Raw genomic sequence first — 113,205 nt, 5'->3', positions numbered from 1 at the left:
GAGGTACTTGTCGATGAAGCGCTTGATCGGCGCCCCGAACAGGCGGAACAGCACGCCCACGATCATGAAGCTGATCGAGCGCGACACCACGCTGGCCAGGAAGAAGGGCAGCAGCGGCATGCCGATGAAGCCAGCAGTGATGGTGAGCAGCTTGAACGGGATCGGCGTCGCGCCCTTGAGCACGATGATCTCCACGCCGTACTCGCGCAGATAACAGGCCGCCTTGGGGAAGCTTTGCGTCAGGTGAAGCAGCGCAAGCAGTTGCGTGCCCACGCTATCGTAGAGGAAATGCCCGATGGCATAGCCAAGCAACCCGCCAATGACAGAGCCTGCCGTGGCAAACGCGGCATAGCGCACGGCCTTGCGCGGCTGCGCCAGGCACATCAGGCCCAGCAGCGGATGCGGCGGGATCGGGAAGAAGCTGGCTTCCATGAACGCGAACAGGAACAGCCACCATGCCGCATGGCGATGGGCGGCCTTGGCCATGGTCCATTCGTAAAGGCGGCGCAGCATGGTCTTGTCGATTCCCCGGTCCACGGCGCCACCGCGCCCTATGAGCCACACCTCCCTAGTGCAGTGCACAAGATTGCGCCAGCCATGTCAGCGGGCCGCTGAAAGGCCGGCTACAAGCCTGGGCAAGCCAGATTGGCACCCGGTTCACCGGCTTGGTTGCATCGATTTGCACCGGTCATCGCAATGAAAATTCGCCTCATCTTAAATTTTTTTGATGGTCAATCGGGAACCTGCTTCCGCCTTCCGCATTGGAGGGGGCACATGAGGGTGGTTTCAACCGGGAAATTGCTGCGAGGGCAACTGTTACAGTGGCTTTTAGGCAACAGTTCACGCGTGTGTCCGCTTGCATGAACATAACAGAACCGGTAGACAACCGCCACGACGTGGCATGATCTCGCAAAAAAGGGGAAACGTAATGCGGAAACTGATCCTGGGCCTGGCCTTGGCATCAAGCGCAATGGCGACGCCCGCGCTTGCCAAGAGCAAGAGCTGGTATGTGGAAGGTGATGGCGGCGCGATGCTGCTCGAAGACGCCGACCACAATGTGAACGGTACGGCCAATGCCGCCACCGTGAGCTCCAAGACCGGCTACGACTTTGGCGCCGTGGTGGGTTACGATTTCGGTGGCTTCCGCCTCGAAACCGAAGCCAGCTATCGTCGTGCTCGTAACAGCAACGTGCGTAACAACGTCACCGGCGCTGAATACTCGCGTGACAATGGCCAGATCGGCGGCAGCACCAGCGCGCTGAGCTTCATGGTCAACGGCCTGCTCGACTTCGGTCCCGACGATGGCCTGCAGGGCTTCATCGGCGGTGGTGCCGGTGTCGCCAAGGCGAAGTACTATGTCGCCACGCCCGAAGGTCTGCTCGACGACTCGAAGACCAAGTTCGCTTGGCAGGTTCTGGCCGGCGTTCGCGCGCCGCTCAGCAAGCACGTCGACGTGGGTCTGAAGTACCGCTTCTTCAACGTTCAGGACGTGAACCTGGTTGGCACCTCGGGTGCTTATGCCGGCGCCAACTTCTCGACGCGTCTACGCTCGCACTCGATCCTGGGCACGCTGACCTACAACTTCGGTGGCGAAGAGCAGGCTCCCCCGCCGCCCCCGCCGCCCCCGCCGCCGCCCCCGCCGCCTCCGCCCCCTCCGCCTCCGCCGCCGCCTCCTCCGCCGCCGGTGTGCAACAAGGGCCCGTACATCGTGTTCTTCGACTGGAACAAGTCGGACATCACGCCTGAAGCGGCGACCATTCTCGACAACGCGATCACCCAGTATGGCAACTGCCAGACTGTTCCGATCATGCTGGCCGGCTACACCGACCGTTCGGGCTCGCCCAAGTACAACCTTGGCCTGTCCGCACGTCGTAACTCCTCGGTCCAGGCTTACCTGACGTCGCACGGCATCCCGGCCTCGACGATCACCAGCCAGGCCTTTGGTGAAGCCAACCCGCGCGTTCCGACCGCCGACGGCGTGCGTGAACTGCAGAACCGTCGCGTGGAAATCACGTACGGTCCGGGTTCGGGCAACTAAGTGGCACGGCCCCGGTCAAACGGGGCCGGTCATGAAGACCCAAAACGAACGAGGGGCCGGAGCAATCCGGCCCCTTTTTCGTTGTTGCGACATACGATACGCCGCGTATCGGCCCCAGCCTTGATGGCGGCATAAGCCACGGAGATCCCACCATGCCTTCCCCGCTTCTGTCCTCTCGCCTGCGCCGTACCGTAACCACCTTCGCGCCGCGCGCGATCGTCGCGCTTGCCCTGCCGATTGCGCTGTCTGCCTGTGGCGATGGCAGCATGGCGGGCATGCACAGCGCCCCGATGCCCAAGGCACAAGTCGTGGCCAATGCCACGCTGATGCTGGCCAGCGGCGCCAGCGCGGGCACCGCCGAACTGCTCCAGGGTCCTGACGGGTTCCGTGTCCACGTCGATGCCAAGGGCCTGCCGCCCGGCGTCCACGGCATTCACCTGCACACCGTTGGCAAGTGTGATGCCCCCGGCTTCACCACTGCGGGTGGGCATCTCAATCCCGATGGCCACCAGCATGGCGCGGAAAACCCCGCCGGGGCGCACCTGGGTGACCTTACCAACCTGACCGTGGGAGCCGACGGCACCGGGGCACTGGACTTTGCCCTGCGTGGCGGCGCCGACATGACCGGCCCGGCGCTGTTCGATGCCGATGGCACGGCGCTGGTCATCCATGCCGCGCCCGACGATTACAAGACCGATCCCAGCGGCAACAGCGGCGCGCGCCTCGCCTGCGGCGTGTTCGTTCGCCAGTAATACAGCACCTGAATGAACGAAGGGGACGAGCAGGGCCTGCCTGCTCGTCCCCTTGTCGTGTCGGTCCAACTAGGCCGGGCGCTCAGGCGCCGTAGCGCGTTCCATCGGTCAGGCCTGCTTCGGCGAAGCCCGCCTTGCGCAAACGGCAACTGTCGCATTCCCCACAAGCCCGGCCATCGGGCAGCGGATCATAGCACGACCAGCTTTCCCCGGCATCGAGGCCCAGCCGGGCCGCTTCCTGGGCGATCTCTGACTTCTTGAGGTGTTGCAGCGGCGCGTGCACGGTTACCGTGCCACCCTGGCTGCCGACTTTGGTGGCAACGCGGGCGAGCCCTTCGAACCCGTGGATGAATTCCGGGCGGCAGTCGGGGTAGCCGGAATAATCCAGCGCGTTGACGCCGATAAACAGCGCGTTCGCCCCCGCCGCCTCTGCCCAGGCAAGTGCGAGGGAGAGGAACACCAGGTTGCGCGCTGGCACATAGGTGATTGGGATATCGTCGGTCAGCCCATCCTTGGGCACGTCGATCGCGTCGGTCAGCGCCGATCCACCGAACTGGCGCAGATCGAGCGGCAGGATGACATGACGCTCAACCTGCAGGCGCGCCGCGATCACCCGCGCGGCATCCAGTTCCACGCGATGGCGCTGGTTGTAATCGATGGTGAGGGCCAGGACACGGAAACCCTGCTCTTGCGCAAGCGCAGCGCAGACCATTGAATCGAGCCCGCCGGAAAGCAGGACAACCGCCAGCGGCACCGATTCTGCGCCGGACGAAGAAGACAATTGGGTATCAGTCATGCTACGGGGCTAGCCCCCTCGCCCGGCACAGGCAACCCCCAGCCAGGCGTTCGCAGCGTGATCAGCGCGCGGTGCAGTTGCCCAGGCGCCGCGCTTCGGCGTTGAAGGAAAAAGGCAGTCCCTTGGCGATGCCCTGCGCCTCGATCTGCAGCAGTTGATCGTTTTCATAGCGGATGCGTGTCAAGCCCGAGCCGGCCTGCCCGCAGACATAGCTGACGGAAATGGCGTTGGCTTCGTCCTGCACCACGAACTGGCGGCAAGCCTGCCCCGGATGGCGTAGCTGGATCAGCGGGCGCCCTTCAGCGAGGCACAGCCGGCCCTCAAATCCGCCAGCCTCGCGCGCGTGGACCTGCCATTGGCCCGGCGCGATGCGATCGAGCATCGCGAGAGTGGCCGGCGCCCTTTCGGCATCGGCGGGGGCGACCCAAGCCAATGCCGGCAGGACGATCACCGCAGCGAGGGCGCGGCGCAGCGCGTTACGATACGTCATCAACCACCCTCCAACCCTGCCGCCCAGGCTGCGGCAGCCCTTGGCAATATAGCTGCGATGCTGGTGCGATTGAAGACCTCCGCTCGGCAACGGCCGTCAATCGAAACGAAGCGGAAACTCTTTCGAGCAGAACGCGCAGTCGACGACGATAAGACCATCGTCGTTGGCCATTTCCGCGCGCTGTTCCGCACCAAAGCGGGCCAGCAGATCGCGATAATGCTCGGCCGTGCAGCGGCACCCCCGCGTGAGCGGATGGCCCTGGGCAACACGTACTTCGCTTTCCTCGTGAAACAGGCGCCACACCAGGCTTTCCAGCCCGAGCTGCGGATCGGTGAGCTCTTCATCGGTAAGGGAACCGGCCAGCGCGGCGACATGTTCCCATTCCGGGTGATCGAGCCGCGCGTGCAGGCGCTCGCGCCCCTCCTCGCCATCGGGCAAGTGCTGCACCAGCAAGGCGCCCGCCACGGTGCGGCCGTTTTCCGCATGCACCCCCACCCGGATCAGCGTAGGCACCTGTTCCGACTGGAAGAAATAGCTTTCGCAGGCGCGCGCCAGGCAATCCCCTTCGAGCGGGACAATGCCCTGATAGCGCTGATCACTGCTGGCCAGATCAAACGTGATCGCCAGGTAACCATCGCCGAACAGCGCATGCAGCGAGGGATGCGGACCCAGCTCGTCCAGCCGCGCACGATCGTGGCGGACATAGCCGCGCAATTCGCCGCCGCGATAATCGCATACCAGCAGATCGACCACGCCATCCTGGGTCTGCGCCTGCATGGTCAGCTGGCCGTCGTCGTCCTTGAGCAGCGCGCCGAGCAGCGCGGTCAGAGTCAGCGCTTCGGCCAGCAGGTTGCGGATCGGCGCCGGATAGGCATGGGCGGAAAGCACGGTATCGAGCACCGGCCCCAGGCGCACTACCCGCCCCCGCGCGTCGCGTCCGGGGACGGTGAACTGCAATACCTGGTCAAATCCGGTTTCGGCTTGGTCGGTCATGGAAGCTTTCGTTTGTACAAGACGCGCTGGTCAGACTTGGCCAAAGGCCCAGCGCAGAACGGATTTCTGGGCGTGAATGCGGTTTTCCGCCTCGTCCCACACCACCGAACGCGGCCCGTCGATCACGGCGTCGGTCACCTCTTCGTTGCGGTGCGCCGGCAGGCAGTGCAGGAACAGCGCATCGCGCTTGGCGCGGGCCATCAGCGCTTCGTCAACCTGGAACGGCGCCATGGCCGCCAGCTTGGCTTCGGCGTGGGCCTGGCCCATCGAAATCCACGTATCGGTGACCACCACATCGGCCCCGGCCACGGCCTCTGCCGCGTCGCGATGCACGGTGATGGCTGCGCCTTGTGCCTGGGCGCGGGTGATGAAGCCGGCGTCGCAATCATAGCCCTCGGGCACGCCGATGCGTACATTGAACTTCATCAGCCCGGCCGCCTCGACGATCGAGTTGAGCACGTTGTTGCCGTCGCCCAGCCAGGCAACGGTCAGGCCGGGCAGCGCCTTGCCATGTTCGATCACGGTCAACAGATCGGCCATGATCTGGCAGGGGTGGGAAAGATCGGTGAGCCCATTGATCACCGGAACGCTGGCATAGTGGGCCAGTTCCTCGACCTTGGCGTGATCGTCGGTGCGCAGCATGATGGCATCGGCCATGCGGCTGAGCACGCGCGCGGTATCGGCGATGGTTTCGCCCCGGCCCAGCTGGGTATTGCCGGCATCGAGAATCAGCGCCGAGCCGCCGAGTTGGCGCATCGCCACGTCGAACGACACGCGCGTGCGGGTGGAATTCTTTTCGAACACCATCGCCAGGATATGGCCAGCCAGCGGCGCATCTGCATCGACCCGGCCCTTGGGCCAGGCCGCGCGGGCAGCCTTGCGATCAAGCGCGTCGGCCAGCATCGCGGCGACCGCATCACCGCCGGCATCGGAAAGATTGAGGAAATGCCTGATCATTACCGCTGTCTCACGCCGCAGGAGCCGGAGGAACATAGCTGGCCGCGGCGGCCGAAAGCTTGTCCATGAATTCATCGATGTGGCTGTCGTCGATCACCAGCGGCGGCAGGACGCGGAACGCCATGTCGCCAGCGGCCACGGCCAGAAGCTGGTGATTGTCGCGCATGTGGGCCACGAACGGGCGCGGCTCGACCTTGCACTTCACCCCCAGCATCAGCCCCTTGCCGCGGACCAGTTCGAACAGGTCGGGATAGTTGCCGATGAACTGTTCGAGCCGCGCCTTGAGGCGATCGCCGGTGGCGCGCACCTGGGCAAGAAATTCGGGAGTGGCGACGACATCGAGCACGGCATTGCCGGCCGCCATGGCCAGCGGATTGCCGCCATAGGTGCTGCCGTGGGTGCCAAACACCATGCCGCGTGCCGCCGTTTCGGTAGCGAGGCACGCGCCAAGCGGGAAGCCGCCGCCAATGCCCTTGGCGATCGCCATGATATCGGGCGCCACGCCATACTGTTCATAGGCGAACATCGTGCCGCTGCGCGCCACGCCGCACTGCACCTCGTCAAAGATCAGCATCAGGCCGTGCTCGTCACACAGCGCGCGTAGGCCCTTGATGAACTCTTCGCTGCCTTCCCGAATCCCGCCTTCGCCCTGGATCGGCTCGACCAGGATGCCGGCGGTATGCGGGCCGATCAGCGCCTTGGTCGCTTCCAGATCGTTGAAATCGACATAATGGAAACCGGGCAGGATGGGCAGGAAGCCCTTGTGCATCTTTTCCTGATCGGACGCGCTGATCGTGCCCATCGTGCGGCCGTGAAAGGCATTGCGATAGGTGATGATCTCGAACCGTTCCGGGGCCTGGCCGTGATACTGGTGATAGGCGCGCGCGGTCTTGATCGCGCATTCCACCGCCTCGGCCCCGGAATTGGTGAAGAACACCGTATCGGCAAAGGTCATGTCGACCAGGCGCTGCGCCAGCGCCTCGCCCTGGGGGCTGCCATAGAGATTGGACACGTGCATCAGCGTTTCGGCCTGGCGCTGGATCGCGCCGATCAGGTGCGGGTGCGAATGGCCCAGCAGATTGACCGCGATGCCGCTGGCGAAATCGAGATAGCGCGTGCCGTCCTCGGAAATCAGGTGGCAGTGTTCCCCGCGCACCGGACGCACGCCACACCGGGGATAGACGGGCATGAGCGGGGTGATGGACATGGGCAATGCTCCTGTAGTTTCCAAGGATAAAGGTGTTTGGAACGGGGATGGCTGCAAAACGACAAATGGCGGCCCAGCGGACCGCCATTTGCACGCGTATGTGGTGATGCAAGGCCCCTGGGTCTCACAGACCCGAGGGGCAATGCGGCCGGGATCAATCCTGGCGCGGCACCAGGTTGACCGCCGAGTACTTGCCTCGTCGATCAACTTCGAGGTCGAACTCCAGCTTGTCGCCTTCGTTGAGCTCGCGCATGCCGGAACGTTCAACGGCACTGATGTGCACGAACGCGTCGGGCTGGCCGTCATCACGGGTGATGAAGCCGAAGCCCTTCATGCCGTTGAAGAACTTGACCGTGCCAGTGGCCTTTTCACCGGTCAGCTGGCGCTGCGGGGCTGCGGGCTTGGCCGCCACGGGGATGACATCGCCAACAACCTGAAGGTCAGCGGCAGAAACCTTGCCACCACGATCAACCAGGTTGAATTCCAGCGTCTGGCCTTCGGCCAGGCCTTCGAGGCCGGCACGTTCCACGGCGCTGATGTGGACGAACACGTCTTCACCGCCGTCTTCGCGCTGAATGAAGCCGAAGCCCTTCTGGCCGTTGAAGAACTTGACGACGCCCTTGCCGGTGCCGACAACCTGTGCAGGCATGCCGCCGCCGCGCGGGCCGCCGAAGCCGCCACCACCGCCGCCGCGATTGCCGCCGCCGAAGCCGCCGCGATCACCGCCGCCGAAGCCACCACGGTCGCCGCCGCCGAAGCCGCCGCCGCGATTGCCGCCGCCAAAGCCACCACGGTCACCGCCGCCGAAGCCGCCGCGATCGTAGCCACCGCCAAAACCGCCACCGCCGCCGTAGGGATCGAAACCGTCGTCGCCGAAACCGTCGCGCTTGTCGCGTCCGCGACCACGCCGCCCTCTGTCAAAACCCATAAAACCCAATAAACCTTACAATCCGCCCCAAATTTCCTGGCGCCACTGGCCGGACGCGGAGACCAGGGGCGCGACAAGGACAACGTGCCGGGCTTTAGGGCCGGCCCTCTCCATTGCGCCAAGGACTATAACGAAGAAAAAGCCGATGCGCGAACGGAATCGACGGGCGCAGGTGATTCCACCGCAAAATATCGTTCGCAGCCACAATTCGTGACAAAAGTGCCGCGCTTTGCTGCCCCCTGACGCCTTGCCGGGGGCTGAACGATACGGCACAAGCGCGCCATGGACCTTGTCGCTCTTCTTTCCGACCCGCAAGCCTGGGTTGCGTTTCTCACCCTGGTGCTGCTCGAAATCGTCTTGGGCATCGACAACCTGGTGTTCATCGCGATTCTCTCGAACAAGTTGCCCGCCCACCAGCAGGCGCGGGCGCGGCGCATCGGCCTGGCGCTGGCGCTGGTTCTTCGGCTGGCGCTGCTGTCGCTGATCGGCTGGATCGTGACCTTGCAGACCCCGCTGTTCGACCTGGGCCTGCGCGGCGCACCCGGCGCCCATGGCGAACCCACGTTCGAAACGGCATTTTCGGGCCGCGACCTGATTCTGGTGGCGGGCGGGCTGTTCCTGCTGTGGAAGGCGACCAAGGAAATCCACCACACGCTCGATCCCGAACCAAGCGGCGAAATGCTCGACCACAAGGGCCATGACGGCAAGAGCACCGGACAAGCCGTGGTTGCCAATTTCGGCGCGACGATCGCGCAGATCATCGCGCTCGACCTGGTATTTTCGATCGATTCGATCCTCACCGCCGTGGGCATGACCGACCAGGTTGCGATCATGATCGCCGCCGTGGTCACCACCGTATCGCTGATGATGCTGGCCGCCGATCCGTTGGCCCGCTTCATCGAGCGCAATCCCTCGCTCGTCATGCTGGCCCTGGCGTTCCTGGTGATGATCGGGCTCGTGCTGTTGGCCGATGGCTTTGGCGTGCACATTCCCAAGGGCTATATCTATGCCGCGATGGGCTTTTCGGTCTTTGTAGAACTGCTCAACATTGCCGGCCGGCGCAAGCGCAGCGTAGCGCGCGCCAAGGCCTGATCCGCCACATCTGCTCCTTCACTTTCGCCAATTCACTCCCGTCAACAAGGGTTTGCCATGTCCCAGTTTCGCCAGATCGACAGCCAGTTCCTGGCCAGCCCGCAGATTACCGTGGAAGACGTGGCCCTGGCCAAAGAACTGGGCGTGACGCTGATCATCAACAACCGGCCCGAGGGCGAATCCGACGACCAGACGCCGGGCGCGGAAATCGCCGCCGCGGCGCAGGATGCCGGCATTGCCTATGTCGCCATTCCGGTAACCCATGCCGGCTTTTCGATGCCCCAGGTAGACGCCTTTCAGCAGGCCCTGCGCCAGGCGGGCGATGCGCCGGTGCTGGCCTATTGCCGGTCGGGCACGCGATCGACGCTGCTGTGGGCGCTGGCCCAGGCCGCCAATGGCGCCAACCCGTTCGAGATCGCTGCCAAGGCAGCAGCGGGCGGGTATGACATCGGCCCGATCCGCGCCCAGGTCGATATCCTGAGCGCACGCGCTTCGGGTTAACCTTGGACCCGCGCTGAGGGCGGGCGATCGCTCCCCCCGGCGCCTTCAAGCTCGTTCGATCGTTAACGATTGTCAAATCATTGTGCCACAAGGGCACGATGGGCAAATCGCGGTTGCGTTACGGCGCAAAGCGGGCAGGAGGATCGCGCGCGTCCTATTCCGGTGCGCATGCCTCAGGAAATCGATTCGTCATGCCTGTCCGCCCTCGGATGACCGCTGCCCTTGCCACTCTGGCTGCGCTGGCCCTTCCTTGCAACGCCGTGGCCGCGTCCACCCCGGTGGGGATCGATGCGCTCAAGGTCTACAACCTGATCGTGCTGGGCAACCTGACGTCCTCATCCGAAGTGGAAGGGCGCACGTTCGTTGGTGGCAACCTCACCGGCAATTCATCGAACTACCTGATCTCCACGCTGCCGGCATCGAGCTATACCGGGCCGGGCCTGGTCGTGGTAGGTGACGTGAACGGCGGGATCAAGAACCTCAACAACGGTTCGGGCGCAATCGTGGGCGGCAGCGTATCGAGCGGGTTCAACCTCAACGGCGCGACGCAGACCGTGCAGGTGGGCGGATCGATCGCCAACACCAACGTCAATTCCAACATCGTGCAGTCGAACCTGGGCACGACCAATCCGGCATTTGTCAGCAATCTGCAGCAGGACGGCAGCCTGATGTCGACCAGCATGACCGGGCTGTCCTATCAGCTGTCGCAGCAGACCGCGAACAGCACCCTGGCGATCAGCGGCAACCGTGGCACTTTCAATGCCCAGCCCAATGCCAGCGGCGTGGCGGTGTTCTCGATCACCGCGGCCGATCTCAATTCCATCGGCGAAATCCAGTTCAACACCAATGGCGCCGATACGGTGATCGTCAACGTTTCGGGCAGCACGATCAACCTGAACGACAACTTCCTGGGCGGCACGGCGAACCTGGGCCAGCACGTGATCTGGAACTTTGCCGATGCCACCGACCTGACGCTGACCACCGCCTGGGGCGGATCGGTGCTGGCGCCCAAGGCCGCCGCGCACACCTACAATTATATCCAGGGTTCGGCGGTGTTCGGCAGCCTGACCCAGGACGGGGAAATGCACATCGGCACCTATAGCGGTGGCTATGTCGTGCCAAGCGATCCGCAGGTCCCCTCGTCATCCACGTCGAGCAGCAGCACGGGTGGCACCGATGTGCCCGAACCGGGCATGCTGGCGCTGCTCGCCCTGGGCCTGGGCGGCCTGATCCTGGGCCGCAAGCGCCGCGAGCCGGGCGAGCGCCCAGCCAAGGGCGAGTCCGCCGAAGCCGCCTGAACCCCGGCATAGTCGCACAAAAAAGGGGCCGCGCGGCAGATACGCGCGGCCCCTTTTTTACTGGGCTGGATCAGGTGCGCGCTCAGTCGCTGCCAACGCGCTCCACATCGGCGCCGAGCAGGGCGAGCTTTTCCTCAAGCCGCTCGTACCCGCGATCAAGGTGGTAGAGGCGGTGCACCTGGGTTTCGCCCTCGGCGGCGAGCCCGGCGATCACCAGGCTCATCGAGGCGCGCAGGTCGGTGGCCATGACTTCGGCACCCGACAGCTTGTCCACGCCATGGACCACGGCCGTGCGGCCCGAGGTTTCGATGCGCGCGCCCATGCGGTTCAACTCAGGCACGTGCATGTAGCGGTTTTCGAAAATGGTCTCGGTCAGCATGCTGGAGCCCTTGGCAAGGCAGAGCATGGCCATCAACTGGGCCTGCATGTCGGTGGCAAAGCCGGGATAGGGCGCGGTGGAAATAGTCACGGGGCGCAGATCACCATCGGCGGCGATGTGCAGGCCGCCGCGCACCGGCTCTACCGATACACCAGCATCGCGCAGCGCCTGGACCGTGGTTTCCATATCCTCGATCCGCGCGCCCTGCAGCGTCACTTCGCCGCCGGTGATCGCTGCTGCGCAGGCATAGGAGCCGGCCTCGATACGATCGGGCATGACCATGTAGGTAGCGCCGTGCAGGCGCGCGACGCCGTGGATCGTCAGGTCTGACGTGCCGATGCCCTCGATCTCGGCGCCCATGGCAACGAGCAGGTTGCACAGGTCAACGATTTCGGGTTCGCGCGCAGCATTGTGCAGCGTCGATTTACCCTTGGCCAGAACCGCCGCCATCAGTGCGTTTTCCGTGGCCCCAACGGACACCACCGGGAAGCTGTAGCGCCCGCCGGGCAGCCCGCCATCGGGCGCGATCGCCCGGACATAGCCCGCGGCCAGTTCGATATGGGCACCAAACGCCTCGAGCGCCTTGAGATGCAGATCGATCGGCCGGTTGCCGATGGCGCAACCACCAGGCAGCGACACGGTGGCTTCGCCAGCGCGGGCCAGCAGCGGCCCCAGCACCAGGATCGAGGCGCGCATCTTGCGCACCAGGTCATAAGGCGCAACGGTCGACGTGAGGCGGGTGGCCTGCAGCGTCATCACGCGGCCGAAATCCTCGGGCCGGCCGCCGGCAATGGCGGTAGACGCGCCGAACTGGTTCATCAGGTGCTGGAAGCCGTCGATATCCGCCAGGCGCGGCAGGTTGCGCAGCGTTACCGCTTCATCGGTGAGCAGCGCGCAGGGCAGCAGCGTGAGCGCCGCATTCTTTGCCCCGGAAACAGGAACCGTGCCGGAAAGACGCTTGCCGCCGCGAATAATGATCTTGTCCATCGCGGCGGTTTAGCCGGTTTGCCGGACAGGGCAAGGGGCAAGGTTGCGGGCTAGCTGGAGGGCAGCAAAGCGACGGCACGGCGTCAATATTGCATTGCAGCATTTTTTGCACGTTCCGGCCTGCGGAGAACTTGTCATCACAAAAGGAGGCTGCTTAACTATCGTGTAACCGGACAATGGGACAAACACCGACATGAGCGAAACCACCGCAAGCCGCCACAAGCCGATCCGCAAGGCCGTCTTTCCCGTTGCCGGTCTCGGCACCCGCTTCCTGCCCGCCACCAAGGCTATTCCCAAGGAGATGCTGCCGATCGTCGATCGCCCGCTGATCCAGTATGCCGTGGACGAAGCGCGCGAAGCGGGCATCGAAGAGCTGATCTTCGTGACCGGGCGCGGCAAGACCGCGATCGTCGAGCATTTCGACACCGCGTTCGAGCTGGAAACCACCATGACCAGCCGGGGCAAGGACCTGTCGGTGCTGGACGATACCCGCATCAAGCCGGGCAACCTGGTCACCGTGCGACAGCAAGTGGCGATGGGCCTGGGCCACGCCGTGTGGTGCGCCCGCGAAGTGGTGGGCGATGAACCCTTTGCCATCTTCCTGCCCGACGAACTGATGGTGGGTGCGCCCGGCTGCATGAAGCAGATGGTCGAAGCCTACAACGAAGTGGGCGGCAACCTGATCTCGGTGCTGGAAGTGCCGGAAGAAGAAGTATCGAGCTATGGCGTGATCGCGCCGGGCGCGCGCAAGTCTGACACGCTGACCGAAGTGACCGGCTTGGTTGAAAAGCCCAAGCGTGAAGAAGCCCCGTCAAACCTGATCATCTCGGGCCGCTATATCCTGCAGCCCGAAGTGATGCGCACCCTGGAAAACCAGGAAAAGGGCGCTGGCGGCGAAATCCAGCTGACCGATGCGATGGCCCGCATGATCGGCACGCAGCCGTTCCACGCGGTGACCTTTGCCGGCCGCCGCTTCGACTGCGGCAGCAAGGCCGGCTTTGTCGAGGCGACGATCGCCCTGGCCCTGGAACGCCCCGACCTGGCCGACGATGTGCGCGCCGTGATCAAGAAGCTGATGGGCTGACCGCCACACGACAGGCTTAAGCAATAAGGGCCGCGCAGCATCGCCATGCTGCGCGGCCCTTATTGCGTGCGCCAGCCGCGATCTGCGCGCCGGCGCCCATAGAAAAAGGCGGCCGTTGCGGGCCGCCTTTTTCCGCATCCTCTCCGATGCGTTATTCCAGAAAATGGCGCCTTATTCGTCGCCTTCGCCCTCGGCGTCGGTGGCGTTGAAAGCGCGGATCTGCGAGTAATCAGCGGCGCTGGCCAGCTGGGCCAGGTTGGCATCGCGCTGCATGTAGGGCAGCGGATTGACCGCGTTGCCAGCCACACGCACTTCATAGTGCAGGTGCGGGCCGGTCGAATGGCCGGTGGAACCGACATAGCCGATCACGTCACCCTTGTGCACATGCTGCCCTTCGGCAACGGCGATGCGCGACATGTGGCCATAGCGGGTTTCGAGATTGCCGCCGTGCTCAAGCTGAACATAGAGGCCGTAGCCGCCGAAGCGTTCGGCCTTGCCCACCACGCCATCGGCGCTGGCGCGGATCGGCGTGCCGGTCGGCGCGGGCAGATCGACGCCCTTGTGCGCACGCAGGCCGCCATAGATGGGGTGATTGCGCAGACCAAAGCCGCTGCTCATCGGGCGGCTGCTGGTGATCGGCATCAGCGTGGGGATGGAAACCGAAGCGGTGCGGACCAGCGGCGCCTGGGCCGAGCTACCCTTGCCGCCATCGAGTGCTTCCCAGCTGGCGAAAAGCTTGGAGAATTCTTCATCGCCGGCCGGCGCGGTCATCCCGGCCTTGGCGGCTTCGGCATTACGCAGCGGGGCGGTGATATCGGCAGAAGCGGCGCTGTTGGCGAGAACCGGTGTGGCGAGGCCCAAGGCGAGCATGGTGCCAATGGCAGCCAGACCGGTAGAAAAAGCTTTTTTCATTGCGACCCGTACAACCTCTTTTCGGCAGACACACACCGACGTTGGGCCAATCGGGCCCTGCGCCAGCGGCATCCGTTCCGTGCTGACCCCCAGCGAACGCCACTTTGCCAGACTGCGGCAGGAACCACATCGCTGGCCAAGCTTTGTTCAGAGATTGGTGGATACCCCCCGCCGATCTCGTGCCGGAGGGGTAGCGGCGGCTGCCCCCATCACGCAAGAGCCGCCATCATTTCGCACGACAGACCGGCTGAACGACGCGCCGAGTCGTTGAACGGTGGCTTAACGGTGCCACGGAAGTGCTGCGCGACCAGGGTTTTCCAAAGTTGCGGTGCCGGTTTACCACGCTCTTCGCACAGTTTGGCGAAATGGCTTGTGCCGAAGCGAACGTGGCGCACTTCGTCGTCAACGATTCGCTGCAGGATGCGCGCGGTCGTGTGATCATCTGCCGCCACGAACCGCGCAATGGTTTGCGGCGTGACATCGAGACCGCGCGCCTCCAGCACCATGGGTACCACGGCGAGGCGGGCGGCAACATCGTGCGCGGTTTCGCGCGCGGCATCCCACAGCCCGTCGTGCGCCGGCATCGCGCCGTAATGGCTGCCCAGGGCGCGCAGGCGGCGGGCCAGCAGGCTGAAATGCATCGCCTCGTCCGCCGCCACGCCCAGCCAGTCACTGACGAAATCCGGCCCGCGCTCGGCACCGAACCGCCCCGCAGCGTCGAGCGCCAGGTCGATCGCGACGAATTCGATGTGGCACAACGCATGGATCAGCGCGAGGCGCCCGCGCTCGGAACCGCCGCGCCCGCGCTTGGGCATGCGGTTGGGCGGCAGCAGTTCCGGCTCGGCCGGGCGCGCCGGGCTATCGGGCATGGCCACGTCGAAGGCGAAAGCCAGGCGGCCGGCCGCCCAATCGCGCGCCACGGCGCGGGTGGCCATGGCTTTATCACGCGGATCGGCCGTCAACATGGCGGCGCGAATCGCCGCCGCCACAGTGGGAAGCGATGCAGTCATGCCGCGCGCGTTACAGCGCCTGGGCCGCGGCGAGAACCTGTGCTGCGTGATCCTTGACCTTTACCTTGTTCCACACCTGGGCGATGCAGCCATCGGCACCGACCAGATAGGTCGTGCGCTCCATGCCCATGTAGGTGCGGCCATACATCGACTTTTCCGTCCAGATGCCGAGCGCATCGGACAGGCCACCTTCTTCGGCATCGCTGGCGAGCGGGGCTGTCAGGCCATGCTTGGCAATGAATTTCTCGTGCTTCTTGGGCGGGTCTTTGCTCACGCCGAGCAGCGCGGTGCCGGCGGTGGCAAATTCATCGGCCAGCGCGGAAAAGTCCTTGTTCTCGGTGGTGCAGCCGGGCGTATCATCCTTGGGATAGAAGAATACGACCAGCTTGCGACCGGCAAAATCGGACGGCTTTACCACGCTGCCATCAGGCGCAGTCAGCGGCAGATCGGGCAGCGGATCGCCCACGCCGGGTAAAGTGCTCATAGGTCAAATCTCCAATGGTTGCCCGAAGACCTGGCCCCAGGCATCGGCAATGCGGTGTCTTGCCCCGGCCACCGCGTCAAGCAGGGCGTCCCAGCTTTCCTGGCCACAGGCAGCGGCCACGATGGCACGGCTGGCCGGTGGCGGGAACATGCCATCAGGGGCAACCAGGCGCACCACCACCAGCAGGCCGGCAAGAAGATCGTGCGCCGCGTGCAGGCCGGCAGGCAGGAGGCCGGCCTCCTCCAGCGCCAAGACCGCCGCGCCCAGATCGGGTTCGAGCGCAACGTGATCGCGCAGTTGCAGGTAGTGCGCGAGGAATTCGAGATCGACCAGGCCACCACGCGCCAGTTTCACATCAAGCGGGCCCTTGGCCGGCTTGTGCCGCGCCATTTCGGCGCGCATCGCCAGAACGTCTTCGCGCAGGGCGCCGGGATCACGCGCATGACGCAGCACACGCCCCACGATATCGGCCAGCGCGGCGCGATCGGCAGCCTGCCCGAACAGGGGCCGGGCCCGACACAGCGCCATGTGTTCCCAGGTCCAGGCGTCTTCGCGTTGATAGCGTTCGAAACTGTCGAGGCTGACCGCGATCGGCCCTTGCGCGCCAGACGGGCGCAGCCGGGTATCCACCTCATAGAGCGCGCCGGCCGCCGTAGGCACCGATAGCGCCGCGATCATGCGCTGGGCCAGGCGGTTGAAATAGAGCGTGCCGCCGATCGGCCGGCCGCCGTCGGATTCGCGGGCATAGGCATCGCCTGGCCCGCCAAACAGGAACACCAGATCGAGATCGGAGGCATGGGTGAGCGCGCCGCCGCCCAGCCGCCCCAGGCCGAGCACGACCATCCGCGCATAGGGCACCTGGCCGTGCACGCGGATGAACTCGGCCTCGGCTGCCGTGCCGAGCACGCTGATGGCGGCTTCGGCAACACGGCTGAGCGCAGCGGCCACGGCCAGCGGCGGATGAAGCCCTTCCACCAGTTGCACGCCCAAGGCAAAGCGCAGTTCGCCCACCTTGCGGCGCACGGCATCGAGCAGGCGCTGGTAATCATCCCCCACCTCGCCCCGCGCCAGAGTGGTGACGATCTCATCGACGCTGCCCGGCAGGGCGAAGGCGGAATGATCGATCAGCGTATCGAGCAGGTCTGCCCGCCGCGCCAGGTCTTCGGCCAGCGTCGGGGCATGGGCGAGTACGCGCATGACCACCGCCATCAGGCCAGGGCGCGCCTCAAGCAGGCGGAACACGTTGATCGCCGATGGCAGCGCCGCCAGCAGCCGTTCCCACCGCGCCAGCGCATGATCGGGATCGGGCGCCTCGGCCAAGGCCTGCAGCAATTGCGGCCGCACGCGGGCAAAGGCGGCGCGCGCCTCGTCGCTGCGCAGCGCGCGGAATGCGCCGCTGTCCCAGGCTTCCACCCGCCGGGCCAGCCCTTCGGCATCGGCAAAACCCATCTCCGCCAGGTCTTGCGCCAGGCTGCGGTTGTCCACCGCCACCGCGCCGCTGGGCGAAATGATCGCCAGCAGGGCATCGAACCGCTGCGCCACTGCCTGGGAGATATTCTGCACCTCGGCAATCAGCGCGGCGCCATCGTCGTGGCCGGCCAGCTGGGCCACGCTGTCGAGCGCGGCCTGCTGCGGCGGCAGGGCATGGGTCTGCTGATCGGCGACCATCTGCAAGCGATGTTCGAGCACGCGCAAGCGGTCATAGCTTTCGCCCATGACCATCGCGTCATCCGCAGAGATGATCCCCGCCTGCGCCAGGGCATCAAGGGCCGGGCGCGTGCCGCGCAGGCGCAGGGCGGGATTGCGCCCGCCGTGGATCAGCTGGTGGGTCTGAGCGAAGAATTCCACTTCGCGGATGCCCCCGCGCCCGCGCTTGAGGTCATAGCCCGGCCCCACCACCTGCCCGGCAGCATAGTGATCGCGGATACGCGCGGTGAGCCGGCCGATTTCGGCGATCGCACCGAAATCGAGGCTGCGCCGCCACACGAACGGCCGGATCGTATCAAGGAAAGCCTGGCCGCGCGCGACATCGCCGGCGGCGGCACGGGCGCGGATATAGGCGGCGCGTTCCCAGGCAAGCGCGCTCGATTCATAATGGGTGATCGCCCCTTCGAACGGGATCGCCAGCGGGCTGACTTCCGAGGCCGGGCGCAGCCGCAGATCGATGCGGAAGACATAGCCTTCCTCGGTAATCGTGGAGAGCAGTTCGACCACCCCACGCGCCACGCGCTGCGCCGCCTCGCCCGGTTCGTCGCGCGGGCGGCGCGGCAGCACGTCGGGATCGTAGAGCAGGATGGGATCGATATCCGACGAGTAGTTCAGCTCTTGCGCGCCGTGCTTGCCCAGGCCGATGGCGGAAAAGCCCACTGGCGCAGCATCGGGCGCGCGCCGGGCAATGGCGGCGGCGATGGCCGCATCGAGCGCGCGATCGGCAAAGTCTGACAGCGCCTGGACCACGCGCATGAGCGGCAGCGCGCCGGCGATATCGCCCACCGCCAGGGCCAGCGCCAGGGCCAGGCGTTCGCGCCGCAAGGCAATCCCGACATCGTCCACGCCCTGCCCGGCCAAGCGCGCATGCGCCAGTGCCGCTTCGATCTCACCCTGCGCGAGCAAAGCAGCCACCTCGGGCTGGCGGTCGATCGCGCGGGCCAGGAACGTGGTGTGCCGGCGGGCAAGGACAAGCGCATGGTCCCAATCAATTCCTTGCCGCACGCAGGCTCCCTCTCTCGTTGCCGCACCGTGGGTCGTCTTGCCCCAGCCGGCCGGCTCTGCCAAGTAGCCGGCATGAGCTGCGCCTTCCCCCTTGGCGCGGCGTTATCCCATAGCAAGGATCTGACCATGCATGTTTCCCTCGGCCGCCGCATGGCCACCGCGTTGCTGGCCTCTGCCCTGGCTGTTCCCGCCTTTGCCGCCCCGGCGCCCCGCGTGCCGGCCGTGCCGGTGCCGATGATGCGCGAAGCGATCAAGACGCTGGCGTCAGACGAACTGGAAGGCCGCGCGCCCAGCGGGCCCAAGGAACAGGCCGTGCTCGATGCGATCATCACCCGCTTCAAGGCCGTCGGCCTCAAACCTGGCAACAAGGGTGAATGGTTGCAGCCCGTGCCGATGGTGACGATCGCGGCCAAGAACATCAGCCCGCTGACGGTGGGCAGCCTGTCGTTCAAGCCGGGCGCCGATTTCGTGGTGGGTTCCTATCGCGAGGCAGACCACACTGCGATCGATGCCAGCGAGCTGGTCTTCGTCGGCTATGGCATCACCGCGCCCGAACTGGGCTGGGACGATTATGCCGGCGTCGACATGAAGGGCAAGGTCGCCGTCATCCTGGTCAACGACCCGGATTATGAAAACGCCGACGAACAGGGCCTGTTCAAGGGCCGCCGCATGACCTGGTATGGCCGCTGGCCCTACAAGTATGCCGAGGCCGCGCGCCATGGCGCCAAGGCCGCGCTGATCGTGCACGATACCTTCCCCGCCGCCTATGGCTGGAACGTGCTGGAATCGAGCGGCGGCACCGGCAATTTCGTGGCCAGCGCCAACAAGGGCATGGACCAGACCGAGGCCAACGGCTGGATTCGCCGCCCGGTGGCCGGGGCGATCTTCCAGGCGGCCGGCAAGGACTTTGCCGCGCTTTCGGCCGCAGCCAAGCAGAAGGGCTTTCACGCGGTGCCGCTGGGTGCCAAGGCCAGCCTGTCGTTCGACAACACCGTCACGCACAGCACTTCGCACAACGTGATCGGCGTGATCCCCGGCACGACGCGCGCCAACGAATACGTGCTTTATTCCGGCCACTGGGATCATCTGGGCCACTGCAAACCCGACGCCAAGGGCGATGACATCTGCAACGGCGCGATCGACAATGCCAGTGGCGTGGGCGCGCTGGTGGCATTGGCCGACATGAACCGCCGCGCCGGCCCCACCCCGCGCACCCAGGTCTTTGCCGCCTGGACGCTGGAGGAATCCGGCCTGCTCGGTTCGGAATACTATGCCCAGCATCCGGTCTATCCGCTGGCCCGCACCGTGGGCGGCGTGAACATGGACGCACTGTCGCTGATCGGCCCGACGCGCGACGTGCAGGTGACCGGGGGCGACAAGTCTGACCTCACCGCGATCCTGCGCCAGGTGGAAGCGCAGATGCACCTGACCGAAACGCCCGAGGATCATCCCGAGCGTGGCCACTATTACCGGTCGGATCACTTCAGCCTGGCCAAGCGCGGCGTGCCGATGTTTGCCGTCGGCCGGGGCACCGACCTGATCAACGGCGGCAAAAAGGCCGGTGAGGCTGCCACCGAAGACTATGTCGAGCATCGCTATCACCAGCCGTCGGACGAATATTCCGACAGCTGGGACATGACCGGCATGGCGCAGGAGGTGGAGCTCTATTACCGCCTCGGCCGTGCGCTGGCCACTGGCACGACCTGGCCCAACTGGCACCAGGGCGACGAATTCCGCGCTATCCGCGATGCCAGCCGCGCAACCGTAACCGGCGCCAAGTAAGCCGTGGCCATGAACGACGAGAACCCGACGGGCGGCATGATGCCCCCCGAATTCGCCCCGCAGGACTGGCTCTGGGTGGGTTTCCCCCACCTGGCCGAAGAATGGTCGGGCGTAATCGACCGCGCGCAGGAGCAGATCGCCGCGTTTGCCAGCGCCGTGGCCGAAAGCGGCCAGGAAGTGCGCCTGGTAGTGCGCGATGCAGCCAACCGCATGCGCGCCGAGCGGCTGGCCAGCGCCTCCGTCAAGATCGAACAGCGCGTCTATGGCGACGTATGGCTGCGCGATACCGGGCCGCTGGTGGTGGCCGATGGTGCCGGTGGGCGCCGCGCGCAGCTATTTGGCTTCAACGGCTGGGGCGGCAAGTACCTGATGCCTGGAGACCAGGAGATCGGTGCCACCCTGGCCGCCGATGCCGGGCTGCCGGCCAGCAAGGCCGACTGGGTGCTCGAAGGCGGCGCGCTCGATGGCGATGGCACTGGCCTTGTTGCCACCACCGAGCAGTGCCTGCTCAACCCCAATCGCAACCCGCACCTGTCACGCGCCGACCTGGAAATGCGCCTCAAGCGTGACCTGGGCTATACCCGCGTGCTGTGGCTGGGCGACGGGCTGATCAACGACCACACCGATGGACACGTGGACAACCTGGCCCGCTTTGTCGGCGCCAATCGCCTGGCCCTGCCCCGTGCCACCGGCCCGGACGATCCCAATGCCGCGATCTATGCCGATGCCGCCGCGCGTGCCCGCGATGCCGGGGTAGAGGTGATCGAGGTGCCTTCACCGGGCCGCATCGAATGGGGCGGCATGATCCAGCCGGCCAGCTACATGAACTTCGTGATTACCAGCCATGCGGTGATCGTGCCGATCTTCGGCTCGGTCCACGACGAAGCTGGCGTGGAGGCCATCGGCGCGCTGTTCCCCGGCCGCGCCACGATCGGTGTGATGGGCGATGCGGTGCTGGTGGGTGGTGGTGGTTTCCACTGCGCCAGCCAGCAGATGCCCTCGGCCTGACGAAGCATCGCCCTGTCCCGCCCGTGAAATGATCGGGCGGGACAGGGCCTTGCTAAGCTTACTGGGTTTCGCGTGCCAGGCGTTCGGCCAGCTCGGCGATTTCCGGCGGATCGAGTAGCCAGGTGCGGGTCTTGCGGCCTTCGCGGTGGATCGGCACGGTCAGCAGCACGCGGGCGTTTTCCCGCGCGTGCGGCTTGTAGAGCGAGAAGTGCAGCGCACATTCGCGGATCGTGCCGATGATCGGCGTGCGGCCTTCCAGATCGATCATCGTGGCGGCCTGGTCCCAGGGAATGGTGGCGGTGCTCATGGCGATCAGACGTCCAGATTGGCTACGTTGAGGGCGTTTTCCTGAATGAAATCGCGGCGCGGCTCGACCACGTCGCCCATCAGGCGGGTAAAGATCTCGTCGGTCACGTCGGCGTCTTCCACCTTGACCTGGAGCAGCGAACGGACTTCTGGATCGAGCGTGGTTTCCCACAGCTGTTCGGCGTTCATTTCACCCAGGCCCTTGTAGCGCTGGATCGACAGGCCCTTGCGGCCATTGGCCATGACCGCTTCGAGCAGTTGCGAAGGCCGGGTAATGCCGGCGTCCTTGCTGTCGGCCCGGGCCGCGGCGGCGGGGGCTTCCTCGCCATCGGTGGCGCCCGTGCTTTCCGGCTCCGCAGCGGCAGCACCGGCGCGCACCAGGCGGGCAACACCGGCATAGACATCGGCGTGTTCGGCCGCGAGGCGGGCCAGCTTGCGCGCTTCGGCGCTGGTCAGGAAGCCGGCCTCGATCATGTGATGGTCGGTCACCCCGCGCCAGGCGCGCTGGATGTGATAGCCGCCGTCTTCGCTCATCTGCGCCGCCCACTGCGCCTCGGGATCGCCACGATCCAGCCAGCTTGCGGCATTGGCAAGCGCGGCGATGCGGGCATCGGCCGAGAGATCGGGATCGAGCGCACCGGCCAGCGCCAGCGCTTCCACGATATCCGGGTTGTAGCGGCGCGGCACGAAGGCCATCAGGTTGCGCAGGCGCAGCGCGTGATCGACCAGCTCGGCCAGTTCCTGGCTGCCGCGGGCGCCGCCCGGGGTTTCCAGGATGCGGCCCGTGGTGCCGGCTTCCACCAGGTAGCGATCGAGCGCGGCGTTGTCCTTGAGATAGACTTCGCTGCGGCCCTTGGCGACCTTGTAGAGCGGCGGCTGGGCGATGAAGAGGTGCCCGGCGCGGATGATGTCGGGCATCTGGCGGTGGAAGAAGGTGAGCAGCAAGGTGCGGATATGCGCGCCGTCGACGTCGGCGTCGGTCATGATCACGATCTTGTGATACCGCAGCTTTTCCAGGTTGAATTCATCGCGGATGCCGGTGCCCATCGCCTGGATCAGCGTGCCCACTTCGCGCGAGGAAATGATGCGATCGAACCGCGCGCGCTCCACGTTGAGGATCTTGCCGCGCAAGGGCAGGATCGCCTGGGTCTTGCGATCGCGGCCCTGCTTGGCGCTGCCACCGGCCGAGTCCCCTTCGACCAGGAACAGTTCGCACTTGCTGGCGTCGCGCTCCTGGCAATCGGCCAGCTTGCCGGGCAGGCTGGCAATGTCCATCGCGCCCTTGCGGCGGGTCAGTTCACGGGCGCGACGCGCAGCCTCGCGCGCGGCGGCGGCGTCGATCACCTTGAGGATCACCGACTTGGCATGGGCCGGGTTTTCCTCGAGCCATTCGCTCATCTTGTCGGCCATCAGGCTTTCAAGCGGCTGGCGCACTTCGGAGGAAACCAGCTTGTCCTTGGTCTGGCTGGAAAACTTCGGATCAGGCAGCTTGACCGAGACGATCGCGGTGAGCCCTTCGCGCATGTCATCGCCCGAGAGCGAGACCTTTTCCTTCTTGAGCAGGCCCGAGCGATCGGCATAGCCGTTGAGCGTGCGGGTCAGCGCGGCGCGGAATGCGGCCAGATGGGTACCGCCATCGCGCTGCGGGATGTTGTTGGTGAAACACAGCACGTTTTCGTAATAGCTGTCGTTCCATTCCAGCGACACGTCGATGCCGATGCCGTCGCGCATCGCCGAAATGGCGATCGGTTCGGGGATCAGCGCCTGCTTGTTGCGATCGAGGTATTTCACGAAGGCCGCAATGCCGCCTTCGTAATAGAGATCGTGTTCCTTGACCTCTTCATGGCGCTTGTCGCGCAGCAGGATGCGCACGCCAGAATTGAGGAAGGCGAGTTCGCGATAGCGGTGTTCGAGCTTGTCGAAATCGAACTCGGTCACGTTCTTGAACGTGTCGTGGCTGGCAAAGAAGGTGACGCGGGTGCCCTTCTTGGGCTTGCCGTTGTCCGCCGTCGGTGCCGGGCCGGTCACCTTGAGCGGCGCCACGGCATCGCCATGGGCAAACTTCATCCAGTGTTCCTGGCCTTCGCGCCAGATCGTCAGCTCCAGCCATTCCGACAGGGCATTGACCACCGAGACGCCCACGCCGTGCAGGCCGCCCGACACCTTGTAGGCGTTGTCGTCAGACGTGTTCTCGAACTTCCCGCCGGCGTGGAGCTGGGTCATGATCACTTCGGCGGCCGAAACGCCTTCTTCGGCATGGATGCCGGTGGGAATACCGCGCCCGTTGTCTTCCACCGAGACCGAACCATCGGGGTTCAGCTCGATCAGCACCAGGTCGCAATGCCCGGCCAATGCCTCGTCGATGGCGTTGTCCGACACTTCGAAGACCATGTGATGCAGGCCCGAGCCATCGTCGGTATCGCCGATGTACATGCCGGGACGCTTGCGCACCGCATCCAGGCCCTTGAGGACCTTGATCGAGTCGGCGCCGTAGGAGTTGGTGTTCGGGGTATTTTCGTTGGTGCTGGCCATAGTTTTGCACATAGGCACTTTACCCGCAAAACCCAAGCGAATTGGCCCTGTTTTACACAGGCCCAAGGCGGGCTGCGCCAAGTCTCTTGCATGCGCGGCGCCATGCGGCATGGTGCGCGCAACGAACAGGAAAAGGGGGCAATCCTTTGATCACGCGCAGCGCCATCTCGACCATCGCCCTGGCGGCGATGGCCACCGCCACTGCGGCCCAGGCCGCGCCCACCGCGCCAGACGCCGGGGAGGCGCAGTTCCGCAGCATTTACAAGGAACTGGTCGAAACCAATACCACGGTCAGCAGCGGATCATGCACGCTGGCGGCCGAGCGGATGGCGGCGCATCTCAAGGCAGCTGGCTATGCCGACAGCCAGCTCACGCTGTTTTCCACGCCCGAACACCCCAAGGATGGCGGGCTGGTTGCCGTGCTGCCCGGCACCTCGAAGACCGCCAAGCCGATCCTGCTGCTCGCCCATCTCGACGTGGTGGAGGCCAAGCGCGCCGATTGGGAGCGCGATCCTTTCACCCTGATCGAGGAAGGTGGCTATTTCTATGGCCGCGGCACGGCCGACGACAAATCGATGGCGGCGATCTGGGTGGACACCATGGCGCGCCTCAAGGCGGGCAAGCCACTCAAGCGCACGGTGAAGATGGCGCTGACCTGCGGCGAGGAAACCACGTGGGCGTTCAACGGCGCGCAGTGGCTGGCCCAGAACAAGCGCGACCTGATCGATGCCGAGTTTGCCCTTAACGAGGGCGGCGGCGGCGATACCGATGGCAAGGGCCTGTCGGAAGGCGGCAAGCTGGTCAACCAATCGATCCAGGTGGGCGAAAAGGCGGTGCAGAACTATCGCCTGGAAACCCGCAATCCTGGCGGCCATAGCTCTATCCCTGTGCGCGAGAACGCCATTTACGAGTTGGCCGATGCGCTCGCCCGGCTGCGCGACCATGAATTCCCCACCGAGATGAGCGACACCACCCGAGCCTTCTTTGCCAAGGCCGGGGCGGCGCGCGGCGATGCCATGGGCAAGGCGATGCAGGCCTTGGCCAGCAACCCGATCGGCAGCCCCGCCTTTGCCGAGGCGGAAAAGCTGGTGAACACCGACCGCACCTATCATTCCAAGCTGCGCACCACCTGTGTGGCCACGCTGCTCGATGGCGGCCACGCCAACAATGCCCTGCCCCAGCGCGCCGGGGCCAACGTGAACTGCCGCATCTTCCCCGGCCATTCGGTAGAAGAAATCCAGACCGCGCTGCAAAAGGTCGTGGCCGATCCTGGCGTGACGGTGAGCTTGGTGCCGCCCCAGCGTCCGCTGGCCAAGGCGCCCGCGCTCGATCCCAAGATCATCGGCCCTATGGAAAAGCTTTCCGCGCAGTATTTCCCCGCCGTGCCGGTGGTACCCGACATGTCCACCGGAGCCACCGACGGCATCTTCCTGGAGGCCGTGGGCATCCCGACCTATGGCGTTCCCGGCCCCTGGGGCAACCCTGATGGCAATGGCGTGCATGGCCTGAACGAGCGGATCGAGGTCAAGTCGCTGCTGACCGGGCGCGCCTATCTCTATGACTTGGTGAACGCCTACGCACGGTGATCGGCGGGGTGTTGACAAGCTGTGGATAAAGTCCGGCTGCCCTTTTGGTGCGGCAGCCGGGCCTTGACCGGAACAGCACAAAGGTGTTCGTTATGCCCATGCGTCATGAAGCGGTCATGCCTGTCCTTCATGCCTCGCCCCGAGCGAGGCGGAAGCCGATTTGGCACAGGAGCGCGAGCGGAGCATGCTTCACCAGGCGCTGATCGAGCGGGCGGCTGCGGCCAGGCCCCATAGCGGCGATAGCGCCGCGACGCCGCGTTTGCTGGCATCCAACCGTCATCTCGACAATTGCCCGGCGCTGGTGCTCAACGCCGATTACACGCCGCTCAGCTATTACCCGCTCAGCCTGTGGCCGTGGCAAACCGCGATCAAGGCGGTGTTCCTGGAACGGGTGGATATCATCGCCACCTATGACCGCGCGGTGCACAGCCCGTCGCTGGACATGAAGATTCCCTCGGTGATCGCGCTGCGGCAATATGTGAAGCCCAGCGAGTTTCCCGCCTTCACCCGCTTCAACCTGTTCCTGCGCGATCGCTTCGTGTGCCAGTATTGCGGCAGCGGGGAAAACCTCACGTTCGACCACGTGATCCCGCGCCGGCTGGGCGGGCGCACCACCTGGGAAAACGTGACGACCGCCTGCGCACCCTGCAACATGACCAAGGGCGGCCGCACCCCGGCCCAGGCGCACATGCGCCTGATGGAAGAACCGATCCGGCCCACGACCTGGCAATTGCAGGAAAAGGGCCGCGCCTTTCCGCCTGGGCACCTGCACGAAAGCTGGCGCGACTGGCTGTATTGGGACGTCGAGCTGGAAAGCTAGGCGGCCAGATCAGGCGGTCTGACGCGCCCCTTTCAGGAACAGCACCAGCGCTGCCAGCGCGATGACCGCGGCCACCAGCATCGGCATGGTGGGCAAGTCGATCAAAGCGCCCGGGCCACTGAACCGGGCCAGGGTCTGGGCATAGAGCGGCGGGCCGATGATCTGCGCGATCGAGCCGATCGATTGCACCGCGCCTTGCAATTCGCCCTGGCTGCGCGCATCGACCGCGCGGCTGTTCATCGCCGAGATCGAGGGCTGCACTGCGCCCTGGAACGCGCCGACCGCAATGGCGAGATAAACCTGCCAGACCTGGTGCGCGAGGCAATAGAGCACCGCAGAAGTGGCGAGCGAGGCCACGCCCATGATCACCGCGCGCCGCTCCCCCAGCCGGGGCAAGAGATAGCGCATGCCCAGCCCTTGGAACAACGCGGCGCTCAATCCCACGACAGCGAGAGCGAGGCCCACCGCCTTGGTCGAAAACCCGTAGGCAGCAATCGCCATGTAGGTCCAGATCGCGGGATAGACCACGTTCGCCAGCTGCCACGCGCCCAGCGCCGCCACGAACCACAACACGCGGGCGCTTTGCCCTTTCAGCGCGCGCAGGCTGGAAAGGGCATTGGCACGGCGCCAGTCGAATGGCCGGCGATGATCGGCGTCGAGCGATTCCCGCAAGGTGAACAGCCCGAACAGGAAATTGGCAAAGCTGAGCCCGGCCGCCGCCATGAACGGCACGCGCGGGCCCAGGGTGCCGAGCAACCCGCCCAGCGCCGGGCCGGCGACGAAGCCGATGCCAAAAGCCATGCCCATCAGGCCAAAGCTGGCCGCGCGCTTTTCCGGCGGGGTGACATCGGCGATATAGGCATAGGCAGCCGAGAAGCTGGCACCGGTAATGCCGGCGATGATCCGCCCGGCCACCAACCAGCTCATCGCCGGAGCAAAGGCCTGGAGCAGATAATCAAGGCCCAGGGCAAAGACCGCCGCCAGCAGCACCGGCCGCCGGCCGAAGCGATCGGACAGGTTGCCGATCACCGGGGCGAACACGAACTGCATCACCGCATAGCCCGCGCCCAGCCAGCCGGCATATTCGGCCGCCTGGGTGATCGACACGCGGGCGAGGTGCATGATCAGCCCGGGAAACACCGGAATGACGATGCCAAAGCCAAGCATGTCGATCAGCACGATGGCAAAGACAAAGCTCAGCGAAGCGCGATGCGTCATGAAATCCCCCCGGGCTAAGCTATCTGGCCCCTGCCCTCTGCCCTCAGCTGCGACGGGTCAGCGCGGCTTCGCTTTCTTCCAGCAGCTGGGCCATGATCGTGGCGACCGGCTCTTCCTTGGTGACCATGCCCACCGACTGGCCAGCCATGACCGAGCCGCGTTCCACATCGCCATCGATCACCGCGCGGCGCAGCGCGCCGGCCCAGAAATGTTCGATTTCAAGCTGCGCGGCGGCCATGTCGAGTTCGCCGGCGTCCAGCTTGTGCGCCACTTCGATCTGCTTGGCGGTGAATTCCTCGGTGCCCTTGTTCTTGAGCGCGCGCACCGGAATGACCGGCAGGCGCGGATCGACCTGGACCGAGGCCACGGCATCACGCGCGTTACCGCGGAAGAACGCCGCCTTGAACGCGGGATGAGCGATCGATTCGCTGGCGCAGGCAAAGCGGGTGCCGAGTTGCACGCCGGCTGCACCCATTTCGAGGTAGGAGGCAATCGCCTCGCCCCGGCCGATGCCGCCTGCCACGAAGACGAGGTGATCGGCAGCCAGGGCGGGCAGGAATTCCTGCGCCAGCACCGAGGTGGACACCGGGCCGATGTGGCCGCCTGCTTCGCTGCCCTCGATCACCAGCGCATCGGCGCCCGAACGGAACAGCTTCTTGGCGAGCGCGATCGTGGGGGCAAAGACGATGACCTTGGCGCCGAACGCCTTGATCGCCTCGACACTGCCCTTGGGCGGAATGCCGCCAGCCAGCACGACATGGCCCACGCCGTGCTTTGCACACACCGCGATCAGATCGAACAGCAGGGGGTGCATGGTGATCAGGTTCACGCCGAACGGCTTGGTCGTAAGCGCCTTGGTACCGGTGATTTCGGCATCGAGCAGATCGGGCGTCATCGCGCCGCAGGCAATGACGCCAAAGCCGCCGGCGTTGCTGATCGCGGCCACCAGGTTCCGTTCCGAAACCCAGCTCATCGCACCGCACAGGATCGCGTGCTCGGTGCCCAGGAAGGCAGCGCCGCGCGCCATCAGCGCGGAAGTCTTGGGAGTGGCCGTCATGTGTGAAAAATCGCCCTGTCTGCGATGGAGAAAGTGCCCGCGCTTTACGGTGCCGGAACCGGCCGGGCAAGGGGGAAGCGGCAACATAAATCGGCATTTCAACTAACTCTGGCCGCTTTAATCCATTTAGGCGATCAAACCAGGCTGGTTATAGCCGCGGACAACGAATTTCCGCCAAGGAGAGCCAAGCCATGTCCGCCCCCTCGAAGTGCCCGTTCCATGAAGGCGCCAGTGCCGCAGCGATCGTGCAGAGCCAGACCAACCAGACCTGGTGGCCCAACCGGCTCGACCTGGGCATCCTGCGCCAGCACTCGCGTCTGAGCGATCCGATGCCCCATGGGCATGACTATCGCGCAGCGTTTGGCCGGCTCGATCTCGATGCGGTAAAGGCCGATATCAATGCGCTGATGACCACGTCGCAGGATTGGTGGCCGGCCGATTATGGCCACTATGGCCCGCTGTTCATCCGCATGGCCTGGCACAGCGCAGGCACCTATCGCACGTTCGACGGCCGTGGCGGCGCCTCGTCCGGCACGCAGCGCTTTGCCCCGCTCAATTCCTGGCCCGACAACGTCAACCTCGACAAGGCGCGCCTGCTGCTGTGGCCGGTGAAGCAGAAGTATGGCGCCAGCCTGAGCTGGGCCGACCTGATGGTGCTGGCCGGCAATTGCGCGCTCGAAGCGATGGGCCTGCCCACCGTGGGCTTTGGCGGTGGCCGTGAAGACGTGTGGGAGAGCGAGGCCGATATCTATTGGGGTTCGGAAAGCCAGTGGCTGGCCGATGCGCGCTATAGCGGCGATCGCGACCTGGAAGAGCCGCTGGCCGCCGTCCAGATGGGCCTCATCTATGTGAACCCGGAAGGGCCCAATGGCGAACCCGATCCGCTGGGATCGGCGCGCGACATTCGCGAAACCTTTGCCCGCATGGCGATGAACGACGAGGAAACCGTGGCGCTGATCGCCGGTGGCCACACCTTTGGCAAGGCGCACGGCGCGGGTGACGCGGCCGCGATCGGCGCTGCCCCGGAAGGCGCGGATATCCTGGCGCAGGGGCTGGGCTGGATCAGCACGCACGGCAGCGGCATGGGTGTGGACGCCATCACCAGCGGCCTGGAAGGTGCGTGGACGACCAATCCGATCGCCTGGGACAATGGCTATTTCGATGCGCTGTTCGGCTATGACTGGGAATTGACGGTGAGCCCGGCAGGCGCGCACCAGTGGAAGCCCAAGGGCGATGCTGGCGCGGGCACGGTGCCCGATGCGCATGATGCCACGCGCCGGCACCAGCCGATGATGTTCACCAGCGATATCGCGTTGATCACCGATTCGGCTTACCTCGCCATTTCCAAGGACTTCCACGCCAACCCGGACAAGTTTGCCCGCGTTTTTGCCGAGGCGTGGTTCAAGCTGACCCATCGCGACATGGGCCCCCAGGCACGCTATCTGGGCAAGGACGTGCCGGACGCGCCGCGCATCTGGATGGACCCGGTGCCGGCAGTGGATCATCCCCTGGTAACGCCAGCCGATATCGACACGCTCAAGGCGCGGGTGCTCAACAGTGGGCTGTCGGTGGCGGACCTCGTCAAGACGGCGTGGGCCAGCGCCTCCACCTTCCGCCAGTCAGACAAGCGCGGCGGTGCCAATGGCGCGCGCATCGCCTTGGCGCCGCAAAAGGATTGGGCGGTGAACGAGCCGGCGAGCCTTGCCCGCGTGCTCGACGTGCTGCGCACCATCAAGGCATCGTTCGATGGCGAAGCCCCCGATGGCCGCAAAGTGAGCCTGGCGGATCTGATCGTGCTGGCGGGCAACGCCGGGGTGGAAGCGGCAGCGCGGGCGGCGGGGCACTATGTCGTGGTGCCGTTCACGCCCGGCCGCACCGATGCCAGCGATGCCCAGACCGATGCGGCCAGCTTTGCCGTGCTGGAACCCCGGCATGACGGCTTTCGCAACTATGCCGCAGGCAAGCATCGCCGCAGCCAGGAAGAACTGCTGGTCGACCGCGCGCAACTGCTGGGCCTGACCGCACCCGAGATGACCGTGCTGGTCGGCGGGCTGCGCGTGCTGGGCGCCAACCATGGCGGCAGCAAGCTGGGCCAGTTCACCGATCGCGTGGGGCTGCTGACCAATGACTTCTTCCGCAACCTGCTGACGGCCACCACGGCCATGCGCTGGCAGGAAACCGGGGATGGCGTGTTCACCGCGTTCGACCGCAAGACCGGCGAACCTCGGCATGGCGCCACGCGGGTTGACCTGATCTTTGGCGCCAATTCCGAACTGCGCGCCCTGGCTGAAGCCTATGCCACCGATGACGCGGAAAAGCCGTTCGTTGACGCGTTTGTGGCGGCCTGGGCCAAGGTGATGGACGCCGATCGCTTCGACCTGACAGCCTGACAAGGTTGGCAAGAAAGCGGCACCATCCCCTTTACCTGCCGCTTTCAAGCTTACCTCCCCGCCTTTATCCGGTATCCCCAGCCGGAAGGAGGCGGGGTTTTTCATGTTCGCGTGGCAGTTTCAGGGTTGGCGTTTTCAGGCTTGCGGGGCACTAGCGGCACCCTTCCCCCGTTGCCACGGGATGCAGCGCTTGCCTCGCCCATGCTGAAAGCCACGCTGGAAATCGTGCTGTTCCTGCTTTCCGGCATAGCCATGGCCGCCGCGAAAGTGGCGGCGCTGGCCGCGGCTGCCCTCGCCGTGCCGGTGGCGGGCGTGCTGCTGTGGCGCAAGCGGCGGAAATAGTAGCAGATATTAAACATCACAGACAGCGAGCGTTGCGAACAACACTGTATCTTTGACGGCCCTACCCCGCCAGCAACGCCGTGATGCGCGCGGCGGCGTGGCCGTCGCCGAAAGGGTTGTGGGCGCGGGCCATCGCCGCGTAGGCGCTGGGGTCATCGAGCAGGGTGCTGGCCTCGGCCACGATGCGTACGGCCTTGGTGCCCACAAGGCGGGCCGTGCCGGCAGCGACGCCTTCGGGCCGCTCGGTGGTTTCGCGCATCACCAGCACGGGCTTGCCCAGTGCCGGGGCTTCTTCCTGCACGCCGCCGCTGTCGGTCAGCATGATCTCGCTGATTGCCAGGAGGCGGGCGAAATGGGGATAGTCCAAGGGCTCGATCAAGGCGACGTTGGGCAGGCCGGCGAGCGCTGCATCCATCACCGCGCGCACGTTGGGATTGGGGTGCACGGGAAAGATCAAGGCAATGTCGGGCCGGGCCGCCAGGGTGCGGATCGCCTGGGCAATCGCCTCAAGCCCGCCGCCGAAGTTTTCGCGGCGGTGGCTGGTCACGCCGATCAGGCGCTTGCCGGCAAAGCGGCTTTCGAGGGCAGCGAGGCCACTCGCCAAGTCCGGCTCTGCCGCGATCCGGGCGGTGACCCAGTGCAGCGCATCGATCACGGTATTGCCGGTGACATGGATCGTGGCGGGATCGACATTTTCGGCGCGCAGCGCGTCGGCCGCCGTCTCTGTAGGGGCGAAATGCAGCGCGGCGATGGTGCCGATGATCTTGCGGTTCACCTCTTCGGGCCAGGGGTGATAGATATTGTGGCTGCGCAGCCCAGCCTCGACATGGGCCACCGCGATCTTGCGATAATAGGCCGCCAGGGCCCCTGCCATGGCCGTCGCGGTATCGCCCTGAACCACCACCCAATCGGGCTTTTCCGCGTCCATCACCTTGCCGATTTCGGTCAATAGCGCGGCGGTGAGCCCGTCGAGCGTCTGGTTGGGACGCATCAGATCGAGATCGTGATCGGGGGTGATGCCGGCAATTGCCAGCACCTGGTCCAGCATGCCGCGATGCTGCGCGGTGACGCAGGTAACCACGCGAAAGCGCGGATCGGCGCGCAGGGCGTGCACCACGGGAAACATCTTGATGGCCTCGGGCCGGGTGCCGAAGACGAGGAGGATGGTTTTGGGCGCAGGCTGGGTCATGATGGAGCGCTTTATAGGCCGAATCTTAAGCGCCGGATAAGGGGCCGCACGTAAGGACTATATCGAATCTGGAGCCGCTTGGGCCAGACCGGGCGCCGGTGGCAGGGCGTGCCTGCCCCGGCGCGCAGCCAGGGCAGGCAGAGATCACCCCATATGGTTCAGGCCTTGAGCAGGTCTGGCAGCTTGCCACTCATGCCGCGCGCTTCGTCCATGAACCAGCGCTTGAGCGTGGGCAGGCGCTGCACGCCGGCCATACCAAAGCGGCGCACCATGCTGGGCAGGCGCCCGCGCAGGCCGAACAGGCGGGTAAGCACGTCCGTGGCAGCGGCGACCATGAAGGTATCGGCGGCGCGCCAGCGTTCATAGCGTGCGAGCAACTGCGCGTCGCCCGGCTCCAGACCGAGCCGCGCACCTTCGGCCAAGACCTCTACCAGCGCGGCGACATCGCGCAGCCCCACATTGAGGCCCTGCCCCGCGATCGGATGCATGCCGTGTGCAGCATCGCCCACCAGCGCCAGGCGATGATCGACGACCTTGGCGGTGTGGTGAAAATTGAGCGGATAGGACGAGCGCGGGCCGTTGAGCGCGATCTTGCCGAACACGCCGCCCATGCGCTTGTCCACCTCGGCGAGGAAAGCAGCTTCACCCAGAGCAAGAACGCCGGCCGCGTCCTTTTCCGCCACGGTCCAGACCAGCGCGCTGCGGTGCGTGCCGTCGGCTTCGTCCAGCAAGGGGAGCAGGGCAAAGGGACCGGCGGGATAGAAGATTTCCCAGGCGGTGTTCTCGTGGCTGCGTTCATGGGTCAGCCCGGCGATGATAGCGCGATGGCCATAGTCCCAGCGTGCCGGGGTAAAGCCTGCTTCATCGCGGGTGGGGCTGCGGCGCCCTTCGGCGGCGACCAGCAGGCTGCCCTTGAGCAGGCGGCCATCAGCGAGGGTCACGGCCACACCGTGATCGCCGCGTTCGCGCGTGGCAACCTGGGCATTGGGCAGGAACGTGATCAGGCTTTCGCGCGCGGCGGCATCGTACATCGCCACGCGCAGATCGCGGTTGGCATACATGCGGCCCAGCGAGCCGTCTTCCGCGCCAGGGCGGAAATCGATGCGGCCGGGCTTCATGCTGTCAGTCACGGCGATGGCATCGATCGGGCAGCCCTTGGGGGCCAGCGCCTCTGCCATGCCGAGGTTGGTATAGAGGTTCCAGCTGGCGGTAGAGATGGCCGAGGCACGCCCGTCGAACCCGGCGGCGGTTTGCGCCGCCGGGTCGGAGGAATCGACCACCAGGCTGGACAGGCCCTGCTTGGCGAGGCCGATCGCCAGCGTCATGCCGACAAGGCCGCCGCCCAGGATCACCACGTCGCACGAAAGGGCCTGCTCTGCCGCCACGTCGTTCATCACTTCACTCCACAGGTACTGCCCGGCCCCGGATCGAGATCAAGGCAGCGACCGTCATAGGCGCCTTGCGGCGCCGGCAAATTGATCCATGCCGAAAGGGTGGGGGCAATGTCCACTGTTTCAACGGGCGAAGGCTGTTCAATGCCGGTCATGCCCTTGCGCCAGAACAGGATCGGCACGCGGCGGTCATAGTCCCACGGCGAACCATGGGTGGCGACATAGCCAGGCCCCGGTTGCGGCAGGGCCATGACGCCGCGCTTGAGCATCACCACGAAATCGCCCGAGCGCGGACCATAGAACGAAGCGCGGGCGCGCTGGATCAGGCTCCAGGTTTCGGGCGAACCCGATGGCATCGGCGTCGCGGCGATTTCGGGAGCGGTGAACACGGCGGCAACCTGCGGGTGAGCCAGCAGAATGGCGCGGGCGGTTTCTACCACGGTGGTCTTTTCGGCATCGGGCAGCGCGGCATCGACCCAGAAATCGCCGGCGGTGCCATCGCCCAGGATCAGGCCCTTGGCGGGCAGGCCCAGCTTGGCCGCGACCTGTTCGCTCAAGGCCTTGGGCGACAGCGCCAGCTCGGCGCGGGCCACCTGCGGCATCGCCTCGCGCTTCTGCCGCTCGGGCAGGTCAAAGCCGCCGTGATCAGCCGAAAGCACCACGCCATAATCGATACCGCGCGCATCCAGCGCGGCAAAGAATGCGCCCAGTGCCTGGTCAACCGTGGCCAGCTGGATGCACATTTCCGGCCCTTGCGTGCCGGTACTGTGGCCCACGTAATCGGTGGCCGAGAGGCTGACGGCGAGCATGTCGGGCGCCGGGCCCTTGCCCAGCTTCATCGCGTCCACCAGCTTGAGCGCGAGATCGAGCGTCGCCTGATCAAGGCGGGGCGAGGCGCGGAACGCCGTGGTATCACCCGCCGCCAGGGCGAAATGCCCGGTGCCGACCGTGGCACTGCCCGCCTGCACCGCGCCTTCGCGCGCCGCGCAGAACGCCGGCAGGGGCAGCGCCGGGGCGCCCTTGGCGAGGAGCTTGGCCACGGTGGCATTTTCCTGCGCGGCGGCGGGAATACCGGCCCGGCCGTCGAGCGTGACGAAGCCGTTGTTCTTCCACCACCACACCTGGTCGATCACATGGCCGCCCATCATCAGGGCGGCGCGGTCCTTGCCCGAAACCGCCACGTTGCGCGCGGCCGGCCACTGCTGCTTCATCCGCTCGCCCAGGGTTGGCACCAGAAGGTGGCCGACACTGGCAACATAATCCTTGGGATCGGCGGCAGCGCGGGTTTCATCCTCGGCGCAATAGACCTCTTTCTTGGCCCGCGCGGCGGATTGATCGATCCAGGTGTTGGCGATGATGCCGGTGTGGGCCGGGCGATTGCCGGTGAGCAGCGTGGAATGGCCGGGGCAGGTTTCGGTGGCGGCATGGCTTTGATAGCCGGCCGGGAACACCGCGCCGCTGGCCAGCCGCGCCAGGCCGCCGGTGAAATGGCTGCGATATTCGGCAAAGAGATCGGCCGAGAACTGGTCCATCGCCAGCGCGATCACCAGGCGCGGCGGCGTGGTGACGGCGGCGCTGGGTGTCGGCGCAGCGGCAACAGGCTGCGGCGCGGCGGCTGGCGCGGCGATGGACGTGGCGGGCGCCATCGCCAAGGTTGCCGCAAGGGTGATCAGGGCGGATGTCAGGACCGGTTTGTTACGCATGAAGTTACCTCAACGGAATGCCGCCTGCCTTGTCCATCCCGCCCTTGGGGTATTCACCAAGAGGCGTTCTGGACGGCGCCGGCCATGTGCCTTACATCGCGCGGGCGTTAGACTGATCTTTCGCGCCGGAAACGGAGAGCGTGTGCCCCTGTTGCAGCGATTCTGGAAGAGCATGACGGGCGCCCTGGCGCAATGGGCCTCGCCATTGCGCGCAATTGTTGCAGTCTTGTGGCTCTTGCCGATGGCCCTGCTCGGCGCCCAGCCGCTCCAGGCCCAGAACGAAAGCGGCAGCGCCCCGCATATCCGCGCCACGCTGCTGGCGGAGGGGCCCGCCCAACCGGGCCAGACTGTGACCATGGCCGTGCTGATGCAGCCAGAGGCGGGCTGGCATGGCTATTGGACCAATCCCGGCGACGCTGGCCTGCCGCTGTCGCTCGACTGGACCTTGCCAGCCGGGGCCAAGGCCGGCGACCTGCAGTTTCCCGTGCCGCAGACCCTGGTGCTGCAGGGCCTGATGAACCACGTCTATGAACAGGCCTATGCCGTGCTGGTGCCGGTGACGGTGCCGGCCGATGCGCGGCCCGGCAGCACCCTGCCGATCAGCGCCAAGGCGCAATGGCTGGCTTGCACCAACCAGATCTGCGTGCCTGAACGCGCCAGCCTGATGGGCACGATCGCCGTGGGCGATGGTCCCAAGGACGCCCGCTTTGCCGCGTGGCGCGCGGCGCTGCCGGCGCGGCTCGACCAGCAGGGCAAGTTCGAGGCAACGGCTACCGGCCTCGCGCTCGCCATCCCCTTCCCCGCCACCGCGCGCATTGCCGATCCGCACTTCTTCATCGCTGGCCAGGGCGTGATCGATTATGCCGCGCCCCAGGCCTTTGCCCGGCAGGGCGATTGGCTGATCGTCACCCTGGCGCGGGCCAAGGGCGCCATGGCCGAGCATCCGCAAAGCATTTCTGGCGTGCTGGCGCTGGGCCCCGGCGCTGGCGGGCTGGCGATCACGGCCTTGCCCGGCGCGGTGCCCAAGGGCGGCACGCCGATCGGTGGCAGCGCGCAGACCGCGTTTTCGTGGCGCACGCTGGTGCTGGCCATGCTGGGCGCGCTGGCTGGCGGCCTGATCCTCAACATCATGCCCTGCGTATTCCCGATCCTCAGCCTCAAGGCCATGGCGCTGGCCCGTGGCAACAGCCGGCATGCCCAGACCGAAGGGCTGGCCTATAGCGCCGGGGTGATCCTGGCATGCCTCGCGCTGGGCGCCGCACTGCTGGCCTTGCGCGCCGGCGGGGCGCAGGTAGGCTGGGCATTCCAGTTGCAAAACCCGGGCGTGGTGGCCCTGCTGGTCTTGCTGGCGACGGCGATCACGGCAAACTTTGCCGGGCTCTATGAACTGCCGGGTCTGTCCGTTTCGCGCAGCGGCGCCAGTGCCGGCACGGTGGGCGGCGCTTTTGGCACCGGGCTGCTGGCGGCCTTCGTGGCGACGCCATGCACCGGGCCGTTCATGGCCGCCGCCATGGGCGTGGCGCTGGTCCTGCCGCCATTGGCGGGGCTGGCCGTGTTTGCCGCGCTGGGCCTGGGCCTGGCGCTGCCGTTCCTGCTGATCGGTTTCGTGCCGCCGCTGCGCCGCATCCTGCCGCGTCCAGGCCCGTGGATGGACCGTTTCCGCCGCGCCATGGCCGTGCCCGTGGGGCTGACCGTGGCGGCGCTGCTGTGGCTGGCCTGGCGCCAGGGTGGCCTTGGCCTGATGGGCGCAGCGCTGGCGCTGGCCGTGGCACTGCTGATCGTGCTGGCCATGGCCGAACGGCAGCGGCGCCAGGGCCGCGCCGTGCTGGCGTGGCTGGCGCCGCTCGCGATCGTGCTGATTGCAGCCGCCCTGCTCGGCGCCCCGCGCCTTGCCGCAAAGCCCGCGACGCAAGGTGAAGGCCTGCCCGGCACGCAGCCGTTCAGCCAGGCCGCGCTCGACCGCGCGCGCGCCAGCGGCAAGCCGGTGTTCCTCTATTTCACCGCAGACTGGTGCCTGTCGTGCAAGGTCAACGAAAGCGTCGCGATCGATCGCGACACCACCGCCAAGGCCTTTGCCAAGGCCGGCGTGCAAGTGATCGTGGGCGATTGGACGCGGGCCGACCCGGCGATCACCACGTTCCTGACAGCCCAGGGCGCGGCTGGCGTACCACTCTATCTGTGGTACGCGCCAGGCGCCGCAACCCCCACCAAGCTGCCCCAGGTGCTCACCCCGCAGACCCTGCCCGACCTTGCCGCAGGCGCCAAACAAGACGGTTGACCGCCCCGCCCCCCTGTGGCAATCGCGCCGCACCCGAGCGGGTGTAGCTCAATGGTAGAGCAGCAGCTTCCCAAGCTGAATACGAGGGTTCGATTCCCTTCACCCGCTCCATTTATCTCATGGCTTCGGGCGGCCTTCCGCCAAGTCTTTTCCGCTCCCATTCCTTCTTCATACCCGCAAATCCGGTGGGCGCGCGCAGTGCCCCACGCCGGATTATTGCGGGTCGTCCAGGCTGAACTGGTCGTCATCCTCGTGGTAGGTGAAGACTTCAGCGTAGCGGCCCCAGTTGGTCACGGTCTTGAGGGTCTCGCTGGCGAAATCGGGGCTCATGTGGTCTTCCAGCTCGTCACGGAAGCGGCGCGCGGGGGCTTTGTGGCTGGCGCGTTCATCCAGAATGCGGCGGATGTGACCCGCCAGGGGAACGTGGGCGAGCAGCGCCTCTCCGAACATGGCCTTGCGGTGATCGACATCGGCCTGGGCATAGCGGCGCGCGGCGGGTGTGAGCAGCAGTTCGGCCCCGCGCAGTTCGGCAAAGCGCAGCAGTTGCAGGGTTTCGGCCATGGGAAAGAGATCGTCGATCTCGAAATTGAGGGAATCGGCCAGTTCGGCCATGCTGGCGCGGCCGTTGAACGGGGTGCCGTCGACCTCTTCGATCAGGCCCGCCAGCGTGTTGGTGGACACATGCGGCAGGACCATGGCGATGCCGGTGCCGGGGAACACCCCTTCGCGCGGGCGGGCGGCATCGGCCGGGCGGGCGGTCATCCGCGCATAGATGTCATCGACGAGCGCGCGGAACGGCGGATCGAGGCGATCGCGCGGGCGGGGAATATCCACCTTGATCTCGGCCACGACCCGGCCGGGATTGGACGAGAAGACCAGGATGCGGTCGCACATCTGCACCGCTTCCTCGATATTGTGCGTGACGATCAGGATCGACTTGATCGGCATGCGCCCTTCCGACCAGAGATCGAGCAGATCGGTGCGCAGCGTTTCGGCGGTGAGCACGTCGAGCGCGGAAAAGGGTTCGTCCATCAGCAGGAGCGAAGGATTGACGACCAGCGCGCGGGCCAGGCCGACGCGCTGGCGCATGCCGCCCGACAGTTCCTTGGGATAGGCGTTTTCAAAGCCATCGAGGCCGATCAGGTCGATCGCGGCCAGCGCGCGGCTGCGGCGTTCGGCGGCTGGCACTTTCTGCGCCTCGAGCCCCAGTTCGACGTTTTGCAGCACGGTGAGCCAGGGAAACAGGGCAAAGGTCTGGAACACCATGGCCACGCTGGGATCTGGGCAATCCTCGCTCGCGATGCGCGCGACAGTGCCCTGGCGCGGATGGATCAGGCCGGCGATCGAGCGCAGCAGCGTGGACTTGCCCGAGCCGGAGCGACCGAGCAGCCCGACGACCTCGTTCTGGTAGAGCGTGAGATCGACGTTTTCGAGCACGAGATGGCCACCGGGCGGCGGACCATAGAAATGGTTCAGGCCCTTGACCTCGATCAGCGGCTGGGGCGGCAGGAGAGTTGCCATGGGGATACTCCGAAAACGATAAGCCAGGGATGGGGAAAAGGCAGGGCAGTCAGAGGCGCAGGCGGCGTTCGCCAAAGGCATAGAGCGGGCGCCACACCAGGCGGTTGAAGCCGAGCACGAACAGGCTCATCACCGCGATGCCCAATGCCACCTGCGGATAGTTTCCGGCGGTGGTGGCATCGGCGATATAGGCGCCAAGGCCATGGGCGCGCAGGTGATGATCACCCCAGGTGACCACTTCGGCGACGATCGAGGCATTCCACGAGCCGCCCGACGCGGTCAATGCACCGGTGATATAGTACGGGAAAATGCCGGGCAGCGCGACCTGGCGCCACCACTGCCACCCCCGCACGCCAAACATGCCAGCCGCCTCGCGCAGGTCATTGGGAATGGCACTGGCCCCGGCGATCACGTTGAACAGGATATACCACTGCGTGCCCAGGATCATCAGCGGCGACAGCCACACATCGGGCGCCAGGCCGAACCGCACGATCGCGATCACCGCAAAGGGAAACAGTACGTTGGCGGGAAAGGCCGCGAGGAACTGGGCGATCGGCTGAACCCGCTCCGCCAGGCGCGGACGCAGGCCGATCATCACGCCCAGCGGCACCCAGATCACGCTGGCCAGCACGATCAGCACGATCACGCGCACCATGGTGATCATGGCGTCGCCCAGGGCCTGGGCCATGTCTTGCAAGGTTAGCGAGGTGAGCACGTAATGCCCCGTCCAGCCGAGCGCCACGATCACGCCGAGCCACACCCCTGCCTGCCACAGCCGTTCCAGCCAGGGGTTGGATGCACCATCGACCACGACACGCTGGCGCCGCGCCCGCGGTTCGAGCGCAAGGAGCAGTTGGCCGAGCGTGGCCAGCGGCGCCAGCACGACCGGGAGCAGGCGGGTGCGGCGCAGGAGATCGTGAAACCAGCTTCGCGGGGCATCGGTGCTGGCGGTCTGTTCAAAGCGGAAGCGATCGGCCCAAGCCACGATCGGGCGGAAAAACAGCTGGTCATAGGCCAGGATGACCAGCGCCATCGTGCCCACCGCCCAGCCCACCGCGTGGAAATTCTGTTGCTGGATTGCCATGGCGAGATAGGAGCCGATACCCGGCAGCGTGGCGGTGGTGTTGCCCACGGTGATCGCTTCGGATGCCACCACGAAGAACCAGCCGCCCGACATCGACATCATTGCGTTCCACACCAGCGCCGGCGTGGCAAACGGCAGATCGAGCCGGAGGAAACGGCGCACCGGCGAGAGGGCAAAGCCCTGGCACACTTCCTCGAGATCGCCCGGCACGCTGCGCAGCGACTGGTAGAAGCTGAACGCCATGTTCCACGCCTGCGAGGTGAAGATGGCAAAGACGCTGGCCAGTTCCACTCCCAGCACGTTGCCGGGAAAGAGGTTCATGAAGAACGTGACGGTGAACGTGAGGAAGCCCAGGATCGGCACCGATTGCAGGATATCGAGCGCGGGCACGATCAGCCGCCCGGCATGGCGGCTGCGCGCCGCCAGCGTGGCCACCACCAGCGTGAACACGGTGGAGGCCAGCAAGGCGGCGAACATTCGCAGCACGGTGCGCAGCGCATAATAGGGCAGATGCGCAGGCGCGAGCGTGACCGGTTCGAGATTGAGGCTGCTGAGCGGGGCCACGGCACCCTCGGCCGCCCGGAACACCAGCACGGCCAGGCCCGAGAGGATGGCGAAGGCAATCGCATCCTCGCGGTTCGGGCGGGTAAGCCGCAGCATGCGCGAAAAGCTGGGCAGGCGGGTGGTGGTCATGATCCAGGCTCTTTCAGAAGCCGGCGTGGACACGCAAGGCAAAGATATTGGCCGGTCCGCGATCGCGGTTGTAGCCGGGATTGGCGATATGCTGATAATCGAACGTCAGTGAACCCCAGCCGACCGGACGGAAGGCATAATAGGCTTCCACAATCTGCTCCGTCCCAGGATGGGGCAGCGCGCCATCGCCCACCAGCACACCCAGACCACCGGCCGCGAGCCAGCGCTGGTGCGCCGCCGAAATGCCGTTGACCACGCCGGCAAGGCCCAGGGTATCCTGCGGGCGCCCCCAGCCCTTGCCGGCCAGCGAGCCACCGAATGCCAGGGTGCGGTCGATATCGGTGAAATCATAGGTTTCGATCCGCCCATCGCTCCACCCGCCGCGCATGAACAGGCCAAGGCTGCCGGTCACTTCCTGTTCGGCATTGAACGCCACGCCAAGGCGATCCTGCACACGGCGCGCCGGGGCCATGTCTGGCACGGTCTGCCCGCCAGCGGCAGCGAGCGCCAAGGCATCATCGAACCGGGCAAAGCGGCCACGGTTGCGGAAGCCGGTAACGCGCACGGCGCCGGGATGGCCAGCAAGGGTGAAGCGGCGCTCAACCTCGGCAATCAGCGCGTTCTGCGAGAAATTGCTTTCCAGCGCGATGCCGTTGGGCACCTGGGACAGGTTGTAGAGCCCGGCACGCAAGGTCCACGGACCCTGGTACCATTCGGCCGCGACGCCGTAGGTATAGCCCCAGGCGTTGGCGGCGTAATCAAAGCTGCCGGTATCGACGAGCGACCAGTTGAGGAAATCGCCGCGCGGATCGTGGGCATAGCGGTTGGTGTCGAAGACATCGCCCACGCCCATCTTGCCCGCAGTGATCACCAGGCGATTGACGGTGGTGGCAAGGCGCAGCTGGTTCTGTGCCGCGGCCACGGCCAGGGGATCACCGCCCAGGGCAATGGTCTGCCGCAGGAACGCGCGCTGCAGCTTGAAATAGGGGCTGAACTGGCCAACCTTGTAGGCCTCTGCGCTGGGAAATCCGCCTGCGCCCAGCGTGTTAGACAGGCCAAACCCCTGGTCGATTTCGGGATTCACCCAGACTTCCGCCCCGCGCCAGGGCCGTACCCCGAGATAGAGCGTGGCATCGTTGGTGGCTTTGACCTGGCGGGGTGCCAGACTGTTGTCAGCCGAATAGGGAGACGCGAACCCACCCACGCCCTGCGCCACCAGTGTATATTGGCCATGGATGGCGAAGATTTGATCCGGGGTTTGATCCGCGGTTTGATCCGGCGCCTGGGCCGCGGGCGGAGCGTCGGCCCGAACCGGCGCCTGGGCTAGCAATGCGCCGAGCGCAACAGCCATGGCCAGCCGGCCGGCCATGCGCCATTCGATCGATGCAGCCGTCAACCCGTTCACCGCAGCAGCGCTAGCGGTGGAATATGACAGGCGCGTGTTGCCGATGGCGGCGGGGCGGCGGTTGGCGGCAGTTGCGCACAATGCGCGCCGCACCAGCGGGAAAGCAATCTTGATCATCAATTCGGTCCTTGGTCAGGCGACAACCGCCCGGCCGGACCGAAGACACATCAGCGGATGTGCCGCACCGATCCCGCGGGCGAGCGGCCGGCCGCAACGCAAGCGCCAGTCAGGCTTGAGCGCCTACTGTCGCCCTCGTCGGCGGTATGGTTGCAACTTCGCGGCATCGGTTGGATTCCTTGGAATATCATCGCGTCTTGAGACCGCGCGGGAGCGGCCCGGGAACGACTCGACTTGCCCGCCCCTATACCCTAGGGGAGTATGGTATCAAGTGAAAAAGGGACCAGGATCATGAGCCATGTGGCAGCCGAAAAGCAGAAACTGCTCAACCGGCTGAAACGCATCAGGGGACAGATCGACGCGCTGGAACGGGCAGTGGACGCCGAAGTGGAATGCGCGCGCGTGCTGCAACAGGCAACGGCCTGCCGCGGCGCCCTGGAAGGCTTCATCGCCGAAGTGATTGAAGACCATATCCGCGAGCACATGATCGACCCCGGCCAGCCGGGCAGCGACCCCAAGACCCAGGCGGCCGAGGAACTGGTGGCGATCATCAAGGCCTATATCCGCTGACGCCCACCGCGGCGCCACGGGCACGGACATGGTTTGCAATTGGCGAGACCGATGACGCGGTATAGGGTGCGGGCGATGAACCCGTCACGTCCCGTCGCCAACACCACCGCAACCTCTGGTCCTGCCGAAACCCAACAGCGGGTGCGCCCGCCGCGGCCGCTGCGCCCAGCAGAATTGCAGGACTGGCTCAACAGCCGGATCTATCACCCCCTGTCGTGGCGCCTCGCCTGGGCACTTGCCCCCACGCCGATCACGCCCAACATGGTTTCCGTGTTCGGGGCAGCCATGGTGGTGGCCGCCGGCGTCGTCTATTGCCAGCCGGGCTGGCCCTGGATGGCCTTGCTGGCGCTGGCCCTGCATCTGAGCTGGCATGTGGTGGATGGCGCCGATGGCGATCTGGCGCGCCTGACCGGGCGCAGCGGGCCGAACGGCGAAATGGTGGACGGGCTGTGCGATTATGGCAGCCACACCGTGGTCTATCTCCTGCTGGGCTGGTGGTTGCAGCAGCATGTCAGCCCATGGTGCTGGATCGCGGTGGTCGGCGCTGGCCTGAGCCGGATCGTCCAGGCCAACCATTATGAAGTGCAGCGGCGGCAATACCAGTGGTGGGCCTATGGCAACCCGTGGCTGCGCCAGGATGACGTGCCGATCACCGGGCCGGGCACGGCGCTGGCCCGGCTCTATCTCTTGCTCGGCCGCGCTCTGGCGCCTGGCGGGGTTGCGGTGGATGCCGCCTATGACCGGCTGGCGACCGATGCGGCCGGCACCGCAAACGCGCGCGCGATCGCCCGGCGCCATGCCCGCGATCTGCTGCCGGCGTGGCGCATCCTGGGCGCCAACAGCCGCACGATCCTGCTGGGAGTGGCCATGCTGGCCGGATCGCCGTTCTATTATTTCCTGTTCGAAGCGGTGGCGCTCAATATCGTGCTGCTGGCATCGATTGCCCATGCCGGCGGCGCCGCGCGGCGGCTGGAGCATGATTTTGCCAGCGCGGCAACCGACAGCGTTGCCGCGCGCTGAACCGTTACGGGCGCGCGCCCAAGCGTTTTCAGTGTGCGACAAGTCGAGCGTAAAGTTGCAATGCAGCTGCAGCATGGCAGTCATAATGTAACAACCACATCGGGCTCCATTGCCATGGCACGAGGATTGCACTATTTTGGCGCCTTCCGGTCCGGACCGTCCGGGTTCCACTCATTCGGCCTTGTATGAGGGCAGGGTGGGCAGCACCGCGAAAAGGCAGTTTCGTTTGAGTGTCAGGCAGGTACCTGGCTGTTATCAGCATGGGCCACCGTCGTGACCGCAGGAGAATTACCTAAAATGCCATCGATCAAAGTCGCGGTTATTGGCGTCGGCAACTGCGCCAGTTCACTGGTTCAGGGTGTTTTCTATTACAAGAACAACAACTCTTCCCAAGGCCTGATCCATGATGTCATCGGCGACTATGTGCCGGGCGACGTGGAATTCGTTCTGGGGATCGATGTGGATGCTCGCAAGGTGGGCAAGGACCTGGGCGAGGCGATCTTCGCTGCCCCGAACAACACCACCGTGTTCTACAAGGACGTGCCGACCACCGGCGCCAAGGTGATGCGCGGCCGCGTGCTGGACGGCGTTGCCGACCACATGACCGTTGCCGGTGAGCGCGGGTTCATCGTGGCCGAAGGCGAAGATCCGAGCCAGGCCGACATCGTCGCCGCGCTCAAGGCTTCGGGTGCCGAAATCCTGCTCAACTTCCTGCCCGTCGGCTCGCAGAAGGCCAGCGAATTCTACATGGAATGCGCGTTGGAAGCGGGCGTTGCCGTGGTGAACTGCATCCCCGTGTTCATCGCCAGCAACCCGGAATGGGAAGCGCGCTTCCGCGCTGCCGGCCTGCCGATCGTGGGCGACGACATCAAGGCCCAGGTTGGCGCCACGATCGTGCACCGCACGCTCTCGACGCTGTTTTCGGCGCGCGGCGTGACCACCGAGCGCACCTATCAGCTCAACACCGGCGGCAACACCGACTTCCTCAACATGCTCGACCGCCATCGCCTGTCGAGCAAGAAGGAATCGAAGACTGAAGCCGTGCAGGCCATGCTGGCCCAGCGCCTGGCCGAAGAAAACATCCTGATCGGCCCGTCGGAATACGTTCCGTGGCAGAAGGACAACAAGATCTGCTTCCTGCGCATGGAAGGCGTGCAGTGGGGCAACGTTCCGGTGAACCTGGAACTGCGCCTGTCGGTGGAAGACAGCCCCAATGCAGCCGCTTGCGTGATGGACGCAATCCGTTGCTGCAAGGTGGCGCTGGAACGCGGTGAAGGCGGCGCGCTGATCGGCCCGTCGGCCTATTTCTGCAAGCACCCGCCCGAACAGTTCATCGACGATGTCGCGCTGCGCATGGTCGATGACTATATCGCTGCCGTGCCGCAGGCAGCCGAATAAGCATGGAAACTGCTGCCGTGTCGCGGCCCGCCCATGGCGCCGCCGTGCCGCGGCATGCGGTTATCCTGGCCGCTGGACTGGGATCGCGCCTGCGCGATCTCAGCCAGTCCAAGCCGCTAACCCCGGTTTGCGGTTTCCCCCTCTTGGAACTGGGCGTGCGCCAGGCTGCTGCAGCCAGCATCAGCCGCATCGTGGTGGTGACCGGGCACGAAGCCGCCCGCGTGGAAGCCGCCCTGCCCGATCTGGCCGCCCGTTGCGGCGTGGCCATCCAGGCGGCCCGCGTGGCAGACTGGACTTTGCCCAATGGGCATTCCGTCATCGCCGGCGCGGCCTTGGTCGATGGGCCATTCCTGCTGATGATGGCCGATCATATCTTTTCCGCCGAGATTCTGCAGCGCCTGACCCATGAAGGCGCGCCGACGCGTGACGTTACGCTGGCGATCGATCGCCGGCTGGACAATCCCCTGGTCGATCCTGACGACGCCACCTGGGTGCGCACCCGGCCCGACGGCACGATCGCGGCGATCGGCAAGACCATCTTTCCATATGATGCGGTGGATTGCGGCGCCTTCCTGGCGACGGCCGCCCTGCCCGCCGCGATCACGCAAGCCGTGGCCATGGGCCGCCCTGGATCGCTTTCCGATGGCATGCAGGTGCTGGCCGATGCTGGCCGCGCCGCCACGATGGAAATCGATGGCGCCTGGTGGATCGACGTGGACGACCCGCGCGCCCATGCCCAGGCCGAGGCCGACCTGCCGCAGGCGATCCCCGCGCTGTTCAGCCCGGCGATCTGAACCCTCTCCCCAGCAATAGACCAAGCGCAGCGGCGGGGGATCACCCCGCCGTGGGCGCGCCGTGGTGCAAGGCGAAGGCGTGCGTGACGGCAATGAGCGCGGCGCAGCCGGCCAGGGCAAGCCAGGGCAGCCAGCCGGCGCGGCGCGTCATCGTGCCATCGCTGTTGCGGGCGTAGTCTTCGACCAAGGCATGGGGAAATTCGCCCTTGTCCTGCCCATAGTGGCGCCAGGCAAAAACCGGCACGATCAGCAGCAGCGCGATCAGGCCGTTGCGCAGCGTGCCCGCGCCCCACACATCGGCGCCCGCGCCCATGAAAGCCATGTTGACGAAACCGAACGTGCAGCCCAGCGCCAGGAGCCAGGTGGGGCAGCGGAACGGGCGTTCCTTGTCACCGCGATCGATGCGATGAATCCAGCCAGCCTGGAGATTGAGGAAATTGAACGCGAGGTAGCAGACGTTGCTGATCATCAGCACGGCGAAATAGTCTGACGCCAGCAGCAGGATCAGGTTGAAGCCCAGGTCCGTCCACATCGCCGCAGTGGGCGCCCCGTGGCTGTTCACGCGCGAGAGATAGCGCGGCAGCCAGCCATCGAGCGAGGCCTGGTAGAGCGTGCGCGACGATCCCATCATAGAGGTCATCACGATCAGCAGCAGCGACAGGATCAGCATGGCGATGAACAAGTTGGCGATCAGAACACCGGCATGGCTGGAGGCGACGAGGCCCAGCCCCTTGACGACGATCGAGGCCAGCGCCTGGGCCACGCCGGAACCATCGTAGATCGACGGCGAAAGCATGGCGTCAAGGCCGAGCGAGGCCTGGAACGCCAGCGGCACCAGCGCGAAGACGAGGATGCACAACACGCCCGAGGCGATGATCGCGCGCGGCGTGTCGCGGGCGGGATCGCGGAATTCGCGGGTGTAGCACACCGCGGTTTCAAAGCCGTAGGTGGACCAGCCGGCACCGAACATCGCGCCCATCAACAGGACCAGGCCATAGCCATTCCAGCTGCCAAAGCCGGCATGACCCGCCGCGTCACGCAGCATGGGCAGCAGCGGGAAGAGATGCTCGCGCGGGAGGTTGCCGGTAAAGACCGGGATCAGGCCGACCAGGATGAGCGGGGCCAGGCACACGAGGCCAAGGATCTTTTGGGCTTGGGCCGCCCGCGCCGCGCCGCCATGCTGCAAGGCGAAGGTGAGCAGCAGGAACGCAGTGGCGATCAGCGAGACCGCATTGATGCGCAACGACAGGCCGGGGCGCACGAAGCCGAGATCGACCAGCTTGATCTGCCAGGCCATGATCGCCGCATCGGGCGCGAACAGGCTGGCCATAATGTAGCCGGCGGCCAGGCTGGTGGCGAGGGTCAGCACTGGCGACCAGGCCAGCCAATTGGCCCAGATGGAGATCGGGGCGACAAAGCGGCTGTAGGGAAGCCACGCCGCCGCGCCATAGACCGAAGCGCCGCCCGACTTGTGCGGATAGAGCCCGGCAATCTCTGCATAGACGAAGCTCTGGATGAACCCCATGAGGATCGAGGCGATCCACACCACCCAGCTGGGCTGGCCGATGGTGGCGGCAATGCCACCCATGGTGAGCAGAACGCCCGCCGGAACACCCGACGACGCCCAGAACGCCCCCTTCCAATCGAGCGAGCGATGCAGTTCCCCGGCAGGGGCGGCCAAGGTCATCGCGGGGGTTATCGCGGGGTCTTCACCGATCATCGCTGCTGCGTTTCCCAGTTGGGGTGGACGTAGTAAGGCTCGTTGGCCGGCGGCAGGAGCGGGTTGCCGAGGATGTGATCGGCGGCCTTTTCCCCGATCATGATCGTGGGCGCGTTGAGATTACCGGTGGTGATCGAGGGCATGACCGAACTGTCGACCACGCGCAGGCCCTGGACGCCAATCACCCGCAGTTCGGGGTCGACCACCGCCAAGGGATCATCGACGCGGCCCATGCGCGCGGTGCACGAGGGATGCAGCGCGCTTTCCACCTTGTCGGCGATGAATGCATCGATCTGCTCATCGCTGACGCAATCGGCGCCGGGCTGGATTTCCCGGCCACGAAACGGCGCAAAGGCGGGCTGCTGGAAGATTTCGCGGGTCAGGCGCACGCAGGCGCGCATTTCCGCCCAATCGTCTGGGTGGCTCATATAGTTGAAGCGGATCACCGGCTTTTCGCGGGGATCGGCGCTGCGCAGCGTGACCGTGCCCCGGCTTTTCGAGCGCATCGGCCCGACATGGGCCTGGAAACCATGCTCCGTGGCGAGCGAGGAGCCATCGTAATTGATGGCCATCGGGAAGAAGTGAAACTGGATATCGGGATAGCGGATGCCGGCGCGGCTGCGGATGAAACCGCAGGATTCAAAGTGGTTGGACGCGCCAAGGCCGGTACGCCGGAGCAGCCATTCCAGGCCCACCTTGGCCTTGCCGACCAGATTCGCGTGGCCGAACAGCGTGATCGGCTGGGTGCAAGCCATCTGGAAATAGAATTCCAGGTGATCCTGCAAGTTGGCGCCGACGCCAGCGCGATCGGCCAGCACCGGGATGCCATGGCTGGCCAGTTCCTGGGCCGGGCCGATGCCCGACAGCTTGAGCAATTGCACCGAATTGATCGGCCCGCCCGAGAGGATTACCTCGCGCCCGGCGCGCGCCGTGTGCAGCGTGCCGCCGCGTTCGTACTCTACGCCCACCGCGCGGGTGCCGTCGAACAGGATGCGGGTGGCCAGCGCATGCTGCACCACCTTGAGATTGGGCCGCTTGACCGCATCATAGAGATGCGCCTTGGCCGAAGAGCAGCGCTCGCCCTTGCGCACGGTCATGTCCATGCGGCCAAAGCCTTCCTGCTGGAAGGCGTTGTAATCCTCGGTCGGCTGGTAACCGGCCTGGCGCGCCGCCTCCATCCAGGCGTGGTGCAGCGGATTGTCGAGCGTGCCATAGGTGGTGGACAGCGGGCCATCGCCGCCGCGATAGGCGTTGCCGCCCTCTGCCCGCGTTTCCGCGCGCTTGAAATAGGGTAGCACCTGGGCATAGCCCCAGCCGCGCGCACCCTGATCTTCCCAGCTTTCGAAATCGAGCGGATTGCCACGCACATAGACGAGGCCGTTGATCGATGATGATCCGCCCAGGCCCTTGCCGCGCGGACAGTGCAGCCGGCGGTTGTTGAGGTGCGGCTCGGGCTCGCTTTCATAGCGCCAGTTCCAGCGCGTGGTGTTCATCGGATAGGCGAGCGCGGCGGGCATCTGGATGAAAATCGAGCGATCCGATCCCCCGAACTCCAGCAGCAGCACGCGATGGCGGCCATCGGCGGTGAGGCGATTGGCCAGCACGCAACCGGCCGATCCGGCGCCGACGATCACATAATCGAACGCCTCGCCCGCATCAGCATCAGTAGGGGGCATCGATCGGCTCCATGGCGACATAGACGCTCTTGAGGCGCGTATAGTGCTCGATGGCGGCCCGGCTGTTTTCGCGGCCCAGGCCCGATTGCTTGACCCCGCCGAACGGCAATTCGATCGGGGTGATGTTATAAGTGTTGATCCAGCAGGTGCCGGCATCGAGCGCGGCAACGACGCGATGGGCGCGGGTCAAATCCTGGGTGAAGACCGCGCCGGCCAGGCCGAATTCGGTGGCATTGGCGCGTTCGATCACCTCGGCCTCGTCGGTGAAAGGCAGGACGGCCATGACCGGGCCGAAGATTTCCTCCTGGACGATCACCATCTCGTCGTTGCAGGCGGCAAATATGGTGGGGGCAACGAACGCCCCCTTGTCGCAGCCGTTGGCGAGCACGCGATGGCCGCCAGTGACTAGGGTGGCCCCTTCGGCCTGGCCCTTGGCAATATAACCGAGCACCTTTTCCATGTGGGCCTGGCTGATCAGCGCGCCGACATGGGTGGCCGGATCGGCGGGATCGCCCACGATCATTGCCTCGGTCCGCGCTTTCAACCGGGCGAGGAAATCATCCATCACGCTGGAGTGGACGAAGACGCGCGTGCCGTTGGAGCACACTTCGCCAGCTGAATAGAAATTGGCCAGGAGCGCGCCCGAGACGGCATTGTCGAGATCGGCATCGGGAAACACGATCAGCGGGCTCTTGCCACCCAGTTCGAGCGTGACCTGCTTGAGCGTGGCGGCAGCGTCGGCCATCACCTTGCGGCCGGTGCCAACTTCTCCGGTGAGAGATATCTTGGCAATGCCGGGGTGGCGCGACAGCAACTGGCCGGTGGCAGCAAAGCCCTGAACGACCTGGAACACGCCTTCGGGCACACCAGCCTCGAGATAGATTTTTTCCAGCTCGATCGCGGTGAGCGGGGTCAGTTCGGCGGGCTTGAAGATCATCGCATTGCCGCAGGCCAGGGCGGGCGCGCTCTTCCAGCAGGCGATCTGCAGCGGATAGTTCCACGCGCCGATCCCGGCGGTGACGCCCAGCGGCTCGCGCCGGGTATAGCCGAACGCGCCGGGGCCGAGATCGACGTGCTCGCCGGCAATCGTGGCTGCCACGTTGGCATAGTATTCGATGCAATCGGCACCCGAAAGCACATCGACCGCGATGGTTTCCTGGATCGGCTTGCCGGTGTCGCGGGTTTCCAAGAGCGCAAGTTCATCGTTGCGGGCGCGCAGGATATCGACCGCCCGGCGCAGCACGCGGCCCCGCTCGGTACCCGTCAGGCGAGCCCACTGCCGCTGCCCAGCGCGGGCGCGGGCCACGGCGGCATCGATTTGGGCGGCGCCGGCGATGGGGATGGTGGCGAGCACCTCACCCGTGGCGGGGTTGATCGTATCGAAAGAAGCCGGTGCCATCGTGCCCTCTGTCTGGCGTTATGTGCCCACAGAATACGGCAAGCCGGCTTGGAATCAATTTTGCCGTGCAAATCGCAATTTTGTAATTCTGAAAAATATGCTTTTAAAACATAATAGTATTTTCGGGCTTTCATCACCGAGACCGATATGGTGCATAAAGTTTGCTTATGCTGGCAGTCATGCTCACAGCTGCGGGGGATCGGCCGCGCCGCGCCACAGCCGGCGCCGCATCCGATTCCAATCGGGCACGCCCCATTCATGACCGCAGGCATGGCCCACAATACTGTCGAGCGGATTGGCATCATCGAGCAGCATGTCCTGCGGCGTAAGCGGTTCGCGTTCGCGCGTGCAGAAGAACGCCGTCACATGGGGCCCCGTGTCCGTGCGGCGCCCAGGCTGGACCAAGGCCAGGCGGTTGCTGCGCAAACGCACCACCATGCCGGGCGGAAACACCCCGATGCTTTGCATGAAGGCAAACAGCAGATCGCGATCGAAATGCCCTTCCCATCCCCACATCGCCGCGAGCGCCTCCACCGGCGTCCACGCCTGCTTGTAGATACGGTCGGACGTGAGCGCGTCGTAGCAATCGCAGATCGCGCCAAGGGCCGCGGCGCGGCTGATCTCGCCCGCATGCAGGCCGGCGGGATAGCCCTTGCCATCCTGCCGTTCGTGGTGGTGCCGGCAGACATCGAGCGCGGTGGGGCAGACATCGCCTGATGCCGCAAGCAGGCGAAAGCCATGTTCGGGATGATCGCGGACGAGGGCGAATTCTTCCTGCGTGAGACTGGCAGGCTTGTTCAGCACGTCTTGCGGGATACCGATCTTGCCCAGATCGTGGAGCAGGCCGGCCTGGCCATAGTCGCGGGTTTCCTCGGCGCTGAGGCCAAGGAACGTGGCGGCGTTGATCATCAGGGTGCACACCGCCACCGAATGGGCGAAGGTGTATTCGTCCTTGCTCTTGAGACGGACGACATCGATCACCGTGCGCGGGCTGCTGGCAACGGCCTCGGCAATATCTTCTACTAGTTGATGGGTATCAGCAACACGCACCGCGCGGCCCATGCGGGCATCGTCGAACAGGCCGCGCATCGTCTGTCGGGCCTGACCCACCATTTTCTGGACCTGGCGGCGGCGCTGGCGCGAGATGCTGTGCATCAGCGCATCGGCGCGATCGGGCGGTGGGGGCGCGGCACGCCGGCAACGGCGGACCGGCCCACGCGGTTCGCCCGGCATTGGACCAGCCGCGCACGCGGGCGGCGCGGCCGCCGCCGGTTCTGCCTCGTATCGGCCGCCGCGCGCCTCGTCGATGATCACGAAGGGGGCGGCACAGCCATGGACCTTGGCAAGGTCGTCAGCAGTCGAGATGACGAAACGCGTGCGCCAGAACGGATGATCGAACCATGATCCGCCGAATCCGCAAATGAACATGCCAAGCTTGACGTGTTCGGGAGGGACATGGCGGATCATGTGCCGCAGATTGCGTGCGCGACCTTCCCCCCGGCCTAAAGTGGCCTTCAGGAAAACCCGCAGAAACATGGTTAAACGCGACGAGTGGTTGCCCCGGCGACGCCGGCGTGGTGATAGCGTGGCATGAGCCACCCTGCCGATCTTGCCATCCGCCTGCGCCGCGCCGCATTCAACCAGGCCCTGGCCGACGCCGACCTGGCCGCGATCGGGCCCTTGCTGGCGCCCGACGTCGTGCTGGTGACGGGCAGCGACAGCGCCGTGCTGACCGGGCGCAAAGCACAACTCCAGGCGTGGAAGCGCGAGTTCGCCGCCAGCCCGCGCAGCATCTATCTGCGCACGCCGGCGACGATCGAGGCATCGGCGGTGGAGCCAATCGCCCTGGAACAGGGAGAGTGGCAGGGCCGCCACGCCGATAGCGGCGCGGTTTACGCCAGCGGACGCTATTGCGCCAAGTGGCGGCAAAGCGATGCAGGCTGGGTCATCTTGGCCGAGATATTCGTGACCATGGCCTGAAGACCGGCGCGGTGAGAGGCGACGGCCAGCCCTGCGGCCAGCAAGCGACCATCCGGGCCGGTGCGGGCCGGCGACCAGATCTCCCATGCCCTTTTTTCATTGATTTACAACGGCACTGGCCATCCACAACCTTGCGGTAGTCGCCGCTGGCGTTCAGCGGGAGCTGGGCAGCTATCGCGCGGCAAAGGCGCACGCCGACTTTGCGCGCGACGCGGAACACTGTCACAAACTCGCCAGTAACCAGGCGGCGCACCATGATCTAGAATTTGAAGCGGCGCACGCTCCCGCTCGATCACCGCGTGGGGCCAGCGCCCCATTAAGGTCCAAGCGGCACCGCAGCCGGCCCTGCCGGCATTCGCCAAAGCCTGGCCGCCGCTGGTGTCGTAGTATCCCCCGACGATGTGCGGGCCTGCACTGAGCTGACATCCTATGCCCTGTCGCTGCCCGACTGATCATAGGATGTCAGCGCGCCCACCGTGGTCATACCTGCGGGCGGGCGGTGACATGTCCTGGATTTACCAGGTGCCGGTATTGGGCATGCTGACCCACGGTTCAGCCGGATCGAGACGGCCGTTCTGGAGCAATTCCACCGAGATGCCATCGGGCGTCTTCACAAAGGCCATGTGCCCATCGCGCGGCGGGCGGTTGATGGTGATCCCGGCATCGGCCAGCGTCTGACACGTGGCGTAGATATCTTCCACCTGAAACGCGAGATGGCCAAAGTTGCGCCCGCCCGCATAGGTTTCGGCGCTGCCATCCTCGGCCGGCCAGTTGTAGGTCAGTTCCACTTCATAATCCTGGCCGGGCGCTGCCAGGTAGATCAGCGTGAAACGGCCCTGCTCACTGGAAAAGCGGCGCGTTTCCTGCACGCCGAGCAGGTTGAAGAACGCAATCGTCGCGTCAGGATCGGTCACCCGGATCATGGTGTGCAAAAACTTGGTCATCGTCTGGTAGCTCCGTTCAAAGCGATGAAATTCGTGCGCGGCGCAAGGCGGCCGCTCAGTGTCCGTTGAGCTGGGCGAACAGCGCGTCGAACCTGCCGTTGCGCTCGGCATGGCGAAACGCCAGCGTGTTGGGCACGCAGATTTCAACCGGCGTGGGCACCTGCGAGAACAGATCCATCACCTGGGCGATATAGGCATTGAGCGGCAGATAGCCTTCGCGGCTTTCCTGGCCTGGCGTCAGTCCGGTCTGCACGGCGGGCGGGGCCAGTTCGATGACGTCCACCCGGCCGGTCAGTTGCGCGCGCAGCGACTGGGTATAGGAATGCATCGCCGCCTTGGTCGCGCTGTAGGTCGGGGCTGCTGCCAGCGGCACGAATGCCAGGCCCGAGGTGACGTTGACGATTACCGCATCGGCCTGCTGCGCCAGGTGGTTGACCAGGGCATCGGTCAGGCGGATCGGGGCAAGCAGATTGGTCACCACCGTGGCCTCGGCATCGGCCAGATCGCGCGTGCCGCGCAGATCCTCGAACCGCATGATCCCGGCATTGTTGACCAGAACATTGAGCGCGGGAAAGCGCGCCGTCACTTCGGCGGCAAAGCTGGCGACCGCGGCGGCGTCGGTCACGTCGAGCGCCATGGCGTGAAGCCCGTCGCGCCCGGCCACGGTTTCTTCCAGGGTGGCCAGCGTGCGGCCGGTGACGATGACAGTGTTGCCCGCCGCATGCCAGGCCTGGGCCAGTGCGCGCCCGATGCCGCTGCCCCCGCCGGTGACGAGGATGGTGTTGCCGCTGGTTTTCATGGAAGCGATCCTTTTTATGTCGCGTGCAAAGTGGGGGCTGGCCCTACTGATAGCAACGCCCTGCCCGAAAGTTTGCGCCGCCATGCGCGCGGTGGAAGCATCCCGTGGCATCGCCGGATTGATTGCCATTCCGCAGCGCGGCATAAGGCGGGCATGTTCAAGCACCTCATGCCTTCCCGCCGATCCCAGGAACGCTCCATGGCCTGGCGGCTCGGCTGGTGGCTGGGCCGCGCCATCGTCGTGTTCCTGGTGGGCAGCGTGCTGTGGGTGCTGATCTACAAGTGGGTGCCGGTGCCGATCACCGCCACGATGCTGATGGACGGCAACAGCATATCCAAGGACTGGACGCCACTGACGCGAATCGACCGCACGATGGTAGACGCAGCGATCGCGGGCGAGGATTCGCGGTTCTGCACTCATCACGGATTCGATCAGGCTGCCATGCTCCAGGCATTCGAACGCAACCAGCAGGGCGGCCGGATTCGCGGCGGCTCCACCATCAGCCAGCAGACCGCCAAGAACGTGTTCCTGTGGCAGGGCGGTGGCTATTTCCGCAAGGGCCTGGAAGCCTGGTTCACCGTGCTGATCGAGCAGATCTGGGGCAAGCGGCGGATCATGGAGGTCTATCTCAACGTCGCGGAAACCGGCATCGGCACCTATGGCGTGGAGGCCGGCGCCCAGCGCTATTACAACAAGAGCGCGCTGCACCTGTCTCGGATCGAGGCCGCGCGAATCGCTGCGGCCTTTCCCCAGCCCAAGGTACGTGAAGTAACCGGCGCGAGTGGCTTTGTGCGCCGCCATGGCAATGCCATTGCCGCGCGGTCTTCGGTGGTGCGCGGCCAGTACGATACCTGCGTCTACCAATAATAGCGGAAAGGCCGCCTCCCGGTGGCGGGAGACGGCCCCTCCAGCGTGTAAGCCGAGCCGCCGGATATCACATCTTTGGCAGGCAGGGCTTGCCCCCTTCTTGCCGCAGGATCACGCATTCAACCGGAACAACAATGCTGCAGAGCACAACGCCGATAGCGGGCATTCGTTCCCGGCCGCATTAGGCCGAGCCTAGAATGCCGCAGTTGGCCCAGTCCTGGATAGTGCAGTGCAGCACGACTGGTCGCATCATGCGCGCATCCCGGCGCAGCGGCGAACCGCAATGAAAAACCCGCCGCCATCCGAAAGGATGACGGCGGGCTTTTTAGCCAGCTCTGTCCGAAAGGATCAGAAGCCGAAGCTGATCGAACCCATGATGGTGCGCGGCGGGCTGATCTGCGCATAGGTGATCGGCGAAAGCGAGGTGGACTGACTGTTCAGCGTACCGCTGAAGCCACCCACGTAGGTTGCGTCGAACACGTTGATCACGTTCAGTTGCAGGAACGTGCGGTTGTTGAAGATCGGGCTAACCTTGTCCAAGCTAAGCTTCGCATCCAGGTCGACCTGGGTGTAGGCCTTGGCCTTGGCCGGGAAGATTTCCTGACGCACGCCCGGGCCGGTTTTGACTGCGTCACCGCCTGTATTCACGTAGAACGGCAGGTTCTGGTCGTTGACATAGCGCGGACCGGTGCGCTTGGCCTGCACGCCCAGCGAGACCGGGCCGATGGTGCCGTCGATGCGGCCACCGAAGGTATAGACAGGAGCGCCAGACTCACGCTTGCCAGCGGTCTGATAATAGGCCGTGCCGGTCGAGGTAGGCTTGCCATTGTCGCCAGTGGTGACGACGCAGCCATACATGCCCAACTGCGCAGTCAGCAGCGAGCAGTCGCCCGCTTCCACGTTGTCGCGGATCTTGGAGTGCAGGTACGAACCGTAGAGGTAGATGGCGAGGTCGCGCACCGGCGAGTACGAGATCGAGCCATCAACGCCATACTTGTCCACGCGGCCCAGGTTACGGTAGATCGTGGTGTTGAGGTCACGATCAAACGTCGAGGCCAGGCGGTTCTGGTAGATCGTGTACCAGGTCGAAACCTGGGCCATGAGCTTGCCCGAACGATAGCGCACGCCCAGGTCGAAGTTGTCGGTCGATTCCGGGTTGGGCTTGGCCGCGCCATTGCCCATCGGGAAATAGAACGAGTTGTAGAGGTTGTCGGTGCCCGGCACTTGGAGGCCCTTCGAATAGTTGGCAAAAATGCCGACGTTCGAATTCACCGCAAAAGTTGCACCCACGCTCGGCAGGGCCTTGCTATAGGTAAAAATGCGCTGCTGCGGCGCAGCCCAGCTAGCGGCCGTGGGCAGGCCAGTTGCCGGCACCGTCACATAGGGATTGGCCGCTGCAAACGCAGCGTTGCCAGCATCGCTACCGAAGCAGGCATAGCCGCCGGTCTTGTTGGTGAAGCAGTATTGGTTGAGGTTGCGCTTGAAGAAGGGCACGCGCACCCCGGCGTTCACTGTCAGCGCACCGAAACGACCGCGATATTCACCCGAAACCTGATGCAGGATTGCATAGGACAGGCGGTTCCGGCGTTCCATCGCCTTGCCGTTCACATCGGTGATCGGATCATTGACCGGGAAATAGGTGCCGGCCGTGCCATTGCCGTTATAGGTGCCGAATTCTGCCGTTTGACGGTGACGGCCGCGGTCATAGGAATATGCCAGACGGATGGTCTGGTCGGGGGTAATGTCATAGCGTAGCGACGCGATCAGGCCGAGGCGAATGGTCTTGGTCTGGCTCGGCGCGATCAGACGCACGCTGTCCAGCTTGTCACCGTCACCGTTGAGGTCTTTGCCGAAATAGTAGCTGGTGCCGTCATAGCCGGTAAGCCCGGTGACGCCGTTGATCGTCGTGGTCTTTTCACTGGCCACGTAACCCAGCGTGCCGCCGTTGGCGCTGGTCCACTGGATCGACGGATCGACCGTCAGCACCAGGCCATCAGCCAGGGTAAAGCGCGAGGAGATGCGGATGTTGGCGGTGTCCGACGGATTGACACGGTAGTCATAATCGGACCCACAGGCACTGGCCGCGTCGGCCGCGCCGGCCACCGGCGCCGCGATCGTGCAGCGGGCAGTCTGGTAGAAGCGATCGTCGCCCGAAACCGGGTAGCGGTTGCCCGCACCCGTGCCGACCACGCGCGTGCCGGTGTTTTCGATCCACATCGGGACCGAGCCGAAGGCATTGTTGCGGTTGCGGTTATAGTGGCCGGCGATCGAGATGAAGTCGCCATTGCTGCCCAGCGGCTGGTACAGCTTGGCGTTGTACTGCTGCTTCTCGATTTTGCCGATGCCGCCGTAGATCGTGTTGTTGCGCGAATTCGATGCTGTCGCGTAGGCGCGCAGGCCGCCCGAAGTGAGGTTGCCGGTATCCACTTCACCAAAGATGCGCATGTAGCCGTACTCCCCGGCCGATCCGATCATGCGGGCGTGGAAATCCTCGGTGGGGTTGCGCGAGCGATAGTTGACCGTCGAACCCGATGCCGCTGCCGTCGGCGAGTCGACGTCGGTAGTCCCCAGGTTCACATTGACCTGATCGATGACTTCGGGATCGAGTTGCTGGTTGGAATAGATCGCGTAGCCGCCAGTATCGTTGAGGGGAATACCATCGAACGTCTGCGAAATGCGGGTGTTGTCAAAGCCACGAATGTACAGAACGCCGCCCGACGAACCGAACGGGTCGTTGTTCTGGAAGCTGACGCCCGGTACCAAGTTGATGATGTCGTTGATCGACTGGCCGGGGGCCTGGTGCGAAATGATCGTCTGGTCGAGAACCTGCTTGGCCTTGGGCGTGTCGGGCAGCTGAACGCCGTTCACCGACTTGGCGGCACGGCCGCTGACCACGATGGCCTGCTGTTCGAAATCGACCGAGCCGGTGGACTGGGCCAAGGCGGGCGTGCTGGCCAGAGCCATGCCCAGCGCCAGCATGGAGCCGGCAGTAAAGTGCGAGCGGTGCATTGGTGTCCCCGTTGCGTGTAATCAGTCGCCGCGATGCAACGACAGAAAGATGATCCGTCCCCGCTGCCATCAGACGACCCGACGCATGGCAGGGCGCCGGCACAAATCTTCCACGCGCCGGCAGGCCTCCCTGACCGGTTTCTTGTGACACGAAAATGACAAAATTTCTGCAATTTTTACTTGATTTTGGCGTTCGCGACAAAATGCTTCAGGATCAAGCACGCAGTCTTGCCAATCATTTCAATTGAAAGCAGTCAGGCGCAATGATGGTGCAGATTGTGGCGGCTTCGCAACAACAGCAAAGAATTTGCGCAAGTGCGAAACATTTGGCACCAAAGCAAACGCTTGTGCCAAGACCAGCCGCGGTTTGCGGTGAAATGCGCCTGGCGTTGCGGTCCGGCGGCCGCGCCCGTCAGGCGGCAGCCTCTGCCGATTCGTCCTGCGCCACCAGCAGCCAGCGCTCCGCACCTTCCAGCCCGACGGCGGTCAACCGACCCGAGGCATAGGCGCCGGTATCAATGCCGACACGCAGCGGCGAAACCTCCGGCTCGTCAACGATGGTATGGCCATGCACCACGGCGAAATCGCGCGGGGTCCTGTCGGCGATGAACTCCCCGCGAATCCAGCGCATGTCGCCCGGCACCTGCTCGTCCAGCGCCACGCCGGGGCGGATCCCGGCATGCACGAAGACATAGTCTCCGATGCGAATCTGGTCTTCCAACCCGCGCAGGAACGCGATGTCGGCCTGCGGCACGAAATCGGGCATCGCGGCACGCAGTTCTTCCAGCGTCATCCGCGCATAGTCTTCGGGATCAATCGGATAGCTCAGCAGCGTTTCCCGGCCACCATGGCGCAGGAAATGGCGCAGGGTTTCATCGCGCTCGAACGCGCCCATGAACATTTCCTCGTGATTGCCGGCCAGGATGCGCACGCGGCGGCGCTGCGCCCAGCTTCTGGCCCGGTCGATCACGCCCGCGCTATCGGGCCCGCGATCGATCAGGTCGCCCAGCAGGATGACAGTGGTTTTCACCACGCCTTGCCCGCTGCGTGCCGCATCGTCGGCTTCAATAAGGCCGATCATCTGCTCGAACAGGTCGAGCCGGCCGTGAATGTCACCCACTGCATAGACGCGTTGGCCCGCAGGAACCAGCGTGGGCGGCGCAGGCGGCTCTGCCCGCGCCCCGGAAACGAGTGACTTTAGCAACTTCAGCATGCACCGGCCGTGACGATCATTCGCCAAACTATATGGGTGCTGCCACGGCCGAGACAAGCGCCAGAAACACTATGATGCACAAAAGACACATTCCAGAACGAGAATGCCACGGTCGGCGGAATGGTCTTGTGCAACGCAGCAGGCGGCGGCATCCAGATAAACGCAAGTCGTCAACCAGCCCGCGCAAGAAAGAGGCCGGGGCGATTTGTGCAGGCGGGGCGACGCGTCAAAGACAAAATTAAAGAGGTATTTCATGCGTACGTCCATCAAGTCGCGCGTGGCCAAGGTCGCCACGGCGTTCAGCCTTGCCGTGCTTGCCGGCTATGCCGTGCCTGCCATGGCCGACGAGACCGCGCCCCCGAGCGATTTCAAGGTGACTGGCGCCGCCGGCGTCATCAGCCAGTACCGGTTCCGCGGCATCTCGCAGTCCAACAACCTGCCGGCCGTCCAGGGCACGCTGACCCTGTCGCACAGCTCGGGCTTCTACGTGTCGACCTGGGGTTCGAGCGCTTCGCCCAGCCCGGCGGTCAACATCGGCGGCACCGAAATCGACGTCTATGGCGGTTTCACCCACGGCCTCAGCAACAGCGGCGTGACCGTCGACGTGGGCCTCTATGGCTACATCTATCCGGGTGCGCCGGGCCTCAACTTCTATGAAGTCTATGGCTCGCTGTCCAAGGCGCTCGGCCCGATCAACGCCAAGGCCGGCATCAACTTCGCCCCGCACCAGAAGAACCTGGATGTCTATGCCACGCGCACCGACACCTACGTCTATGGTGAACTGTCGGGCGCCATTCCGAACACGCCGTTCACGATCCACACCCACCTGGGCCACACCGGCGGTTCGTTCAACTATACCAAGGAATACATCGACTACACCGCCGGTGTCAGCACCGCGTGGAAGAACCTGACGCTCGATTTCTCGGTCGTCGGCACCAACGTCAGCCGCCAGGACGCCGCCAACAATCCCTTCGCCGGGGTTTCGGGCGAGCAGATGTATCGCGCCGGCAAGACGGTTGGCGTGGTCTCGCTGATGGCCTCGTTCTGATCACGTAATCGCGTTCGCCCAAGGGCAACAGGGGAAAGCCCGCGTCGGATCACCGACGCGGGCTTTTACCGTTTCAGTGCCCGGCTGCCGCTGCGCCTTGCGGCGTCTGCAGGCCGCCACCCAGCGCCACGAACAGGCCCACGGTGTCTGACAGGCGCGCCGCCTTGGCCGCGACGTATTGCGCCCGCGCGGTCTGCGCCACGGCGCTGGCGTTGAGCACCTGTAGCGTGCCCACCCCGCCCAGCTGCAACTGCCGCTTGACGAAACCCAGGCTGGCCGAAGCCGCCGAATCGCCACGCTGCGCGATCGACAGCGCGGTGGCATCGGCGGAAAGCGCGGTCAGCGCATTGCTGACATCGGCAAAGGCCTGCAGCGCCGTGCCGCGATAGCCTGCCTTGGCCGCGTCGAGCGCGTGTTCGGCTGCCTGCTGCTGCCGCTTGAGCGAGCCACCATGGAAGATCGGCGCGGCCAGGGCGCCGAGCAACTGCCAGAACGGATTGCCATCGGCAAACATCCGGCCGAAGTCTTCGGCGGTGCCGCCAGCCGTAGCCGACAGCGTGAGCTGCGGCAGGCGCGCAGCCATGGCCACCTTCACGTCGGCCGCCGCGCCTTCCAGCGTGGCCGCTGCCGCCGCCACGTCGGGCCGGGTCTTGAGCAACTCTGCCGGCAAGGCCATCGGCAGGTCTGCCGGCAGAGTCAGGTCTTCCAGCGCCGGCATGGCCGCGCCGTTGTCGAACACCGGCATGCCCGGCGCCTTGCCGATCAGGATCAGCAACGCGGCCTGGTTGGCGGCACTGGCGCGCACCAGCGGCGGCAGCGTGCCTTCCACCGCGGCCAGCGCGGCTTCCTGTGCCGCCACGTCGGCATGGCCCACCGCGCCCAGCTTTTCGCGCTGGCGCAGCAGGTCCAAGACCTGGCGACCGCTGGCGATCGCATCGCTGTTGGCGGCGATCTCGGCATCGAGCGCGGCGTTCTGGATCACTGCCAGCACCACGTTGGCCGCCACCATCGAGCGCATGGCATCGGCCTGGGCCTGGGCCACGGCGGCAGCCGCCTTGGCCGATCGCACCCGCGCCGCGCCGCCGCCGAACAGGTCGGGGGAATAGCTGACGCTGACCTGCGCGGTATGCAGCGAGAAGACCTGCGGATTGGGATCGGCGATCGGGGTGGACAGGCTGCGCGACAGGCGCTGCCGCTCACTGGTCAGTCCGGCATCAAGCTGCGGCAACAGCGCGCCGCGCGCCACGCCGATCAGTGACTGCGCCTGGGCCACGCGGGCCTGGGCAGCGGCCAGATCGGCATTGGCCGTCAGCGCGCGATCCACCAGGGTGTTGACCGCCGGGCTGCGGAACGCCTGCCACCAATCCTTGGCCACTGCCGTGCCGGGGTGAACCACCTGCGATTGCCCATCGCCGGTGATCGGCTGGTTGAGCAGATCGGGCGGCGCGCTGCCCGCCGGGGTGGGCGGCATCGGCACCGCCACGGTATTGACCACCGGCGGCGCCTTGGCCGCACCGGCCGTAGCCAGCATGGTGGAGGCCAGCAGCATGCCACTGGCCAGGGTGCCCAGCGAACGGCGCATCGGGAAACGGATCATGCCGGCTCTCCTTCATGCGGCATTGCGGTATCACCAGCATCGGTATCGGCCCCGGCGCGCTTGCGCGGCCCGGCGACCCGGCTGGAGAAACGGTTGATGAGCAGGGGCAGGATCAGCAGGATCAGCACCGGGGCCAGCGTCATGCCGCCCACGACCACCAGGGCCAGGGGCTTTTGCACCTGGCTGCCGATGCCAGTGGCCACCGCCGCCGGCGCGAGGCCGATCGCCGCCACCAGGCAGGTCATCAGCACGGGCCGCAGCGAATTGGTGGTGGCGTGGCGCAACGCATCAAGCCGTGCCATGCCTTCGTCCATCGCCTGGTTGAAGCTGGTCACCAGCAGGATGCCATCCATCACCGCGATCCCGAACAGCGCCACGAAACCGATCGCTGCCGAGATCGAGAACGCCGTGCCGGTGAGCATCAGCCCCAGCACGCCGCCCACCACGGCCATCGGAATGACCGAGAAGGCCAGCAGCGTATCGCGCAGCGAGCGGAAGTTGGCATAGAGCAGGCCGAGCATGAGCAGCAGGCTCAGCGGCACGACGATTTCCAGACGCGCCACCGCGTTCTTGAGGTTGCTCATCTCGCCCGCCCATTCCAGGCTATAGCCTGCGGGCAGCACCACATTCTTGGCAATGCGGGCCTGCGCTTCCTCCACCGCGCTGCCCAGGTCGCGATCACGCACCGAGAACTTGATCGGGATGTAGCGTTCCTGGTGCTCGCGATAGATGAAGCTGGCGCCGGTGGTCAGGCGGATATCCGCCAGTTCCGACAGCGGCACAGAGATCGCCGTGCCATCGGGCGCGGTGGCCCCCACAGTGATGCGCTTGACCGCTTCCAGGCTGTCGCGCTGGTCGGCTTCCAGGCGCACCATGATCGGGAAGTGGCGATCGGTGTGCGGCTCATAGAGGTCGCCCGGCGAGGTGCCGCCGATGGCGGCCTGCACCGTCTGGTTCACGTCGTCCACACTCAGGCCATAGCGCGCGGCCTTTTCGCGATCCACGTCGATGCGCACGGTCGGCTGGCCCAGCGACTGGAAGATCCCCAGGTCGGTAATGCCGCGCACCTTGGCCATCTGGTCACGCAGCTGGCCGGCAATCTTCTCCAGCGTCACCAGGTCGGGGCCGAACAGCTTGACCGAGTTGGCGCCCTTCACCCCCGATGCGGCCTCTTCCACGTTGTCCTCGATGATCTGCGAGAACGAGAAGTCGACGCCGGGATAGCGCGATTGCAGCTTGGCCGAGAGATCGGCGACCAGCTTTTCCTTGTCCATGCCCTTGGGCCATTCATCGAACGGCTTGAGCGGCACGAAGTATTCCACGTTGAAGAAGCCGGTGGCATCGGTGCCGTCGTCCGGGCGGCCGTGGGCGGAAAGCACCGCGGTCACTTCGGGGTATTGCATGATGTCACGGCGGATCGCGCGGGCCACCGGCTCACCCGCATCGAGCGAGATCGCCGCCGGCAGCGTGGCGCGGATATACATGTTGCCTTCTTCGAGGTGGGGCAGGAACTCCACCCCCAACGAGCGCACGCCGACAAAGGCGCCGATCACCATGATCGCGGCCGCGCCGATCGCAAGCAGCTGGTTGCGGAAGCAGAACGCCGCCGCCGGTTCGTAAACCCGGCGAATGCGCGCCACCAGCCAGGTCTCGGCCTCGTCCAGCTTGTCGGGCAGCATCATCGCCGAAAGCACCGGCGCTACGGTGAACGTGGCGATCAACCCGCCGATGATGGCATAGGCATAGGTCTTGGCCATCGGGCCAAAGATGTGCCCTTCCACGCCGGTCAGCGTGAACAGCGGCAGGAAGCTGGTGATGATGATCGCGGCGGCAAAGAAGATGCCGCGGCTCACTTCGTTGCTCGCCGCCAGGACCGAGCCGATGCGGCTGGCAAAGGTATAGCGCCCGCCTTCATGGGTTTCCACATGGTGCGATCGCTCGGCCATGTGGCGGAATATGTTCTCCACCATGATGACGGTGGCATCCACCACCAGGCCAAAGTCCAGCGCCCCCACCGACAGCAGATTGGCGCTTTCCCCCTGCACCGTCAGGATCAGCACGGCAAAGGCCAGGGCAAAGGGAATCGTGGCCGCCACGATCAGCGCGCTGCGCAGATTGCCGAGGAACGCCCACTGCAGGAAGAAGATCAGCAGGACGCCGGCAACCAGGTTTTCCATCACGGTGCGCGTCGTCACGCCGATCAGTTCAGACCGGTCATAGATGCGTTCGAGATGGACGCCCGGCGGCAGCACGCCGGTGCTGTTGATCTTCTGGACTTCGGCTTCCACCGCCTGGATCGTCGGCATCGACTGCGCACCACGACGCATCAGCACGATGCCCTGGACGATGTCGTCATCGTTGTTGAGGCCGGCGATGCCGTTGCGCGGCATGTTGCCGATCTTCACCGTCGCCACGTCGCGCACCAGCACCGGGGCGGTGCCATCGCGGCCCACTGGGGTGGTTTCCAGCGCATCGACCGACTGGATCAGGCCGATGCCGCGCACGATCGCGCTCTGCGCGCCAAAGTTGATGGTCTGGCCGCCGACGTTGGCATTGGCCTTGCCCAGCGCGGCGATCACCTGCGCCACGGTCAGGTGGTGGGCCTGAAGGCGGTTATTGTCGACCACGACGTCATAGCTGCGCAGCTTGCCGCCCCAGCCGGTCACGTCGACCACGCCGGGAATGGCGCGGAATCGGCGTTGCAGCACCCAGTCCTGCAGCGTCTTCAAGTCTTCAACCGAATAGCCCTTGGGCGCAGCGATGCGATAGCGATAGATTTCGCCCACGGGGCTCGTCGGCGAAATCGTCGGCACCGCGCCGCCCGGCAGCTGGGGCAGCTGCGCCAGCCGGTTGATCACCTGCTGCTGGGCTTGTTCGTAATTGAAATCATAGGTGAACTGGATCTTCACGTCCGACAGGCCGAACAGCGAGATCGCGCGGATCGCCGTCATGTGCGGCAGGCCCGACATCTGCACTTCGATCGGAATCGTGACGTTGCGTTCCATTTCCTCGGCCGAAAGGCCCGAAGACTGGGTCACGATTTCCACCATCGGTGGCACGGGGTCGGGATAGGCTTCGATGTTGAGATTGTAGAACGCGATGCCGCCCGCCACGAGCATCAGCACGAAGAAGGCGACAATCGTCAGGCGCTGGCCCAGCGCATAGCGTACCAGCTTGACCATCAGTCGAGCCCCGCTTCGTTCACGAAGATGGCGCCCTGGGTCACGACCTTTTCACCCGGGTTGAGGCCGGAAATGATCGTCACGCGGCCATCATGGCTTTCGCCGGTCACCACGTCGCGCGCCTTGACGCGGCCGTGGCCCAGCCACACCCACACGCGGGCGCTGTCGCCCTCGTGGATCACCGCCTCGGCCGGCAGGCTGAGCAGGTGCGGGGTCACCGGGGCCGTCGAAACTTCCTTCTCGGGCGTTTCAATGGTGAAGTTGGCAAACATCTGCGGCTTCAACGCGCCATCGGCATTGGGAATCGTGGCGCGCACTTGCAGGCGATGCGACACCGGATCGATCTGTGCACCGACGTTGTCGATCGTCGCGTCAAACGTGCGGCCGGGGAATGCCGTGGCGGTCACCACTACCTTGTCACCCAGGTGCACGCGCGAGGCATCGCTTTCGGCCACTTGCGCCACCAGCCACACGCGCGACAGATCGGCGATCAGGAACGCCGGCTGGCTCCCGGCGGCATTGGCGCCACCGGCCACATACTGCCCCTGCGCGATCGAGCGGGTCACCACCACGCCACCGATCGGCGCGCGCAGCACGGCATTGCTGCCAGCACCCGTGCCGGCGCCGAACACGCCCAGCTTGGCCTGGGCGGCGGTCACGGCGGCATTGGCAATGCCCAGCTGCGATTGCGCGGCCACCAGGTCGCTGCGCGCCTGCTGCAAGTCTTTCAACGCGCCACCGGCGGTGCGATAGATTTCCTCGGCGCGCTGGGCGTTTTCGGTCGCCACGCGCACTTGCGCCGATGCGCTGGTGCGCTGCGCCAGGGCGGCAGCCAGGGCATTGCGCGCATCGGCGATGTCGGTGGTGTGCACCGACAGCAGCGGGCTGCCGGCTTGCACGCGATCGCCGTTCTGCACGAAGACCTGCTGCACCTGGCCCGAATAGGGCAGGAACACCGGGGTCGAGCGCGTTTCGTCCACCGTGATCTGGCCGCTGGCGCCGGTGCGGGCATAGCCATCGTCCGCGCCGGCCGTTTCGATCTTGAGGCTGGCCACCTGGCTGTCGGTCAGTTGCACTTCGCCGGCCGGCAGCGGGGCCGCCACTGGCTCGGGCTGGTGCATCCAGGAACGCAGGGCAGTGGCTCCTGTCGCCACCAGGGCCACGGCGACAACCGACAGGGCCAGAACCCTGATCTGCTTGGCACGGGACATCTGCGGCACGGCGTGTTCGAAATTCATGGCGCGCGGTCTTCTCTTCGGTCCAAAGATGGCAGCTTGTCTATCAACCGTTGCAGGCGAGAGACAGGCCGATGCTGCCCTCTGGCCCACGCCGCCTGTCCGCGCCACTAGCGGTCTCGTTAAATTACCGTAATGCAGGCCATGCGGCGTGCCCGGAGCGCCACTCGCCCGCCCATCCCACCGCGGCGTTGTGCAATTTGTCCACGCCGCCTAGGGTCTGCCACCAGACCGTCACACCTGAAACAATTTGCGGAGCATCCCTTGGCCCGGCGCCTTACGCTTTACATCGTCATCGCCATGATCCTGGGGATCGCCACGGGCTATGCCCTCAACAGCGCGCTGCCGGCCGACAGCCCCACCCTGGCGACGGCCGCCGAAACGCTCAAGCTGCTGCCTGATGTGTTCCTGCGCCTGATCAAGATGATCATTGCGCCGCTGATCCTGGCCACGCTGGTTTCGGGCATCGCCGGCATGGGGGACAGTGCGGCGCTGGGTCGCATCGGCGGGCGGGCGCTGGGCTGGTTCATCACCGCCAGCCTGGTGTCGATCAGCCTGGGCCTCTTGCTGGTCAATCTGTTCCGCCCCGGCCATGGGTTGCAGTTTGCCGCCTCGGCAAAGGTCGGCGATCTCGCCACCGCCGATTTCACCGTGCACCATTTCGTGCTGCAGATCGTGCCGACCAGCCTGCTCGATGCCATGGCGCAGAACAACGTGCTGCAGATCCTGGTGTTCTCGCTGTTTGCTGGCCTGGCGCTGTCTGCCATCGGCGAAAAGGGCGCGCCGTTGCTGCGCGGGGCAGAGGCGCTGGCCAGCCTGATGCTGACCATGACCGACTATGTGATGAAGGCCGCGCCGCTGGCCGTCTTCGGCGCGCTGGCGGCGGTGGTCGCCACCAAGGGCCTGGGGATCATCGTCACCTATGGCGTGTTCGTGTCGGAATTCTATTTCGCGCTGCTGCTGTTGTGGGGCCTGCTGCTGGGCCTGGGCGGCATCTTCCTGGGCAAGCGCGTGCTGCTGCTGGCGCGCTATATTCGCGAGCCGGTACTGCTGGCCTTTTCCACCGCCAGTTCGGAAAGCGCGCTGCCGCGCCTGTTCGAACAGCTCGACCGGTTTGGCGTGCCGCGCCGCATCTCGGGCTTCGTGCTGCCGCTGGGCTATTCGTTCAATCTCGATGGCTCGATGATGTATACCAGCTTTGCCACGATGTTCATCGCGCAGGCCTACAACATCCCGCTATCCTGGCAGCAGCAGATCGCCATGCTGCTCACGCTCATGGTCACGTCCAAGGGCATCGCCGGCGTGCCGCGCGCCAGCCTGGTGGTGATCGCCGCCACGCTCACCCAGTTCGGCCTGCCGGTCGAAGGCATCGCCCTGCTGCTGGGCGTCGATACTTTCCTCGACATGGGCCGCACGGCCACCAACGTGGTGGGCAACGCCGTGGCAACAGCGGTCATCACCCGCTGGGAAGGCATGCTGCAGGTGCCGCTCGATCCCGATGCCCCCGCCCCGGTGCCGCCGCACGATACGCCCGAGCACGGCCGGCGCGGCCTGCATCTCGACCAGGGGCAGTAACGGCGAAACAGGCTATTTCGCCAGCGTCACCGGCTGAAACTGGCCCAGCCCGCACGAACCGCGCGGGCCGCCGCCCGGCCCGGTCTGCAACACGGTGATCACGTCCACGCTGCACAGCTGCGCCTGGCTGGTGGCATAGCCGAAGGTCTGCTGGAACCCCAGGCCATAGCAGCGCTGGGGCAGCGTGTTGCGATACCAGCGGCTGCCGACGCGGAAATCGATCGTCCAGTCATCGCGCACCCGGCTTTCGCTGATTTGGCTGAGCGGAATGCAGCTTTCCGCCCGGCCGATCGGTGTGGCCGCGGGCGTCTTGGGCGAATGGCCATCGGCGCCAGCGCTGCGCGGCCCATCACCGGGGGTGCAGGCCGCCAGCGCGATGAGCAAGGCGGCAACCGGGATCGAACGAACCATGGCACTCTCTCCTTGGCATGGCGCGTTGATCACGCCGGCTTTCTGGCAGTCACCTTTTTGCTGGCAACCTTCTTCTTCGCAACCGGCGGCTTGGCCCCCTGTTCCAGCACCTTGGGCTTGAAGCCGCACAGGTCCACCACCGGGCAGCGCCAGCATTCGGGCGTGCGCGCCTTGCAGATATAGCGCCCATGCAGGATCAGCCAATGGTGCGCGCCCAGTCGAAACGGCCCCGGCACCTTCTTGTCCAACTGGGCTTCCACCGCTTCGGGGGTCTTGCCCTTGGCCAGGCCGGTGCGGTTGCCAACGCGGAAGATGTGCGTGTCCACCGCAAAGGTTTCCATGCCGAACGCGGTATTGAGCACGACATTGGCCGTCTTGCGCCCCACGCCGGGCAGCGCGGTCAAGGCATCGCGGTCTGCCGGCACCTCGCCGCCATGGTCGCGCACCAGGATTTCCGACAGCGCGATGACGTTCTTGGCCTTGGTGTTGAACAGCCCGATCGACTTGATGTGCGCCTTCAATCCCTCTTCACCCAGGGCAACCATCTGCGCCGGCGTCTTCACCTCCTCGAACAGGCGCCGCGTCGCCTTGTTGACGCCCACGTCGGTGGCTTGGGCCGAAATCGTCACGGCCACCAGCAACTGATAGGTGTTGCCATAGGCCAGCTCGGTTTCGGGCGCGGGGTTGGCCTCGGCCAGGCGGCGAAAGAATTCGAAGATCTGTTCCTTCTTCAAGGCGGTCAGTCTCCCAGCCCCAGCACCTGTGGCATAGTATAGCGGCCTGGGCCCTGGGCCAGCAACCATTCGCCGGCACGGATCGCACCCTTGGCAAAGATGCCGCGGTTCTCGGCCAGGTGCGACAGGCTCAAGCGCTCGTTATCGGCCAGGAAATGTACGGTGTGATCGCCTGCCACGCTGCCACCGCGCAGCGCGGCAAAGCCGATCGTGCCGGTCTCGCGCTTGCCGGTCATGCCATCGCGCCCGCGCACGGCCACGTCCTTGAGGCCCACCTGGCGGCCGCGCGCCGCCGCTTCGCCCAGCAGCAGCGCCGTGCCCGATGGCGCATCCACTTTCATGCGGTGGTGCGTCTCAACGATCTCGATGTCCCAATCCGTGCCCAGCCGTGCGGCGGCCTCCTGCACCAGATGCGCGAGCAGCGTAACGCCGAGCGAGGTATTGCCGGTCTGCAGCACGGCAATCGAAACCGCCGCCGCATCGATCAGCCAGTGGTGCCGTTCTTCCAGGCCCGTCGTGCCCACCACGATCGGCGTGCCCGTGGCGATCGCGGCATCGAGGTTGAATTCCAGCGCGGCCGGCGCGGAAAAGTCGACCAGCACGTCGCTCGCCTGGGCCAGCGCCATGACATCGCCATCGCGGTCGATCCCGCCCGCCAGGTCGTGCCCGGCCGCCGTCACGGCGGCTTGCAACGCCTGCCCCATGCGCCCCGCGCTGCCGATGATGCCGATGCGTGCCATGTCCGTTGCGTCCTTCTGCTCTGCCGTGCGCACCCCTTACGGCGTTCGCCCGCCCTCGGTCGAGACAGAATGCGCCGGCCGCCAGCGCAAGCCATCGATCACCACGCGCAGCGCGGGCGAAACATGCGCGCGGCTGGGATAATAGAGGTGATAGCCGGGATAGGGCTCGCACCAATCGTCGAGCACCTGGATCAGCCGTCCGGCGGCAATGTCGGCCGTCACTCCGCTTTCGGGCAGGAAGGCAAAGCCCAGATCATCGCGCATCGCCTGCGCGGCCAGGGCCAGGGTGTTGACCGTCAGCGGCCCTTCCACCCGCATGCGCAGCGCCTCCCGCCCACTCGAAAACTCCCAGGCATAGATGCCGCCGCGCGTGGGCAGGCGAAAATTGATGCACGGATGCGCTGCCAGGTCGCGCGGATGGCGCGGCAGATCGCGCCCGGCGCAGAATGCCGGCGTTGCCACCACCACCATGCGCAGATCCGGCCCGATCGGCACCGCCACCATGTCGCGCGCCAGGATATCGCCCGATCGCACACCGGCATCCAGCCCGGCCGCCACGATATCGACCAGGCCATTGTCGACCAGCACTTCGACCGAAATCTCGGGCCAGGCGCGCAGGATGCGGCGCAGGCCCGGCCATACCACGGTTTCGGCCGATCCCTCGTCCACCGTCAGCCGCACCAGGCCCGATGGCCGCGCCAGGCTTTCGCCCAGAGCATCGACCGCCGCATCGATCGCGGCGAAATGCGGCGCCACGCCTTGGGCCAGCCGCTCGCCCTCGGGGGTGGGCGCCACGGCGCGGGTCGTGCGGTTGAGCAGGCGCACCCCGATCTGCGCCTCCAGCCCGGCGATCGTGCGGCTCAGCGCCGATTGCGAAGTGCCGAGTTGCGCGGCAGCGCGGGTAAAGCTGCGCTCGCGCACCACGGCCAACAGCGCGCGCAGGTCATCATGGTCGGGGCGGATCATTGATGCATTCCTGATATCAGTCCATGCCCTAATTGCCCCATTATCAGCTTAATGGCGATAGCCTAGAGAGGCCGCCATCCCTCTCCCCCCTTCTTGAAAGGACCTGCTGCATGACCGTCATGGCCTATGCCGCGCCCGCGGCCGACCAGCCGCTCGGCCCCCTTGCCATCACCCGCCGTGAACCCGGCCCCAACGATGTCGCCATCGCCATCGCCTGGTGCGGGGTCTGCCACTCTGACCTGCACACCGCGCGCAACGAATGGAACAATGCGGTCTATCCGGTGGTGCCAGGGCACGAGATCGTCGGCCACGTCACGGCCGTTGGTGCCGATGTCACCAAGTTCAAGGTGGGTGACACCGTTGGCGTTGGCTGCATGGTCGATTCGTGCGGCCATTGCGGCGCGTGCCACGATGGGCTGGAACAGTTCTGCGAAGAAGGCATGACGCAGACCTACAACTCGCCCAGCAGCGATGCCCCCGGCCACACGCTGGGTGGCTATAGCCAGGCAATCGTGGTCGATCAGGGCTTTGTCCTGCATGTCCGCCATGCGCCCGAACAACTGGCAGCCGTTGCCCCGCTGCTTTGCGCCGGGATCACCACCTGGTCGCCGCTGCGCCACTGGAATGTCGGACCGGGCAAGAAGGTCGGCATCGTCGGCATTGGTGGCCTGGGCCACATGGGCGTCAAGCTTGCCCGCGCGCTTGGTGCGCACGTCGTGGCTTTCACCACCAGCCCGGCCAAGCGCGAAGAAGCCCTGGCGCTGGGCGCGCACGAGGTCGTCGTCTCGCGCAACGACGATGAAATGGCTGCCCATGCCGGCAGCCTCGATTTCATTCTCGATACCGTGGCGGCCAGCCACAACCTCGATGCCTTGGTCACTCTGCTCAAGCGTGACGGCACGCTGTGCCTGGTCGGTGCGCCCGAACATCCGCATCCCAGCCCGACCGTGTTCAACCTGATCTTCGGCCGCCGCTCGATCGCCGGTTCGCTGATCGGCGGCATCGCCGAAACCCAGGAAATGCTCGATTTCTGCGCCGAGCATGGCATCGTCTCGGACATCGAAACCATTGCCGTGCAGGATATCAACCAGGCCTGGGACCGCATGGAAAAAGGTGACGTGCGCTATCGCTTCGTGATCGATTCGAGCACGTTCGCCTGATCCTTCCGCGCTGGCCATCCCTGGCCTTCATGCCGGATTGGCACACCCGTGCCGATCCGGCATGATCGGGGCATGAGCCTGCCCCAGCATATCGTGATCCTCACCGGCGCCGGCGTTTCGGCCGAAAGCGGAATCGACACCTTCCGCAGCGGCGCCAATGGCGGCCCCAGCCTGTGGGAACAGCACCGCGTGGAAGACGTCGCCACGCCCGAGGCTTTTGCCCGCGATCCCGATCTCGTCCTGCGCTTTTACGACATGCGCCGCGCCGCGATTCAGGAAAAGCTGCCCAACGCCGCCCACCGCGCGCTGGCCCGGCTGGAGCGGGCCTGGCCGGCCAAGGTGCCGGGCGGCAGCGTCACCCTCATAACCCAGAATGTCGATGACCTGCACCGCCGCGCCGGATCGGACAATCTCATCCCCATGCACGGCCAGCATCTTTCGGCCTGGTGTACCGCGTGCGACAGCCGCCATGCCTGGACCGGCCCGCTGATCGACCGGCCACCCTGCCCCACCTGCGGCGCGGCGGCCCTGCGGCCGGATATCGTCTGGTTCGGTGAAGTGCCCTATCGCATGGACGATATCCACGATGCCATGGCCCGGGCAGACCTGTTCGTGTCGATCGGCACTTCGGGGGCAGTCTATCCGGCCGCCGGCTTCGTGCGGCTGGCACGGGAAATCGGCGCCGAAACGCTCGAGCTCAATCTCGAACGCAGCCAGGGTTCGGCTTGGTTCCACGATACCCGCCTGGGCCCGGCCACGCAGATCGTGCCCGATTGGGTGGATGAACTGCTCAAGACACCCTGATTTTCAAAGGAGCGCGAAAGAGCCCGGACAAGGTCTCCAGGGAGCCTCGGTCCGGGCCAAGTCCCAGGATCGTGGCTCGCACCACGCGCCTGTCGGGTCGCCTTTCCTGTCTACGCGCGCGGGGCGCAGCCGCCATCCCCTGAACGCGGTATGATTTCGCTTTTTTTCACACCCCACGTCGGCGTTCAGGCGGCGGGTCGGTCGGTGCCACAGGTGGTGCAGGCTGGATCGTGCGCAATCCGCATCGTGCGCAGGCCGGGCTTCAATCCATCGATCACGTGCAACTGGCCCCACTGCGGATCGCCCAGGCTGGCCACGCCTTCCAACAACACGCGCAGCGCCGCCATGGCGCCGAATGTGCCGACCATGCCGACCATCGCCCCCAGCACGCCTTGCGCCGCGCACGTGTCGCAATCGTCGGCATCGAATGCGTCGCCCACAAAGCAGCGATAGCAGGCCTCGCCCGGCCGATGCCCGGCAAAGTTGGCCACCTGGCCCTGGAACCGGCCAAGCGCCGCACTGGTCAGCGGCACGCCGGCTGCCACGCAGGCATCAGATACCGCCAGGCGCGTGGCAAAGTTGTCCGATCCGTCCAGCACCACATCAGCCCCGGCGATCAGCGCGGCGGCGTTGTCATGCCCGATGCGGGTACGATGGGCCTGCACCACCAGGTCGGGATCAAAGCGCGCCACCCACTGCGCCGCAGCCTCGGCCTTGGCATGGCCCACATCGGCCAGGGCAAAGATCGTCTGGCGCTGAAGATTGGATGGCTCGATCACATCATCGTCGATCAGGGTCAGCCGCCCCACGCCCGCGCCCGCCAGGTATTGCAAGGCCGGCGCGCCGATCCCGCCCACGCCCACCAGCACCACATGCGCGCCCATGATCCGCGCCTGGCCCGCGCCGCCCACCTCCGGCAGCACGATATGGCGGGCAAAGCGGTTCAAGCGGTCTGGCGTAATGGCAGGCGTCATGGCCGTGGAGGTAGGCGCCCGCGCGCAAAAAGGCGAGAGGCGCCGTTTGCAAAGCCGCTGCCGCGCGCCCACACTGCCGGCCATGAGAGACCGGATCTGGATCGTGCTGATCCTCGCCCTGCTGCTGGGCGTGGTAGTCGGCTGGTGGGGCAAGGGCCGCTGGGCCGAACACGCATGCCAGGCCAGCGGCGGCACGTGGTACGATACCGCCAGCGCCTGTGAAAAAGTCAGCGCAAAAACCTGATCACAAACTGTGCATCACCGGCCGATAACCCGGTGCAAAAGCCTGTGCACGATGGCCGGATAACCCCGGCAAAAGCCGGGTATGATCCTGCGGAAAAGCTGCGCACAACCATGGGGACAGGCCTGGGGACAGGATTGCGCACAACCCTGTGGCAAACCTGTGCGCAAGCCGGGCACAATCCTGTGCACGCGCGGTGGAGCGGTGGTGGAAACCCGGCCCCGTCACACGCGGCCGGGCATCACAACGGTGTGGGTCAGTCTTCCAACTGGCGCAGCAGGGTGCGCACGTCGCCGTCCATGTCGGCATCGCGGCTACGCAGATCCTCGATCAGGCGCACGGCGTGAATCACCGTCGAGTGATCGCGACCGCCAAACTTGCGGCCGATTTCGGGATAGGACCGCGGGGTGAGCACCTTGGCCAGGTACATCGCCACCTGGCGCGGACGCACCACGGCACGGGCCCGGCGCTTTGACGCCATTTCCGAGCGATCGACGCGATAGAACTGGCACACGGTGCGCTGGATCTCGTCGATGGTGATGCGGCGGCGGTTGGCCGACAGGATATCGGTCAACTGCTCCTCGGCCAGTTGCAGGCTCACCTGCTGTCCGGTCAGCTGGGCAAAGGCGATCAGCTTGTTGAGGCCACCGACCAGTTCGCGCACGTTGCGGTTGATCGTGCGGGCGAGGAATTCGACCACGTCTTGCGGCACCTGCGCACTGGTGAAGCGCGACAGGCGGTGCTCCAGGATCTGGCGCCGCAGCTCGATGTCAGCAGCCTGTATATCGGCGACGAGCCCCATCGAGAGGCGTGAGAGCAGGCGCTGTTCGACCCCGTCGAGCGCCTGGGGCGCGCGATCGGCCGCGACTACCAGGCGCTTGCCGGCGCTCAGCAGGGCATCGATGGTGTGGAGGAATTCCTCCTGGGTGCTGGCCTTGCCGATGATGAACTGGATATCGTCCACCAGCAGCATGTCGAAGCTGCGCAGGCGGCTCTTGAACTCGATCATCTCGTTCTGGCGCATGGCCTGAACGAATTCGATCATGAACCGCTCGGCCGAGCAGTAGAACACCCGTGCGCCCGGCCGCGCGGCCATAAAGCCGTTGGCAATGGCGTGGAGCAGATGCGTCTTGCCCTGCCCGGTGGACCCCTTGAGGTAGAGCGGCGAGAACTGCGGCTTTTCGGCCGCCGCCATGCGCTGAGCGGCATTGAGCGCCAGGACATTGGCACTGCCGGTCACGAAATCGCCAAACGTCAGCGACGGATCGATGCCCGAGGCCGACACATCGAAGCCGGCCACGGTCTGCGGCGCCGGGGCGGCAACCGGACGGCTGGCCGGGGCCAGCGTCGGCGCGCTTTCGTTGGCCGCCGGCACGCGCAGTTCGGGCGCAGCACGGCCGCCCACGCGCAGCTCGGGCATGGCCCGGCGGCGCGGGTGCACGGTGATGCGCACCTGGCGCACTTCGGCCCGCGCGATCTTCCAGGCAAGCGACAGGCGATCGGCAAAGCGATCCGCCACCCAGTTGGCCGAAAATTCGGTGGGCAGGAACAGGTCCAGCGTGCCGGTTTCCTTGCAGAAGCTGCCCAGCTGGATCGGCTTGATCCATTGCGTGTGCAGTTGCGGACCCAGATCCTTCTTCAGCCCCTGGCTGATGTCGGCCCAATCGGCCGCCAGGTCGAGAGCTTCCTGGTCCTCCATTCCCCCGTCACGTCCTTTCCGAAGCGTCGCGGCCTGACCGGCCCCGCGCCCATTGGTTGTTGCAAGGGCAGCGGTTCCAGCCTGGGAACCTGCCAACCCTCGGGAATTGCCACCTTGGGAACCGAGCGCGGCCGTGCCACCTGCACCGCCGCTCGCACCGCCGAAATGATCCATCTTCACGCTTCGCCGTCCCACCTAAATTTCCAGGCCTGCGGCCAGATACCCCCGAATTGCGGACGCCCGACAAAGGCGAGCGTGTCCGCCCAACGCGGCTTTTCGGACAAAGACCGACCAACCACGCCCGCAGACACAGCTTACCTGTCCGCCGATGCCGCAATGGGCACGGCGGATGCCGTTTTGAGCGATGTTCCGTGACACCACACACCGGTCGTTCTGCATCACAGCAAAGCGGCCAGCGCGCGGCGTGGTCTCTGTCTATGAGCCACTGCGGGGGCTGTGCAAGCCCATGGAGCGCAAAATTTCTGAAATAATTAGCCTTGACTCAACAACTACGCGACAAATCGCCAAGTCATTGAATTTATAGCTATTAGCAAATCAGAGAACGCGCGAATCGCCACGAATCCGACACTTGCCGAAATGGCCGTGTCATCGAACCGTCGCATAAGCCGCAGACGAAAATGGCCGGCGTTCATCACGCCGGCCAAAGCCGTATTTGTACGCAGCGTATTCCTTCAGGAAAAAGGAATACCCCAGCGCCGAATCAGAGCGCAGCGACTCGCTTGCTCAGACGCGACAGCTTGCGGGCTGCGGTGTTCTTGTGGACCACGCCACGGGCAACGCCACGGGCCAGTTCCGGCTGGGCAGCCTGCAGGGCTTCTGCCGCCACGGCCTTGTCGCCGCCAGCGATCGCGGATTCCACCTTCTTCACGAAGGTGCGGATGCGCGAAAGACGGTTGCCGTTGATTTCGGCGCGGCGTTCGTTGCGACGGATGCGCTTGCGGGCTTGCGGCGTATTGGCCATGTCTGTCCTGTTTCGTCCTCTGGCGGGCCACCCCGATGGGGCAGACCGGGAAATGTCCTGGTAGCTTGCTCGACGTAGTCGTTCGACAAGGCGGGCAAGCCCGCCGGAAAGCGGCGCCCTTACCGGGCTGTGGACGAATCGTCAAGGCGCGCGTTGCGCCTTTGCCATGCGTCCGGCCGCCCCGTGGCAGTCAAACGCCCGGCCCCGGCCATGCGTACTTGCGATTCGCCCGCCCGCCATAGCGGGCAAGCCCCTCCACCTCAATCCGCATGGCGCAGCAAGACCTTGCCGCCCTCGCCCGCCGGGGCCAGGACAAAGCGATCGAGCAGATGGGCAATGCCCAGCCGCGCCGCCGCCAAGACCGCCGGCCCGGCGCCGCCAGGCAGCGTTTCTTGCGCGATCCAGGCACCGGGGGCACGCGCCGCCGCGCGGGGTGCGGCAAAGCGCAGCGGATCGAATCGCTGCGGCTCGGGCCACAGCGCCGGATCGGCGTGGGTCAGCGCCGGGCTGATCGCCACCAGCGTGCCGGCCTCAAGCCGGTGCTCGCCTACCATGACATCTGCTGCCACCCGGCGCTCCACCAGCAGTGGTCCGGGCATCAGGCGCAGCGCCTCGTTCGTGGCCATGTCCACCAGTTCCAGCGTTTCGGGTGCTGCGCCGGTGCCCGCTGCGGGGCGATAGGCGCTGCGCACTTCGGCGCGCAGGGTATCCTGCCAGTCCGGCGTGTCGGCCAGATGGCGCACCAGGGTGCCCAGCACGCGCAGCGCCGTGGCATGGCTGGCCTGCACGGCATCGAGCAGCCCGGGCGCGGTGCAGCCGGCCTGGTGCAGGCCCTGGGCCAGTGCCTTGCGCGCGCCCATGGGCGAGGACGGCAGGCCGCGCGGCATGGCCCGGCGCAGCAGGCTGCGCCCATCGTCGAGCGTGCCCAGCGCATTGGCCAGCCGCTCGGCCGGGCCGGAACCATAGGCCAGGCCCGTGACAGCCGGCACCAGTGCGCGCGCCAGGGTCATCGCCATGGCCGACTGAAACCGCACCGTGCCAGCGCGCCAGCGGCCCAGCTCCGCCCCCAGCGCGCGCTCCAGCACCGCCAAGTCAACTGGCAGGTCAACCGGCAGATCGGCTTCACGCGCCAGCGGCACGAACCGCGCGCCATCATCGGCAAGCACCAGGTGGTTATGCGCCGCATCAAGCAGGATCACCCGCTCGCCCCGGCGAAACACCGGCCCCAGGTTGGCACGCTCGCGCAGCAGCAGGGCCGCGTCATCTTGCCAGGCCGTTACGCGGCTTACCGGAATGTCAGGCTCAAGCGGTGGCGCGGCCAGTGTCGGATCAGCGCCGGCCACGGGTAGCGGCACGGCAGGGGAATCATGGGCTTGTGCAGGAATCGCCGATGTCAGCATGCTCTCTCCATCGGGCCGAACCTGTTGCCGGTTCTGGCCCGTTCACCCGCGCTGCCCCCGAAACCCCCGTTTCGGCGTTGCAGCACGGCTGGATGGGAACATGCCATGTCTGGCGGGCGTGTCAAATCGCCCGCAGCGGCGGGCTGGCGCGCACGGCCAGCTTACGCCTACACGGCGATCCAGCCAGCCAGTTCGCGCCGCACCAGGGCTTCGAGCAGGTCCATGCCGTGTTGCGAGGTATCGAGGCAGGTGAGCGCCGCAAAATCGGTGCCGCCGGCGGCCAGGAAATCCTCTTTCCCGCGCAGTGCAAGTTCTTCGAGCGTTTCCAGGCAATCGGCGGAAAAGCCCGGCGCCGCGATCGCCACCTTGCGGGTGCCGCCCTCGGCCAGTTCCACCAGCGTGGTATCGGTGGCCGGCTCCAGCCACTTGGCCCGGCCAAAGCGCGACTGGAAGCTGGTCATCACCGCCATGCCAGGATGGCTCTGGGCAAAGGCGGCGGCGAGCAGACGCGAAGTCTTGCGGCAGTGGCAGTGATAGGGATCGCCCAGATGCAGCGTGCGCTCGGGCATGCCGTGATAGCTCAGCAGCAGCACATCGGGCACGAACGCCAGCGTGGCGATCTGGCGCGCCATGTCGGCATGCAGCGCGGCAATCGCCACTTCATCATCGTGATAGGGCGGCAGCGTGCGCAGCGCCGGCAGGCGGCGGCGCTGCTTGATCCAGTCGGCCAGGGCATCAAGCGCGCTGGCCGTGGTAGCGCCGGAATAGTGCGGATAGAGCGGCGCCACCAGGATGCGTTCGCACCCGGCAGCCAGCAGCGCATCGAGCTGCGTGGCCATGGCCGGGCTTTGATAGCGCATGGCATGGCGCACGATCACGCCGTCGCCCAGCCGCGCCTGCAGCGCGCGCGCCTGGCCAGCGGTGATCGCGGCCAGTGGCGATCCTTCCGGGCCCCAGACCTGGGCATAGGCATGGGCCGATTTCTTGGGCCGCGTGCGCAGGATGATCCCGCGCAGGATCGGCTGCCACAGCAGCGCGGGGATTTCCACCACGCGCTTGTCCGACAGGAATTCCTTGAGATAGCGCCGCACCGAGGCCGTATCGGGTGCGTCCGGCGTCCCCAGGTTCACCAGCAGCACCCCGATACGCCCGGTGGCCACCGGCGGATGATCGGCCGGAAGATGGGCGGGGCAGGCATGGATTGGGGCAGCAGGGGTCATCAAACGCCTTCAGACAGGAGGGGGAGGCGGCGCAACCGCAGCCCGGTTGCGGAAAACAGCGCATTGGCGATGGCCGGCGCCACCGCCACCACCCCCAGTTCGCCGGGGTCGAACGGCTGTGCGCTGCTCTCGACAAAGACAATCTCGACCTTGGGGCAATCGGCCAGCAGCGGCAAGCCCAACTGGCTAAAATGCCCCGCCAGCGGCCGCCCGGCGGCATAGCCGGTGCTGCCGCCCACCGCCAGGCCGAGGCCAAAAAACAGGCCGCCCTCGATCTGCTGGCGCGCCAGGTCGGTATTGATCACCCGGCCGATATCGACGCATGCGCTCAAGGCTTCCACCCGGATCGCGCCATCCACCTGCCGCGCGGTGGCGACCACGGCGATATAGCCGTGGCGCGGCCCTTCCGGCGCGGCCAGCGTCAGCGCATGGCAGGCAATGCCCTGGCCCGAGGCATCGGCCCCGCCACCCCACATCGCCAGATGCGCCACGCCCTGCAGGCAGGCGGCCAGGCGCGGCTGCCCGCCCAGCATGGCCATGCGGAAAGCCAGCGGCTCGCTACCGCCAAAATGGGCGCATTCGTCGATGAAGCTTTCGGTCAGGAACGCGGTAATGGCCGCGCCGCCGCCACGCATCCGCGCTGTGGCCAGCGGCAGCGCCACCGGCACATGATGGACCGCGCATTCGGGAATGGCATAGGGCGGCATGGCCCCTTCCAGGGCCAGCGGATCGGCGCTGTCTTGCCAGCGCCGCGCGCTTTGCGCGCCTTCGCCGTCGAGCACGCGGGCCGCCGTCTCGCGCAGCGAGGCAGGCGTGGCAATGCGGCTGCGCCAGCCCAGCAGCTGTTGCTTGTCGGGGCTCATCCCGGCTTCCAGCAGCCCGGCAACCGGCGCGCGCGGCAGCCCGGCGAGCGATTCCTGCCAGCGCGACCAGGTCAGTTGCACCGGCTTGCCCGTGGCCCGCGCCAGGGCGGCAGCCTCTCCGGCGATTCGGCCATCGAGCCGCGTGTCAAAGCTGCCACCGGCCGCCATGGGATAGACCACCACGTCTGCCTCTGACAGGCCCGCTGCCCGCGCCCCTTCGCGCCGCGCCGCCTCGGGCGCCTGGGTCGCGAGCCACAGTTCCAGCCGGCCATGCTCGAGCCGCGCGGTGCAGGTGGCCGGCTCCAGCGGCGCATGGAGCGCCACCTCGATGTCATAGCGGGCAGACAGGCTGGGCTTTTCCAGCAGTGCGGTGGGATCGCCCTGCCCCCACAGGCGCACTGGCTTGCCCTTGGCCAGCCCCTGATCGAGCGCGGCATCGATGGCATTGCTATCAGCGACCGGGCCGCGCGGCCGAAAGCGCGGCTCCATCGCCGCCACGGCGCGATCGGCAGCGTGCCAGGTGACCCCGATCGCCGCCAGCCAGCCCTTGGCATGAACCACCCCCAGGCATCCCGGCACGCGCGCGGCAGCCTGGGCATCCCACGAAGACAGCACGCAACCGCCCTGCGGCCCATGCGCGATGGCGGCGTGGACCATGCCGGGCAGGCGCACGTCGGCAGCAAAGACAAAGCTGCCATCCACCTTGGCCGGCAGGTCGAGCCGGGGAAAGGCCGGGCGACTGCCGGCGGGGAACCGCGCCGGCGCCTCTTGCGCCGGGCTGGCGCGCAGCGGCGCATCGTGGGGTGGATCGCGATCGAGCGCGGCATCGATCAGCCGGGCAAAGGGCAGGCGCCGGCCCTGCTGGTCGGCACGCCGCTCGATCACGGCATGGCCGCGCGTATCGAGGCTATCGGCAGCCACGCCCCACTGGGCCGCCGCCGCCGCGATCAGCTGCGCGCGCAGCGCCGCCGCCGCCTCGCGCAGGGGTTGTTCGAACATGGCCAAGCCGGTGCCCGCCACAGTCAGCATCATCGGCCCGCGCTCGGCCTTGAGGCGGGTCAGGCCATTGGCGGGATCGGCCATCATATCGGGCAGGATCGGCAGCCAGGTAGGCAGCCACAGCGGCGCCCAGTGCGCCGCCAGCACGGCATCGGCATAGGCTGGGCTGAGCGGCGCCGGTTCTACCGCCACCTGCGCCCAATCGGCGCCCAGTTCCACCGCCACGATCTGTGCCAGCAGCGTGGTCACGCCCTGGCCCATCTCGCAGGCCGGCACGGCCACGGTCAGCGTGCCATCACGCGCCAGCTTGAGGAACGCATTGGCCACCCGCTCGCCCTTGCCGGCCACCAGCGGCGCGGCATAGTGGCGCGGCACCAGGGCAAAGGCGGCGATCAAGGCGCCCCCTGCCCCGGCACCGATCAACACGCCGCGTCGCGTCGGTTTCAGCCTGTTAAGGGCTGGTGGCAGGGCCATTGCGGGCCGATCAGGCCGTCTGGTCCAGCGCCGCCAGGACGGCGCGCGCCAGCCCCATGAACGCCTGCGCCTGCGGCCCTTCGCCAGCGGCCGGCGGCTCGCCCGCGTCGCTCTTCTGGCGGATCGCGATATCGAGCGGCACCCGGCCCAGGAACGGCAGGCCCAGTTCGCGCGCGGTCACTTCCGCGCCACCATGGCCAAACGGATCGCTCACCTGGCCGCAATGCGGGCACAGGTATCCGGCCATGTTCTCGACCAGGCCCAGCACCGGCACTTTGCCCTGGTCGAACAGCCCGATCGCGCGGGTAGCGTCGATCAAGGCCAGGTCTTGCGGGGTGGACACGATCACCGCCCCAGCCGGCTTGTATTTCTGCAGCATGGTCAACTGGATGTCGCCGGTGCCCGGCGGCAGGTCGACCACCAGGATTTCGGTATCGCCCCAATCGGCCTCGATCAACTGGCCCAGCGCGCTACCGGCCATCGGCCCGCGCCAGGCGATCGCCTGCCCCGGCTGCACCAGATGCCCCATCGACAGCATCGGCACGCCCCACGGGCTGGGCACCGGGATCATCGTCTTGTCGCGCGCCTCGGGCTTTCGCCCTTCGGTGCCGAGCAGGCGCGGCTGCGACGGGCCATAGATATCGGCATCGACCAGGCCGACCTTGCGCCCCAGCCGCGCAAGCGCCACGGCCAGGTTGGCCGACAGCGTGGACTTGCCCACGCCACCCTTGCCCGAACCCACCGCCAGGATGCGCCGGCTGCGCTTTTCAGCGGTCAGCGCCACGCGCAGCTCGTCCAGCCCGGCCGCCACGCCCGCAGCCTTGGCCGCCTGTTCCAGCGCAGCCCGCGCAGAGCTGTCCAGCCCGCCGGCATCGATCACCGCCGTCGCGCTCGTGCCGGTCACCCGCACCACCTGAAGCCTTTCGCCACCCACGGCATCGGCAATGGCCTGGCGCACGGCCGCTTCATCGATCGTCACTGCTTGATTCCTGTTCCTTGGCGCATCTGTCCCGGCAAACTGCGGGCGTGCTATTGCCCCCTAGCAGACGAATTTTGGGAACGAGACACTGTTTTTCACGCGATCCCTTCCTATAAGACTGGTCATGACTGCTTTTCGTGGACTGGCCTTGCGCCCCCTCGCGCCCTTTTCGGAATCCCGGTCATGACGGACCGCAAAAGCCCATGGGGCGCGGGCAACGAACCCGGCAGCAGCGAGCCCGGCCAGGAACCGGGCGCTGCGGACAGCAATGCAGAACCCGGCTCGCCAAGCGCAGGCAGCGACGACAAGGCTGACAGCGACAAGACCAAGCCGGCAAAGGGCGCAGGCAGCAAGGCCCCGGGCGGAGACGCCCCGCGCAATCCCTGGCTGCCACCAGCCGGAGACCCGCGCCGTCCGCCCAGCATCGAAGACATCTTTCGGGCCCGCGCCGGCAAAGGTGGCGGGAAGAGCGGCGGCAACGGGGCCAGAAACGGGGGTGGCAGCGGCGGCCCCACTGGCCCGCTGCTCGGCGGCCGTGGCCCCAACTTGCGCCTGCCGCCGCGCCCCGATGGCAAATCGTGGTGGCCGATCGGCATTGCTGCCGTGGTCCTGCTCTGGCTGGGCGGATCGAGCATGCACCGCCTTGCCCCGCAGGAACAGGGCGTGGTCACCACCTTCGGCTCCTATTCGCGCACGCTCGGCCCAGGGGTCTCGTTCACCCTGCCCTGGCCGATCCAGTCGGTCGATACGCGCGATGTCACCTCGATCCAGCGTGAAACCATTCCCGAAGGCGATGGCGAGCGCCTGATGCTCACCGGCGACCAGAACCTGGTCAACCTCAACTATCTGGTGCGCTGGAACATCAAGGACCTCAAGCTCTATACCTTCCAGCTGGCCGATCCAGACCAGACCGTGCGCGAAGTGGCCGAGGCATCGATGCGCGCCGCCATCGCCGAAGTGAACTTCAACGATGCCATGGGCACCGGCCGCGCCACGATCGAGCAGAGCGTGCGCGACAAGATGCAGCGCGTGCTCGATGCCTATCGCTCCGGGGTCAAGATCCAGGGCGTGGAAATCACCAAGATCGATCCGCCCGCCAAGGTCGTCGATGCGTTCAAGGAAGTGCTCGCCGCGCAGCAGAAGGCGCAGGGCGATGTGAACGAAGCACAAGGCTGGGCGCAAAAGAAGCTGGCGGCCGCCCAGGGCGAAGCTGCCGCGTTCGACAAGGTCTATGAACAGTACAAGCTGGCCCCGGAAGTGACCAAGCGGCGCATGTATTATGAAACGATGGAGCGCGTTCTGGGCCAGACCGACAAGGTGATCGTGGAAGCACCCGGTACGGTGCCCTATCTGCCGCTTCCCGCCTTGCGGCAATCGCCGCCGCCCGCGCCGGATGACAACCGCCAGGGGGGGCAACGCTGATGCAGCCGTTCATCTCGCTCAACCAGCGCATCATCGCCGGGCTGGTCGCGCTGGCGGTGCTGGTCATGATGTGCGTGATCGCCGTGCCTGAAACCGAACAGGTGGTGATCGTCCGGCTCGGCCAGCCGGTGCGCGTGATCAACCGCTATGCCCCCAATGCCGATTTCGGCCGCACCGGAGCCGGCCTGGTCTGGCGCATCCCATTCCTCGAACAGGCAGTGCGCATCGATCGCCGCGTGCTCGATGTCGATATGGAACGCCAGCAGGTCACCTCGCTCGACCAGCGCCGCCTGGAAGTGGATGCCTATGCCCGCTTTCGCGTGATCGATCCGATCAAGATGTACGAGACCGCCGGCACGGTCGACCGCGTGGCACAGCAGCTGCAGCCGATCCTCAATTCGGTGCTGCGCCAGGAACTGGGCAAGCGCACCTTTGCCTCGCTGCTCACCCCCGAACGCGGCCAGGCCATGGCCCGCATCCGCGAAGGGCTCGATCGCGAGGCGCGCGAATACGGCGCCCAGGTGATCGACGTGCGGATCAAGCGCGCCGACCTGCCCGATGGCACGCCGCTGGAATCCGCCTTTGCCCGCATGGCGACCGCCCGCGCCCAGGAAGCGGCCACGATTGCCGCCCAAGGGCAAAAGAATGCGCAGATCATTCGCGCCCAGGCCGAAGCGGAAGCAGCCCGTATTTATGCGGCCAGCTTTGGCAAGGATCCTGAATTCTATGACTTTTACCGTGCCATGCAGAGCTATGACTACACCTTCACCCAGAAAGGCAGCAATACCAGCATCATCCTTTCGCCCGACAACCGCTATCTGAAGCGTTTCAAGGGCGACTGATCGGAACCTGTTCCATTCAAAGTCCGTTCATGCGACGAAGCGTGAAACGGCTCCCGGATCGGGCGCGGTTTTCCCTCACGCCGCGTCAAGCAACAAGCGAATAAAGGATCAACCCTCGTGCGATACGCTTATGGAGTGACTACGGCACTGCTTCTCGCCGGCAGCGCGCTCACGCTGGCAACGGGCTTTCCGGCCGGCGCCCAGGTAGCGCAGAATGACAGTTCGCAGATTCAGGCGATCACCCCGCGCCAGGGTGCGCCGTCCAGCTTCGCCGATCTGACGGCCCAGCTCCAGCCCGCCGTGGTCAACATCTCCACGCGCCAGCGGGTCAAGGTCCAGAACAACAACCCCTTTGCCGGCACGCCGTTTGGCGATCTGTTCGGCGGTGGCCAGGGCGGCCAGGGTGGCGGCAGCACGCGCGAGGCGCAGTCGCTCGGTTCGGGCTTCATCATCTCGGCCGATGGCTATGTGGTCACCAACAACCACGTGATCACCGCCGACGGCCAGGGTGAGGTGGAATCCATCTCGGTCACCACGCCCGATGGCACCGAATATCCCGCCAAGCTGGTTGGCAAGGATGCCGCCTCCGATCTCGCCGTGCTCAAGATCACCGGCAACAAGCCGTTCCCGTTCGTCAAGTTCGGGGACTCGCGCAAGGCCCGCGTGGGCGACTGGGTCATCGCCATCGGCAACCCGTTTGGCCTGGGCGGCACGGTAACGCAGGGGATCATCTCGGCCGTCTATCGCGCCACCGGCTCGGGCAGCGCCTATGACCGCTATCTCCAGACCGACGCCTCGATCAACCGCGGCAACTCGGGCGGCCCGATGTTCGACATGGCCGGCAACGTGATCGGCATCAACAACGCGATCTATTCGCCCACCGGCGGCAGCGTCGGGATCGGCTTTGCCATTCCCGCCGAAATCGCCGCGCCGATCGTGGAAAAGCTCAAGAACGGCCAGGCGATCGAGCGTGGCTATCTGGGTGTGCGCATCCAGCCCATCAACGATGATCTTGCCGCCTCGCTGGGCCTGCCCAAGAACCGTGGCGAATTCATCCAGTCGGTCGAACCGGGCGCTGGCGCGGCCAAGGCCGGCATCCAGGCGGGCGACGTGGTCACCCGCGTCGATGGCAAGGAAGTCAAGCCCGACCAGACGCTGTCGTTCATCGTTGCCAACACCGCCCCGGGCAAGACCGTGGCCATCGACCTGGTGCGTAACGGCAAGCCGATGACCGTCAACGCCGTGGTCGGCAAGCGCCCGACCGAGGAAGAGCTGGCCAACCAGAGCTTCGACCAGGACCAGCAGGACGACAACGGCCTGGGCGACAACAGCGATGGCCAGCAGCAGCAGAAGCAGGCCCAGGCAACGGGCGCGCTGCAAAAGTCGCTGGGTATCGGCGCTGTGCCGCTGACCCCGCAGATCGCCCGTCAGCTGGGCGTGAGCGAAGACACGCGCGGCGTGGTCGTTACGGGGGTGGACAGCTCGTCTGACGCTGGGGCCAAGGGCCTGCAGCGCCGCGACATCATCCTCTCGGCCAACTATCGCATGCTCGCGACCGTCGCCGATCTGGAAGCCGTGGTGCGCCAGGCCAAGGCCGAAAACCGCGAGGCCGTGCTCCTGCGCGTGCAGCGCGCCGGCCAGCCGGCGATCTATCTGCCGATCCGCCTGCGCTGATCGCCAGACCGCTTAGGCAAGCATAAAAAGGCCGGCATCCCCACGCGGGATGCCGGCCTTTTTGTTTGTGAAAAGTGGGGCGCACCGGGCGCCCTCACCCTGCCGTCAGCAAGCCATCAATAGTTGGCTGCCGGGTCGCTGGCCGGGAAGCTTTCGTCCACCACCTGATCCTGTTTGTCCCACTTGGGCGGATCAGAGCGCATGCCCTCCACCCCGGCAGAGCGCACCTTGGCAAAATTGTCGCCCGGCGTTTCGCCATGGGCAAAGGCGGCCGGCGCGGCGCTCTCGCCGTCCTTGTTGCGGACGCTGCGATAGATGACGTACCCCGCCACTGCGGCGGCGGCCCAATGGAATATGCTCATCGCTCAACCTCCATCTGCGGCAGCCAGCAAGGCCGCCGATCATGGGGCACAAACGAACCGGGGCGCGAATGGTTCGCGCCCCGGTGGCATTTTCATGCTGTCACAGGTTTCAATAGCCCTGCCAATCCTGCGCCCGACGATCTGGCGGCGGCTTGGTGGCCGGCGGCCGGGGCACTGCCGGCTGGGCTGGCCTGGGCGTCTGGCGGGTGCGGCCAGTGGCGCGATCAAGCAGATCGTCACTTGCCGCCGCTGGCGCATTGCGCGGGCCTTGGCGCGCCGGCGCTGCCGGGCCGGTGCCCAGGCCATCCTGGTCCACCGGAATGGCATCGTCGGGCGTGCGGCCCTGCGGCCCGCCGTTGGGAGCGCCGCTCTGGCCGCCTTCCAGCCCATCGCCCTGCTGGCCGTTGACCGTATTGCCGTTTTCGTCGGTATAGTAATAGTCGTTGGGGTTGTTGAGCATCGCCTCGTCATCGGGCTCCAGCTGCCATTCGGGCAGCTTGAGCTGGTTGTCGAACTGCTCGACCGGGCGCTTGGCCGTGGCCACGCGCATATAGGCGGCAAAGGCGCGCGCCGGGGCAGTGCCACCCTGCAGGCCGGGAACGGGGTGGGCATCGTCGCGGCCCATCCACACGCCCGTGGTGATCCCGCTGGAAAAGCCCAGGAACCAGCCATCCTTGTTGGAACTGGTGGTGCCGGTCTTGCCCGCCACGGGGCGGCCGATCTGCGCCGCGCGGCCCGTGCCGATGTTCACCGCCGTCTGCAACAGATCGGTGATCTCTGCCGCCACGTAATCGGGCACCAGCTGCTGCTGCGCATCGGGACGGTGGCTGTAGAGCACTTCGCCGTCGGTGGTGGTCACCTTGCGGATGCCATAGGGCGTCACCAGCCGGCCCTTCGCCTCGACCGAGGCGAAGGCGCGCACCATGTCGATCACGCGCACGTCGCTGGTGCCCAGCACCATCGAAGGCATCGTGTTGATCGGCGTGGTGATGCCAAAGCGGCGGGCCATGTTGGCCACGGCGCTAAAGCCCACTTCGTTGCCCAGCTGCGCCGCCACGGTGTTCTTGGAATAGGCAAAGGCGGTGCGCACGTCGATCTGGCCGGCATAGCTGCCGCCCGAATTGCGCGGACTCCACCCGTCGATCGTCACCGGCTCGTCCACTACGCGGTCTTCGGGGCGATAGCCCCGCTCCAGCGCCGCGAGATAAACGAACAGCTTCCACGCCGAACCGGGCTGACGCACGGCATTGGTGGCGCGGTTGTAGTTCGAGGTGACATAGTCGGTGCCGCCCACCATCGCCAGGACCGCACCATCGCGGTCGACGCTGACCATCGCGCCCTGCGCGCCCTTGGGCACTTGCGAGCTGATGGCATCGGTGGCGGCGCGCTGCGCCACGGGATCGAGCGTGGTCCACACCTCGATCGGCTGGTCATTATCGGGCACCAGCACGTCAAGCTGCGGCAGCACCCAATCGGTGAAATAGCGGGCCGAATTCTGGCCCTGCTCGGCGGCGAGATGCACGGCCTTGAGATCGACTGCACCCGCCTGGGCCGGGGTCAGCGTGCCAGCATCGACCATGGTTTCCAGCACCACCTTGGCGCGATCGACCGCGGCCTGGGCGTCTGCCGTCGGGGAATAGTGCGATGGCGCCTTCACCAGGCCAGCGATGATCGCCGCCTCGCCCAGCGAAAGCTGCTCGCCCGAATGGCCGAAGAACTTGCGCGCGGCCGAATCCACGCCATAGGCGCCGCCGCCGAAATAGACCTTGTTGAGATAGAGTTCGAGGATTTGGTCCTTGGAAAACTTGCTTTCCAGGGCCAGCGACAGGATCGCCTCGCGAATCTTGCGATCGAACGTGCGGCTGTTGTTGAGGAAGATGTTGCGCGCCAACTGCTGCGTGATGGTAGAGCCGCCCTGGCGCCAGTGCCCGCTTTGCGCGCGCACCATCAGCGAGCGCACGATGCCCACCGGGTCCACGCCCCAGTGTTCGCGGAACCGGCGGTCTTCCACCGAAACCAGCGCATCCTTCATCGGCTGGGGGATGCGATTATAGGGAATCCACTTGCCGTAGCTGGGCCCGAGCGTGACGATTTCCGAACCGTCGTTGGCCCGCACCACGATCATCTGGCCGGCCTGGCTGGACTTGAGCTTGTCATAGCTGGGCAGCGAACGGGCGGTGACCAACACCGCGCCGGTAATGCCCAGCGCGACCAGCAGCGCCAGGCCCGTGCCCCACACCAGCAGGCGGCGCAGCCATCGTCCGATCATGGAAGGTGCGCGGCTGCGCTGCGCGGGGTCATCGCCGTCTTGTCCGCGGCGCGGAACGTCCCGTCTGGCCATTAGTGGTTACCGGTTTCCTCGAAGGCGCAGGAGCGCGCCGTGATTGCGAGCCAAGGGCCGCCCTTGCACGGGCGATCCGTAACGCAGGGTTAATGAAACAGGCAACCCGGCGCCTTGGCTCGCTCCCTAACGCATCATTCTTCCGGCGTGAAGTCGAGCGCGGCAGAGTTCATGCAATAGCGCAGCCCGGTGGGCGCCGGCCCATCGGGAAACACGTGGCCCAGATGCCCTTCGCAGCGGGCGCAGCGCACCTCGGTGCGAATCATCCCGTGCGAGGTGTCGCGCAGTTCTTCCACCGCGGTTTCATCCATCGGATGGGTAAAGCTGGGCCAGCCGCAGCCGCTGTCGAACTTGGTGGCAGAGGTGAACAGCGGCTGCCCGCAGCCGGCGCAGGTATAGTCGCCGCGCGCCTTGTTCTTGTCGTACTTGCCGGTGAACGCGCGCTCGGTCCCGGCCTGGCGCAGGACGTGATACTGCTCCGGGCTCAGGCGTTCGCGCCATTCCGCCTCGGTCAGGTTCAACTTGTCGGTCATGGATGGGATCTCCTTTGCCGCGCAATATGGGGTGCGGGCGCTGGCGGAACAACCGGATGGCGCGCGTTCTGGGGCGTCCTCTGTCGCCTTGTGCCACTTCCTGTCGCACGTCGCTTAAATTCCGCCACATTATGCGCTATGACCGATGCGTGATGGAAAAATTGCAAGAGCCTCTGGCCGATATTGCCCAGTGCAGCCTCCCCGTGGCGTTGGAGGTGATGGGCGAGCGCTGGTCCTTCATGATCCTGCGTGCCGCATTCACCGGCATCTCGCATTTCGAGGAATTTCTCTCGCAACTGGGCATTGCCCGCAACATCCTGTCCAACCGCCTGTCGCGGCTGGTCGATCATGGCATTCTCGCCCGCATTCCCTGCTGCGACGATCGCCGGCGCGTGGAATATCGGTTGACGCCCAAGGGCTTTGACCTGTTGCCGGCGATGCTGGCGCTGCGCCAGTGGGGGGAAAAGTGGGGCGCGGGCATTTCCTGCAACCCGGTGCTGTGTGATGCCCGCGATGGCCAGCCGATCGCGCCGATCGTGCTGCGCGCGCATGATGGCCGCCCGCTTGGCCCGGCAGATCTTGCCTGGCGCCCGCGGGAAGAAATCGATGCGCCGGCACCGGCCGAAAACGCCGATCATGATCGTGGGGAACAAGCGCCGGCCGCAAAGTCCAAGGAACGGGCCTGACAGTATTCGGGGCAGGATCGCCGGTGGAAACGGCGACCCTGCCCCGCCAACCGCACGGGGGACTGCGCGTGCGGCAAGCTCTTGTCTGGACGTTGTTTGATGAATGGAGCCAAAACGGTTTCGTTCGCGCAAATTCATGGATGCGGCGAACTGCTCAGCGCGCGGCGAGAACCTGTTCGCGGGCCAGCGCAACCTGCACCTTGCCCTGGCGCGTCGCCACGCTGAAGCAATTGCGCTGGTCCTGCGCCTGGTCGAGCGTGACCTTGCCGATACCGATGCCGCAGGCCTGGCGCGCGGCAGCGCGCACCCGGCGATCGGCCACGGCGCGGCCCTGCACGGTCATCAGGTTAAGGTCGGACAGCTTCACCGGCACGCGAGTCACGGTCATGCCCATGTCGGCGTTCGACTCGGCCGATACGGCGGCGGTGGTCTGTGCGGCGGCAGGCATGCTGCCCAGCGACAGGGCGCCCAGCGCGGCAAGCGAGAGAGCGAGGGGGCGGAAGGCGGGGCGGAAAGCGGTGGTGGTGGCAAACATGGGTCGATTCCTTTTGTGTGGTGGAACAAAAGCGCGGATCGAATGGATCAGTCGGGTTTCTGTGGCATCCCGCAGGGCGTCTGTTGGCCCGTTGGGCTGTCTGTCTTGCGGTATGTCAGTGGTTTAACCCGGTCCTGGCGCCCCTGCGCGCCCTGCTCGACCAGGCACGGCCCCATCCCGACCAGCGCCGCTCGTCCCCGACGAACCGCCATGCAGCACCGGCCAACGACACGGGGACACGCCCCGCCACCCGACCAACGTCGTTACCGGAGACCTCCAGCTCGATTCGTCCGAAACTGCGTGTCACTGCGCAGCAAAGCCTTTGCCCTGCGGCAAGAAAGGCGCACTATCGCGGCGCAATGGCAGTGGCCGTCATCTTTGTCCTGGGCATCGTCAACTTCGCGCTCAACCGCGCGGTGATGGCCAGCAACCATCCGCTGCTGCGCCAGATGCCGCCGCTGCTCAAGACAATGAACCAGCGCTTTTCGCTGCTGATCGAGTTCCTCATGCTGGTGGCGGGCATGCTGCTCGCCGCGCAGGGCTGGGCCTGGGGCGCGATCGGCTATGGCCTCTACAGCATGATGAACGGCTTTTCCGCCTGGATGATCTTGTCGGGCCGGGTCTGACCATAAGGCCATGGCGGGGAACCGCGCGGTGCCCGGCGCATTGGCCGGGGGGAGGACCCTTTGCTCATGACCACCATTCCGCTCTGGCTTATAGTCAATCCGGCGAGCGGCAGCAATTCCGAAGCTGCCGTTGCCGCGCTCACCGCCGCCCTGGCCGAAGGCGGCCACGCGCCCTCGCGCGTGCTGCGTATCCCGGCCGACGATCTGCCCACCCGCGCCACGCTGGAGGCGGCCAATGTCGCCACGCTGGCGATCTTCACCGGCGATGGCACGGTCAACGCCCAGGTTGCACGTCTGCACGGCTGGTCAGGCCAAGTGCTGATCCTGCCGGGCGGCACGCAGAATCTCCTGGCCAAGTCACTGCATGGTGATGTCGATGCCCCCACGATCGCGGCGCGGCTGGGCCGGGGTGAACTCCATGCGATGCGCCGCCACGCGGTCGAAACATCGGCCGGCCACGCCCTGGTCGAAGTCCTTGCCGGCCCCGGCGCCACCTGGGCCGATGTGCGCGAGGGCGTGCGCGACATGGACCTGTCGAGCATTGCCAGCGCCTTGGGCGAAGCCGTGCGCAGCACCGCCGGCGGCGCTGCCGTGCGCGTGGAGGAGCCCGCCTTGGGCAAGCCCGAAGGCTATCGCGCCGTCCGCATCGATGCCGATGATGGCACGCTCACGCTTGATGGCTATGACGCGCAGGATTGGGCGGATCTCGCGGCCCATGGCGTATCGATGCTGGTCAAGCGCGATTTCCGTCAGGGTCCGCATGAAGAATTGGGCCAGGCCGAAGCCGTGACCTGTGCCAGCGACGAACCCATCGCGCTGATGATTGATGGCGAACGCCGCGATGGCGCGCAGCGCGAAACCTTCCGCTGCGTCACCCTGCCGGTCGAATTCCTCGCCAGCGCGGCAGCGACCTCTTGACCGGGCAGCGCCGCGCGGGAAAAGCCGGCCGGCAGCCCCAAGGAACCCGCCCGGCATGACGCGCATCTTTCATATCAGCGATATCCACTTCGGCTTGGAAGACCCGCGGGCCTTGGCCTGGCTGGTCGATTGCGTGGCGCAGGAACGGCCCGACGCCGTGGCCATTACCGGCGACCTGACGATGCGCGCCCGGCACCGTGAATTTGCCGCAGCCTGCCAATGGATTCGCGCGCTCGACGTGCCCGTGACAGTCGAAGTGGGCAACCACGACCTGCCCTATTTCAATCCGATCGAGCGGTTCTTTGATCCCTACCGCCGCTTTCGCGCGATCGAACACGTGCTGGAACGGCCGCTCAATCTGCCCAGCGTGGCGATCGTCCCGCTCAAGACCACCGCACGGGCGCAGTGGCGCTTCAACTGGTCCAAGGGCCACGTCGGCCACCATGCCCTCGCCGATTGCCTCGCGCGCATCGATGCACTGCCGGCCGGCACGCGGGCGATCGTGGCGTGCCACCACCCGCTGGTCGAGGCCGGCACGCGCGGCAAGGCGCTGACCCGCAATGGTAACAAGGCCCTGGCCGAACTTGCCCGCCGCCAGGTGATGGCGGTGCTCTCGGGCCATGTCCACGACGCGTTCGACCTGATCCGGCCCACCCCGCATGGCCCAGTGCGCATGATCGGGGCGGGCACGCTCTCGCTGCGCACCCGCTCCACCCCGCCCAGCTTCAACGACCTCGTCCTGCGCAACGGCGATATCGAGGTGACCGTGCGCAACCTCGAAGCGGTGCCCACCCCCGCCATGCAGATCGAAGACGTCCCCGAAAACGCGCTCCCTCCGCGCGAGCCGGGCGAACCCGTCGCGCCGATCGCCGCCATCCCGCCGGTCGATCCGCCGGTGCACTGAACCCGGCGCGCGTCAGACAGTCAGACAGACGCGCGGCCTTTACCCAATTTTACAGCATTTACGGCAAGCCTGCGGCCTACTCGTTAGGAGCGCCTGCTATCACCCCCTCACCTGCTTTGGCCATTGCACCAGGTCATGCTCCGCAGCGCCTTGCCGTACTCGACGGCCTGCGGATGGTGGCTGCTCTGGCCGTGCTTGCCCACCATGCCGTGGCCCAGCCGCGCCAGATTCTGGGTTCTGCCCATGGCAATCCCCTCCCCTGGGCCGATGTCTGGGCTGGCACGGGCGCCTTGCACATGCTGATGCGGGGGTATTTGTTCGTCGATCTGTTTTTCCTACTCAGCGGCTTTGTCCTGGCACTGCGGTTTGATCGCGCGCTGGGCACGAATTTGGCGGCGTGGCGGTTCATGGGGATGCGGGTGCGCCGGCTCTGGCCACTGGCGGCGCTTGGCACGGTGCTCGGCGGCGCGGCGGCACTGGCAGGGCCGGCGGCCGATGCTGGCACGACGGCCAGGTTGCTCCTGATGGCGCTGCTGTTCGTGCCGCAGTGGCGCGGCAACGGTAATTGCTATCCGCTCAACAGCCCGCAGTGGAGCCTGACGCTTGAATTTTTTGCCAATGCCGTCCACGCCTTGCTCCTGTGCCGCCTGTCAAACCAAGCACTGCTGGTGGTGGTGGCCATTTCCGGGCTGGTGCTGGCCATCATGATCGGTTTCAACGCCGGTGTTGGCTTTGGCCCCAGTGCCGATTCACTGCTCATGGCCGTTCCGCGCACGCTTTATCCCTATGCCCTTGGCTGCTGGATGGCCCGTCAGTGGCAGGCAGGCCATCGCCCCTGGCATGCGCTGCCCTGGCCACTGACCGTCCTGCTTCCCCTTGCGCTGGTTCTGGCCGTAGGCTTGCTGCCGCCAACGGCTGCCTATGCTGATTCATTGTGCGCGTTGGTGCTGCTGCCTCTGCTGCTGTGGCTGGCAGCAACAGCGACTCTGCCCACGCCTGGGGCCGGTGCCGTGCTGCGCGCGCTCGGCACCGTGTCCTTTCCGCTCTATGCGGTGCATGTGCCGATCCTGCATCTCGCCGTGATGCTCGCCCCGGCGACAGGATGGCATGTGGCTTCGGCCAGTTGGGCAGGCGCTGCAGCGGCGCTCGCGCTCGCGGTGGTGCTGGCCCGTGGACCCGGGAGTGCGCGCCCGATGCCGCATAAACAGAAACCCCGCGCCGTTGCCGGCACGGGGTCTGTTCCGGGTGCCACGCCGGCTGGTTGAAGCCGAGCCGGCTGCCTGGCCGCCTTACTTCTTCTTTTCGGGCGCCACCGAGATGCGCACGGTTTCCCCGTTGTGACCGGGGAAATCGGTGAACATCGCGTCCACCAGGTTCGGCACCAGATAGGGCAGGCGGTTGGAAGAGGAGGCCGCCTGGGCCTTGCCCTCGAACAGGCGCTTGCCGTCGCTGCGGCGCTCGATCTTCATGTCGATGCCGCTGGTGTAGACGGTGACCACGTCAACGCCGCCAAAGCCGGGACCCCACAGCGGATCATACCAGCCATAGCCCCAGCCGCGCCGGCCCCAGAAACCGCCATAGGGGCGGCCATAGAAGCCGGGGCCATACCACGGACCCCAGAACGGATCATAGGCGCCGGTCGAGCGCACGTGCTCGCGGCCCTGGTCCACGCCATAGCCGAACTTGACCACCAGGTCAGAGGTCTGCGGATCACCCGGGACATAGCCCAGGCTGGCCATCTTGGCGGCCACCAGGCTGGCGTACTGCGAGAATTCGAGACCGCCCTGGTCGCGCGGATCTTCCGCCACCACGGCAAAGGTCTGTCCGGCAGGAGCCGGCAGTTCGCGCTGGAAGCGGGAAACCTTGGCGTCGAAATTGGTGGCGCAACCCGACAAGGCCAGAAGAAGGGGAGCAGCCAGCAAGGCAAGTTTGCCGGCCCGAAGCATCTTGGTCATTACTATCGACTCCTTATGCGCACCGGTGTCCCCAATCCCCGGCGCCGGTCGTGTGTTAGCACGACGAAATGATGCCTGCGAGGGGCTGAATGGAGCTTGAATAATAACGCACAGGGCGGTGAAATGCTCCGAAATCCAGGGAGATGAACGAAAGGGCGCCCCTCGTGAGAGAAGCGCCCTGTTCATCTGGCAGCCTTGGGCCGCGTGGTGGTTCAGCGCACCAGGCCGAGCGCGGCATAGGCCGCGTCGAGCGTCGGCACCGCCAGGCTGCGCGCCTTTTCCGCGCCGCGCGCCAGGATCGCGTCGAGCGCGGCGCGGTCTTCGCGCAGCGTGCGATAGCGTTCGGCCATCGGCGCCAGCTTGCTTACCAGCAGTTCGCCCAGCGCCGGCTTGAACTGGCCAAAGCCCTGGCCGCCGAACTGCGCCAGCACGCCCGCCACATCGGTGCCGGCCATCGTGGCATAGATGCCCACCAGGTTGCGCGCCTCGGCCCGGCCTTCCAGCCCCGCCGCCTCGCTCGGCAGCGGCTCGGGATCGGTCTTGGCCTTCTTCACCTTCTGCATGATGGTGTCGGCGTCATCGACCAGGTTGATCCGGCTCATGTCCGAAGGATCGGACTTGCTCATCTTGGCCGTGCCATCGCGCAGGCTCATGATCCGCGCCGCTTCGGGCGGGATGATCGGATCGGGCAACGTGAAGACGGGCGCGTCTTCGCTGGCAAAGTCGTTGTTGAACTTCTGCGCAATGTCGCGCGCCAGTTCCAGGTGCTGCTTCTGGTCGTCGCCCACCGGCACGTGCGTGGCCTGGTACAGCAGCACGTCAGCCGCCTGGAGCACGGGATAGGTGAACAGCGCCACCGAGGCACCTTCGCGGTTCTTGCCCGCCTTGTCCTTCCACTGCGTCATGCGGTTGAGCCAGCCCATCCGCGCCGTGCCGTTCAAAAGCCATTGCAGCTCGGCATGGGCCGGCACCTGCGCCTGGTTGAACAGGATCGAGCGATCCGGATCGATCCCGCACGATACCAGCGCGGCGACCATTTCGCGCGTGTTGGCACCCAGCTGGGCCGGCTCGTGCGGCATGGAAATGGCGTGCAGATCGGCCAGGAAATAGAGGCAGGTCGCGCCCTTGGCGGTCCATTCGTCCTGCATCGCCACCCAGTTGCGGATCGCACCCAGGTAGTTGCCGAGGTGAAGATTGCCGGTGGGCTGAATGCCGGAAACGATACGCATGGAACGTCTTGCCTTACGATTTGTTGGCGGGTGCCGCGCGACGGCGGCGAGTGAGCAGCGCGAGGTCTTCGCGCGTGAACGCCCCCAGAACGAGGGTGGCGAGGCCATAGACGACCATGCCGGCCATGACCAGCACGGCCAGCGCGCCGATGCGCAAGGCCCAGGTGCCATGCACATACGGCGTCAACACGCCCTGCCCGGCCCACAGCACCAGCCCCATGGCCAGGGCGGCCAGCGCGAGACGCGGCGCGCGGCGGCGCAGTTGCGCATCCGGGGTGAAATGCCCGCGCTTGCGCAGCGTATGATAAAGCATGCCGACGTTGACGGTCGAGGCGATCGCGGTGGCCAGCGGTGGCCCCATGTGCTGCAACGGCACGATCAGCACCAGGTTGCCCACCAGGTTCACCACCATCGAGATCGTGGCATAACGCACCGGCGTCTTGGTATCGTGCCGCGCATAGAAGCCCGGGGTCAGCACTTTGACCAGGATATAGCTGGGCAGGCCGATCGAGAAGGCGGCCAGGGCCTGCGCGGTAAAGTGGGTATCAGCGGCGGTATAGCGGCCATAGCCGAACAGCGCGGCGGCGATCGGTTCGCCGCACAGCACCAGCGCCATGGTCGCCGGCAGCGTCAGCAGCAGGGCCAGTTCCATGCCGCGGTTCTGGGTTTCCTGCGCCGCGGCATCCTCGCCCGCGCCGAGCTGGCGCGAGATCGTCGGCAACAGGACCGTGCCCAGGCCAATGCCGATCAGCCCGAGTGGCAACTGGTTCAGCCGATCGGCCATGTAGATATAGGTCACGCTGCCATGCGCCAGCAGCTTGGCCGCCAGCGCGGTGGAAATGACCAGGTTGATCTGCACCGCCCCGGCCCCGGCTGCAGCCGGCCAGATCAGCGCGAGGAAGGCCTTCACGTCAGGGTTCAGACGCGGTCGGCGCAAACGCAGGCTGATCCCATTTTGCCGGCACGACCAGTAGAGCCAGGCGAGTTGCAATGCGCCCGAAACCGACACTGCAATCGCCTGGTTGCGCGCGGTCAGTAGCGGATCGCTATTGTGGAACCCGAACAGCGCCACGATCTGCGTGATGTTGAGCAGGATCGGCGCGGCCGCGTTGACCCAGAACTTGTGCAGCGAATTGAGAATCCCGCCCAGCAGCGAAACCAGGCTGATCAGCATGAGATAGGGAATCGTCAGCCGCGAGAGCGACACGGCAAAGGCGAACTGTTCGGACGAAACGCCGTTGAACCCGCCAGACAGCAGCAGCGTGACTGGCCATGCCAGCACTTCCAGTGCCACGGTCATCAAGATCAGAACCGGCAGCAGAACCGCCAGCGCTTCTTCGGCAAAGCGCAGCCCATCGGGCAGCCCTTGGCCGGCAGGATCGCCCACCTTCTTGTTGAACATCGGGATGAACGCCGAGGAGAATGCCCCTTCGGCAAACAGCGCCCGAAACAGATTGGGCAGGCGAAACGCAATAAGGAACGCGTCAGAGGCAAAGCCTGCGCCGACAAAGCGGGCAAACAGGCTGTCGCGCACCAGGCCAAGCACGCGGCTGGCCAGGGTAAGCCCGCCGATCGTGCCGGTCGCCTTGAGGAGGTTCATGCGGTGTCCTTCAGGCGACCGGTGCGACTCGGGCGATCAGCGAATCAGGCGTGGCCGGCCGGTTCGGCGGTCGCCGTGGCCTGGGCCTGCGCCAGTTGCGCCATGTAGAGGCCGTTGAAGTCGATCGGATCGAGCAGCAGCGGCGGGTAGCCGGCGTCGCGCACGGCATCAGCCACGATGCGACGGGCAAACGGGAAGACCAGGCGCGGGCCTTCGGCGAACAGGAACGGGTGGGCCTGTTCGTCGGTCACGTTGCGCATGCCGATCAGCGCGCCATAGGCCAGTTCGATGATGAAGGCGGTGCCCTGCGCACCCTTCGACGTCACGTTGATCTTGAGTTCGATCTCGTGAACTTCGGGCGCCAGGGCACGGGCGGCGATGTTGAAATCGACATGGATTTCGGGCGCCTCGGTCCACTGATAGCTTTCCGGCGCATTGGGATTCTCGACCGAGAGATCCTTGATATACTGGGAAATCAGCCCGATCGCCGGCGAGTTGTCTTCGCCGTTTGAAACCACGCCTTCGGCGCCATCGAGGGAGAGATTGCTGATGATGTTGCCTTCGTCGGCCATGGTCGCATGCTTTCGTTCGGATGGGGCGCAGGGAATGCGCCGGGTAAACGTGCCCGGCGCCTAGCATTGTGCGCAACGCCCGGCAACAGACTGCGTCTGGCGCGCCAATCATCCAGGCTAGCGGTCATTGCACCAAAGGACGGGAACCAACTGCGCGCCTGCGCGATTGCAGCGATCAGGCAGCGCACGGGCGCAATCCGGGCGACTTCGTCGGTGGGCAACGTCACAACGCGGGAATCCGCCATTGTGCCGTCCACGCGTTGTTCATTTGTAATTCGTACCTATTTGATGCACGATCAACCGGTGGCCGGCCGCGCTGCGCAAAACGTGGATCGGCATTCCAAGGCTACCTTTGCGGGACATGTGCGTGTGATTGTTGAGATCGTCATTGTGGCCATGATCGCGGCCTTCCTGGGCCTGAGGCTCTATTCGGTTCTGGGCCGTCGCCCCGAACAGAACGAGGAGCCCGTCCGCCGCCGCATCGAACAACCCGATCCGCAAGGCGCTTCCCGCCCGATGGCGCCGCGCCTGCCCGAAGCCATGGCAACGCCGGCCAACCGCCTGGTGCCCCCGGTGCCCGAGACGCGCGATTTCGATGCCGATGCCGAACCGGGCATCCGCGCCATCATCGCGGCCGATCGCCGGTTTGACGTGGGCCTGTTCATGGCTGGCGCCAAGAGCGCCTATGGCATGGTGCTAGAGGCGTTCTGGCGCGGGAATCGCTCGGAACTCAAGGCGCTGTGCGATGGCGATGTCTTTGCCGGCTTTGCCGATGCGCTCGACGCCCGCGAAGCTGCTGGTGAAACGCTCGACGCGCGCCTCATCCGCATCGAGGAAGCCCGCATCGTCGGCGCCGAACTCGCCGGCTCCACGGCGCGAGTCACCGTGCGCTTCATCGCCGATATCGCCACCGTCACGCGCAATGCCCAGGGACAGGTCGTTGCCGGTTCGCTCAACGATGCCATCGAAAGCCGCGACCTGTGGACGTTCTCGCGCGACCTCACTTCGCGCGATCCCGATTGGCTGCTCGACGAAACCGATGAAGCCTAAGGCATACGTGGGCTGACCGGCTTGGGCACTGATCCCGTGGCCTGCGCCGGTCGCCCCCTCTCCCGAATTTCGCTTGCGCAAAGGGCCGGTCTTGCACTGGCCCTTTCGCTGCTGGCCGCCTGCGTTCCCACCGCGACGCCGCCGGGGCGCCAGCCTGCCCCACCGCGCACGCCCTCGGGCACTGCCGCTGCGCCGCTCGCCACGGCCGTCAGCGCCGGCTTGGCGCGCGGGCCGGCACCGTCCGCACTGGGCCTTGCCCCGGGCAATGCCGGTGCGGCGCTCAACGCGTTCATCACCTCATGCCCTGGCCTGACCCGGCGCAGCGACAGCAGCGGCCTGACCCAGCCAACCGATTGGGCCCTCGCCTGTGCGGCCGCGCGCACTTGGCCGCGCGACAATGCCGCCGCCTTTTTCGACGGCTATTTCGAAACCGCCCGCGTCGGCGATGGTGGTACTTTCGTCACCGGCTATTACGAGCCCGAGATCGCTGGTGTACGCACGCACCAGCCCGGCTTCGATGTGCCGGTCTATGGCGTGCCGGCCGATCTCGTGCGCGCCCGGCCGGGCGATGCCCCGCCACTGCCCGATGGGCGCCAGCCACTTGGCCGCTATGACGAAACCGGGCAGTTCGTGCCTTATTTCGATCGCGGCCAGATCGAGGACGGCGCCCTTGCCGGCAAGGGCCTGGAAATCGCCTGGGCGGCCGATCCGGCAGAGCTGTTCTTCCTGCAGGTGCAAGGGTCTGGCCGGCTGCGCGCGCCCGATGGCAGCGTCATCCGCCTGGGCTATGGCGCCATCAACGGCTGGGACTACACCGGCATCGGCACGGTCATGGCGCAGCAGGGCCTGATTGGCACCGGCCCGGGCCAGTATCCCGGATCGATGCAGGGCATACTGCGCTATATCCACGATCACCCGGTGGAAGGCGACGCGCTGATGCGGCAGAACCGCAGCTACGTGTTCTTCCGCGAAAACACCCAGCCCGGCGCGATCGGAGCGATGGGCGTGCCGGTCAGCCCGCGCACCACCGTGGCGGCCGATCCGGCGTTCGTGCCGCTGGGTGCCCCCGTCTGGCTCCAGGTTGATCGCCCACAGGTCAGCGGGTTGTGGGTGGCGCAGGATACCGGCGGCGCCATCAAGGGCCCCAACCGCTTCGACAGCTTCTGGGGTGCGGGCGCCGATGCCCGCCTAACCGCCGGCGGCATGAGCGCACATGGCCAGGCCCTGGTCCTGCTGCCCAAGGGCACGCTGGCCCGGCTCGGCCGATGAGGCGCGGTCCGCGCGGCCTGAGTGCCGATGAACTCGTGTTGTGGCGCAAGGTGGCCGATACCGTCACCCCGCTGCATCCTCCGGCACGCCGTGCGGCGGCGCCAACGCCTGTCGCAGCCCTGCCCGCCGCGAACGAGCCAGCCAGCCCACCGCCGCGCAAGCTCAAGGGCCGCGTGCCACCGCCGCGCCCCGCTCCACCGGCACCGGCGCAGCCCGCGCGTCCGCTCCACGCCAATGGCCAAGGGCTCGACGCCAGTTGGGACCGCAAGCTGGCGCGTGGCACGATTTCGCCCGATGTCTCGATCGATCTCCACGGCCTCAACCTCGACCTGGCGCACGGCCGCCTGCTCGCCAGCCTGGCCCAGGCCCTGGCCATCGGCGCGCGGGTCGTCCTGCTGGTGACCGGCAAGCCACGCCCCCATGGCGATCATGACCTGCGCGGTGAACGGCGCGGGGCGATTCGCGCCAAGTTGCTCGATTGGCTGGCGGCCAGCCCCTATGCCGATCGCATCGCCGCGGTGCGCCCGGCCCAGCCCCGTCACGGTGGCGCCGGCGCCGTCTATATCGTGCTGCGCCGCCCGCGCTGATCGCGGCAAGCCTACGCACTCGTCCTAAGCGCGGGTGCGAATTGCCGCCGCGTCTGCTGCAAGGGACAACCATAAGGCTCCGCGCGTTCCCCAAGCGCACCCCATTGCCCGTCGCCAACGGACGCGCGGAGTACCTTTTCCCACATCGCCGCCATCGCAGCGCCAGCTGAGCCGCGCAGCGCAACCCGTCCGCACCAATTGTGCGGCTGGCCAAGAGCGCGCAGGGCGCAGGGCGCAGCCTCAACATTCTTCCATTTTGGAGCAATTGTGTTAACGCGGTCTGGCGCCCTGCTGCGGCGCACAAATCAAGGCTCCGTAACCTCGCTAAGCACTCGTACTTTAAGTAGTATTTGCGCTTCGTTACGGCACAACAAACGGGTCATGCTCCCCCCATGAAACGCCCTCCCGCACGCCGTGCCATCGCCCTTTCCGCCATTCTGGTCCTGCTCGGCGCCGGTCCACTGGCCCTGGCCTCGCCCACGCCCTTTGCCATGCCGCCCGAAGCGGCGATGCCCCGCGTGGACGAAGAGGCCGGCCATTTTGCCGCCTGCGGCAGCGATCGCCGGGTAACCTGCGTCGTCGATGGCGATACGTTCTGGTATCAGGGCACCAAGATCCGCATTGCCGATATCAACGCCCCGGAAGTCAGCCACCCCGGCTGCGCCGAAGAAGCGGACCTGGGCGCCAAGGCCACCGAACGGCTGACGCAACTGCTCAACGCTGGTCATTTCTCGCTGGTCACCCAGGGCCGCCCGGTCGATCGCTATGGCCGCGCGCTGCGCGTGGTGGTGCGCAAGGGGCAAAGCCTGGGTGCCCGGCTCGAGGCAGAGGGCCTGGCCGAACACTGGCAGGGCCGGCGCGGAAATTGGTGCAGGTGAAACCAGGCGCCTTCCCGTTGTAATGGCAAGCGGCTATGGGCGGGCATCTCCCGTTGCTGAAAGCCGCCGCCTTGACCAAGCCGCTTTTCCCTTTGTTTCCGCGCATTACCCTGCGTGGCGCGATCCTCTCCTCGTTCCTGGCCCTGGCGGCCTGTGCGGGCCAGCCAACCCGCGTGGTGCAGGCTCCGGCCGCTGCACCCGCCCCGCACCTGGTCACCGTCGGCATTGCCGCGTTCAACGATTTTCACGGCCAACTCGAACCGCCGCACCAATCGGTGCTGGTGCCCGATGACCATGGCGGCACGGCCCAGGTTCCCGCCGGCGGCGCGGCGTGGCTGGCCAGCGCGGTCGACAGCGTGCGCAATCGCTATCCCAACCATCTCACGCTGTCGGCCGGTGACATGATCAGCGCCAGCCAGGTGGCCTCCTCGCTTTATCTCGACGAGCCGTCGATCGGGGTGATGAATCGCATCGGGGTGGATTTCAACGCCGTCGGCAACCACGAATTCGACCGCGGCCGTGATGAACTGCTGCGCATGCAGAATGGCGGCTGCACCCAGTTCACCGCGCACAAGCCGTGCCAGCTCGAACCCTTTCCCGGCGCCAGCTTCCGCTATCTCGCCGCCAGTACGGTGGACAAGGATGGGCACACCCTGTTCCCGGCCACCGGCCTCAAGACGTTTGGCAGCGGCGTAGACAAGGTGACCGTGGGCGTGATCGGCCTGACCACGCGCACCACGCCCACGCTGGTCAATCCCGCCGGTATCGCCGGGCTGACGTTCGAAGACGAAGCCGCCACGATCAATACCCAGGTTCCCCGGCTCAAGGCCGCCGGCGCCGATGCCATCGTCGTGCTGATCCACGAAGGCGGCAAGCAGCAGGGCAGCCCCGATCCGCAGGGCTGCAACGGCATGTCGGGCGCGATCCTCGACATCATCAAGCAGCTGAACCCGGGCGTTGACCTGATCGTTTCGGGCCACACCCACGCGGCCTATATCTGCCAGTTCCCTGCTGCCGGCGCGGCGCATCCCCTGCTGCTGACCAGCGCGGGCCTCTATGGCGAAATGGTCACCGATATTGCCCTGCAGATCGATCCTGCCACGCACAAAGTGATAACGGCCCAGGCGCACAACGTCATTGTCCAGTCCGATCCCTATCAATCGGCCACGCGGCTGGTCGGCCACGATGATCGCTTCCCGGTCTTTGCCCCGCGCCCTGATGTCGCCGGTTATGTCCAGCGCTATGTCGATGCGGCCAAGGTCTATGCCGCCAAGCCGGTTGGCCACTTGTCCGGCCCGGCGCAGCGCGGCGAGAACGGCGCGGTGACCACCGGGGGCACGCTGGGCAATCTGATCGCGGATTCGCAACTGGCCGCAACCCGCAGCGCCGGCGCGCAGCTCGCCCTGATGAACCCCTTCGGCATCCGCACCAGCCTGGTGCCGGCAGCCGATGGCACAGTGACGTTCGGCGATATCTACCGCGTCCAGCCCTTCGGCAACACGCTCGTCACCGAAACGCTCACCGGTGCGCAGCTCAAGGCCGTGCTGGAACAGGGCCTGGATGAACAAGGGCCCAAGCAGGGCCTGGCGGTATCGGCCAACGTGCGCTTTGCCATCGACCTGGCCCGCCCCGTCGGCGCGCGCGTGGTGGGCCTGACGGTCAACGGAAAGCCGGTTGCGCCTGCCGCCACCTACCGCGTGACGGTCAACAACTTCCTCGCGCTGGGGGGCGATACCTTCACCGACCTGGCCGACAAGCCCGACGCGGTAACCGGCATGACCGATCTTGACGCGCTGCAGGCCTGGATCGCCGCCGTCCCGGTGCGCCAGGTTCCGTCAGAGGATCGCGTCACTCTGGTTGCACACTGATTACCTACCCACTCACGGGTTGCAGCGCCGTCGCCACAGTCCTAGGCACATGCCAAGGGAGACACGGGCGATGGCGCTGCTGGATAATCCGAAATTCCGCTGGATCTTGCGTTGCGGGTGGAAAGGGCTGTGCCCGCGCTGCGGCAAGGCCAGCATGTTCGATGGCTGGCTCAAGCTGGCACAGCGCTGCCCGGCCTGCGACCTAGACCTCAGCTTTGCCCGGGCAGACGATGGGCCGGCGTTCTTCGCCCTGTGCCTCACCGCCTTTCCGCTCACGTTCTTCGCCGTCTGGCTGGAAGTGGCCTATAGCCCGCCCTGGTGGGTTCACCTGCTCACCTCGGTGCCGATCCTGGCCATCGGCTGCCTCGGCTCGCTGCGCCCGTTCAAGGGCTGGCTCGTTGCCTCACAATACGTGAACAAGGCCACCGAGGCCGGCACCGAGGGCCTGTGGGCGCGCATGGAAAAGCGCGAAGAGCCCTAAGCGCCTGGGCGTTGCGCCGGCTGGCTCGGCCGGCTGGCGCTGGCCTTTGCATCGGGCACGCGACACGCAGTGCAGCGCCGCCAGCACACCAGCCCGGGCATCATGTCACGCGGCGCCTTGCCCGGTTCGGGATAGAGCCCGGCCATGATCTCGGGCGCAATGCCCTCGGGCGCGGCGCGGTTGTGGCACATCAGACAATTGCGCCGAAAGCGCTCACGCGTCAGCCCGGAATGGTCTTCTGCCACCTGTGCTGTCGATGGCGCCGGTGCGGCTTGCTGTGCCCTCGCCACGCCGCCCGCCAGAACCAGAGCCACCATACCCGCGCCAAGCCACCATCGCCGCCGCATCATCGCCCCCTTCACCCGGCCCCCACGCCGTTCACGTTGGCGATCCTTTCATCACAGGCCTGGGCGATCAAGAACTGCGTGTCGCAGGCTCAGCCCTGGCGATAATCCGCCAGGATCACGCCGGCCTGCGCCAGTTCGGCCTCGTGGCTTTCTTCGCGCCAGGCTTCGGCCAGGGCCTGCCGTTCCCAATCCAGCATCGCCGGGTGGACCAGGATATGGTCCACCCAGGCCTGCCCGCGCCCCACGTCCAGGCCATAGGTGCGGATACGGAACGCCACGGGGGCAAAGAACGCGTCCATCGCGCTGAACGCCGCCCCGGCCAGCCACGGGCCGCCGAAACGATCGAGTCCTTCCTCGAACAATGCGCTCACGCGGGCCACGTCGCGCACCAGTTCGGCGCGCATCGGCACCGGGCGCACCCGCACACCCACGTTCATCGTGCAATCGTTGCGCAAGGCGGCAAAGCCGCCGTGCATTTCGCAGACCGCGCTTTGCGCAAAGGCGCGCGCGGCTCCCGCCTCGGGCCAGACACCGCCATGGCGATCGGCAAGATAGAGCGCGATGCCCAGCGAATCCCACACCGTGGTGTCCCCATCGATCAGCACCGGCACCTGCCCAGTGGGCGAAAAAGCGCGAAATTCCTCGTAGTTCACCGGCTTGGCAAACGGCTCGATCCGGTCGGCAAACGCCACGCCCAGCGCCTTCATCAGCAGCCAGGGCCGCAACGACCAGCTGGAATAGTTTCGGTTGGCGGTGATCAGGGTATAGGTCATGGCCGGCGCCCCTTTTTCGCAGGAAATCCACGCCGGTTGATTCAGGTCATGGCGCTGCGGCTTCCCGGTGCCACACTGCGGGCATTGTTGGAAGAAGGAGGATCCCCATGCGCTCCATTCTCTGCCCGGTCGACGGCGCCAAGACGCTCGATGACCGCCTCGAAACCGCTCTGGCCCTGGCCCGCGTCACCAACGGCCATGTCTGCGTACAGATCGCCAGCCCCTTTGCCGAAATGGCGGTGTGGGAGCCCTTCGGCGGCGCGGCGCTGACAGCCGAAGTGATCGCCCAGGTGCGCGAGGAAGACCGCGCCCTGGCCGACAAGGTCGATGCCCGCCTGGCCCCGCAAGACGTACCCTTCGATGTGATGGAAACCGCGCAGGCGCCGATCCCCGCCGCCTATGCCAGCGCCCGCTTTGCCGATGTGGTCGTCACCAGCCTGGCCGATCCGCTGGTGGAGGAACTTGTGCTCGGCGTGCGCAGCCCGGTGCTCGCCGTGCCCAAGGGGGCGCCGCTGGTCGATTTCACCGGCCCGGCCATGATCGCCTGGGACGGCGGGATCGAGGCGGCTCATGCCATGCGCGCCGCCTTGCCGCTGCTTACCCGCGCCAGCATGGTCCATATCGTGGCGGTCGAGGAAAAGCCCGACGCGCTTCCGGCGCTCGATGCAGCAGCCTACCTGTCGCGCCACGGCATTCATGCCGAAACCCATGCAATCCAGGCCGCCGGGCCGATCGCCGCCACGCTGGTCGATACCGCACGGCGGTTGGGTGCGGGGTTGATCGTTATGGGCCTTTTCGGCCGCAGCCGGCTGCGCGAATTGCTGCTGGGCGGCGTGTCGCGCGCCATGCTCGACAATTCCACCCTGCCGCTGTTGCTGGCGCACTAAGACAGGCATTGTTTGCGGCCGGGCACTTGCCCGTTCGCGCCGCTCTGGCATGATCACGCCCAAGGTGGTGGCACAGGGGCTGCCGCCAACCTTGGGAGTTCATGCTGATGCGCCGCCACCGTTTTTTCGCCTCACTCGCCCTGGGCATTGCCCTCGCCGGTTCCGGGGCGCACGCCACTCCCGTGCCGGCAACCCCCGCGACCATCACCAAGGCGCTGGCCGATCCGGCGCGCAGCGCCGCCAACCGTGCCCTCGATGAAAGCCGCAAGCCGGCCGAAATCCTGGCCTTCGCCGGGTTCAAGCCCGGCCAGGTCGTGGCCGATTGGGGCGCCGGCGGCGGGTATTATTCCGAACTGATCGCCGATGTCGTCGGCCCCAAGGGTCGTGTCTATGCCCTGGCCAATCCCGCCTATCTCAAGCCCGGCACGCTCGACGCCGTGGCCAAGGCGCATGCCAACGTGCTGATGCTCGTTACCCCGCCTGCCGCGATGACACTCGCGCCCGGCAGCCTCGACGCGATTTTCGCCCACCTCGAATTTCACGATCTCTATCTGCCGGCGGCGCATGGCAGTGCCACGCCCGCCCGCCCGGTGGCCGCCACGCTCGCCAACTGGTTTGCCGCGCTGCGTCCCGGTGGCACCGTGGTGATCGTCGATCACGTCGGCCCGGCTGGCGCCCCTGCCACCGTGGCCGATACGCTCCACCGCATCGATCCTGCCCAGGTCAAGGCCGACATGCTTGCCGCCGGCTTTGTGCTGGATGATGAGAGCAGCGTATTGCAGCGCAACGACGATCCGCACACTGCAATCGTTTTCGATCCAGCGTTGCGCGGAAAGACCGATCGCTTTGCCCTGCGCTTTCGCCGGCCTGCCTGACATTCGGCAGACAGTTGCGCAAAACGCAATTTATATTTCATCTTTCGCATTTGCACAAAACATGGATGCAAGGCATACAAATCCTGCCTTTCAGGCATCCTCTCCCAAACTTCCAAAGGCCTGGCTGGCAACAGCCGGGCCCTTTTTTTGCTCTGTGTCTGTGCCGGCGCCAGCGCCCGGCTTGCTATCCCGCCAAAACCCCAGCACCATCGCGCTCGATCACTCCCGAGAACGAAAGCTGCGGCCTGGCGTTTGAAAACCGTGGCACGCAATCCTAGCTAGGGTGCAAGCGGGGCAGGTCTGCCCCGATCCGCAAACCTCCCGAGGCGCCATGCCACATGCGCAACGCCGAGGGTGAAAAGAGGGCCAATGGCAGAGGCAGCAACTTTGGGCGAAAATCGCATCGCCCGTCTTCAGGTCGCAGGCGCCAGGCAAGAGGAATCCGGCCACGGCATCGCCCGCATCAGCCGTGCCGTGATGGGCACGCTGGGCGTAACCGAAGGCGACGTCATCGAAATCATCGGCAAGCGCAGCACCGCCGCGCGCGTGATGCTGCCCTATCCCGAGGATGAAGGGCTCGAACTGATCCGGCTCGACGGCCTGCAGCGCGCCAATGCCGATGTCGGCTCGGGCGATCATGTCGAGGTGCGGCGGATCGATTCCCGCCCGGCACAGCGCGTGGTGTTTGCCCCGGCGCAGCGTGATCTGCGCCTGCAGGGGCCAGCTGCCGCGCTCAAGCGTAACTTTGCTGGGCGCCCGCTGCTCACCGGCGATCTGGTCGCGACGGCGGGGCAGCAGCAGGTCAACCGGGGCGACATGCCTGCCCAGTTGCGCCAGATGCTCAATGCTCCGGCCTTCGCGCTGACCCAGATTCGCCTCACCGTCGTCTCCACCGTGCCCAAGGGCGTGGTGCACATCGACGAGAGCACCGAGGTGGAACTGCGCGCGGAATACGAAGAGCCGCGCAGCAGCCGCGCCGACGTCAACTATGACGATGTCGGCGGCATGGGCGACACCATCCGCCAGTTGCGCGAGATGGTCGAACTGCCGCTGCGCTATCCCGAACTGTTCACCCGCCTGGGCGTCGATCCGCCCAAGGGCGTTCTGCTGCATGGCCCGCCAGGCACCGGCAAGACCCGCCTGGCCCGCGCTGTGGCGAACGAAAGCGACGCCAGCTTCTTCACCATCAACGGCCCGGAAATCATGGGCTCGGCCTATGGTGAAAGCGAAAAGCGCCTGCGCGAAGTGTTCGAGGAAGCGACCCAGAACGCGCCCTCGATCATATTCATCGACGAGATCGATTCGATCGCGCCCAAGCGCAGCCAGGTTTCCGGCGAAGCGGAAAAGCGCCTCGTCGCGCAGCTGCTCACGCTGATGGACGGGCTGCACAGCCGCTCCAACCTTGTCGTCATCGCCGCCACCAACCGGCCTGACGCGCTGGATGAAGCACTGCGCCGCCCCGGCCGCTTTGACCGCGAGATCGTCGTCGGCGTTCCCGATGAACCTGGCCGCCGCGAGATTCTCGGCATCCACACGCGCGGCATGCCGCTGTCCGAGGATGTCGACCTGCGCGAACTCGCCCGCACTACGCACGGCTTCGTCGGGGCCGACTTGGCCGCACTCGCCCGCGAGGCGGCGATCGAGGCGGTGCGCCGCATCATGCCGCGTCTCGATTTCGAACGGCAGACGATCCCGCCCGAAGTGCTCGACAACCTACGCGTCGTGCGCGACGATTTCCTCGAGGCGCTCAAGCGCGTGCAGCCTTCGGCCATGCGCGAGGTCATGGTTCAGGCCCCCACCATCGGCTGGTCCGATGTCGGTGGGCTCGACGATGCCCAAGCCAAGCTCAAGGAAGGCGTCGAACTGCCGCTCAAGACGCCCGAGGCCTTCCACCGCCTCGGCATCCGCCCGGCCAAGGGCTTCCTGCTCTACGGCCCCCCTGGGACCGGCAAGACCCTACTGGCCAAGGCCGTCGCCAAGGAAGCCGAAGCCAACTTCATTGCAATCAAGTCGTCAGACTTGCTCAGCAAGTGGTTTGGCGAAAGCGAGCAGCAGATCGCCCGCCTGTTTGCCCGCGCCCGCCAGGTCGCGCCGTGCGTAATCTTCATCGACGAGATCGACAGCCTCGTTCCGGCCCGCGGCACGGGTGTCGGCGAGCCGCAGGTCACGGCGCGCGTGGTCAACACCATCCTGGCCGAGATGGACGGGCTGGAAGAGCTGCAGTCGGTCGTGCTGATCGGCGCGACCAACCGGCCCAACCTGGTCGATCCTGCGCTGCTGCGGCCGGGCCGGTTCGATGAACTGGTCTATGTTGGCACGCCCAGCCTGGAAGGGCGCGCGCATATCCTGGGGATTCATACCGGCGCCATGCCGCTGGCGGCCGACGTCGATCTGCTCGATGTCGCCCGCCAGACCGCGCGGTTTACCGGTGCCGATCTCGAAGACGTGGTGCGCCGCGCTGGCCTCAACGCCATCCGCCGCGCCGGCGGCAATGTGCAATCGGTCAATGCGGCGGATTTTGCCGATGCACTGGCCGATTCCCGCGCCACGGTGACCGAAGAAATGGAGGCGGAATACGCCCGGATGAAGGGCGAACTGAAGAAGCGCGCCGTAGAGCCGAGCCCGACCATCGGCTTCCTGGCGCCGGGCATGGTGCAATCCACCCGCGAAACCAAGCACGGCTGAAACGAAAAAAGCCCCTCGCTGACAAGGCAGCGAGGGGCTTTTCTCATGATTCGGGCAGAAGCTCGTCAAAGCGCCGCACCCGCTTCAGTTCGGGAAACAGCCGTCCCCAGGCCAACGCGATCGCCACTGCGCTTACTCCGCCAAATACCACCGAGCCAACCGGCCCCAGGATCGCCCCGACAACGCCGCTTTCCATCTCACCCAGTTCGTTGGACGCAGTGATGAACAAGGCCGATGTCGCTCCCACGCGGCCGCGCATGGCGTCGGGCGTCACCACCTGCACCAGCGTCTGCCGCACATAGACCGAAATCATGTCGGCGGCGCCGGCCAGGGCCAGCATCGCCAGCGACAGCGGCAACCAGCGCGAAATGCCAAACACGGCCGAGGCTATCCCGAACAGCGCCACGGCCGCCAGCATCTTGGGGCCCACGCCATTTTCCACCGGGCGCCACGACAGCCACAGCGCCGTCGACACCGCCCCGACCGACGAGGCTGAGCGCAGCAGGCCAAGCCCGCTCGGCCCCACATGCAGGATATCGCGCGCATAGACCGGCAGCATGGCGGTTGCCCCGCCCAGCAGCACGGCAAACAGATCCAGGCTGATGGCCCCCAGCAGCATGCGGCTGCGCGCTACATAGCGCAGCCCTTCCAGGATGTGCGCCAGGGGTTTGCCGTCGGCCATCGGGCGATTGGCACCATGTGGCCCGATGGCGAGTTGCGCCACCAGCGCCGCGCCAAGCAGGGCCAGCGTCAGGCCATAGGCAAATGCCGGCGCCACGCCATAGGCAAAGCCACCCAAGACCGGGCCCACAATGCCGCCGATCCGGCCAGCGATGGCACTGACGGCAATGGCGCGCGGCAGGATTTCTACCGGCACCAGCGCCGGGGCCAGCGCATTCATCGCCGGGGCATAGAAACCACGCCCGGCAGCAAACCCTGCTGCCACCAGGTAGAACACCGGCAGATCGGCCCGGCCCATGGCCTGCAATGCCACCAGCACGCCCACGGCCAGCATCTGCACCAGCAAGGCCAGGCGCACCACCAGGCGGCGATCGTGGCGGTCGGCCACCAGGCCGGCGAAAGGATTGATCAGCAGCACCGGCAGGAACTGCGACAAGCCGATCAGCCCGATCCGTAGCGAAGCCGCTTTCATGTCCATCGACAGACGTGCCACATCATAAACTGCCCAGCCCAGCACCACGACCAGGTTGCTCTGCGCGAGCATCGCGCAGATGCGCGCGATCCAGAAATGGCGATAGGCGGGAATGGACAGCGGATGCGCGGCAGGCGCCACGCGGGGCTGGATGGACAAGGGCACGTTGCGATAATCCAGGTGGCTGCTCGGGCACGTTTGCCCAGGCCGGCGCGTAGCACCGACGGCCTGTGTCCGGGATAAGATATTGCAGGCGCGACCTATCAGGCTGCGCAATTTTGACCTGGGCCAGACACAAAAAAGCCGCCTCGGGTATTCCTGAGGCGGTTTGGCATGATTGAGAGATGGTTGCGGGGGCAGGATTTGAACCTGCGACCTTCAGGTTATGAGCCTGACGAGCTACCGGGCTGCTCCACCCCGCGATGCGCTGCGGCCCCGT

Annotated in this window: 96 protein-coding genes and 2 tRNA genes (1 of these 98 only partly in view); 42 read left to right on the top strand and 56 right to left on the bottom strand. The window is 66.1% G+C overall.

What is annotated here, in order from left to right; genetic code table 11:
* Nucleotides 1-513, bottom strand: partial view of a YqaA family protein gene (locus ABIC78_RS15390; RefSeq protein WP_062788158.1) — the 5' portion only. The gene continues 129 nt to the left of window position 1, outside the view; 513 of the gene's 642 nt are visible here — the first part of the coding sequence; it begins with the start codon at nt 511-513; its stop codon lies off the left edge, out of view.
* Between the two features lie 415 nt (nt 514-928).
* Here ABIC78_RS15390 and ABIC78_RS15385 point away from each other — a divergent pair, with 415 nt between their 5' ends.
* Both ABIC78_RS15385 and ABIC78_RS15380 read left to right on the top strand, forming a co-directional pair.
* Nucleotides 929-2,038: an OmpA family protein gene (locus tag ABIC78_RS15385; RefSeq protein WP_107717474.1), complete on the top strand. Its 1,110-nt coding sequence runs from the start codon at nt 929-931 to the stop codon at nt 2,036-2,038.
* A 152-nt stretch (nt 2,039-2,190) separates the two neighbouring features.
* Complete coding sequence (locus tag ABIC78_RS15380; protein WP_107717475.1) at nt 2,191-2,790, top strand: superoxide dismutase family protein; 600 nt, start codon at nt 2,191-2,193, stop codon at nt 2,788-2,790.
* Between the two features lie 82 nt (nt 2,791-2,872).
* Here the strand turns inward: ABIC78_RS15380 and queC are convergent, their stop codons facing one another.
* The 6 genes from queC to ABIC78_RS15350 form a co-directional block, all read right to left on the bottom strand.
* A complete protein-coding gene (gene queC / locus ABIC78_RS15375) occupies nt 2,873-3,586 on the bottom strand; it encodes a 7-cyano-7-deazaguanine synthase QueC (RefSeq protein ID WP_171797556.1) in 714 nt (237 codons plus the stop codon).
* A gap of 61 nt (nt 3,587-3,647) precedes the next feature.
* Nucleotides 3,648-4,076 carry a DUF3617 domain-containing protein gene (locus ABIC78_RS15370; RefSeq protein ID WP_309806426.1) on the bottom strand — a complete coding sequence of 143 codons (429 nt, stop codon included), beginning with the start codon at nt 4,074-4,076 and terminating at the stop codon, nt 3,648-3,650.
* A 96-nt stretch (nt 4,077-4,172) separates the two neighbouring features.
* Nucleotides 4,173-5,069, bottom strand: coding sequence for an Hsp33 family molecular chaperone HslO (gene hslO / locus ABIC78_RS15365; protein WP_062788271.1), 897 nt, complete (start codon nt 5,067-5,069; stop codon nt 4,173-4,175).
* 30 nt (nt 5,070-5,099) lie between these two features.
* Entirely contained in the window at nt 5,100-6,026 is a 927-nt protein-coding gene (gene argF, locus ABIC78_RS15360) for an ornithine carbamoyltransferase (RefSeq protein ID WP_171797555.1), read from the bottom strand.
* Nucleotides 6,027-6,036: 10 nt separating this feature from the next.
* On the bottom strand, nt 6,037-7,233 hold the full coding sequence (locus ABIC78_RS15355; RefSeq protein WP_171797554.1) for an aspartate aminotransferase family protein: 1,197 nt from the start codon (nt 7,231-7,233) through the stop codon (nt 6,037-6,039).
* Between the two features lie 154 nt (nt 7,234-7,387).
* Entirely contained in the window at nt 7,388-8,161 is a 774-nt protein-coding gene (locus ABIC78_RS15350; RefSeq protein WP_171797553.1) for a cold-shock protein, read from the bottom strand.
* A 282-nt stretch (nt 8,162-8,443) separates the two neighbouring features.
* On the opposite strand from ABIC78_RS15350, the gene ABIC78_RS15345 reads away from it, so the two are divergent.
* The 3 genes from ABIC78_RS15345 to ABIC78_RS15335 all read left to right on the top strand — a co-directional run bounded on the left by ABIC78_RS15345 (nt 8,444) and on the right by ABIC78_RS15335 (nt 11,052).
* On the top strand, nt 8,444-9,253 hold the full coding sequence (locus ABIC78_RS15345) for a TerC family protein (RefSeq protein WP_171797552.1): 810 nt from the start codon (nt 8,444-8,446) through the stop codon (nt 9,251-9,253).
* A gap of 57 nt (nt 9,254-9,310) precedes the next feature.
* Nucleotides 9,311-9,754 carry a protein tyrosine phosphatase family protein gene (locus ABIC78_RS15340; protein ID WP_062788265.1) on the top strand — a complete coding sequence of 148 codons (444 nt, stop codon included), beginning with the start codon at nt 9,311-9,313 and terminating at the stop codon, nt 9,752-9,754.
* A 191-nt stretch (nt 9,755-9,945) separates the two neighbouring features.
* A complete protein-coding gene (locus tag ABIC78_RS15335; RefSeq protein WP_084391134.1) occupies nt 9,946-11,052 on the top strand; it encodes a choice-of-anchor A family protein in 1,107 nt (368 codons plus the stop codon).
* 82 nt (nt 11,053-11,134) lie between these two features.
* Here ABIC78_RS15335 and murA read toward each other — a convergent pair whose 3' ends face one another.
* Entirely contained in the window at nt 11,135-12,418 is a 1,284-nt protein-coding gene (gene murA / locus ABIC78_RS15330; RefSeq protein ID WP_022676144.1) for a UDP-N-acetylglucosamine 1-carboxyvinyltransferase, read from the bottom strand.
* Nucleotides 12,419-12,611: 193 nt separating this feature from the next.
* Here murA and galU point away from each other — a divergent pair, with 193 nt between their 5' ends.
* Nucleotides 12,612-13,502 carry a UTP--glucose-1-phosphate uridylyltransferase GalU gene (gene galU / locus ABIC78_RS15325; RefSeq protein WP_107717482.1) on the top strand — a complete coding sequence of 297 codons (891 nt, stop codon included), beginning with the start codon at nt 12,612-12,614 and terminating at the stop codon, nt 13,500-13,502.
* Between the two features lie 171 nt (nt 13,503-13,673).
* On the opposite strand, the gene ABIC78_RS15320 is transcribed toward galU, so the two are convergent.
* The 4 genes from ABIC78_RS15320 to glnE all read right to left on the bottom strand — a co-directional run bounded on the left by ABIC78_RS15320 (nt 13,674) and on the right by glnE (nt 18,620).
* Nucleotides 13,674-14,414 (bottom strand): M23 family metallopeptidase, encoded by a 741-nt coding sequence (locus ABIC78_RS15320; protein WP_171797551.1) that lies wholly within the window; start codon nt 14,412-14,414, stop codon nt 13,674-13,676.
* 209 nt (nt 14,415-14,623) lie between these two features.
* Entirely contained in the window at nt 14,624-15,424 is an 801-nt protein-coding gene (locus ABIC78_RS15315) for a ferritin-like domain-containing protein (protein ID WP_107717484.1), read from the bottom strand.
* Between the two features lie 10 nt (nt 15,425-15,434).
* Nucleotides 15,435-15,908, bottom strand: coding sequence for a peroxiredoxin (locus ABIC78_RS15310; protein ID WP_171797550.1), 474 nt, complete (start codon nt 15,906-15,908; stop codon nt 15,435-15,437).
* Between the two features lie 3 nt (nt 15,909-15,911).
* Nucleotides 15,912-18,620 carry a bifunctional [glutamate--ammonia ligase]-adenylyl-L-tyrosine phosphorylase/[glutamate--ammonia-ligase] adenylyltransferase gene (gene glnE / locus ABIC78_RS15305; RefSeq protein ID WP_171797549.1) on the bottom strand — a complete coding sequence of 903 codons (2,709 nt, stop codon included), beginning with the start codon at nt 18,618-18,620 and terminating at the stop codon, nt 15,912-15,914.
* A 126-nt stretch (nt 18,621-18,746) separates the two neighbouring features.
* On the opposite strand from glnE, the gene ABIC78_RS15300 reads away from it, so the two are divergent.
* Together ABIC78_RS15300 and ABIC78_RS15295 are read left to right on the top strand one after the other, a co-directional pair.
* Nucleotides 18,747-20,402: a M28 family metallopeptidase gene (locus ABIC78_RS15300; protein ID WP_354490643.1), complete on the top strand. Its 1,656-nt coding sequence runs from the start codon at nt 18,747-18,749 to the stop codon at nt 20,400-20,402.
* Nucleotides 20,403-20,411: 9 nt separating this feature from the next.
* Nucleotides 20,412-21,410 carry an agmatine deiminase family protein gene (locus tag ABIC78_RS15295; protein WP_354490641.1) on the top strand — a complete coding sequence of 333 codons (999 nt, stop codon included), beginning with the start codon at nt 20,412-20,414 and terminating at the stop codon, nt 21,408-21,410.
* A gap of 58 nt (nt 21,411-21,468) precedes the next feature.
* Here ABIC78_RS15295 and ABIC78_RS15290 read toward each other — a convergent pair whose 3' ends face one another.
* Together ABIC78_RS15290 and gyrB are read right to left on the bottom strand one after the other, a co-directional pair.
* Nucleotides 21,469-21,717, bottom strand: coding sequence for a hypothetical protein (locus ABIC78_RS15290; RefSeq protein ID WP_062788253.1), 249 nt, complete (start codon nt 21,715-21,717; stop codon nt 21,469-21,471).
* 5 nt (nt 21,718-21,722) lie between these two features.
* Nucleotides 21,723-24,248 (bottom strand): DNA topoisomerase (ATP-hydrolyzing) subunit B, encoded by a 2,526-nt coding sequence (gene gyrB, locus ABIC78_RS15285; RefSeq protein WP_171797548.1) that lies wholly within the window; start codon nt 24,246-24,248, stop codon nt 21,723-21,725.
* Between the two features lie 149 nt (nt 24,249-24,397).
* Here gyrB and ABIC78_RS15280 point away from each other — a divergent pair, with 149 nt between their 5' ends.
* Both ABIC78_RS15280 and ABIC78_RS15275 read left to right on the top strand, forming a co-directional pair.
* On the top strand, nt 24,398-25,834 hold the full coding sequence (locus ABIC78_RS15280; RefSeq protein WP_171797586.1) for a M20/M25/M40 family metallo-hydrolase: 1,437 nt from the start codon (nt 24,398-24,400) through the stop codon (nt 25,832-25,834).
* A 184-nt stretch (nt 25,835-26,018) separates the two neighbouring features.
* Nucleotides 26,019-26,654 (top strand): HNH endonuclease, encoded by a 636-nt coding sequence (locus ABIC78_RS15275; RefSeq protein WP_022677941.1) that lies wholly within the window; start codon nt 26,019-26,021, stop codon nt 26,652-26,654.
* Between the two features lie 9 nt (nt 26,655-26,663).
* Here the strand turns inward: ABIC78_RS15275 and ABIC78_RS15270 are convergent, their stop codons facing one another.
* Nucleotides 26,664-27,872 (bottom strand): MFS transporter, encoded by a 1,209-nt coding sequence (locus ABIC78_RS15270; protein WP_107717496.1) that lies wholly within the window; start codon nt 27,870-27,872, stop codon nt 26,664-26,666.
* 43 nt (nt 27,873-27,915) lie between these two features.
* Entirely contained in the window at nt 27,916-28,929 is a 1,014-nt protein-coding gene (locus ABIC78_RS15265) for an NAD(P)H-dependent flavin oxidoreductase (protein ID WP_171797547.1), read from the bottom strand.
* Between the two features lie 191 nt (nt 28,930-29,120).
* Between ABIC78_RS15265 and katG the strand changes: the two genes are divergently transcribed.
* Together katG and ABIC78_RS15255 are read left to right on the top strand one after the other, a co-directional pair.
* Nucleotides 29,121-31,319: a catalase/peroxidase HPI gene (gene katG / locus ABIC78_RS15260; RefSeq protein WP_171797546.1), complete on the top strand. Its 2,199-nt coding sequence runs from the start codon at nt 29,121-29,123 to the stop codon at nt 31,317-31,319.
* 201 nt (nt 31,320-31,520) lie between these two features.
* Nucleotides 31,521-31,661, top strand: a complete 141-nt coding sequence (locus ABIC78_RS15255; RefSeq protein ID WP_022677945.1) for a hypothetical protein — start codon at nt 31,521-31,523, stop codon at nt 31,659-31,661.
* 61 nt (nt 31,662-31,722) lie between these two features.
* On the opposite strand, the gene wecB is transcribed toward ABIC78_RS15255, so the two are convergent.
* From wecB to ABIC78_RS15240, 3 genes are all read right to left on the bottom strand, one after another.
* Nucleotides 31,723-32,850 carry a non-hydrolyzing UDP-N-acetylglucosamine 2-epimerase gene (gene wecB, locus ABIC78_RS15250; protein ID WP_171797545.1) on the bottom strand — a complete coding sequence of 376 codons (1,128 nt, stop codon included), beginning with the start codon at nt 32,848-32,850 and terminating at the stop codon, nt 31,723-31,725.
* Nucleotides 32,851-33,008: 158 nt separating this feature from the next.
* On the bottom strand, nt 33,009-34,244 hold the full coding sequence (locus ABIC78_RS15245) for a UbiH/UbiF/VisC/COQ6 family ubiquinone biosynthesis hydroxylase (RefSeq protein WP_171797544.1): 1,236 nt from the start codon (nt 34,242-34,244) through the stop codon (nt 33,009-33,011).
* Nucleotides 34,244-35,944 carry an alkaline phosphatase family protein gene (locus ABIC78_RS15240; protein WP_171797543.1) on the bottom strand — a complete coding sequence of 567 codons (1,701 nt, stop codon included), beginning with the start codon at nt 35,942-35,944 and terminating at the stop codon, nt 34,244-34,246. The genes ABIC78_RS15245 and ABIC78_RS15240 overlap by 1 nt, the downstream gene beginning before the upstream one ends.
* A gap of 172 nt (nt 35,945-36,116) precedes the next feature.
* Here ABIC78_RS15240 and ABIC78_RS15235 point away from each other — a divergent pair, with 172 nt between their 5' ends.
* Together ABIC78_RS15235 and ABIC78_RS15230 are read left to right on the top strand one after the other, a co-directional pair.
* Complete coding sequence (locus tag ABIC78_RS15235) at nt 36,117-38,222, top strand: protein-disulfide reductase DsbD domain-containing protein (RefSeq protein ID WP_171797542.1); 2,106 nt, start codon at nt 36,117-36,119, stop codon at nt 38,220-38,222.
* Between the two features lie 37 nt (nt 38,223-38,259).
* Nucleotides 38,260-38,333 (top strand) — tRNA-Gly (locus ABIC78_RS15230).
* 102 nt (nt 38,334-38,435) lie between these two features.
* Here the strand turns inward: ABIC78_RS15230 and ABIC78_RS15225 are convergent.
* The 3 genes from ABIC78_RS15225 to ABIC78_RS15215 are packed head-to-tail and all read right to left on the bottom strand — an operon-like array spanning nt 38,436 to nt 42,871.
* Nucleotides 38,436-39,743: an ABC transporter ATP-binding protein gene (locus tag ABIC78_RS15225; protein ID WP_054132447.1), complete on the bottom strand. Its 1,308-nt coding sequence runs from the start codon at nt 39,741-39,743 to the stop codon at nt 38,436-38,438.
* Between the two features lie 49 nt (nt 39,744-39,792).
* Nucleotides 39,793-41,520, bottom strand: coding sequence for an ABC transporter permease (locus ABIC78_RS15220; protein WP_354490636.1), 1,728 nt, complete (start codon nt 41,518-41,520; stop codon nt 39,793-39,795).
* Nucleotides 41,521-41,533: 13 nt separating this feature from the next.
* Nucleotides 41,534-42,871: a carbohydrate porin gene (locus ABIC78_RS15215; RefSeq protein ID WP_171797584.1), complete on the bottom strand. Its 1,338-nt coding sequence runs from the start codon at nt 42,869-42,871 to the stop codon at nt 41,534-41,536.
* A gap of 462 nt (nt 42,872-43,333) precedes the next feature.
* Between ABIC78_RS15215 and ABIC78_RS15210 the strand changes: the two genes are divergently transcribed.
* The 4 genes from ABIC78_RS15210 (at nt 43,334) to ABIC78_RS15195 (ending at nt 46,824) form a co-directional block, all read left to right on the top strand.
* Nucleotides 43,334-43,612, top strand: coding sequence for a metal/formaldehyde-sensitive transcriptional repressor (locus ABIC78_RS15210; RefSeq protein WP_022676028.1), 279 nt, complete (start codon nt 43,334-43,336; stop codon nt 43,610-43,612).
* A gap of 51 nt (nt 43,613-43,663) precedes the next feature.
* Nucleotides 43,664-44,632, top strand: a complete 969-nt coding sequence (locus tag ABIC78_RS15205; RefSeq protein WP_354490632.1) for a CDP-alcohol phosphatidyltransferase family protein — start codon at nt 43,664-43,666, stop codon at nt 44,630-44,632.
* Nucleotides 44,633-44,929: 297 nt separating this feature from the next.
* Nucleotides 44,930-46,030, top strand: coding sequence for an inositol-3-phosphate synthase (locus ABIC78_RS15200; protein WP_171797541.1), 1,101 nt, complete (start codon nt 44,930-44,932; stop codon nt 46,028-46,030).
* A 2-nt stretch (nt 46,031-46,032) separates the two neighbouring features.
* Nucleotides 46,033-46,824 carry a phosphocholine cytidylyltransferase family protein gene (locus ABIC78_RS15195; protein ID WP_171797540.1) on the top strand — a complete coding sequence of 264 codons (792 nt, stop codon included), beginning with the start codon at nt 46,033-46,035 and terminating at the stop codon, nt 46,822-46,824.
* A 40-nt stretch (nt 46,825-46,864) separates the two neighbouring features.
* On the opposite strand, the gene ABIC78_RS15190 is transcribed toward ABIC78_RS15195, so the two are convergent.
* From ABIC78_RS15190 to ABIC78_RS15175, 4 genes are all read right to left on the bottom strand, one after another.
* A complete protein-coding gene (locus ABIC78_RS15190) occupies nt 46,865-48,544 on the bottom strand; it encodes a trimethylamine N-oxide permease (RefSeq protein ID WP_171797539.1) in 1,680 nt (559 codons plus the stop codon).
* Nucleotides 48,541-50,220 carry a choline dehydrogenase gene (gene betA / locus ABIC78_RS15185; RefSeq protein ID WP_171797538.1) on the bottom strand — a complete coding sequence of 560 codons (1,680 nt, stop codon included), beginning with the start codon at nt 50,218-50,220 and terminating at the stop codon, nt 48,541-48,543. The genes ABIC78_RS15190 and betA overlap by 4 nt, the downstream gene beginning before the upstream one ends.
* Nucleotides 50,207-51,619 (bottom strand): betaine-aldehyde dehydrogenase, encoded by a 1,413-nt coding sequence (betB, locus tag ABIC78_RS15180; protein WP_171797537.1) that lies wholly within the window; start codon nt 51,617-51,619, stop codon nt 50,207-50,209. The genes betA and betB overlap by 14 nt, the downstream gene beginning before the upstream one ends.
* A 183-nt stretch (nt 51,620-51,802) precedes the next feature.
* A complete protein-coding gene (locus ABIC78_RS15175; RefSeq protein WP_171797536.1) occupies nt 51,803-53,086 on the bottom strand; it encodes an HD-GYP domain-containing protein in 1,284 nt (427 codons plus the stop codon).
* Nucleotides 53,087-53,209: 123 nt separating this feature from the next.
* Here ABIC78_RS15175 and ABIC78_RS15170 point away from each other — a divergent pair, with 123 nt between their 5' ends.
* Nucleotides 53,210-53,599 carry a DUF4440 domain-containing protein gene (locus ABIC78_RS15170; RefSeq protein WP_171797535.1) on the top strand — a complete coding sequence of 130 codons (390 nt, stop codon included), beginning with the start codon at nt 53,210-53,212 and terminating at the stop codon, nt 53,597-53,599.
* Nucleotides 53,600-54,114: 515 nt separating this feature from the next.
* On the opposite strand, the gene ABIC78_RS15165 is transcribed toward ABIC78_RS15170, so the two are convergent.
* Together ABIC78_RS15165 and ABIC78_RS15160 are read right to left on the bottom strand one after the other, a co-directional pair.
* A complete protein-coding gene (locus ABIC78_RS15165; RefSeq protein ID WP_171797534.1) occupies nt 54,115-54,543 on the bottom strand; it encodes a VOC family protein in 429 nt (142 codons plus the stop codon).
* A gap of 55 nt (nt 54,544-54,598) precedes the next feature.
* A complete protein-coding gene (locus ABIC78_RS15160) occupies nt 54,599-55,342 on the bottom strand; it encodes an SDR family oxidoreductase (RefSeq protein ID WP_171797533.1) in 744 nt (247 codons plus the stop codon).
* 198 nt (nt 55,343-55,540) lie between these two features.
* Between ABIC78_RS15160 and mtgA the strand changes: the two genes are divergently transcribed.
* Nucleotides 55,541-56,209, top strand: coding sequence for a monofunctional biosynthetic peptidoglycan transglycosylase (gene mtgA / locus ABIC78_RS15155; protein ID WP_354490627.1), 669 nt, complete (start codon nt 55,541-55,543; stop codon nt 56,207-56,209).
* A 348-nt stretch (nt 56,210-56,557) separates the two neighbouring features.
* Here the strand turns inward: mtgA and ABIC78_RS15150 are convergent, their stop codons facing one another.
* Nucleotides 56,558-59,218 (bottom strand): TonB-dependent receptor, encoded by a 2,661-nt coding sequence (locus tag ABIC78_RS15150; protein WP_354490625.1) that lies wholly within the window; start codon nt 59,216-59,218, stop codon nt 56,558-56,560.
* Nucleotides 59,219-59,630: 412 nt separating this feature from the next.
* Nucleotides 59,631-60,431, bottom strand: coding sequence for a metallophosphoesterase family protein (locus ABIC78_RS15145; RefSeq protein ID WP_171797531.1), 801 nt, complete (start codon nt 60,429-60,431; stop codon nt 59,631-59,633).
* A gap of 253 nt (nt 60,432-60,684) precedes the next feature.
* Between ABIC78_RS15145 and ABIC78_RS15140 the strand changes: the two genes are divergently transcribed.
* The gene (locus ABIC78_RS15140; protein WP_054132461.1) at nt 60,685-61,479 is read left to right on the top strand and encodes a TorF family putative porin; all 795 of its coding nucleotides are present in this window, start codon (nt 60,685-60,687) and stop codon (nt 61,477-61,479) included.
* A 73-nt stretch (nt 61,480-61,552) separates the two neighbouring features.
* Here the strand turns inward: ABIC78_RS15140 and ABIC78_RS15135 are convergent, their stop codons facing one another.
* Genes ABIC78_RS15135 through ABIC78_RS15125 form a run of 3 tightly spaced genes read right to left on the bottom strand, consistent with a single transcriptional unit; the run spans nt 61,553 to nt 67,496 of the window.
* Nucleotides 61,553-63,076: an efflux transporter outer membrane subunit gene (locus ABIC78_RS15135; protein WP_354490623.1), complete on the bottom strand. Its 1,524-nt coding sequence runs from the start codon at nt 63,074-63,076 to the stop codon at nt 61,553-61,555.
* Complete coding sequence (locus ABIC78_RS15130) at nt 63,073-66,258, bottom strand: efflux RND transporter permease subunit (RefSeq protein WP_022676082.1); 3,186 nt, start codon at nt 66,256-66,258, stop codon at nt 63,073-63,075. The genes ABIC78_RS15135 and ABIC78_RS15130 overlap by 4 nt, the downstream gene beginning before the upstream one ends.
* Nucleotides 66,258-67,496, bottom strand: coding sequence for an efflux RND transporter periplasmic adaptor subunit (locus ABIC78_RS15125; protein ID WP_171795388.1), 1,239 nt, complete (start codon nt 67,494-67,496; stop codon nt 66,258-66,260). Before ABIC78_RS15125 ends, ABIC78_RS15130 begins: the two co-directional genes overlap by 1 nt.
* Nucleotides 67,497-67,757: 261 nt before the next feature.
* Here ABIC78_RS15125 and ABIC78_RS15120 point away from each other — a divergent pair, with 261 nt between their 5' ends.
* Complete coding sequence (locus ABIC78_RS15120; RefSeq protein WP_168353044.1) at nt 67,758-69,068, top strand: dicarboxylate/amino acid:cation symporter; 1,311 nt, start codon at nt 67,758-67,760, stop codon at nt 69,066-69,068.
* Nucleotides 69,069-69,080: 12 nt separating this feature from the next.
* On the opposite strand, the gene ABIC78_RS15115 is transcribed toward ABIC78_RS15120, so the two are convergent.
* The 4 genes from ABIC78_RS15115 to ABIC78_RS15100 are packed head-to-tail and all read right to left on the bottom strand — an operon-like array spanning nt 69,081 to nt 71,919.
* Nucleotides 69,081-69,479, bottom strand: a complete 399-nt coding sequence (locus tag ABIC78_RS15115) for a hypothetical protein (RefSeq protein WP_062788028.1) — start codon at nt 69,477-69,479, stop codon at nt 69,081-69,083.
* 29 nt (nt 69,480-69,508) lie between these two features.
* A complete protein-coding gene (gene nth, locus ABIC78_RS15110; protein WP_171797530.1) occupies nt 69,509-70,213 on the bottom strand; it encodes an endonuclease III in 705 nt (234 codons plus the stop codon).
* 5 nt (nt 70,214-70,218) lie between these two features.
* Nucleotides 70,219-70,953 (bottom strand): 4-hydroxy-tetrahydrodipicolinate reductase, encoded by a 735-nt coding sequence (dapB, locus tag ABIC78_RS15105; protein ID WP_054132493.1) that lies wholly within the window; start codon nt 70,951-70,953, stop codon nt 70,219-70,221.
* Between the two features lie 36 nt (nt 70,954-70,989).
* Entirely contained in the window at nt 70,990-71,919 is a 930-nt protein-coding gene (locus ABIC78_RS15100) for a LysR family transcriptional regulator (RefSeq protein WP_171797529.1), read from the bottom strand.
* A gap of 110 nt (nt 71,920-72,029) precedes the next feature.
* On the opposite strand from ABIC78_RS15100, the gene ABIC78_RS15095 reads away from it, so the two are divergent.
* Together ABIC78_RS15095 and ABIC78_RS15090 are read left to right on the top strand one after the other, a co-directional pair.
* Nucleotides 72,030-73,079, top strand: a complete 1,050-nt coding sequence (locus ABIC78_RS15095) for an NAD(P)-dependent alcohol dehydrogenase (protein WP_354490618.1) — start codon at nt 72,030-72,032, stop codon at nt 73,077-73,079.
* A 72-nt stretch (nt 73,080-73,151) separates the two neighbouring features.
* Complete coding sequence (locus tag ABIC78_RS15090; RefSeq protein WP_354490616.1) at nt 73,152-73,883, top strand: NAD-dependent deacylase; 732 nt, start codon at nt 73,152-73,154, stop codon at nt 73,881-73,883.
* Nucleotides 73,884-74,068: 185 nt separating this feature from the next.
* Here the strand turns inward: ABIC78_RS15090 and ABIC78_RS15085 are convergent, their stop codons facing one another.
* Nucleotides 74,069-74,857, bottom strand: coding sequence for a HesA/MoeB/ThiF family protein (locus ABIC78_RS15085; protein WP_022676091.1), 789 nt, complete (start codon nt 74,855-74,857; stop codon nt 74,069-74,071).
* 82 nt (nt 74,858-74,939) lie between these two features.
* Here ABIC78_RS15085 and ABIC78_RS15080 point away from each other — a divergent pair, with 82 nt between their 5' ends.
* Complete coding sequence (locus ABIC78_RS15080) at nt 74,940-75,101, top strand: hypothetical protein (RefSeq protein ID WP_354490614.1); 162 nt, start codon at nt 74,940-74,942, stop codon at nt 75,099-75,101.
* A 253-nt stretch (nt 75,102-75,354) separates the two neighbouring features.
* Here ABIC78_RS15080 and dnaA read toward each other — a convergent pair whose 3' ends face one another.
* From dnaA to ABIC78_RS15050, 6 genes are all read right to left on the bottom strand, one after another.
* Complete coding sequence (gene dnaA / locus ABIC78_RS15075) at nt 75,355-76,797, bottom strand: chromosomal replication initiator protein DnaA (protein WP_062788037.1); 1,443 nt, start codon at nt 76,795-76,797, stop codon at nt 75,355-75,357.
* A 721-nt stretch (nt 76,798-77,518) separates the two neighbouring features.
* A complete protein-coding gene (gene rpsT / locus ABIC78_RS15070; RefSeq protein WP_022675888.1) occupies nt 77,519-77,779 on the bottom strand; it encodes a 30S ribosomal protein S20 in 261 nt (86 codons plus the stop codon).
* Between the two features lie 260 nt (nt 77,780-78,039).
* Nucleotides 78,040-79,179, bottom strand: a complete 1,140-nt coding sequence (locus ABIC78_RS15065) for a cytochrome P450 (protein ID WP_309806329.1) — start codon at nt 79,177-79,179, stop codon at nt 78,040-78,042.
* A 167-nt stretch (nt 79,180-79,346) separates the two neighbouring features.
* Nucleotides 79,347-80,399 carry a ferrochelatase gene (gene hemH / locus ABIC78_RS15060; protein ID WP_354490611.1) on the bottom strand — a complete coding sequence of 351 codons (1,053 nt, stop codon included), beginning with the start codon at nt 80,397-80,399 and terminating at the stop codon, nt 79,347-79,349.
* Nucleotides 80,399-82,687, bottom strand: coding sequence for a molybdopterin cofactor-binding domain-containing protein (locus ABIC78_RS15055; RefSeq protein ID WP_354490609.1), 2,289 nt, complete (start codon nt 82,685-82,687; stop codon nt 80,399-80,401). The genes hemH and ABIC78_RS15055 overlap by 1 nt, the downstream gene beginning before the upstream one ends.
* Nucleotides 82,688-82,745: 58 nt before the next feature.
* On the bottom strand, nt 82,746-83,714 hold the full coding sequence (locus ABIC78_RS15050) for an Mrp/NBP35 family ATP-binding protein (RefSeq protein ID WP_354490607.1): 969 nt from the start codon (nt 83,712-83,714) through the stop codon (nt 82,746-82,748).
* Between the two features lie 183 nt (nt 83,715-83,897).
* Between ABIC78_RS15050 and hflK the strand changes: the two genes are divergently transcribed.
* From hflK to ABIC78_RS15035, 3 genes are all read left to right on the top strand, one after another.
* On the top strand, nt 83,898-85,136 hold the full coding sequence (hflK, locus tag ABIC78_RS15045; RefSeq protein WP_354490605.1) for a protease modulator HflK: 1,239 nt from the start codon (nt 83,898-83,900) through the stop codon (nt 85,134-85,136).
* Complete coding sequence (gene hflC / locus ABIC78_RS15040) at nt 85,136-85,978, top strand: protease modulator HflC (RefSeq protein WP_168353054.1); 843 nt, start codon at nt 85,136-85,138, stop codon at nt 85,976-85,978. Before hflK ends, hflC begins: the two co-directional genes overlap by 1 nt.
* A 117-nt stretch (nt 85,979-86,095) precedes the next feature.
* Nucleotides 86,096-87,652, top strand: coding sequence for a Do family serine endopeptidase (locus ABIC78_RS15035; protein ID WP_028658191.1), 1,557 nt, complete (start codon nt 86,096-86,098; stop codon nt 87,650-87,652).
* Nucleotides 87,653-87,768: 116 nt separating this feature from the next.
* On the opposite strand, the gene ABIC78_RS15030 is transcribed toward ABIC78_RS15035, so the two are convergent.
* The 3 genes from ABIC78_RS15030 to msrB all read right to left on the bottom strand — a co-directional run bounded on the left by ABIC78_RS15030 (nt 87,769) and on the right by msrB (nt 90,888).
* Nucleotides 87,769-88,014 carry a hypothetical protein gene (locus ABIC78_RS15030; protein WP_022677497.1) on the bottom strand — a complete coding sequence of 82 codons (246 nt, stop codon included), beginning with the start codon at nt 88,012-88,014 and terminating at the stop codon, nt 87,769-87,771.
* Between the two features lie 109 nt (nt 88,015-88,123).
* Complete coding sequence (locus tag ABIC78_RS15025; protein ID WP_054132474.1) at nt 88,124-90,355, bottom strand: transglycosylase domain-containing protein; 2,232 nt, start codon at nt 90,353-90,355, stop codon at nt 88,124-88,126.
* Nucleotides 90,356-90,489: 134 nt separating this feature from the next.
* On the bottom strand, nt 90,490-90,888 hold the full coding sequence (gene msrB, locus ABIC78_RS15020; protein WP_022675918.1) for a peptide-methionine (R)-S-oxide reductase MsrB: 399 nt from the start codon (nt 90,886-90,888) through the stop codon (nt 90,490-90,492).
* A gap of 152 nt (nt 90,889-91,040) precedes the next feature.
* Here msrB and ABIC78_RS15015 point away from each other — a divergent pair, with 152 nt between their 5' ends.
* Nucleotides 91,041-91,574 (top strand): winged helix-turn-helix transcriptional regulator, encoded by a 534-nt coding sequence (locus ABIC78_RS15015; RefSeq protein ID WP_082350228.1) that lies wholly within the window; start codon nt 91,041-91,043, stop codon nt 91,572-91,574.
* Nucleotides 91,575-91,728: 154 nt separating this feature from the next.
* Here the strand turns inward: ABIC78_RS15015 and ABIC78_RS15010 are convergent, their stop codons facing one another.
* Nucleotides 91,729-92,109 (bottom strand): UrcA family protein, encoded by a 381-nt coding sequence (locus tag ABIC78_RS15010; protein WP_022675921.1) that lies wholly within the window; start codon nt 92,107-92,109, stop codon nt 91,729-91,731.
* 359 nt (nt 92,110-92,468) lie between these two features.
* On the opposite strand from ABIC78_RS15010, the gene ABIC78_RS15005 reads away from it, so the two are divergent.
* The 4 genes from ABIC78_RS15005 to ABIC78_RS14990 all read left to right on the top strand — a co-directional run bounded on the left by ABIC78_RS15005 (nt 92,469) and on the right by ABIC78_RS14990 (nt 95,822).
* A complete protein-coding gene (locus tag ABIC78_RS15005; protein ID WP_022675922.1) occupies nt 92,469-92,735 on the top strand; it encodes a hypothetical protein in 267 nt (88 codons plus the stop codon).
* A 66-nt stretch (nt 92,736-92,801) separates the two neighbouring features.
* On the top strand, nt 92,802-93,653 hold the full coding sequence (locus tag ABIC78_RS15000; protein ID WP_354490600.1) for a diacylglycerol kinase family protein: 852 nt from the start codon (nt 92,802-92,804) through the stop codon (nt 93,651-93,653).
* A gap of 55 nt (nt 93,654-93,708) precedes the next feature.
* Complete coding sequence (locus ABIC78_RS14995; protein ID WP_354490598.1) at nt 93,709-94,557, top strand: metallophosphoesterase family protein; 849 nt, start codon at nt 93,709-93,711, stop codon at nt 94,555-94,557.
* A 116-nt stretch (nt 94,558-94,673) separates the two neighbouring features.
* Nucleotides 94,674-95,822, top strand: coding sequence for an acyltransferase family protein (locus ABIC78_RS14990; protein WP_354490596.1), 1,149 nt, complete (start codon nt 94,674-94,676; stop codon nt 95,820-95,822).
* 24 nt (nt 95,823-95,846) lie between these two features.
* On the opposite strand, the gene ABIC78_RS14985 is transcribed toward ABIC78_RS14990, so the two are convergent.
* The 4 genes from ABIC78_RS14985 to secB all read right to left on the bottom strand — a co-directional run bounded on the left by ABIC78_RS14985 (nt 95,847) and on the right by secB (nt 99,913).
* Entirely contained in the window at nt 95,847-96,512 is a 666-nt protein-coding gene (locus tag ABIC78_RS14985) for a DUF4136 domain-containing protein (protein WP_054132479.1), read from the bottom strand.
* 212 nt (nt 96,513-96,724) lie between these two features.
* A complete protein-coding gene (trpS, locus tag ABIC78_RS14980; RefSeq protein WP_062788050.1) occupies nt 96,725-97,741 on the bottom strand; it encodes a tryptophan--tRNA ligase in 1,017 nt (338 codons plus the stop codon).
* 13 nt (nt 97,742-97,754) lie between these two features.
* Nucleotides 97,755-99,341 carry a murein biosynthesis integral membrane protein MurJ gene (gene murJ, locus ABIC78_RS14975; protein ID WP_107718115.1) on the bottom strand — a complete coding sequence of 529 codons (1,587 nt, stop codon included), beginning with the start codon at nt 99,339-99,341 and terminating at the stop codon, nt 97,755-97,757.
* Nucleotides 99,342-99,385: 44 nt separating this feature from the next.
* A complete protein-coding gene (secB, locus tag ABIC78_RS14970) occupies nt 99,386-99,913 on the bottom strand; it encodes a protein-export chaperone SecB (protein WP_022675928.1) in 528 nt (175 codons plus the stop codon).
* Between the two features lie 369 nt (nt 99,914-100,282).
* Between secB and ABIC78_RS14965 the strand changes: the two genes are divergently transcribed.
* From ABIC78_RS14965 to ABIC78_RS14940, 6 genes are all read left to right on the top strand, one after another.
* Entirely contained in the window at nt 100,283-100,963 is a 681-nt protein-coding gene (locus ABIC78_RS14965; RefSeq protein WP_354490592.1) for a Tim44/TimA family putative adaptor protein, read from the top strand.
* A gap of 66 nt (nt 100,964-101,029) precedes the next feature.
* A complete protein-coding gene (mltA, locus tag ABIC78_RS14960; protein WP_502915683.1) occupies nt 101,030-102,232 on the top strand; it encodes a murein transglycosylase A in 1,203 nt (400 codons plus the stop codon).
* Nucleotides 102,229-102,819: a Smr/MutS family protein gene (locus ABIC78_RS14955; RefSeq protein WP_354490588.1), complete on the top strand. Its 591-nt coding sequence runs from the start codon at nt 102,229-102,231 to the stop codon at nt 102,817-102,819. The genes mltA and ABIC78_RS14955 overlap by 4 nt, the downstream gene beginning before the upstream one ends.
* A gap of 392 nt (nt 102,820-103,211) precedes the next feature.
* The gene (locus ABIC78_RS14950; protein ID WP_354490586.1) at nt 103,212-103,697 is read left to right on the top strand and encodes a thermonuclease family protein; all 486 of its coding nucleotides are present in this window, start codon (nt 103,212-103,214) and stop codon (nt 103,695-103,697) included.
* Nucleotides 103,698-103,807: 110 nt separating this feature from the next.
* Nucleotides 103,808-105,565, top strand: a complete 1,758-nt coding sequence (locus tag ABIC78_RS14945; RefSeq protein ID WP_502915682.1) for a bifunctional metallophosphatase/5'-nucleotidase — start codon at nt 103,808-103,810, stop codon at nt 105,563-105,565.
* Between the two features lie 70 nt (nt 105,566-105,635).
* Nucleotides 105,636-106,046 (top strand): DUF983 domain-containing protein, encoded by a 411-nt coding sequence (locus ABIC78_RS14940; protein WP_022675458.1) that lies wholly within the window; start codon nt 105,636-105,638, stop codon nt 106,044-106,046.
* Here ABIC78_RS14940 and ABIC78_RS14935 read toward each other — a convergent pair.
* The gene (locus ABIC78_RS14935) at nt 106,043-106,363 is read right to left on the bottom strand and encodes a hypothetical protein (protein ID WP_022675457.1); all 321 of its coding nucleotides are present in this window, start codon (nt 106,361-106,363) and stop codon (nt 106,043-106,045) included. The genes ABIC78_RS14940 and ABIC78_RS14935 overlap by 4 nt on opposite strands.
* Nucleotides 106,364-106,482: 119 nt before the next feature.
* On the bottom strand, nt 106,483-107,166 hold the full coding sequence (locus ABIC78_RS14930) for a glutathione S-transferase family protein (RefSeq protein WP_354490582.1): 684 nt from the start codon (nt 107,164-107,166) through the stop codon (nt 106,483-106,485).
* Nucleotides 107,167-107,273: 107 nt separating this feature from the next.
* Here ABIC78_RS14930 and ABIC78_RS14925 point away from each other — a divergent pair, with 107 nt between their 5' ends.
* From ABIC78_RS14925 to ABIC78_RS14915, 3 genes are all read left to right on the top strand, one after another.
* Entirely contained in the window at nt 107,274-108,053 is a 780-nt protein-coding gene (locus tag ABIC78_RS14925) for a universal stress protein (protein WP_169049836.1), read from the top strand.
* Between the two features lie 107 nt (nt 108,054-108,160).
* A complete protein-coding gene (locus ABIC78_RS14920) occupies nt 108,161-108,928 on the top strand; it encodes a class I SAM-dependent methyltransferase (RefSeq protein ID WP_354490579.1) in 768 nt (255 codons plus the stop codon).
* A gap of 369 nt (nt 108,929-109,297) precedes the next feature.
* Nucleotides 109,298-111,613, top strand: coding sequence for a CDC48 family AAA ATPase (locus ABIC78_RS14915; RefSeq protein ID WP_168353064.1), 2,316 nt, complete (start codon nt 109,298-109,300; stop codon nt 111,611-111,613).
* Between the two features lie 43 nt (nt 111,614-111,656).
* Here ABIC78_RS14915 and ABIC78_RS14910 read toward each other — a convergent pair whose 3' ends face one another.
* Both ABIC78_RS14910 and ABIC78_RS14905 read right to left on the bottom strand, forming a co-directional pair.
* A complete protein-coding gene (locus ABIC78_RS14910; RefSeq protein WP_354490577.1) occupies nt 111,657-112,931 on the bottom strand; it encodes an MFS transporter in 1,275 nt (424 codons plus the stop codon).
* 180 nt (nt 112,932-113,111) lie between these two features.
* Nucleotides 113,112-113,188, bottom strand: a tRNA-Met gene (locus ABIC78_RS14905).
* Nucleotides 113,189-113,205 lie beyond the last annotated feature (17 nt).

This window comes from Novosphingobium sp. 1529, assembly GCF_040544855.1.
GTDB classification, from domain to species: domain Bacteria; phylum Pseudomonadota; class Alphaproteobacteria; order Sphingomonadales; family Sphingomonadaceae; genus Novosphingobium; species Novosphingobium capsulatum.
The sequence above is the reverse complement of the archived record's forward strand: the minus strand, read 5'-3'. Positions and strand labels throughout refer to the sequence as shown.

What these genes read in the sequence shown, in the direction of transcription:
- ABIC78_RS15385 (WP_107717474.1), top strand. Translation starts at nt 929, where the DNA reads ATGCGGAAACTGATCCTGGGCCTGGCCTTGGCATCAAGCGCAATGGCG.
- ABIC78_RS15380 (WP_107717475.1), top strand. Translation starts at nt 2,191, where the DNA reads ATGCCTTCCCCGCTTCTGTCCTCTCGCCTGCGCCGTACCGTAACCACC.
- queC (WP_171797556.1), bottom strand. Translation starts at nt 3,586, where the DNA reads ATGACTGATACCCAATTGTCTTCTTCGTCCGGCGCAGAATCGGTGCCG.
- ABIC78_RS15370 (WP_309806426.1), bottom strand. Translation starts at nt 4,076, where the DNA reads ATGACGTATCGTAACGCGCTGCGCCGCGCCCTCGCTGCGGTGATCGTC.
- hslO (WP_062788271.1), bottom strand. Translation starts at nt 5,069, where the DNA reads ATGACCGACCAAGCCGAAACCGGATTTGACCAGGTATTGCAGTTCACC.
- argF (WP_171797555.1), bottom strand. Translation starts at nt 6,026, where the DNA reads ATGATCAGGCATTTCCTCAATCTTTCCGATGCCGGCGGTGATGCGGTC.
- ABIC78_RS15355 (WP_171797554.1), bottom strand. Translation starts at nt 7,233, where the DNA reads ATGTCCATCACCCCGCTCATGCCCGTCTATCCCCGGTGTGGCGTGCGT.
- ABIC78_RS15350 (WP_171797553.1), bottom strand. Translation starts at nt 8,161, where the DNA reads ATGGGTTTTGACAGAGGGCGGCGTGGTCGCGGACGCGACAAGCGCGAC.
- ABIC78_RS15345 (WP_171797552.1), top strand. Translation starts at nt 8,444, where the DNA reads ATGGACCTTGTCGCTCTTCTTTCCGACCCGCAAGCCTGGGTTGCGTTT.
- ABIC78_RS15340 (WP_062788265.1), top strand. Translation starts at nt 9,311, where the DNA reads ATGTCCCAGTTTCGCCAGATCGACAGCCAGTTCCTGGCCAGCCCGCAG.
- ABIC78_RS15335 (WP_084391134.1), top strand. Translation starts at nt 9,946, where the DNA reads ATGCCTGTCCGCCCTCGGATGACCGCTGCCCTTGCCACTCTGGCTGCG.
- murA (WP_022676144.1), bottom strand. Translation starts at nt 12,418, where the DNA reads ATGGACAAGATCATTATTCGCGGCGGCAAGCGTCTTTCCGGCACGGTT.
- galU (WP_107717482.1), top strand. Translation starts at nt 12,612, where the DNA reads ATGAGCGAAACCACCGCAAGCCGCCACAAGCCGATCCGCAAGGCCGTC.
- ABIC78_RS15320 (WP_171797551.1), bottom strand. Translation starts at nt 14,414, where the DNA reads ATGAAAAAAGCTTTTTCTACCGGTCTGGCTGCCATTGGCACCATGCTC.
- ABIC78_RS15315 (WP_107717484.1), bottom strand. Translation starts at nt 15,424, where the DNA reads ATGACTGCATCGCTTCCCACTGTGGCGGCGGCGATTCGCGCCGCCATG.
- ABIC78_RS15310 (WP_171797550.1), bottom strand. Translation starts at nt 15,908, where the DNA reads ATGAGCACTTTACCCGGCGTGGGCGATCCGCTGCCCGATCTGCCGCTG.
- ABIC78_RS15300 (WP_354490643.1), top strand. Translation starts at nt 18,747, where the DNA reads ATGCATGTTTCCCTCGGCCGCCGCATGGCCACCGCGTTGCTGGCCTCT.
- ABIC78_RS15295 (WP_354490641.1), top strand. Translation starts at nt 20,412, where the DNA reads ATGAACGACGAGAACCCGACGGGCGGCATGATGCCCCCCGAATTCGCC.
- ABIC78_RS15290 (WP_062788253.1), bottom strand. Translation starts at nt 21,717, where the DNA reads ATGAGCACCGCCACCATTCCCTGGGACCAGGCCGCCACGATGATCGAT.
- gyrB (WP_171797548.1), bottom strand. Translation starts at nt 24,248, where the DNA reads ATGGCCAGCACCAACGAAAATACCCCGAACACCAACTCCTACGGCGCC.
- ABIC78_RS15275 (WP_022677941.1), top strand. Translation starts at nt 26,019, where the DNA reads ATGCTTCACCAGGCGCTGATCGAGCGGGCGGCTGCGGCCAGGCCCCAT.
- ABIC78_RS15270 (WP_107717496.1), bottom strand. Translation starts at nt 27,872, where the DNA reads ATGACGCATCGCGCTTCGCTGAGCTTTGTCTTTGCCATCGTGCTGATC.
- ABIC78_RS15265 (WP_171797547.1), bottom strand. Translation starts at nt 28,929, where the DNA reads ATGACGGCCACTCCCAAGACTTCCGCGCTGATGGCGCGCGGCGCTGCC.
- katG (WP_171797546.1), top strand. Translation starts at nt 29,121, where the DNA reads ATGTCCGCCCCCTCGAAGTGCCCGTTCCATGAAGGCGCCAGTGCCGCA.
- ABIC78_RS15255 (WP_022677945.1), top strand. Translation starts at nt 31,521, where the DNA reads ATGCTGAAAGCCACGCTGGAAATCGTGCTGTTCCTGCTTTCCGGCATA.
- wecB (WP_171797545.1), bottom strand. Translation starts at nt 32,850, where the DNA reads ATGACCCAGCCTGCGCCCAAAACCATCCTCCTCGTCTTCGGCACCCGG.
- ABIC78_RS15245 (WP_171797544.1), bottom strand. Translation starts at nt 34,244, where the DNA reads ATGAACGACGTGGCGGCAGAGCAGGCCCTTTCGTGCGACGTGGTGATC.
- ABIC78_RS15240 (WP_171797543.1), bottom strand. Translation starts at nt 35,944, where the DNA reads ATGCGTAACAAACCGGTCCTGACATCCGCCCTGATCACCCTTGCGGCA.
- ABIC78_RS15235 (WP_171797542.1), top strand. Translation starts at nt 36,117, where the DNA reads ATGACGGGCGCCCTGGCGCAATGGGCCTCGCCATTGCGCGCAATTGTT.
- ABIC78_RS15225 (WP_054132447.1), bottom strand. Translation starts at nt 39,743, where the DNA reads ATGGCAACTCTCCTGCCGCCCCAGCCGCTGATCGAGGTCAAGGGCCTG.
- ABIC78_RS15220 (WP_354490636.1), bottom strand. Translation starts at nt 41,520, where the DNA reads ATGACCACCACCCGCCTGCCCAGCTTTTCGCGCATGCTGCGGCTTACC.
- ABIC78_RS15215 (WP_171797584.1), bottom strand. Translation starts at nt 42,871, where the DNA reads ATGGCTGTTGCGCTCGGCGCATTGCTAGCCCAGGCGCCGGTTCGGGCC.
- ABIC78_RS15210 (WP_022676028.1), top strand. Translation starts at nt 43,334, where the DNA reads ATGAGCCATGTGGCAGCCGAAAAGCAGAAACTGCTCAACCGGCTGAAA.
- ABIC78_RS15205 (WP_354490632.1), top strand. Translation starts at nt 43,664, where the DNA reads ATGACGCGGTATAGGGTGCGGGCGATGAACCCGTCACGTCCCGTCGCC.
- ABIC78_RS15200 (WP_171797541.1), top strand. Translation starts at nt 44,930, where the DNA reads ATGCCATCGATCAAAGTCGCGGTTATTGGCGTCGGCAACTGCGCCAGT.
- ABIC78_RS15195 (WP_171797540.1), top strand. Translation starts at nt 46,033, where the DNA reads ATGGAAACTGCTGCCGTGTCGCGGCCCGCCCATGGCGCCGCCGTGCCG.
- ABIC78_RS15190 (WP_171797539.1), bottom strand. Translation starts at nt 48,544, where the DNA reads ATGATCGGTGAAGACCCCGCGATAACCCCCGCGATGACCTTGGCCGCC.
- betA (WP_171797538.1), bottom strand. Translation starts at nt 50,220, where the DNA reads ATGCCCCCTACTGATGCTGATGCGGGCGAGGCGTTCGATTATGTGATC.
- betB (WP_171797537.1), bottom strand. Translation starts at nt 51,619, where the DNA reads ATGGCACCGGCTTCTTTCGATACGATCAACCCCGCCACGGGTGAGGTG.
- ABIC78_RS15175 (WP_171797536.1), bottom strand. Translation starts at nt 53,086, where the DNA reads ATGATCCGCCATGTCCCTCCCGAACACGTCAAGCTTGGCATGTTCATT.
- ABIC78_RS15170 (WP_171797535.1), top strand. Translation starts at nt 53,210, where the DNA reads ATGAGCCACCCTGCCGATCTTGCCATCCGCCTGCGCCGCGCCGCATTC.
- ABIC78_RS15165 (WP_171797534.1), bottom strand. Translation starts at nt 54,543, where the DNA reads ATGACCAAGTTTTTGCACACCATGATCCGGGTGACCGATCCTGACGCG.
- ABIC78_RS15160 (WP_171797533.1), bottom strand. Translation starts at nt 55,342, where the DNA reads ATGAAAACCAGCGGCAACACCATCCTCGTCACCGGCGGGGGCAGCGGC.
- mtgA (WP_354490627.1), top strand. Translation starts at nt 55,541, where the DNA reads ATGGCCTGGCGGCTCGGCTGGTGGCTGGGCCGCGCCATCGTCGTGTTC.
- ABIC78_RS15150 (WP_354490625.1), bottom strand. Translation starts at nt 59,218, where the DNA reads ATGCACCGCTCGCACTTTACTGCCGGCTCCATGCTGGCGCTGGGCATG.
- ABIC78_RS15145 (WP_171797531.1), bottom strand. Translation starts at nt 60,431, where the DNA reads ATGCTGAAGTTGCTAAAGTCACTCGTTTCCGGGGCGCGGGCAGAGCCG.
- ABIC78_RS15140 (WP_054132461.1), top strand. Translation starts at nt 60,685, where the DNA reads ATGCGTACGTCCATCAAGTCGCGCGTGGCCAAGGTCGCCACGGCGTTC.
- ABIC78_RS15135 (WP_354490623.1), bottom strand. Translation starts at nt 63,076, where the DNA reads ATGATCCGTTTCCCGATGCGCCGTTCGCTGGGCACCCTGGCCAGTGGC.
- ABIC78_RS15130 (WP_022676082.1), bottom strand. Translation starts at nt 66,258, where the DNA reads ATGGTCAAGCTGGTACGCTATGCGCTGGGCCAGCGCCTGACGATTGTC.
- ABIC78_RS15125 (WP_171795388.1), bottom strand. Translation starts at nt 67,496, where the DNA reads ATGAATTTCGAACACGCCGTGCCGCAGATGTCCCGTGCCAAGCAGATC.
- ABIC78_RS15115 (WP_062788028.1), bottom strand. Translation starts at nt 69,479, where the DNA reads ATGGTTCGTTCGATCCCGGTTGCCGCCTTGCTCATCGCGCTGGCGGCC.
- dapB (WP_054132493.1), bottom strand. Translation starts at nt 70,953, where the DNA reads ATGGCACGCATCGGCATCATCGGCAGCGCGGGGCGCATGGGGCAGGCG.
- ABIC78_RS15100 (WP_171797529.1), bottom strand. Translation starts at nt 71,919, where the DNA reads ATGATCCGCCCCGACCATGATGACCTGCGCGCGCTGTTGGCCGTGGTG.
- ABIC78_RS15095 (WP_354490618.1), top strand. Translation starts at nt 72,030, where the DNA reads ATGACCGTCATGGCCTATGCCGCGCCCGCGGCCGACCAGCCGCTCGGC.
- ABIC78_RS15090 (WP_354490616.1), top strand. Translation starts at nt 73,152, where the DNA reads ATGAGCCTGCCCCAGCATATCGTGATCCTCACCGGCGCCGGCGTTTCG.
- ABIC78_RS15085 (WP_022676091.1), bottom strand. Translation starts at nt 74,857, where the DNA reads ATGACGCCTGCCATTACGCCAGACCGCTTGAACCGCTTTGCCCGCCAT.
- ABIC78_RS15080 (WP_354490614.1), top strand. Translation starts at nt 74,940, where the DNA reads ATGAGAGACCGGATCTGGATCGTGCTGATCCTCGCCCTGCTGCTGGGC.
- dnaA (WP_062788037.1), bottom strand. Translation starts at nt 76,797, where the DNA reads ATGGAGGACCAGGAAGCTCTCGACCTGGCGGCCGATTGGGCCGACATC.
- rpsT (WP_022675888.1), bottom strand. Translation starts at nt 77,779, where the DNA reads ATGGCCAATACGCCGCAAGCCCGCAAGCGCATCCGTCGCAACGAACGC.
- ABIC78_RS15065 (WP_309806329.1), bottom strand. Translation starts at nt 79,179, where the DNA reads ATGCTGACATCGGCGATTCCTGCACAAGCCCATGATTCCCCTGCCGTG.
- hemH (WP_354490611.1), bottom strand. Translation starts at nt 80,399, where the DNA reads ATGACCCCTGCTGCCCCAATCCATGCCTGCCCCGCCCATCTTCCGGCC.
- hflK (WP_354490605.1), top strand. Translation starts at nt 83,898, where the DNA reads ATGACGGACCGCAAAAGCCCATGGGGCGCGGGCAACGAACCCGGCAGC.
- hflC (WP_168353054.1), top strand. Translation starts at nt 85,136, where the DNA reads ATGCAGCCGTTCATCTCGCTCAACCAGCGCATCATCGCCGGGCTGGTC.
- ABIC78_RS15030 (WP_022677497.1), bottom strand. Translation starts at nt 88,014, where the DNA reads ATGAGCATATTCCATTGGGCCGCCGCCGCAGTGGCGGGGTACGTCATC.
- ABIC78_RS15025 (WP_054132474.1), bottom strand. Translation starts at nt 90,355, where the DNA reads ATGGCCAGACGGGACGTTCCGCGCCGCGGACAAGACGGCGATGACCCC.
- msrB (WP_022675918.1), bottom strand. Translation starts at nt 90,888, where the DNA reads ATGACCGACAAGTTGAACCTGACCGAGGCGGAATGGCGCGAACGCCTG.
- ABIC78_RS15015 (WP_082350228.1), top strand. Translation starts at nt 91,041, where the DNA reads ATGGAAAAATTGCAAGAGCCTCTGGCCGATATTGCCCAGTGCAGCCTC.
- ABIC78_RS15010 (WP_022675921.1), bottom strand. Translation starts at nt 92,109, where the DNA reads ATGTTTGCCACCACCACCGCTTTCCGCCCCGCCTTCCGCCCCCTCGCT.
- ABIC78_RS15005 (WP_022675922.1), top strand. Translation starts at nt 92,469, where the DNA reads ATGGCAGTGGCCGTCATCTTTGTCCTGGGCATCGTCAACTTCGCGCTC.
- ABIC78_RS15000 (WP_354490600.1), top strand. Translation starts at nt 92,802, where the DNA reads ATGACCACCATTCCGCTCTGGCTTATAGTCAATCCGGCGAGCGGCAGC.
- ABIC78_RS14995 (WP_354490598.1), top strand. Translation starts at nt 93,709, where the DNA reads ATGACGCGCATCTTTCATATCAGCGATATCCACTTCGGCTTGGAAGAC.
- ABIC78_RS14985 (WP_054132479.1), bottom strand. Translation starts at nt 96,512, where the DNA reads ATGACCAAGATGCTTCGGGCCGGCAAACTTGCCTTGCTGGCTGCTCCC.
- trpS (WP_062788050.1), bottom strand. Translation starts at nt 97,741, where the DNA reads ATGCGTATCGTTTCCGGCATTCAGCCCACCGGCAATCTTCACCTCGGC.
- murJ (WP_107718115.1), bottom strand. Translation starts at nt 99,341, where the DNA reads ATGAACCTCCTCAAGGCGACCGGCACGATCGGCGGGCTTACCCTGGCC.
- secB (WP_022675928.1), bottom strand. Translation starts at nt 99,913, where the DNA reads ATGGCCGACGAAGGCAACATCATCAGCAATCTCTCCCTCGATGGCGCC.
- ABIC78_RS14955 (WP_354490588.1), top strand. Translation starts at nt 102,229, where the DNA reads ATGAGGCGCGGTCCGCGCGGCCTGAGTGCCGATGAACTCGTGTTGTGG.
- ABIC78_RS14950 (WP_354490586.1), top strand. Translation starts at nt 103,212, where the DNA reads ATGAAACGCCCTCCCGCACGCCGTGCCATCGCCCTTTCCGCCATTCTG.
- ABIC78_RS14940 (WP_022675458.1), top strand. Translation starts at nt 105,636, where the DNA reads ATGGCGCTGCTGGATAATCCGAAATTCCGCTGGATCTTGCGTTGCGGG.
- ABIC78_RS14935 (WP_022675457.1), bottom strand. Translation starts at nt 106,363, where the DNA reads ATGGTGGCTCTGGTTCTGGCGGGCGGCGTGGCGAGGGCACAGCAAGCC.
- ABIC78_RS14930 (WP_354490582.1), bottom strand. Translation starts at nt 107,166, where the DNA reads ATGACCTATACCCTGATCACCGCCAACCGAAACTATTCCAGCTGGTCG.
- ABIC78_RS14925 (WP_169049836.1), top strand. Translation starts at nt 107,274, where the DNA reads ATGCGCTCCATTCTCTGCCCGGTCGACGGCGCCAAGACGCTCGATGAC.
- ABIC78_RS14920 (WP_354490579.1), top strand. Translation starts at nt 108,161, where the DNA reads ATGCGCCGCCACCGTTTTTTCGCCTCACTCGCCCTGGGCATTGCCCTC.
- ABIC78_RS14915 (WP_168353064.1), top strand. Translation starts at nt 109,298, where the DNA reads ATGGCAGAGGCAGCAACTTTGGGCGAAAATCGCATCGCCCGTCTTCAG.